Origin of the sequence: Janthinobacterium sp. J1-1 (assembly GCF_030944405.1) — a bacterium.
Taxonomy (GTDB): domain Bacteria; phylum Pseudomonadota; class Gammaproteobacteria; order Burkholderiales; family Burkholderiaceae_D; genus Janthinobacterium.
In genome coordinates, this window is the sequence record NZ_CP132339.1 from 2,448,994 (window position 1) to 2,560,354 (window position 111,361).

The 111,361-nt window shown below is 63.6% G+C and carries 112 protein-coding genes (2 of these 112 running past the window's edge); 58 read left to right on the forward strand and 54 right to left on the reverse strand.

Annotation, left to right across the window (positions count from 1 at the left end; all coding sequences use genetic code 11):
* The 4 genes from glp to Q8L25_RS11135 form a co-directional block, all read right to left on the reverse strand.
* Positions 1-1,144, reverse strand: partial view of a gephyrin-like molybdotransferase Glp gene (glp, locus tag Q8L25_RS11120; protein WP_308924877.1) — the 5' portion only. Its footprint begins 698 nt before the window's first position; only the first 1,144 of its 1,842 coding nucleotides appear in the window; the start codon lies at positions 1,142-1,144; its stop codon lies off the left edge, out of view.
* Between the two features lie 64 nt (positions 1,145-1,208).
* Positions 1,209-2,330, reverse strand: coding sequence for a GTP 3',8-cyclase MoaA (moaA, locus tag Q8L25_RS11125; protein ID WP_308924878.1), 1,122 nt, complete (start codon positions 2,328-2,330; stop codon positions 1,209-1,211).
* Positions 2,331-2,357: 27 nt separating this feature from the next.
* Positions 2,358-3,689 carry a chromate efflux transporter gene (gene chrA / locus Q8L25_RS11130; RefSeq protein ID WP_308924879.1) on the reverse strand — a complete coding sequence of 444 codons (1,332 nt, stop codon included), beginning with the start codon at positions 3,687-3,689 and terminating at the stop codon, positions 2,358-2,360.
* Positions 3,690-3,771: 82 nt separating this feature from the next.
* Positions 3,772-6,978, reverse strand: coding sequence for an Rne/Rng family ribonuclease (locus Q8L25_RS11135; protein WP_308924880.1), 3,207 nt, complete (start codon positions 6,976-6,978; stop codon positions 3,772-3,774).
* A gap of 680 nt (positions 6,979-7,658) precedes the next feature.
* On the opposite strand from Q8L25_RS11135, the gene Q8L25_RS11140 reads away from it, so the two are divergent.
* From Q8L25_RS11140 to Q8L25_RS11155, 4 genes are all read left to right on the forward strand, one after another.
* Positions 7,659-8,654, forward strand: a complete 996-nt coding sequence (locus Q8L25_RS11140; protein WP_065306814.1) for an RluA family pseudouridine synthase — start codon at positions 7,659-7,661, stop codon at positions 8,652-8,654.
* A gap of 97 nt (positions 8,655-8,751) precedes the next feature.
* Complete coding sequence (locus Q8L25_RS11145) at positions 8,752-9,411, forward strand: HAD-IA family hydrolase (RefSeq protein ID WP_308924881.1); 660 nt, start codon at positions 8,752-8,754, stop codon at positions 9,409-9,411.
* Positions 9,390-9,785: a Rieske (2Fe-2S) protein gene (locus Q8L25_RS11150; RefSeq protein ID WP_374694260.1), complete on the forward strand. Its 396-nt coding sequence runs from the start codon at positions 9,390-9,392 to the stop codon at positions 9,783-9,785. Before Q8L25_RS11145 ends, Q8L25_RS11150 begins: the two co-directional genes overlap by 22 nt.
* Before the next feature lie 27 nt (positions 9,786-9,812).
* Positions 9,813-10,811: a S49 family peptidase gene (locus Q8L25_RS11155; protein WP_308924882.1), complete on the forward strand. Its 999-nt coding sequence runs from the start codon at positions 9,813-9,815 to the stop codon at positions 10,809-10,811.
* A gap of 318 nt (positions 10,812-11,129) precedes the next feature.
* Here Q8L25_RS11155 and Q8L25_RS11160 read toward each other — a convergent pair whose 3' ends face one another.
* On the reverse strand, positions 11,130-11,516 hold the full coding sequence (locus tag Q8L25_RS11160; protein WP_308924883.1) for a hypothetical protein: 387 nt from the start codon (positions 11,514-11,516) through the stop codon (positions 11,130-11,132).
* A gap of 211 nt (positions 11,517-11,727) precedes the next feature.
* Here Q8L25_RS11160 and Q8L25_RS11165 point away from each other — a divergent pair, with 211 nt between their 5' ends.
* From Q8L25_RS11165 to Q8L25_RS11220, 12 genes are all read left to right on the forward strand, one after another.
* A complete protein-coding gene (locus tag Q8L25_RS11165; protein ID WP_308924884.1) occupies positions 11,728-12,438 on the forward strand; it encodes a 16S rRNA pseudouridine(516) synthase in 711 nt (236 codons plus the stop codon).
* A 71-nt stretch (positions 12,439-12,509) separates the two neighbouring features.
* Positions 12,510-13,508 carry a fumarylacetoacetate hydrolase family protein gene (locus tag Q8L25_RS11170; protein ID WP_308924885.1) on the forward strand — a complete coding sequence of 333 codons (999 nt, stop codon included), beginning with the start codon at positions 12,510-12,512 and terminating at the stop codon, positions 13,506-13,508.
* Between the two features lie 139 nt (positions 13,509-13,647).
* Positions 13,648-14,841 (forward strand): flagellar biosynthesis protein FlhB, encoded by a 1,194-nt coding sequence (gene flhB, locus Q8L25_RS11175; protein WP_308924886.1) that lies wholly within the window; start codon positions 13,648-13,650, stop codon positions 14,839-14,841.
* Positions 14,838-16,934 carry a flagellar biosynthesis protein FlhA gene (flhA, locus tag Q8L25_RS11180; protein WP_308924887.1) on the forward strand — a complete coding sequence of 699 codons (2,097 nt, stop codon included), beginning with the start codon at positions 14,838-14,840 and terminating at the stop codon, positions 16,932-16,934. The genes flhB and flhA overlap by 4 nt, the downstream gene beginning before the upstream one ends.
* Positions 16,935-17,148: 214 nt before the next feature.
* A complete protein-coding gene (flhF, locus tag Q8L25_RS11185) occupies positions 17,149-18,453 on the forward strand; it encodes a flagellar biosynthesis protein FlhF (protein WP_308924888.1) in 1,305 nt (434 codons plus the stop codon).
* Entirely contained in the window at positions 18,446-19,318 is an 873-nt protein-coding gene (locus tag Q8L25_RS11190; protein ID WP_308924889.1) for an antiactivator of flagellar biosynthesis FleN protein, read from the forward strand. The genes flhF and Q8L25_RS11190 overlap by 8 nt, the downstream gene beginning before the upstream one ends.
* A 40-nt stretch (positions 19,319-19,358) precedes the next feature.
* A complete protein-coding gene (locus tag Q8L25_RS11195; RefSeq protein WP_065306824.1) occupies positions 19,359-20,090 on the forward strand; it encodes an RNA polymerase sigma factor FliA in 732 nt (243 codons plus the stop codon).
* Positions 20,072-20,818 (forward strand): flagellar motor protein, encoded by a 747-nt coding sequence (locus tag Q8L25_RS11200; protein WP_308924890.1) that lies wholly within the window; start codon positions 20,072-20,074, stop codon positions 20,816-20,818. Before Q8L25_RS11195 ends, Q8L25_RS11200 begins: the two co-directional genes overlap by 19 nt.
* A gap of 16 nt (positions 20,819-20,834) precedes the next feature.
* Positions 20,835-21,620 carry a flagellar motor protein MotD gene (motD, locus tag Q8L25_RS11205; RefSeq protein WP_308925703.1) on the forward strand — a complete coding sequence of 262 codons (786 nt, stop codon included), beginning with the start codon at positions 20,835-20,837 and terminating at the stop codon, positions 21,618-21,620.
* Positions 21,621-21,686: 66 nt separating this feature from the next.
* Positions 21,687-22,049 carry a translation initiation factor Sui1 gene (locus Q8L25_RS11210; protein ID WP_308924891.1) on the forward strand — a complete coding sequence of 121 codons (363 nt, stop codon included), beginning with the start codon at positions 21,687-21,689 and terminating at the stop codon, positions 22,047-22,049.
* 19 nt (positions 22,050-22,068) lie between these two features.
* Positions 22,069-22,914, forward strand: a complete 846-nt coding sequence (locus Q8L25_RS11215) for a hypothetical protein (protein ID WP_308924892.1) — start codon at positions 22,069-22,071, stop codon at positions 22,912-22,914.
* A complete protein-coding gene (locus Q8L25_RS11220; protein WP_308924893.1) occupies positions 22,907-23,308 on the forward strand; it encodes a hypothetical protein in 402 nt (133 codons plus the stop codon). The genes Q8L25_RS11215 and Q8L25_RS11220 overlap by 8 nt, the downstream gene beginning before the upstream one ends.
* Here Q8L25_RS11220 and Q8L25_RS11225 read toward each other — a convergent pair.
* Positions 23,198-23,815, reverse strand: coding sequence for a PEP-CTERM sorting domain-containing protein (locus Q8L25_RS11225; protein WP_308924894.1), 618 nt, complete (start codon positions 23,813-23,815; stop codon positions 23,198-23,200). The two genes, Q8L25_RS11220 and Q8L25_RS11225, sit on opposite strands and share 111 nt — an antisense overlap.
* 343 nt (positions 23,816-24,158) lie before the next feature.
* Here Q8L25_RS11225 and Q8L25_RS11230 point away from each other — a divergent pair, with 343 nt between their 5' ends.
* Entirely contained in the window at positions 24,159-24,650 is a 492-nt protein-coding gene (locus Q8L25_RS11230; protein WP_308924895.1) for a hypothetical protein, read from the forward strand.
* Positions 24,651-24,677: 27 nt separating this feature from the next.
* Here Q8L25_RS11230 and Q8L25_RS11235 read toward each other — a convergent pair whose 3' ends face one another.
* The 3 genes from Q8L25_RS11235 to flgA all read right to left on the reverse strand — a co-directional run bounded on the left by Q8L25_RS11235 (position 24,678) and on the right by flgA (position 26,297).
* Positions 24,678-25,145: a flagellar protein FlgN gene (locus Q8L25_RS11235; protein WP_308924896.1), complete on the reverse strand. Its 468-nt coding sequence runs from the start codon at positions 25,143-25,145 to the stop codon at positions 24,678-24,680.
* An 8-nt stretch (positions 25,146-25,153) separates the two neighbouring features.
* On the reverse strand, positions 25,154-25,459 hold the full coding sequence (gene flgM, locus Q8L25_RS11240) for a flagellar biosynthesis anti-sigma factor FlgM (RefSeq protein WP_065306830.1): 306 nt from the start codon (positions 25,457-25,459) through the stop codon (positions 25,154-25,156).
* Between the two features lie 133 nt (positions 25,460-25,592).
* Positions 25,593-26,297 (reverse strand): flagellar basal body P-ring formation chaperone FlgA, encoded by a 705-nt coding sequence (gene flgA / locus Q8L25_RS11245; protein WP_308925704.1) that lies wholly within the window; start codon positions 26,295-26,297, stop codon positions 25,593-25,595.
* Between the two features lie 190 nt (positions 26,298-26,487).
* Here flgA and flgB point away from each other — a divergent pair, with 190 nt between their 5' ends.
* The 16 genes from flgB (at position 26,488) to Q8L25_RS11325 (ending at position 40,712) form a co-directional block, all read left to right on the forward strand.
* A complete protein-coding gene (flgB, locus tag Q8L25_RS11250) occupies positions 26,488-26,934 on the forward strand; it encodes a flagellar basal body rod protein FlgB (protein WP_308924897.1) in 447 nt (148 codons plus the stop codon).
* A 2-nt stretch (positions 26,935-26,936) separates the two neighbouring features.
* Positions 26,937-27,338, forward strand: a complete 402-nt coding sequence (gene flgC / locus Q8L25_RS11255; protein ID WP_152243586.1) for a flagellar basal body rod protein FlgC — start codon at positions 26,937-26,939, stop codon at positions 27,336-27,338.
* A gap of 16 nt (positions 27,339-27,354) precedes the next feature.
* Complete coding sequence (locus Q8L25_RS11260) at positions 27,355-28,056, forward strand: flagellar hook assembly protein FlgD (RefSeq protein ID WP_308924898.1); 702 nt, start codon at positions 27,355-27,357, stop codon at positions 28,054-28,056.
* A gap of 79 nt (positions 28,057-28,135) precedes the next feature.
* A complete protein-coding gene (locus tag Q8L25_RS11265) occupies positions 28,136-29,683 on the forward strand; it encodes a flagellar hook protein FlgE (RefSeq protein WP_308924899.1) in 1,548 nt (515 codons plus the stop codon).
* An 18-nt stretch (positions 29,684-29,701) separates the two neighbouring features.
* A complete protein-coding gene (locus Q8L25_RS11270) occupies positions 29,702-30,445 on the forward strand; it encodes a flagellar basal body rod protein FlgF (protein WP_308924900.1) in 744 nt (247 codons plus the stop codon).
* 71 nt (positions 30,446-30,516) lie between these two features.
* On the forward strand, positions 30,517-31,299 hold the full coding sequence (flgG, locus tag Q8L25_RS11275) for a flagellar basal-body rod protein FlgG (RefSeq protein WP_308924901.1): 783 nt from the start codon (positions 30,517-30,519) through the stop codon (positions 31,297-31,299).
* A gap of 59 nt (positions 31,300-31,358) precedes the next feature.
* A complete protein-coding gene (locus Q8L25_RS11280) occupies positions 31,359-32,009 on the forward strand; it encodes a flagellar basal body L-ring protein FlgH (protein ID WP_308924902.1) in 651 nt (216 codons plus the stop codon).
* Positions 32,010-32,065: 56 nt separating this feature from the next.
* On the forward strand, positions 32,066-33,127 hold the full coding sequence (locus Q8L25_RS11285; protein WP_374694298.1) for a flagellar basal body P-ring protein FlgI: 1,062 nt from the start codon (positions 32,066-32,068) through the stop codon (positions 33,125-33,127).
* Positions 33,128-33,140: 13 nt separating this feature from the next.
* On the forward strand, positions 33,141-34,076 hold the full coding sequence (gene flgJ / locus Q8L25_RS11290; protein ID WP_308924904.1) for a flagellar assembly peptidoglycan hydrolase FlgJ: 936 nt from the start codon (positions 33,141-33,143) through the stop codon (positions 34,074-34,076).
* A gap of 87 nt (positions 34,077-34,163) precedes the next feature.
* Positions 34,164-36,131 (forward strand): flagellar hook-associated protein FlgK, encoded by a 1,968-nt coding sequence (gene flgK / locus Q8L25_RS11295; protein ID WP_308924905.1) that lies wholly within the window; start codon positions 34,164-34,166, stop codon positions 36,129-36,131.
* A gap of 48 nt (positions 36,132-36,179) precedes the next feature.
* Positions 36,180-37,421, forward strand: coding sequence for a flagellar hook-associated protein FlgL (flgL, locus tag Q8L25_RS11300; RefSeq protein ID WP_308924906.1), 1,242 nt, complete (start codon positions 36,180-36,182; stop codon positions 37,419-37,421).
* 137 nt (positions 37,422-37,558) lie between these two features.
* Positions 37,559-37,999, forward strand: coding sequence for a MarR family transcriptional regulator (locus tag Q8L25_RS11305; protein WP_308924907.1), 441 nt, complete (start codon positions 37,559-37,561; stop codon positions 37,997-37,999).
* A 42-nt stretch (positions 38,000-38,041) separates the two neighbouring features.
* Positions 38,042-39,304, forward strand: a complete 1,263-nt coding sequence (locus tag Q8L25_RS11310) for an MFS transporter (protein ID WP_308924908.1) — start codon at positions 38,042-38,044, stop codon at positions 39,302-39,304.
* Positions 39,305-39,641: 337 nt separating this feature from the next.
* A complete protein-coding gene (locus Q8L25_RS11315; protein ID WP_308924909.1) occupies positions 39,642-40,100 on the forward strand; it encodes a hypothetical protein in 459 nt (152 codons plus the stop codon).
* A gap of 58 nt (positions 40,101-40,158) precedes the next feature.
* Positions 40,159-40,587 (forward strand): hypothetical protein, encoded by a 429-nt coding sequence (locus Q8L25_RS11320; RefSeq protein WP_308924910.1) that lies wholly within the window; start codon positions 40,159-40,161, stop codon positions 40,585-40,587.
* A complete protein-coding gene (locus Q8L25_RS11325; RefSeq protein WP_308924911.1) occupies positions 40,584-40,712 on the forward strand; it encodes a hypothetical protein in 129 nt (42 codons plus the stop codon). The genes Q8L25_RS11320 and Q8L25_RS11325 overlap by 4 nt, the downstream gene beginning before the upstream one ends.
* A gap of 93 nt (positions 40,713-40,805) precedes the next feature.
* Here the strand turns inward: Q8L25_RS11325 and fliR are convergent, their stop codons facing one another.
* The 13 genes from fliR to fliF form a co-directional block, all read right to left on the reverse strand.
* A complete protein-coding gene (gene fliR / locus Q8L25_RS11330) occupies positions 40,806-41,675 on the reverse strand; it encodes a flagellar biosynthetic protein FliR (protein WP_308924912.1) in 870 nt (289 codons plus the stop codon).
* 22 nt (positions 41,676-41,697) lie between these two features.
* Positions 41,698-41,967 carry a flagellar biosynthesis protein FliQ gene (gene fliQ, locus Q8L25_RS11335; protein WP_308924913.1) on the reverse strand — a complete coding sequence of 90 codons (270 nt, stop codon included), beginning with the start codon at positions 41,965-41,967 and terminating at the stop codon, positions 41,698-41,700.
* Positions 41,968-41,976: 9 nt separating this feature from the next.
* The gene (gene fliP / locus Q8L25_RS11340; protein ID WP_308924914.1) at positions 41,977-42,753 is read right to left on the reverse strand and encodes a flagellar type III secretion system pore protein FliP; all 777 of its coding nucleotides are present in this window, start codon (positions 42,751-42,753) and stop codon (positions 41,977-41,979) included.
* Complete coding sequence (gene fliO, locus Q8L25_RS11345) at positions 42,743-43,342, reverse strand: flagellar biosynthetic protein FliO (RefSeq protein ID WP_308924915.1); 600 nt, start codon at positions 43,340-43,342, stop codon at positions 42,743-42,745. The genes fliP and fliO overlap by 11 nt, the downstream gene beginning before the upstream one ends.
* Positions 43,339-43,773: a flagellar motor switch protein FliN gene (gene fliN / locus Q8L25_RS11350; RefSeq protein ID WP_308924916.1), complete on the reverse strand. Its 435-nt coding sequence runs from the start codon at positions 43,771-43,773 to the stop codon at positions 43,339-43,341. Before fliN ends, fliO begins: the two co-directional genes overlap by 4 nt.
* 62 nt (positions 43,774-43,835) lie before the next feature.
* Entirely contained in the window at positions 43,836-44,822 is a 987-nt protein-coding gene (gene fliM / locus Q8L25_RS11355; RefSeq protein WP_065306849.1) for a flagellar motor switch protein FliM, read from the reverse strand.
* A gap of 6 nt (positions 44,823-44,828) precedes the next feature.
* On the reverse strand, positions 44,829-45,344 hold the full coding sequence (gene fliL / locus Q8L25_RS11360) for a flagellar basal body-associated protein FliL (protein ID WP_308924917.1): 516 nt from the start codon (positions 45,342-45,344) through the stop codon (positions 44,829-44,831).
* Positions 45,345-45,486: 142 nt separating this feature from the next.
* Positions 45,487-46,689, reverse strand: a complete 1,203-nt coding sequence (locus Q8L25_RS11365; RefSeq protein WP_308924918.1) for a flagellar hook-length control protein FliK — start codon at positions 46,687-46,689, stop codon at positions 45,487-45,489.
* Between the two features lie 42 nt (positions 46,690-46,731).
* Positions 46,732-47,172 (reverse strand): flagellar export protein FliJ, encoded by a 441-nt coding sequence (fliJ, locus tag Q8L25_RS11370; protein ID WP_308924919.1) that lies wholly within the window; start codon positions 47,170-47,172, stop codon positions 46,732-46,734.
* 33 nt (positions 47,173-47,205) lie between these two features.
* Positions 47,206-48,522, reverse strand: coding sequence for a flagellar protein export ATPase FliI (gene fliI, locus Q8L25_RS11375; RefSeq protein ID WP_308925705.1), 1,317 nt, complete (start codon positions 48,520-48,522; stop codon positions 47,206-47,208).
* Between the two features lie 92 nt (positions 48,523-48,614).
* The gene (locus tag Q8L25_RS11380; RefSeq protein ID WP_308925706.1) at positions 48,615-49,316 is read right to left on the reverse strand and encodes a flagellar assembly protein FliH; all 702 of its coding nucleotides are present in this window, start codon (positions 49,314-49,316) and stop codon (positions 48,615-48,617) included.
* A 43-nt stretch (positions 49,317-49,359) separates the two neighbouring features.
* Positions 49,360-50,358: a flagellar motor switch protein FliG gene (fliG, locus tag Q8L25_RS11385; protein ID WP_308924920.1), complete on the reverse strand. Its 999-nt coding sequence runs from the start codon at positions 50,356-50,358 to the stop codon at positions 49,360-49,362.
* Entirely contained in the window at positions 50,351-52,069 is a 1,719-nt protein-coding gene (gene fliF, locus Q8L25_RS11390; protein WP_308924921.1) for a flagellar basal-body MS-ring/collar protein FliF, read from the reverse strand. The genes fliG and fliF overlap by 8 nt, the downstream gene beginning before the upstream one ends.
* A gap of 282 nt (positions 52,070-52,351) precedes the next feature.
* Between fliF and fliE the strand changes: the two genes are divergently transcribed.
* From fliE to Q8L25_RS11405, 3 genes are all read left to right on the forward strand, one after another.
* A complete protein-coding gene (gene fliE / locus Q8L25_RS11395; RefSeq protein ID WP_308924922.1) occupies positions 52,352-52,687 on the forward strand; it encodes a flagellar hook-basal body complex protein FliE in 336 nt (111 codons plus the stop codon).
* Between the two features lie 19 nt (positions 52,688-52,706).
* Positions 52,707-53,612 carry a LysR family transcriptional regulator gene (locus Q8L25_RS11400; RefSeq protein WP_308924923.1) on the forward strand — a complete coding sequence of 302 codons (906 nt, stop codon included), beginning with the start codon at positions 52,707-52,709 and terminating at the stop codon, positions 53,610-53,612.
* Positions 53,613-53,753: 141 nt separating this feature from the next.
* The gene (locus Q8L25_RS11405; RefSeq protein WP_374694261.1) at positions 53,754-54,518 is read left to right on the forward strand and encodes an SDR family NAD(P)-dependent oxidoreductase; all 765 of its coding nucleotides are present in this window, start codon (positions 53,754-53,756) and stop codon (positions 54,516-54,518) included.
* 10 nt (positions 54,519-54,528) lie between these two features.
* Here the strand turns inward: Q8L25_RS11405 and Q8L25_RS11410 are convergent, their stop codons facing one another.
* From Q8L25_RS11410 to Q8L25_RS11470, 13 genes are all read right to left on the reverse strand, one after another.
* On the reverse strand, positions 54,529-55,275 hold the full coding sequence (locus Q8L25_RS11410) for a flagellar brake protein (RefSeq protein ID WP_308924924.1): 747 nt from the start codon (positions 55,273-55,275) through the stop codon (positions 54,529-54,531).
* 30 nt (positions 55,276-55,305) lie between these two features.
* Positions 55,306-55,635 (reverse strand): EscU/YscU/HrcU family type III secretion system export apparatus switch protein, encoded by a 330-nt coding sequence (locus tag Q8L25_RS11415; RefSeq protein WP_308924925.1) that lies wholly within the window; start codon positions 55,633-55,635, stop codon positions 55,306-55,308.
* Positions 55,625-56,773, reverse strand: a complete 1,149-nt coding sequence (locus Q8L25_RS11420) for a flagellar hook-length control protein FliK (protein WP_308924926.1) — start codon at positions 56,771-56,773, stop codon at positions 55,625-55,627. The genes Q8L25_RS11415 and Q8L25_RS11420 overlap by 11 nt, the downstream gene beginning before the upstream one ends.
* Before the next feature lie 17 nt (positions 56,774-56,790).
* Positions 56,791-57,117, reverse strand: coding sequence for a flagellar protein FliT (locus tag Q8L25_RS11425; RefSeq protein ID WP_308924927.1), 327 nt, complete (start codon positions 57,115-57,117; stop codon positions 56,791-56,793).
* Between the two features lies 1 nt (position 57,118).
* Positions 57,119-57,574 carry a flagellar export chaperone FliS gene (fliS, locus tag Q8L25_RS11430; RefSeq protein WP_308924928.1) on the reverse strand — a complete coding sequence of 152 codons (456 nt, stop codon included), beginning with the start codon at positions 57,572-57,574 and terminating at the stop codon, positions 57,119-57,121.
* Between the two features lie 24 nt (positions 57,575-57,598).
* A complete protein-coding gene (gene fliD, locus Q8L25_RS11435) occupies positions 57,599-59,602 on the reverse strand; it encodes a flagellar filament capping protein FliD (protein ID WP_308924929.1) in 2,004 nt (667 codons plus the stop codon).
* A gap of 120 nt (positions 59,603-59,722) precedes the next feature.
* Positions 59,723-60,094 (reverse strand): flagellar protein FlaG, encoded by a 372-nt coding sequence (locus Q8L25_RS11440; RefSeq protein ID WP_308924930.1) that lies wholly within the window; start codon positions 60,092-60,094, stop codon positions 59,723-59,725.
* A 93-nt stretch (positions 60,095-60,187) separates the two neighbouring features.
* Positions 60,188-61,624, reverse strand: a complete 1,437-nt coding sequence (locus tag Q8L25_RS11445) for a flagellin (RefSeq protein WP_308924931.1) — start codon at positions 61,622-61,624, stop codon at positions 60,188-60,190.
* A 339-nt stretch (positions 61,625-61,963) separates the two neighbouring features.
* A complete protein-coding gene (locus tag Q8L25_RS11450) occupies positions 61,964-63,421 on the reverse strand; it encodes a flagellin (protein ID WP_308924932.1) in 1,458 nt (485 codons plus the stop codon).
* Positions 63,422-63,740: 319 nt separating this feature from the next.
* Positions 63,741-65,387 (reverse strand): GGDEF domain-containing protein, encoded by a 1,647-nt coding sequence (locus Q8L25_RS11455; protein ID WP_308924933.1) that lies wholly within the window; start codon positions 65,385-65,387, stop codon positions 63,741-63,743.
* 120 nt (positions 65,388-65,507) lie between these two features.
* The gene (locus Q8L25_RS11460; RefSeq protein WP_308924934.1) at positions 65,508-66,155 is read right to left on the reverse strand and encodes a response regulator transcription factor; all 648 of its coding nucleotides are present in this window, start codon (positions 66,153-66,155) and stop codon (positions 65,508-65,510) included.
* 28 nt (positions 66,156-66,183) lie between these two features.
* The gene (locus Q8L25_RS11465) at positions 66,184-67,707 is read right to left on the reverse strand and encodes a histidine kinase (protein ID WP_308924935.1); all 1,524 of its coding nucleotides are present in this window, start codon (positions 67,705-67,707) and stop codon (positions 66,184-66,186) included.
* A 4-nt stretch (positions 67,708-67,711) separates the two neighbouring features.
* Positions 67,712-68,305 (reverse strand): hypothetical protein, encoded by a 594-nt coding sequence (locus tag Q8L25_RS11470; protein WP_308924936.1) that lies wholly within the window; start codon positions 68,303-68,305, stop codon positions 67,712-67,714.
* A gap of 87 nt (positions 68,306-68,392) precedes the next feature.
* Here Q8L25_RS11470 and greB point away from each other — a divergent pair, with 87 nt between their 5' ends.
* Positions 68,393-68,959 (forward strand): transcription elongation factor GreB, encoded by a 567-nt coding sequence (greB, locus tag Q8L25_RS11475; protein WP_308924937.1) that lies wholly within the window; start codon positions 68,393-68,395, stop codon positions 68,957-68,959.
* A 267-nt stretch (positions 68,960-69,226) separates the two neighbouring features.
* Here greB and Q8L25_RS11480 read toward each other — a convergent pair whose 3' ends face one another.
* From Q8L25_RS11480 to Q8L25_RS11495, 4 genes are all read right to left on the reverse strand, one after another.
* On the reverse strand, positions 69,227-71,485 hold the full coding sequence (locus Q8L25_RS11480) for a bifunctional (p)ppGpp synthetase/guanosine-3',5'-bis(diphosphate) 3'-pyrophosphohydrolase (RefSeq protein ID WP_308924938.1): 2,259 nt from the start codon (positions 71,483-71,485) through the stop codon (positions 69,227-69,229).
* A gap of 81 nt (positions 71,486-71,566) precedes the next feature.
* Positions 71,567-71,770, reverse strand: a complete 204-nt coding sequence (gene rpoZ / locus Q8L25_RS11485) for a DNA-directed RNA polymerase subunit omega (RefSeq protein WP_010400723.1) — start codon at positions 71,768-71,770, stop codon at positions 71,567-71,569.
* An 87-nt stretch (positions 71,771-71,857) separates the two neighbouring features.
* Positions 71,858-72,496 (reverse strand): guanylate kinase, encoded by a 639-nt coding sequence (gene gmk, locus Q8L25_RS11490; protein WP_308924939.1) that lies wholly within the window; start codon positions 72,494-72,496, stop codon positions 71,858-71,860.
* Positions 72,497-72,612: 116 nt separating this feature from the next.
* Positions 72,613-73,503 (reverse strand): YicC/YloC family endoribonuclease, encoded by an 891-nt coding sequence (locus tag Q8L25_RS11495; protein WP_308924940.1) that lies wholly within the window; start codon positions 73,501-73,503, stop codon positions 72,613-72,615.
* Positions 73,504-73,829: 326 nt separating this feature from the next.
* On the opposite strand from Q8L25_RS11495, the gene rph reads away from it, so the two are divergent.
* The 3 genes from rph (at position 73,830) to hemW (ending at position 76,504) form a co-directional block, all read left to right on the forward strand.
* Positions 73,830-74,558, forward strand: a complete 729-nt coding sequence (gene rph / locus Q8L25_RS11500; RefSeq protein ID WP_308924941.1) for a ribonuclease PH — start codon at positions 73,830-73,832, stop codon at positions 74,556-74,558.
* A gap of 84 nt (positions 74,559-74,642) precedes the next feature.
* Positions 74,643-75,227, forward strand: a complete 585-nt coding sequence (gene rdgB, locus Q8L25_RS11505; RefSeq protein WP_308924942.1) for an RdgB/HAM1 family non-canonical purine NTP pyrophosphatase — start codon at positions 74,643-74,645, stop codon at positions 75,225-75,227.
* The gene (hemW, locus tag Q8L25_RS11510) at positions 75,224-76,504 is read left to right on the forward strand and encodes a radical SAM family heme chaperone HemW (RefSeq protein ID WP_308924943.1); all 1,281 of its coding nucleotides are present in this window, start codon (positions 75,224-75,226) and stop codon (positions 76,502-76,504) included. Before rdgB ends, hemW begins: the two co-directional genes overlap by 4 nt.
* Here hemW and Q8L25_RS11515 read toward each other — a convergent pair whose 3' ends face one another.
* The 3 genes from Q8L25_RS11515 to Q8L25_RS11525 form a co-directional block, all read right to left on the reverse strand.
* The gene (locus tag Q8L25_RS11515) at positions 76,505-77,659 is read right to left on the reverse strand and encodes a tetratricopeptide repeat protein (protein ID WP_308924944.1); all 1,155 of its coding nucleotides are present in this window, start codon (positions 77,657-77,659) and stop codon (positions 76,505-76,507) included.
* A gap of 97 nt (positions 77,660-77,756) precedes the next feature.
* On the reverse strand, positions 77,757-79,478 hold the full coding sequence (locus Q8L25_RS11520) for a methyl-accepting chemotaxis protein (RefSeq protein ID WP_308924945.1): 1,722 nt from the start codon (positions 79,476-79,478) through the stop codon (positions 77,757-77,759).
* A gap of 308 nt (positions 79,479-79,786) precedes the next feature.
* On the reverse strand, positions 79,787-80,875 hold the full coding sequence (locus tag Q8L25_RS11525; protein WP_308924946.1) for a patatin-like phospholipase family protein: 1,089 nt from the start codon (positions 80,873-80,875) through the stop codon (positions 79,787-79,789).
* A gap of 169 nt (positions 80,876-81,044) precedes the next feature.
* Between Q8L25_RS11525 and Q8L25_RS11530 the strand changes: the two genes are divergently transcribed.
* Complete coding sequence (locus Q8L25_RS11530) at positions 81,045-81,857, forward strand: hypothetical protein (RefSeq protein WP_308924947.1); 813 nt, start codon at positions 81,045-81,047, stop codon at positions 81,855-81,857.
* Between the two features lie 70 nt (positions 81,858-81,927).
* Here the strand turns inward: Q8L25_RS11530 and tal are convergent, their stop codons facing one another.
* From tal to Q8L25_RS11550, 4 genes are all read right to left on the reverse strand, one after another.
* Positions 81,928-82,863 carry a transaldolase gene (tal, locus tag Q8L25_RS11535; protein WP_308924948.1) on the reverse strand — a complete coding sequence of 312 codons (936 nt, stop codon included), beginning with the start codon at positions 82,861-82,863 and terminating at the stop codon, positions 81,928-81,930.
* Between the two features lie 46 nt (positions 82,864-82,909).
* Positions 82,910-83,764 (reverse strand): SIS domain-containing protein, encoded by an 855-nt coding sequence (locus tag Q8L25_RS11540; protein ID WP_308924949.1) that lies wholly within the window; start codon positions 83,762-83,764, stop codon positions 82,910-82,912.
* Between the two features lie 52 nt (positions 83,765-83,816).
* On the reverse strand, positions 83,817-85,289 hold the full coding sequence (gene zwf / locus Q8L25_RS11545) for a glucose-6-phosphate dehydrogenase (protein WP_308924950.1): 1,473 nt from the start codon (positions 85,287-85,289) through the stop codon (positions 83,817-83,819).
* A gap of 267 nt (positions 85,290-85,556) precedes the next feature.
* On the reverse strand, positions 85,557-86,678 hold the full coding sequence (locus Q8L25_RS11550; protein WP_374694299.1) for an ISAs1 family transposase: 1,122 nt from the start codon (positions 86,676-86,678) through the stop codon (positions 85,557-85,559).
* Between the two features lie 431 nt (positions 86,679-87,109).
* Between Q8L25_RS11550 and Q8L25_RS11555 the strand changes: the two genes are divergently transcribed.
* Positions 87,110-88,060: a chemotaxis protein gene (locus Q8L25_RS11555; protein WP_308924951.1), complete on the forward strand. Its 951-nt coding sequence runs from the start codon at positions 87,110-87,112 to the stop codon at positions 88,058-88,060.
* A gap of 65 nt (positions 88,061-88,125) precedes the next feature.
* Here Q8L25_RS11555 and Q8L25_RS11560 read toward each other — a convergent pair whose 3' ends face one another.
* Together Q8L25_RS11560 and pgi are read right to left on the reverse strand one after the other, a co-directional pair.
* Positions 88,126-89,022, reverse strand: a complete 897-nt coding sequence (locus Q8L25_RS11560) for an SMP-30/gluconolactonase/LRE family protein (protein ID WP_308924952.1) — start codon at positions 89,020-89,022, stop codon at positions 88,126-88,128.
* 3 nt (positions 89,023-89,025) lie between these two features.
* Positions 89,026-90,678, reverse strand: a complete 1,653-nt coding sequence (gene pgi, locus Q8L25_RS11565; protein ID WP_308924953.1) for a glucose-6-phosphate isomerase — start codon at positions 90,676-90,678, stop codon at positions 89,026-89,028.
* 326 nt (positions 90,679-91,004) lie between these two features.
* Between pgi and edd the strand changes: the two genes are divergently transcribed.
* The 3 genes from edd (at position 91,005) to Q8L25_RS11580 (ending at position 94,173) form a co-directional block, all read left to right on the forward strand.
* Complete coding sequence (gene edd / locus Q8L25_RS11570) at positions 91,005-92,918, forward strand: phosphogluconate dehydratase (protein ID WP_308924954.1); 1,914 nt, start codon at positions 91,005-91,007, stop codon at positions 92,916-92,918.
* Between the two features lies 1 nt (position 92,919).
* On the forward strand, positions 92,920-93,549 hold the full coding sequence (eda, locus tag Q8L25_RS11575; RefSeq protein ID WP_308924955.1) for a bifunctional 4-hydroxy-2-oxoglutarate aldolase/2-dehydro-3-deoxy-phosphogluconate aldolase: 630 nt from the start codon (positions 92,920-92,922) through the stop codon (positions 93,547-93,549).
* Between the two features lie 84 nt (positions 93,550-93,633).
* Positions 93,634-94,173, forward strand: a complete 540-nt coding sequence (locus tag Q8L25_RS11580) for a Rhs element Vgr protein (RefSeq protein WP_308924956.1) — start codon at positions 93,634-93,636, stop codon at positions 94,171-94,173.
* On the opposite strand, the gene Q8L25_RS11585 is transcribed toward Q8L25_RS11580, so the two are convergent.
* The 4 genes from Q8L25_RS11585 to Q8L25_RS11600 all read right to left on the reverse strand — a co-directional run bounded on the left by Q8L25_RS11585 (position 94,163) and on the right by Q8L25_RS11600 (position 96,700).
* A complete protein-coding gene (locus Q8L25_RS11585) occupies positions 94,163-94,597 on the reverse strand; it encodes a pyridoxamine 5'-phosphate oxidase family protein (RefSeq protein ID WP_308924957.1) in 435 nt (144 codons plus the stop codon). The two genes, Q8L25_RS11580 and Q8L25_RS11585, sit on opposite strands and share 11 nt — an antisense overlap.
* A gap of 122 nt (positions 94,598-94,719) precedes the next feature.
* The gene (locus Q8L25_RS11590; protein WP_308925708.1) at positions 94,720-95,700 is read right to left on the reverse strand and encodes a sensor domain-containing diguanylate cyclase; all 981 of its coding nucleotides are present in this window, start codon (positions 95,698-95,700) and stop codon (positions 94,720-94,722) included.
* A 5-nt stretch (positions 95,701-95,705) separates the two neighbouring features.
* Entirely contained in the window at positions 95,706-96,329 is a 624-nt protein-coding gene (locus Q8L25_RS11595; RefSeq protein WP_308924958.1) for a chemotaxis protein CheC, read from the reverse strand.
* A gap of 2 nt (positions 96,330-96,331) precedes the next feature.
* Positions 96,332-96,700 carry a response regulator gene (locus Q8L25_RS11600; RefSeq protein ID WP_308924959.1) on the reverse strand — a complete coding sequence of 123 codons (369 nt, stop codon included), beginning with the start codon at positions 96,698-96,700 and terminating at the stop codon, positions 96,332-96,334.
* A gap of 204 nt (positions 96,701-96,904) precedes the next feature.
* On the opposite strand from Q8L25_RS11600, the gene rpiA reads away from it, so the two are divergent.
* Complete coding sequence (rpiA, locus tag Q8L25_RS11605; RefSeq protein ID WP_308924960.1) at positions 96,905-97,582, forward strand: ribose-5-phosphate isomerase RpiA; 678 nt, start codon at positions 96,905-96,907, stop codon at positions 97,580-97,582.
* A gap of 26 nt (positions 97,583-97,608) precedes the next feature.
* Here the strand turns inward: rpiA and Q8L25_RS11610 are convergent, their stop codons facing one another.
* Complete coding sequence (locus Q8L25_RS11610) at positions 97,609-98,532, reverse strand: MurR/RpiR family transcriptional regulator (RefSeq protein ID WP_308924961.1); 924 nt, start codon at positions 98,530-98,532, stop codon at positions 97,609-97,611.
* A 58-nt stretch (positions 98,533-98,590) separates the two neighbouring features.
* On the reverse strand, positions 98,591-100,015 hold the full coding sequence (locus Q8L25_RS11615; RefSeq protein ID WP_308924962.1) for an FAD-binding oxidoreductase: 1,425 nt from the start codon (positions 100,013-100,015) through the stop codon (positions 98,591-98,593).
* 218 nt (positions 100,016-100,233) lie between these two features.
* Between Q8L25_RS11615 and Q8L25_RS11620 the strand changes: the two genes are divergently transcribed.
* The 12 genes from Q8L25_RS11620 to Q8L25_RS11675 form a co-directional block, all read left to right on the forward strand.
* On the forward strand, positions 100,234-100,875 hold the full coding sequence (locus tag Q8L25_RS11620; RefSeq protein WP_308924963.1) for a glucose-6-phosphate isomerase: 642 nt from the start codon (positions 100,234-100,236) through the stop codon (positions 100,873-100,875).
* On the forward strand, positions 100,872-101,828 hold the full coding sequence (locus Q8L25_RS11625; protein WP_308924964.1) for a shikimate dehydrogenase: 957 nt from the start codon (positions 100,872-100,874) through the stop codon (positions 101,826-101,828). The genes Q8L25_RS11620 and Q8L25_RS11625 overlap by 4 nt, the downstream gene beginning before the upstream one ends.
* Positions 101,829-101,875: 47 nt before the next feature.
* Entirely contained in the window at positions 101,876-102,859 is a 984-nt protein-coding gene (locus tag Q8L25_RS11630) for a substrate-binding domain-containing protein (protein WP_308924965.1), read from the forward strand.
* A 76-nt stretch (positions 102,860-102,935) separates the two neighbouring features.
* A complete protein-coding gene (locus Q8L25_RS11635; protein WP_308924966.1) occupies positions 102,936-104,453 on the forward strand; it encodes a sugar ABC transporter ATP-binding protein in 1,518 nt (505 codons plus the stop codon).
* Positions 104,454-104,472: 19 nt separating this feature from the next.
* On the forward strand, positions 104,473-105,477 hold the full coding sequence (locus Q8L25_RS11640) for an ABC transporter permease (protein WP_308924967.1): 1,005 nt from the start codon (positions 104,473-104,475) through the stop codon (positions 105,475-105,477).
* A gap of 9 nt (positions 105,478-105,486) precedes the next feature.
* Positions 105,487-106,989 carry an FGGY family carbohydrate kinase gene (locus tag Q8L25_RS11645; protein ID WP_308924968.1) on the forward strand — a complete coding sequence of 501 codons (1,503 nt, stop codon included), beginning with the start codon at positions 105,487-105,489 and terminating at the stop codon, positions 106,987-106,989.
* Positions 106,986-107,630 (forward strand): HAD family phosphatase, encoded by a 645-nt coding sequence (locus tag Q8L25_RS11650; RefSeq protein ID WP_308924969.1) that lies wholly within the window; start codon positions 106,986-106,988, stop codon positions 107,628-107,630. Before Q8L25_RS11645 ends, Q8L25_RS11650 begins: the two co-directional genes overlap by 4 nt.
* 13 nt (positions 107,631-107,643) lie before the next feature.
* Positions 107,644-108,417 carry an SDR family oxidoreductase gene (locus Q8L25_RS11655; RefSeq protein WP_308924970.1) on the forward strand — a complete coding sequence of 258 codons (774 nt, stop codon included), beginning with the start codon at positions 107,644-107,646 and terminating at the stop codon, positions 108,415-108,417.
* A 25-nt stretch (positions 108,418-108,442) separates the two neighbouring features.
* Positions 108,443-109,519 carry a glycerol dehydrogenase gene (locus Q8L25_RS11660; protein ID WP_308924971.1) on the forward strand — a complete coding sequence of 359 codons (1,077 nt, stop codon included), beginning with the start codon at positions 108,443-108,445 and terminating at the stop codon, positions 109,517-109,519.
* Positions 109,520-109,533: 14 nt separating this feature from the next.
* Complete coding sequence (locus Q8L25_RS11665; RefSeq protein WP_308924972.1) at positions 109,534-110,286, forward strand: SDR family oxidoreductase; 753 nt, start codon at positions 109,534-109,536, stop codon at positions 110,284-110,286.
* Between the two features lie 9 nt (positions 110,287-110,295).
* Entirely contained in the window at positions 110,296-111,168 is an 873-nt protein-coding gene (locus tag Q8L25_RS11670; RefSeq protein WP_308924973.1) for an MBL fold metallo-hydrolase, read from the forward strand.
* A 10-nt stretch (positions 111,169-111,178) separates the two neighbouring features.
* Positions 111,179-111,361 carry the beginning of a TetR family transcriptional regulator C-terminal domain-containing protein gene (locus tag Q8L25_RS11675; protein ID WP_308924974.1) on the forward strand. Its footprint extends 423 nt past the window's final position, so 183 of the gene's 606 nt are visible here — the first part of the coding sequence; the start codon lies at positions 111,179-111,181; its stop codon lies beyond the right edge, outside the window.

Here is a 111,361-nt window from a genome sequence, read left to right on the forward strand (position 1 = left end):
CCCGCAGCCGCCGCCGTACCGGTACTTCTGCAATTCCCAGCGACGCCAGCAGCCCAAGTTCGGCCGGCCCCAGGCGCTTGCCTTGCAGCAGTGCCGGCTGGCCCTGCATCAGGTCTTCGCCCTTGAAGCGGCGGTTGTCGCCCGGCTGGATCGCATCGGGGCGCACGGTGATTTGCTGCTCGTTGGCCTGCAGCACCAGTTCCTGCGGCACCACGCTGTCGCAGCCGGGCGGCATCACGGCGCCCGTCATGATGCGCGCGCATTGGCCCGCCAGAATCGCCACCGTGCCCGGCCGTCCGGCCAGGATGGTGTCGACCACCGCCAGGGTCACGGGCGCGTCGCCCGCCAGGTCGGCGCCATGCAGGGCGTAGCCATCCATGGCGGAATTGTCGTGCGCGGGCACGCTGATCGGCGAGATGATGTCGGTCGCCAGGATGCGCTCCAGCGCCTGCGCCAGCGGCAGGTTTTCCGTTTCCGCGATGGGCGTGGCGCTGGCGGCCAGCAGCGCTTGCGCCATGTCGACCGACATGCCGCCGGCCTCCAGGCTGGCCAGCTCGTCGGGGGTATTGAGATTGCGAAACGCGTCCGCCTCATCGAACAGCACTTCGGCCAGCTTCAGGTTGCCATGCCAGGCGCCGACCCGGCGCTCGCCGCTGGCCAGGCAGGCATCGAGCTGGGGCAGGGCGGCAACCTTGACCAGGCAAAACACGGGATGGCGGCGGCGCTGCGGCGCACCGCCGTTGCTATCAGGCTCTTCGGTGACGGCGATCGCCAGGTCGGCGTCCTGCGCCAGCAAGGCGGCCGCCAGCCGGCTGGCCAGGTCCGGTGGCAGCAGCGGCGAGTCGCATGGCACGGTCAGCAGATAGGGCGTGCCGGCGCGGCGCAGCCCGCTTTGCAAGCCGGCCAGCGGGCCGCAGTGGCCACCCAGGTCGTCGGGCCAGATGGGCAGGCCGAAGCCGGTGTAATGTTCATGGTGATCATTGACATTGAAGGCCAGCGGCCCGACCTGCGGCGCTAGGCGCTGCAGCACGTGCTGCGCCAGCGGCTGGCCGTGCAGCGGCAGCATGCCCTTGTCCTGTTGACCCATGCGCGTGCCCAGGCCGCCGGCCAGTATCAGGCCGGTAATATCTTGTTTCGCTATCATGCGGATGCTTGCGGTGGTGATGCCAGACGCCATGGTAGCAGCGGCCATGGCCGGCCGGCGCAAATCAGCCGCCGATATACGACATTTCCACTTTCTTTTTGCCTGGCTCAAGTGCCTGGCCCGCCAGGCTGGTCTGGCTGGTGCGCAGTTCCGAATAGCGGTCGCCGCGGCCGCGCCACAGTTGCGCCACGGCGCTGGAGATTTCCTCGTCGCTGCGGCCATCGCGCAGCAGGGCGCGCAGGTCGTGGCCGCCGCTGGCAAACAAGCAGGTATACAGCTTGCCTTCGGTCGACAGGCGGGCCCGGCTGCAGTCCGAGCAGAACGCCTGCGTGACACTGGAAATCAGGCCGATCTCGCCGCCGCCATCCAGGTAGCGCCAGCGCGAGGCCGTCTCGCCCGTGTAGTTCGGGTCGACCGGCGCCAGGGGCATGTGCTGGCCGATGCGGCGCGCTACCTCGGCCGACGGAATCACCTCTTTCAAGTCCCAGCCGTTCGAGGCGCCGACATCCATGTATTCGATAAAGCGCAGGATGTACGGCGTATCCTTGAAGTGGCGCGCCATCGGCACGATTTCCTGGTCGTTCATGCCGGCCTTGACCACCATATTGACCTTGATCGGCCCCAGGCCCACCTGATGCGCCACATCGATGCCATGCAGCACGTCGGCCACCGCGAAATCGACATCGTTCATGCGCTTGAAGGTGGCGTCGTCGAGCGAGTCGAGCGACACGGTGACCCGGTTCAGGCCCGCATCCTTCAGCGATTGCGCCTTCTTGGCCAGCAGCGAGCCATTGGTGGTCAGGGTCAGGTCCAGCGCCCGGCCCGAAGGCGTGCGCAGTGCGGCCAGCATGCCGACCAGCCGTTCGATGTTCTTGCGCAGCAGCGGCTCGCCACCCGTCAGGCGGATCTTTTCCACGCCGTGGGCGACGAACAGGCGCGCGAGGCGCGTGATTTCCTCGAACGACAACAAGGCCGTGTGCGGCAGGTAGGCGTGGTTCTTGTCGAACACATCTTTTGGCATGCAATACACGCAACGAAAATTGCAGCGGTCGGTAATCGAGATGCGCAGGTCGTGCAGGGGCCGGCCCAGGCGGTCGGCCACGCTGCCGGTGGGCTGCTCCAGCCGCCGCGGTACGGCCACGGCGCCATTGCGCGCTTCGGCCAGGTAGATAATCTTGTCAAGCATGAATGTATTGCAACTGCCTAAAGTCGTTCAAGGCAGATACGATAGCACGAGGCCGAAGATGGCACAGGCGAGCAGCAATTTGATGGTGCCAATCTGATATCGGATCAGCGCCACACTGGCCGCCACCGCGATGCCAATGGCCAGCCAGTCCCAGTGCGGCAGCGCTTGCTCCAGCCTGAACACATGGTGGCCGAAGAATAGCGCCAGGCTGGCAATGACGCCCACCACGGCCGCCGAGACGGCGTTCAACGGGGCGTCGAGGTGCAGATTGCCGCGCGTCGCTTCCACCAGCGGCGCGCCGGCCAGGATAAAAATGAACGAGGGTAAAAAGGTGAACCAGGCCGTGACCAGCGCGCCGCACACGCCCGCCAGCCAAAGTTGATCACCGAACACGGCCTGGCCCCAGGCGCCGACGAAGCCGATAAAGGCGACGATCATGATCAGGGGGCCGGGCGTGGTTTCGCCGAGCGCCAGGCCGTCCATCATCTGCGCGCTGCCGAGCCAGTGGTAATGCTCGACGGCGCCCTGGTGCAGATACGGCAGCACGGCGTAGGCGCCGCCGAACGTCAGCAGGGCGGCCTTGCTGAAAAACACGGCCATCTGCGCCAGCGGCTGTTCGCGCCCGCCCAGCCAGGCCAGCAGCAGCCAGCCCAGCACCACCAGAGATACCCCCAATAGTGACGTCAGCAACAGGCGAGCCCAGACCAGGCGCGCGTGCGACGGCGTCGGGGTGTCGTCATCGATCAGCGCAGGTCCATGGCGGTTGGCGCCGCCCTGGCTGGGGTTGCTGTTATGGAATTGTGCTGGCAACAGATAGCCGCCGGCAGCACCGAGCACGGCCGCGCACAGCACGATCAAGGGAAACGGCAGCTGGAAGACGGCCAGCGCCAGCAGGGCCAGCAAGGCGACCAGCCGCAGGCCGGGTGTGCGCAAGGTGCGCCGGCCCAGGCGCCAGGCGGCCGCCAGCACCAGCGCGACGACGGCCGGCTTGACGCCGTACAGCACGCCGGCGATCGCGCCGACATGGCCATACGCCATATAGATCCACGACAAGATGATCATCAGCAGCAGCGACGGCAGCAAGAACAGCAGGCCGGCGATGATGCCGCCACGCGTGCGGTGCAGCAGCCAGCCGATATAGATGGCCAGCTGGGTCGCTTCGGGCCCCGGCAACAGCATGCAATAGTTGAGCGCATGCAGGAAGCGCTGCTCGGAAATCCAGCGCCGTTTTTCCACCAGTTCGGCATGCATCATGGCGATCTGCCCGGCCGGGCCGCCAAAGCTGATGCAGCCCAGCTTGAGCCAGTACCAGAAGGCGCTGCGCAGGCTGACCGGGGCGGGGGGGGTATCGATGTGCATGGCGGGCGAAAGTGGGGACGTAAAAAAAGGGGAAGCCTGAGCTTCCCCTTTCATCGTGTGCGGCTGGGCGGACCCGGCGCGCTTATGGACGCTGCGTGTTGACCTGGATCAACGGCTCATCCGACTGCGGCGGCAATGGCTTGCGTTCGCGCGGCTTGCGTACCGGTGCGACCGCCTTGGCGGCCGCTTCCTGCGCCAGGCGCAGTTTTTCCGGGTCGGTGGCGGCCAGGGTCAGGCCGGCCGAACCGAGCACGGCGTTCAGGTCCAGCGGGGCCGCGACGGCGGCCGGCGCGGTGTCAACCGGCGCCGGCGCCGGTGCCGGGGCAGGAGCAGCAACAGGAGCGGCAACTTCCGCCACTTCCGCTACCGGCTCGACGACAGGCGCAGCCACCGGTGCCGGTGCTTCCGCAACCGGCTCGGCCGCTGGTTCCGGTTCCGCTGCAGGAGCAGGCTCGGCAGCCACTTCCACGGCGGCCGGTGCTTCGACCGGCGCTGGCGCCGCTGCTTCCACCGCTTTTTCGGCAAAGCTGTACTCGGCCGCTGGCACCGGTTCCGCTTCGGCTGGCACAGCTTGCGCTGCGGCAACGACGGCTTCCACCGGTGCTGCCGGCACGATCACTTCGGCTGGTGCTGGCGCTGGCGCTGGTTCTGCGGCGGCAGGCGCTTCTTCAACCGCAGCTTCCGGCGCAGTATCGGCAACCGCCACCACTTCCGTCACTGCCACTACCTTGGCAACTTCCACCACTTCCACCACCACGGCATCGGCCTGCGGCACTGGCGTGGCGCTCACTTCCACCAACGCGGCGGTGGTGACGATGGCCAGTGCAGGCGCCACGTCATCGGCCGGGGCCACGGTAAAGCTGACGGCAGGGGCTTCCTGGCCATCGTTCTCGCCGTTTGCCGATTCGATCAGCTCGCCCGTTTCGCGGTCGCGGCGGTTGCGGTTGCGGCCACCACGACGGCGGCGGCGGCGCGGTTCTTCGCCTTCACCTTCGACATCCGTTTCCTCGCCTTCAGGGCCGGCATTCGCCGATACCTTGTCCAGGCTGGCTGGCGCTGGCGCGTCGGTGGCCGGACCGTTGGCTGGCACGATCACATTGACCGGCGTGGCGATCACGCCCACGGCGGCCAGCTCATCGGCCTTGAACTCGGCCTTGGTGTCTGGCTTGAACTCGGCTTTCACTTCGGTAGCGGCCGGCTTGTCGGCGCGTGGTTCGCGCGCTTCACGCGGCTGGCGTGGCGGACGTTCGGCACGGTCAGGACGCTCGGCGCGTTCAGGACGCTCGCCCCGTTCCGCGCGTTCGCGTGGCGCCGGCGCCGTCAGGTCGCCTTCACGCGGTTCGCGTGGCGGACGCGGCGGACGTGGTGGACGCACGGCTTTTTCCAGTGCTTCGGCTTCTTTCGCCGCATCGTCCTGGGCTGGACGGCCCTGGCCCGGTTCGCGCTCTTCGCGGCCCGGCTTGCCGTTGCGGCCACGGCCACGCGGGCCACGGCTGTTGCGGTCGCCACGATCGGGCGTGCCGGCCGGTTTTACCGGTGCGACAGGCGCGGGGGCCGCCACGACAGGGGCTTGCGGGCCATTGAAGAAGCTGATGACCTTGGCCCAGAAGCCTTGCGGCGCAGGCGGCGTGACGACCGGGGCCGGCTTGACTTCCACCGGCTTGCGCTCGACCATCGGTGCCGGCTGGTCAGGGGTAATCGTCTTGACGACGGCTTCCTGGCGCGGCTTGGCTTCTTCCTTCTGGCGCTTGCTGTAGGCCATGTCGGTTTCGGCGCTTTCGGCCAGGTTGTAGCTGGCCTGGCTGTCTTCCAGACGTGGATCGTCGTGCTTGATGCGTTCCAGCTTGTAGTGCGGCGTTTCCAGATGCTTGTTCGGGATCAGGATCACGGCGATGCGGTGGCGGTTCTCGATCTTCAGCACTTCGCCGCGCTTTTCGTTCAGCAAAAAGGCGCCGACGTCGACGGGTACCTGCACGTGGATGGTGGCCGAATTTTCCTTCATCGCCTCTTCCTGGATGATGCGCAGCACCTGCAGGGCGGACGATTCGGTATCGCGGATGTGGCCGGTACCCGAGCAGCGCGGGCAGGTCACGTGCGAACCTTCGGACAGCGAAGGGCGCAGGCGCTGGCGCGACAGTTCCATCAGGCCGAAGCGGGAAATCTTGCCCATCTGAACACGGGCGCGGTCATGGTGCAGCGCATCCTTGAGGCGCTGTTCCACTTCGCGCTGGTTCTTCGCCACTTCCATGTCGATGAAGTCGATCACGATCAGGCCGCCCAGGTCGCGCAGGCGCAGCTGGCGGGCCACTTCTTCGGCCGCTTCGCAGTTGGTGTTGAAGGCGGTCGTTTCGATGTCCGAGCCGCGCGTGGCGCGCGCCGAGTTGACGTCGACCGAGACCAGCGCTTCGGTGTGGTCGATCACGATGGCGCCGCCCGATGGCAGCGGCACCGTGCGGCTGTAGGCCGTTTCGATCTGGTGTTCGATCTGGAAGCGCGAAAACAGTGGCACGTCGTCGCTGTAGCGCTTGACGCGGTGCACCATGTCGGGCATCACGTGGCTCATGAACTGGTGCGCCTGGTCGTAGATCTCGTCGGTATCGATCAGGATCTCGCCAATGTCCGGCTGGAAGTAGTCGCGGATGGCGCGGATCACCAGGGACGATTCCTGGTAGATCAGGAAGGCGCCGTTGGCCGACTTGCCGGCGCCTTCGATGGCGCGCCACAGTTGCATCAGGTAATTCAAGTCCCACTGCAGTTCATCGACATTGCGGCCGATGCCGGCGGTGCGGGCAATCACGGACATGCCAGCTGGCAGGTCCAGTTTATCCATGGTTTCGCGCAATTCCTGGCGCTCTTCACCTTCCACGCGGCGCGACACACCACCACCGCGCGGGTTGTTCGGCATCAGCACCAGGTAGCGGCCGGCCAGCGAGACGAACGAGGTCAGGGCCGCGCCCTTGTTGCCGCGTTCTTCTTTTTCGACCTGGACCATGATTTCCTGGCCCTCGCGCAGCGCTTCCTTGACGGAGGCGGTACGCACGTCGACGCCTTCGCGGAAGTAAGTGCGGGCAACTTCCTTGAAGGGCAGGAAGCCGTGGCGGTCTTCGCCATAGCTGACGAAGCACGCTTCGAGCGAAGGCTCGATGCGCGTGATCACGCCCTTGTAGATGTTGGATTTGCGCTGTTCGCGCCCGGCTGTCTCGATATCGATGTCGATCAGTTTTTGTCCGTCGACAATCGCTACGCGCAGTTCTTCTTGCTGCGTGGCATTAAACAACATGCGTTTCATTTTTATAACTCCGCGACCCGTAGGCCATCTCAAAGCCGCTTCCTGGGAAGCGGCGAAAGTACAGGGATATACGCGAGAACGGGAGTGTTGGCGGGGGGGAATGCCCAAGCGTGCGGAGCAACAACGTAGATACGTTACGGCCGCAACAGGCGCGGTGATGTCGATCGACATGCCGAGTGACATGACACCTGTACTCATCTGATGCAGCCCGAAATCGCGGGAGCAGAGAATGCAGGCGGTCAGCAAATTCAGAGCCAAAGCGTAAGCCGGCTCACCTACTGGAATCGCGATGGCGAGGCTTGGCCTCAGCCTATTCATCGACAACCCTCAATAGTGTGGCTTCATACGGGGTTTGGCGAAAACGGCAAGCGTTATCAACTTCATCAACCCGCGAGCCCGACTCGATAAGTCGCGCTAACGGGTACTTATCCTTTTAATCCAGATCACTCTCTTCAGCATCCCCGCGCTTATCCGATTACAACTACGGTGCAACCTTGATGGGCGCGAGGGTGGTGCGTATACGTTTTTTTCCACCGAATTTGCAATTTGGCGAGGCCGGTGGAGACGCCCCTGTGTAAAATGTGCTTTTATTCTTACACCAGCAGCAGCCAGGGCCGCAGCAAAAACAATTATATATTCAAAATGAAGGACTTAGAGAGATTTCTGGGAAGACATAGTAAATGAAGAGTCAAAATGATGTTGTTCCCCCTTCAACACCCCCGGTTCAGCCGCAAGCCCAATTCGTTACCATCGCCGAAGAAGAAGCTGGCCAGCGTATTGATAACTACTTGTTAAGAGTATGCAAGGGAGTGCCTAAAAGCCACATCTACCGCATCTTGCGTTCGGGAGAAGTGCGGGTCAACAAAGGCCGTATCGACCAGCTGTACCGGCTGGCCGAAGGCGACGTGGTACGGATTCCACCGGTGCGCGTGGCCGAAAAAGCGCCGACCGGCGCGCCGGCCGCCGAGTTCAAGATCATCTTCGAAGATGCGCAGCTGCTGGTGATCGACAAGCCGGCCGGCGTCGCCGTGCATGGCGGTTCGGGCGTGTCGTTCGGCGTGATCGAGCAATTGCGCGCCTCGCGCCCGGACGCCAAGTTCCTGGAACTGGTGCACCGCCTGGACCGCGACACGTCCGGCTTGCTGTTGCTGGCGAAAAAGCGTTCCGCGCTGACCAACCTGCACGAGCAGATGCGCGACGGCGTCACCGACAAGCGCTACCTGGTGCTGGTGGCGGGCGACTGGAAGAACGCGCGCCAGCATATCAAGCTGCCGCTGCACAAATATACGACGGCCGAGGGCGAGCGCCGGGTGGCGGTGCAGGCCGATGGCCTGGCGTCGCACACGGTGTTTTCGTTGTTGCATAAATATAACAACTTCGCCTTGCTGGAAGCCGAACTGAAAACCGGCCGCACCCACCAGATCCGCGTTCATCTGTCTTCGTCGGGCTTCCCCATTGCCGGTGATGACAAATACGGCGATTTCGCCCTCAACCGCGCGCTGTTGAAAGCCGACGCCACGCGCGGCGCCCTGAAGCGCATGTTCCTGCACGCGCACCAGATTACCTTCGTGCATCCGGAAACCGGCAAGACGATGACCCTCAATGCACCGTTGGCCGCCGAGTGCGAGCGTTTCTTGGTAAGCTTGGGCAAACCACTCGCCGTTGCCACGCGTTAAGGATATCCGGCACGTTCGGTACCGTGGGACTACTCACAAGGTAGTCAGCGGTCAACTTTTACCACTCAAGGAGCCGGCGGCTGGAACGTCGGGAAACATGGCAAGAAAGCAATTTGATCTGATCGTCTTCGATTGGGACGGTACCCTGATGGACAGCACTTCGACCATCGTCCGCTGCATCCAGGCGGCGGCCAAGGACTTGCACTTGCCGGTGCCGACCGATCTGCTGGCCTCGCACGTGATCGGGCTGGGCTTGCAGGAAGCGATGCAAGTGGTGATGCCGGACGTCGAGGCCAAACACCATGCGCGCATGGTCGAACGCTACCGTTATCATTATCTGTCGCGCGACCATGAGCTGGTGCTGTTCGACGGGGTGCAGGACATGCTGCTCGACCTGTCGCAAAACGGCTATTTCCTGGCCGTTGCCACCGGCAAGAGCCGTGTCGGCCTGAACCGCGCCCTGAACGCCGTCAAGCTGCTGTCGCTGTTCGACGCCACGCGTTGCGCCGACGAAACCTTTTCCAAGCCCCATCCGGCCATGCTGCAGGAACTGACGCGCGAACTGGGCCAGGACATGCGCCGCACCGTGATGATCGGCGATACCAGCCACGATCTGCTGATGGCCAGCAATGCGGGCGCGGCCGGCATCGCGGTCGAATACGGCGCCCATCCCGTGTCGCAGTTGCAGGAATGCAAATCTGTGTATTCGGCCGCGAATGTGGCGCAGTTGCATCAATGGCTGAGCGAGCACGCGTGATGGCTGGCGTGCAAGACATCCTGATCTGCGCCGCCGACGCCGTCGCCGAAGGCGGCAAGGGCGTGCGCTTTCCCGTGCTGGCCGGCGGCGAGGCGACCACCGGTTTTGTCGTGCGCTACGACGGCAAGCCGTATGGCTATCTGAACCGCTGCGCCCATGTGCCGATCGAGCTGGACTGGGCCGAAGGCGAGTTTTTCGAATCGAGCGGCCTGTATCTGATGTGTTCCACGCATGGCGCCATCTATGTGCCGGACAGCGGCTACTGTGCGGGCGGCCCGTGCAAGGGTGGTCGTTTGCGCCCGATCGCGGTCAGTGAGCGCGACGGGCAATTGTATTGGCAGCCTGATGAATATGTGATGCCGCGCGCGGCTTAGGCGCGCGGCTATTTGATAAAGTGAATCATGAGCGATAACATCAACGACAAACCGGCGCATACCCCCGCCGGCGCCGGCAACAGTCAATGGGAACGCACGGTGCTGGAAAAGCTCGTGTTCGCCACCGTGCAGGAGCAGCGCGCGCACCGGCGCTGGAGCATCTTCTTCAAGATCTTCAGCCTGCTGATCGTGCTGATCGTGCTGTTCGCGCTGTGGGTATTTTATGATTACAACAATATGGGCGACACGGAAACCCTGGGCCGGCATACGGCGCTGATCGATATCAGCGGCGAGATCGAGTCCGAAGGCGCCGGCTCGGCCGCGGTCGTGATCCCGGCGCTGGACAAGGCGTTTTCGGACAGCGGCTCGGTGGCGGTGGTGCTGCACATTAACAGCCCCGGCGGCAGTCCGGTCCAGGCCGGCATGATCGTCGATGAGATCCTGCGCTTGCGCAAAGGCTATCCCGACAAGCCGCTGTATGTGGTGGTCGACGAAATGTGCGCCTCGGGCGGCTATTACATCGCCTCCGCCGCCGACCGCATCTATGTCAACAAGGCCAGCGTGGTCGGTTCGATCGGCGTGCTGATGGATGGCTTCGGCTTTACGGGCACGATGGAAAAAGTCGGCGTCGAACGCCGTTTGCTGACGGCCGGCGAGAACAAGGGCTTCATGGACCCGTTCAGCCCGCTCAGCGACAAGCACAAGGCGCATGCGCAGGCCATGCTCAATGAAATCCACCAGCAATTCATCGCCGTGGTGCGCGCCGGGCGCGGCAAGCGCCTGAAAGAAACACCGGAAACCTTTTCCGGCCTGTTCTGGACCGGCGCGCGCGCCGTCGAGATGGGCCTGGCCGACGATTTCGGCACCGTCGACAGCGTGGCGCGCGATATCGTCAAGGCCGAAGACATCGTCGACTATACCCAGCATGAAGGCCTGCCGGAGCGGGTGCTGAAGAAATTTGGCGCCGCCATGGGCGCTGGCGCCATCAAGGCGGCCGTGCAGCAGGCCCAGCCGTCGCTGCGTTAGGCGTTGGCGAAAGAAGAATAGTTTTCAATATCGCGGTAATTAGCCTTGAAAATCTTGCTGTATGGGCTATATTGAAACAGTAGTTCTTCTCAAGGGAGGGTGATATACATCAACTATGTTGTCAGTGCGAACTTGATCCGTATGTCCTGGAACTACTTGCTGCATCGACGATGCGGTTTTGAGTGAATTTATATTCCTCACTAAAGTCCCGGCGGGACTTGGGAGCGGCGGCGCAATGCCGCCGTTTCCTTTTGTTCGATCGTTGGTGACGACCTTGATGCCTGCATGCGAGGCTGAGGCATGGCCAGGCAAAGATAATCAGGCGGTACAGTTACATTTATGGCAGTCCGCAGGCAGTATTTGCGCCTCGGCCTTGGCCCCCGCCTTGCCATCCGCAGCGTCATGTTCAGCGTCGGCCGGGCTGGCCGGCTTGGCCACTTCGGCTTCCGCACAGGCCTGGGCAAAACCGCCTTCGGCCAGCCAGCACAGGAAATGGCATTGCGCAGCAGCATGCCATGCGGCCTGGCTGGCCGCCATCGCCGGTGCAGAATCCGTTCCCTGATCGTGTTCGCGCTTGCCGCCCGCGCCGCCGCGCCAGCGCGCCACGTTCAATTGCACTTGATGCATGGCGCCCTGTTCGATGGCGATACGGGTGCGCATCTGCTCGATGCTGCCCTCCAGGGTAATGGTGTTGATGTGTTTCATAAGGCTGTCCTTCTCAGCTGGCTTGCCTTTATTCCTAAAGTTCATTAGGCGGATTCCTAATGAGGTTTCAGTCTAGCAATGCGATTTTCTTGCTGCTTGACATATCTCAAAGGAAATAACCGCCTGATCAAAAAACAGTCCTTGTACTTTGCGGTATCTGTGCGCGGGCCTCGTCTTCACGCCATGGTGCGCATCTGTTAAAGTCACGCCCATGAGTAAATTATCCCTAGACCGCATCCTGCAATCGCAGGGTTTCGGCACCCGCAAGTATTGCCGTTCCCTTATCGATGACGGCGAGGTCGTGATCGATGGCGTTGCCCAGACCAATTACCGCACCACAGTCGAGACCGACGGCCTGGTGCTGCACGTGTTCGACGAAGAGTGGGTTTATCGCCAGCACCTGTACCTGGCCTTGTATAAGCCGGCCAACTTCGAATGCTCGCGCAAACCCAGCCATCATCCTGGCGTATTGACCTTGCTGCCCGAGCAGTTCACCTGGCGCGAAGTGCAGCCGGTCGGCCGGCTCGACCACGATACCACCGGCATGCTGCTGATGTCCGACGATGGCCCGTTTATCCATGCACAATCGTCGCCGAAGCGCCATGTGCCGAAGATCTACCAGGCCACCACGCAAGAGCCCGTGACCGATGAACTGGTGGCGCTGCTGCTGGCCGGGGTGCAGCTGCATGACGAACCGGCGCCGCTGGCGGCGCTGGTCTGCGTCAAGCGCGGCGAGCACCAGCTGGAAATCGTGCTCGAGCAGGGCAAATACCACCAGGTCAAGCGCATGCTGGCCGCCGCCGGCAACCATTGCACGGCGCTGCACCGTTCCGCCATCGGCAGCCTGACGCTGGAGTCCCTGGGTATCGAAGAAGGCGAATGGTGCTACCTGACGCCGGAACAGATCGCCTTGCTGGCTTGATCTTATCCCACTAGCACGAAAGCCGGGTTATCCCGGCTTTTTCGCGTATTTTTTGACGAAGTTGTCCCCACATGAAATTAGCAACACTGAATGACGGCACCCGCGATGGCCAGCTGGCTGTCGTCTCGCGCGACCTGAAAACGGCGCACCTGGCCGATGGCATCGCCTCCACCTTGCAAAAGGCGCTCGACGACTGGACCTTTATCGCGCCCCAGCTGGACCTGCTGTACCAGACCATCAACAGCGGGCGCGGCCACCGCGCGTTCGACTTCGAGCCGGCCAACTGCATGGCGCCCTTGCCGCGCAGCAGCCAGCGGGCGGCGGGCGCGGCCTATCTGCAGCAGATCGAGCGCGCCTGCAAGGCGGCCGGTCAAGGCGTGCCGCCTGACCTGCGCGATGCGCCGCGCTTGTACCAGGGCGCCAGCGATGCTTTCCTGGGCGCCCAGGACGAGATCATGCTCGCTTACGAGCAATGGGGCATCGACTACGAAGCGGGGATTGCCGTCATTACCGATGACGTGGCGATGGGCGCGACGGCCGACCAGGCGCACATGAACATCAAGCTCTTGATGCTGGTCAATGACATCAGCTTGCGCAACCTGGCGCAGGCGGAACAGGCCAACGGCTACGGCCTGGTGCAGTCGAAACCCGGCATGGCCTGCTCGCCGGTGGCGATCACTCCGGATGAACTGGGCGATGCCTGGCGCGGCGGCAAGGTGCACCTGCCCGTGCGTTGCAGCCTGAACGGCAAGTTGAGCGGCCAGCCGCAGGCCGGCGCCGACATGGCCTTCAATTACCCGCAATTGCTGGCCCACCTGTGCCAGACGCGCCCGGCCCGCGCCGGTAGCGTGGTGAGCGCCGGCGGCGTCGCCAACAAGGAAGTCAAGAAGGGATTTTGCAGCATCGTTGAGCGGCGAAACCAGGAGATGAATACCGATGGCGTTATCAGCACGCCGTACATGCTGTTCGGCGATACCGTCCGCATCGAGATGCTGGGCGAGGACGGCAAGTCGCTGTTTGGCGCCATCGAACAAACGCTGAAACAGGCCGAAACCCGCCGCTCGCGTTAAGTTTCATTGTGGCAAACCGAAATGCAGGGCATTTGCCCTCCTGTTCCCTGCATGGCAATTCGGGCCGGGCGGCAATAATACTGCTTGTTCAGTCCATCATGCGCCAGTCGTGGCCGCAGGACTTCACCGGAGTTGATTGATGTCGGAAGACAGCGACGCAGAAAAGACCGAAGCCGCGTCACCGAAGCGCCTCGAGCAGGCGCGTGAGGAAGGCGACGTTCCGCGATCGCGTGAAGTGGCGACGTTCACGGTGCTGATGGCGTCGGGATGCTGCCTGTGGTTTGCCGGCGACGCCATCGTGCGCCGGCTGACGGCCGTGATGGTGTCCGGCCTGACCCTGGACCGGGAACAGATACTCAATCCGAATACCATGATTTTGCGCGTCGCCAGCGACGTCACCTCGGTACTGCTCACTTGCCTGCCGTACGCGGTGGCGATCATGGTGGTGGCGCTGGCGTCGCCGCTGCTGGTGGGCGGCTGGCTGTTTAGCTCGAAAGCGTTTACGCCCAATTTCGGCAAGCTCAATCCGATACGCGGGCTGGGCAACATGGTGTCGAAAAATGCCCTGGTCGAATTGCTGAAGGCGCTGGCCAAGACCCTGGTGGTCGGTTTTGTCGCCTGGCTGGTGATGCAGCATCACAAGGATGCCGTGCTGGGCCTGTCGGTTGAGTCCCTGCGCGCCGGTTCGGGCCACATGATCAGCATGTTGATCAGCGCCTTTCTGTTTATCGTCGGCGCACTGGGCCTGATCGCCGCCATCGACGGTCCGTACCAGATGTGGCACTACGCCAACAAGATGAAAATGACCCTGCAGGAAGTCAAGCAGGAAGCCAAGGAGTCGGACGGCAATCCGCAGATCAAGCAGAAGATCCGCCAGCTGCAGCACGAGATGTCGCGCCGGCGCATGATGGCCGACGTGCCGACCGCCGACGTGGTGGTGACCAATCCTACCCATTATGCGGTGGCGCTGAAATACGGCGAGAATTCGCGCGGTGCGCCGCAGGTGGTGGCCAAGGGCGCCGACGAGGTGGCCGCAAAAATCCGCGAACTGGCGGGCGAACACAAGGTCGCCATCCTGGAAGCGCCGGCGCTGGCGCGTGCGCTGTTCAAGCATACCGAGATTGGCGACGAGATTCCCGAAGCCCTGTACGGCGCCGTGGCCGAAGTGCTGGCCTATGTATTCCAGCTGCGCAGCCATGGCAACGGTCACGGCCAGCGCCCCGACAAGCCGAAAAAACTCGACGTGCCGCCGGAACTGGACCCGCTCAATCCCGCCGCGCAGAGCAAACCCGCGCCAGGCGCAGACAAGAACAATAAAGGAAGCACACCATGAACGGCTTGAGAATGCCAGCCTGGCTGAGCGGCATGAACAACAATGCCAGCAGGGGCCTGGCCGCGCCGATCATCATCATCATGCTGCTGGCGATGATGGTGCTGCCGCTGCCGGCGTTTATCCTCGATATCTTCTTCAGCTTCAATATCGCGCTGTCGATCATCGTGCTGCTGACCGCCTTGTATACCGTCAAGCCGCTCGACTTCATGGCGTTTCCGACCATCCTGCTGGTGTCGACCATGCTGCGCCTGTCGCTGAACGTGGCGTCGACCCGCGTGGTGCTGACCGAGGGCCATACGGGCGCGGACGCGGCCGGTAAAGTGATCGAGGCGTTCGGCCACTTCCTGATCGGCGGCAACTACACGGTCGGTATCGTGGTGTTTATCATCCTGACCATCATTAACTTTACCGTCGTCACCAAGGGCGCCGGCCGTATCGCCGAAGTGGGCGCCCGCTTTGCGCTCGACGCCATGCCTGGTAAACAGATGGCGATTGACGCCGACCTGAACGCCGGTCTGATCGTCGAAGACGAGGCGCGCCGCCGCCGCACGGAAGTGGCGCAGGAAGCGGAATTCTACGGCGCCATGGACGGTGCCAGCAAATACGTGCGCGGCGATGCGATCGCCGGCATCATGGTGACCGTAATCAATATTATCGGCGGCCTGCTGGTCGGCCTGATCCAGCACGACATGGGCTTTGCCGATGCCTTGAAAAACTACACCCTGCTGGCCATCGGTGACGGCCTGGTGGCGCAGATTCCTTCGCTGATCATTTCCACCGCGGCCGGTATCGTCGTCTCGCGCGTGGCCAGCGACCAGGACATCGGCACCCAGCTGGTGGGCCAGTTGTTTGCCAAACCGCAAGTGCTGTATATCACCGCCGGCATTATCGGCGGCATGGGCATGATCCCCGGCATGCCGAACCTGGTGTTCCTGCTGCTGGCCGGCGCGCTCGGTGGCTCGGCCTATCTGATCACCAAGACGGCGCAGAAGAAGAAAGCCGACGCGGAAATACCTACCGAAGCGCCGCAGGCGACCGTGGCGCCAGAGCAGGAAGAGGCCAGCTGGCAAGACATCATGCCGGTCGACACCTTGGGCCTGGAAGTGGGCTATCGCTTGATCCCGCTGGTCGACAAATCGCAGGGCGGCGAATTGCTCAAGCGTATCAAGGGCATCCGCAAGAAATTCGCCCAGGAAGTCGGTTTCCTGGCGCCACCGGTGCATATCCGCGACAACCTGGAACTGAAACCGTCGGCCTACCGCATCACCCTCAAGGGGGTGGAAGTGGGCGTCGGCGAATCGTTCAATGGCCAGTTCCTGGCGATCAATCCCGGCATGGCCAGCGGCAGCCTGCCTGGCGTGTCGACCACCGACCCGGCCTTCGGCCTGCCGGCCACCTGGATCGATGCGGCCCTGCGCGACCAGGCGCAGTCGATGGGCTACACGGTGGTCGACGCGGGCACCGTGGTGGCGACCCATTTGAATCACCTGATCACCTCGCATGCCTCGGAACTGCTGGGCCGCGCCGAAGTCCAATCGCTGCTCGACCACCTGGGCAAGGACGCGCCGCGCCTGGTGGAAGACCTGGTGCCGAAGATGCTGTCGCTGTCGACTCTGCAAAAAGTGCTGCAGAACCTGTTGATGGAAGGCGTGCATATCCGCGACATGCGCACGATTATCGAAACCCTGGCCGAGCACACCGTGCACACGCAGGACCCGACCGACCTGACCGCCCTGGTGCGCGTGTCGCTGGGCCGCGCCATCGTGCAGCAGCTGTTCCCCGGCGCCGCCGAATTGTCGGTGATGACCCTGGACAACCGCCTGGAACGCCTGCTGATGCAGGCCATGGGCGCCGGCGGCGACGGTGCCGGCATCGAGCCCGGCCTGGCCGACACCATCGCCCACCAGGCGGGGCTGGCGGCGCAACAGCAGGAAGCCATGGGCCTGACGCCGGTGCTGCTGGTGCCGGCGCCGCTGCGCGCGCTGCTGTCGCGTTTCCTGCGCCGCGCCTTGCCGCAACTGAAGGTGCTGTCGCATGCGGAAGTGCCGGAAACCAAGACGATTCGGGTGACCAGTCTGGTCGGTGCGCAGTAAAACGGTGGCAAAGATTCCAATTTCCGCTCGGCAAATTGAAATACGGGACATTTCCGGTCCTGTTCCTTCTATCATTTCTTTGGCGCATCCCCAATAATGGAGGCTGTCAGAGTGATCCGTGTCCCATCTGGGAGGCATCGCTCACGCAACAGGAGTCGATGATGGTCACACAGTTCAGCCAGGAACACGCCAACCCTGCCATGGGAGCTTGGTCATGAATGTGAAAAAATTTACCGCGCCGACCTCGCGCGATGCGCTGCGCAAGGTGCGTGAAGCGCTCGGTCCGGACGCCGTGATCCTGTCGAATCGCCAGGGTGATGGCGTGGTGGAAATCCTGGCGCTGGCCAATGATGACGCCGCCTCGCTGTCGTCGCCGCCGGCCGCCTCCGAAATGTCGCAGCCGCGTCCGCAGTTGCAGACCCAGTTTGCCGTGCCGCAGCGCCCGTCCGCGCCGCCGTCCCGTCCTGCCGCGGCGCCTGCCGAAGCCCTGGACATGGCGCGCATGCAGCAGATGATGACCAGCGCGCTGGCGCATGTGAAAAAGAATGCCACGGCCGATATCGACGGCATGATGAATGAAATCCGCGCCATGCGCGGCATGATGGAAACCCAGCTGGCCGAAATTTCCTGGAGCGCCACCCAGCAGCGCGAGCCGCAAAAAAACGTGGTGCTGCGCGAAATGCTGGCGGCCGGTTTTTCGGCCAGCCTGGCGCGCTACCTGATCGACAAGCTGCCGGCCGGCCTGGACGGCGCGCAAAGCATGCGCTGGATCAAGACCGTGCTGAGCCGCAACCTGAACACCATGGCCAATGAAGACGCGATGCTGGAGCAGGGCGGCGTGTTCGCCCTGGTCGGCCCGACCGGTGTCGGCAAGACCACCAGCACCGCCAAGCTGGCCGCGCGCTGCGTGATGCGCCACGGTCCGGAAAAGCTGGCCCTGATCACCACCGATGCCTATCGTATCGGCGCCCACGAGCAACTGCGCATCTACGGCAAGATCCTCGGCGTGATGGTGCATTCGGTCAAGGACGAGGCCGACCTGCGCATCGCCCTGAAAGAACTCAAGAACAAGCATACGGTGCTGATCGACACGGTCGGCGTCAGCCAGCGCGACCAGATGGTCACGGAACAGGTGGCGATGCTGTCGGGCGCCGGCGCCGATGTGAAACGCCTGCTGTGCCTGAACTCGACCGCGACCCAGGAAACCCTGAACGAAGTGGTGCGCGCCTACCAGGGCAGCGGCCTGGCCGGCTGCATCATGACCAAGCTCGATGAGGCGGCCTCGATCGGCAATGTGCTCGACGTGGTGATCCGCCAGAAACTCAATCTGTTCTACGTCTCGAACGGCCAGCGCGTGCCGGAAGATCTCTATCTGGCCGACCGCGGCTACCTGATCGACCGCGCCTTCAAGCTCAAGCGCGATTCCGCCGCGACCCAGTTTGCCGACGACGAACTGCCGCTGCTGATGGCCCAGGCCGCTACCCGCAACAATGAAGCACGCGGGGTGCACGGTGGCTAATTTTGATTTCGACCAGGCCGAAGGCTTGCGCCGCATGCTCGCTGGCGCGCAGCCGCGCGTGCTGACGTTTTTGTCGGCCACGCCGCAGGACGACAAGGGCGCGATGCTGGTCAACCTCGGCGCTTCGCTGGCGCACGCCGGCAATGAGGTGCTGCTGCTCGATGCCAGCACCAGCGGCGACGGCGTCGCTTCCCGGCTGGGCCTGGCACATGGCGCCAGCCTGCTCGACGTGGCGCGCCAGCAATGCGGCCTGAACCAGGTGATCCACCAGGTGCCGCAAGGCTTCGGCGTGGCCAGCCTGGGCGCGCGCGACCATCTGATGGATGGCCCCGGCTACGCCAGCGAGGACGAAGCGCGGCGCCTGGCCAAGACCTTTGAAGTGATGGCGCGCCAGGCTGGCATCGTGCTGGTCGACGGCGACATGAGCATGGCCGGGCAGGGCGGCGCCTGCTTCCCGGTGCCGATGATGGCCAGCGCCGATATCGTGGTGCAGGTCTCGACCAGCGCCACTTCGATCAAGGCCGCCTACTGCCTGATCAAGCGCCTGAACCAGGAACTGGGCCGCCGTCCTTTCGGCATTCTCGTCACCGGCGCTTCCGAAACGGAAGCAAAAGTGGTATACGATAATATGGCACAAGCGGCAAGCCGCTACCTGGCCGTGAAGCTGACGTCGATGGGCTCGGTTCCGGCCGACGAATACCTGCATCGGGCGGCGCGGCTGGGCCGCAGCGTGATCGATGCGTTTCCGCTGGCTGGCGCATCGGTGGCGTTTCGCGGACTGGCCGAACGGCTGGCCCGCTCGGCGGCGCCGGTGCTGGGCACCACCTTGTACCAGACGGGGAGTCCACACCATTTCAGCGCCTGATGATTTTGCAGCATTCTCACAAGATAATAATAAGTAGCCTATGTACACGGTCAAAGGGAAGTCGAACAAGGATCATTTGCTGACGGAACACATTCCGCTGGTAAAGCGCCTGGCGCACCACATGAAGGCCAAGTTGCCGCCTTCGGTCGAGGTCGACGACCTGATCCAGGCCGGCATGATCGGCCTGCTCGATGCCATCACCCGCTATGAAGAGACGCATGGCGCGCAGTTCGAGACGTATGCCGTGCTGCGTATCCGCGGCGCCATGCTCGACGAGTTGCGCACCAGCGACTGGCTGCCGCGCAGCATGCGCCAGAACATGCGCAAGATCGAAGAGGCGATGAGCACCTTGCAGCAGCGCCTGGGCCATCCGCCGACCGAATCGGAAGTGGCCAAGCTGCTCAAGATATCGCTGGTCGATTACCAGGAAATGCTGGGCGAGGGCGGTGGCCACCAGCTGGTCTATTATGAAGACTTCCATGATCCGGACGGCAATGACAGCTTCCTCGACCGCCATTGCGTGGACGAGGACAGCGACCCGCTGCGCTCGCTGCTCGATACCGATTTCCGGCAGTCCGTGATCGACGCCATCGACGCGCTGCCGCCACGCGAGAAAATACTGATGAGTCTGTATTACGAGGAAGAGCTCAATCTCAAGGAGATTGGCGCCGTGATGGGCGTGTCCGAATCGCGCGTGTCGCAGCTGCACACCCAGGCCGTCGCGCGCCTGCGCGCAACCTTGAGGGAGCAGGCGTGGACTGGTCCAGCGTAATCGGGCTGGCGCTGGCGCTGGCGGGCCTGCTGGTCGGCCAGGCGCTCGAAGGGGGCAAGATGGCCTCCTTGCTGCAGCCGGCCGCCTTTGCCATTGTCGTGATCGGCACCTTCGGCGCGGTGCTGCTGCAAACCCGCTTGCGCACTTTTGTGCGCGGGCTGGAAATGCTGCGCTGGGTATTTTTTCCGCCGGTCGACATGCGTGCCGAGCTGGGCCGCGACATCAGCCAGTGGAGCCTGACGGCGCGCCGCGACGGCACCCTGGCGCTGGAACGCATGATGGAAAGCACGGCCGACCATTTCAACGCCAAGGGCCTGCGCATGATCGTCGACGGCATCGCGCCCGACAAGCTGCGCCAGTTGCTCGACGTGGAAATCACCGCCTATGAACTGGCCGAACGCCAGGCCGTGAAAATCTGGGAATCGGCGGCCGGCTATTCGCCGACCATCGGCATCCTCGGCGCCGTGCTGGGCCTGATCCACGTGATGGAAAACCTGACCGACCCGAGCAAACTCGGTGGCGGCATCGCGGTGGCGTTCGTGTCGACCATCTACGGCGTCGGCCTGGCCAACCTGCTGTTCCTGCCGGTGGCCAACAAATTGAAGGCCATCGTCTCGCGCCGCGTGGTGCAGTATGAAATCACGGCCGCCGTGTTCTACGACATCGCCACCGGCGACCATACGCGCATCATCGAAGAGCGCGTGGCCAGCCTGCTTCACGAGCACTGAGCGAGCACTGACCATGATGCGGCGCGCGCGCAGGAAGTATGACGAAGAGCCGGACAACCAGGACCGCTGGCTGATTTCCTACGCCGATTTTATTACCCTGCTGTTCGCCTTTTTTGTCGTCATGTACGCGATCTCGCAGGTCAATGAAGGCAAGTACCGCGTGTTTTCCGACGCCATCGGCACCGCCTTCAGCCTCGACAAGGGCGCGCCACCGATCCAGATGGAAGCGCCGCAGGCGATCCCGCTGCCGAACCCGGCCCTGAAACGCCGTACCGAAGCGATCCGGCGCGAACGCGAACACATGACGCGCCTGGCGCAGGACCTGACGTCGACCCTGGCGCCCTTGGTGAAAGAAGGCAAGGTGCGCGTGACCCAGACCAGCCGTGGCGTCAGCGTGGAAATCAATGCCAGCGTGCTGTTCGATCCGGGCGCGGCCGGCCTTACGGTGGAGTCGGATCAGGCCCTGCGCGCGGTGGCCGTGCTGCTGCGCGGCGACGCCCATAACGTGCAGGTGGAAGGCCATACCGACGTCCAGCCGATCAGCAATTCCACCTTTGCCTCGAACTGGGAACTGTCGTCGGCGCGCGCCAGCGCCGTGGTGCGCCTGTTTATTGCCAGCGGCGTGCAGGCGTCGCGTTTGACGGCGGTCGGCCACGCCGACAATATTCCGGTCGCCGACAACGACACGCCGGAAGGGCGGGCGCGCAACCGCCGGGTCGCCGTGACGATTTTGTCCGGCATTGCCGACACGGTGACGGAAGTGCCGACCGCGCCGGCGCCTTTGCCGGCCAACCCGCAATAATCGGGCTGCGACTGGCCTTGCGCTTGCTACAATCGCGGCATCTTTGTTTTTTCTTATATCCCCATCATGAAAAGTAGTTCCCAAGGCGGCCTGGTCTACTCCACCGAAACAGGCCGCATGTGCCCGGCATGCCGCCAGCCGCTGGCGCAATGCGCGTGCAAGGCCGCGGCAAAAGCGGCACCGGCCGGCGATGGCGCCGTGCGGGTGGCGCGCCAGACCAAGGGCCGTGGCGGCAAGAGCGTGACCATCGTCAAGGGCTTGCCGCTGGACGCCATTGCGCTGGCGCTGCTGGGCAAGCAGCTGCGCACCCAGTGCGGCTCGGGCGGCACGGTCAAGGATGGCGTGATCGAAGTGCAGGGCGACCATGTGGCGGCCATCATGGAGGCGCTCGTCAAGCTGGGCCACAAGCCGAAACAGGCTGGCGGCTGAGCCGTCGCGCCTCACAGCCATGCGCTCCTTTCCTGTCCTGATTGCCGCCGCTGCGCTGGCGGCGCTGGCCTATGCCTGCTGGCCGGCGCCCGCTCCTGTCACGCCGGCCGTGCTGACTCCCGCATCCGCAGGGCGCAGCCTGTCATCGTATTTCAATCTCGATGCCAGCCAGGCACCGGTACTTGTAGCGACCAGCGCCGCACCCGGCCTGGAACAGCAACTGGCCCGGCTGGCCGCCAGCGGCAGCCCGGACGACGCCTATGCCGCCTATAACCTGCTCGACGACTGCATCATGTTCCAGAAAGAAGGGCGCTTGCCGGCGCTCGAGTTCGAGCGCGGCAGCGAGATGACGGCGGACGAAAAATCGGCGCAGAAGCATCTGTGTGCGAATCTGACCGAGCGCCAGAAAAGCGCGCGCCTCGATTTTCTGGAAAAGGCCGCCAAGGGCGGCGTGGCGGGCGCCAGCACGCGCTTTTTTTACGAGGGCCCGTTCGGCGACCGCAGCGCCCTGCGCAGCCGGCCCGATGACCCGCTGGTGCTGGCCTGGAAGCAGCAAGCGGTCGCGCAACTGACCGTGCAGGCCGACCAGGCCGAGCTGTCCAGCCTCGGCACCCTGATGATGGCTTACCTGACCGACGGCGATGTGACCAAAAAAGATGCGCCAAAAGCGTACGGCTATCTGCTGGCCTTGCGCATGGTGCATGACGATATATTGACGCCCGGCAGCACCAATCCCTACCAGGACAGCTACTGGCACTGGCTGCGCGATGAGCTGACACCGGAGCAGCAGGCCGCCGCAGTCAGCCGGGCGAATGCCATCGCCGCCAAGTTTCGCCAGCATGCGGGGCTGCCGGCCCTTGGTTGATGCGTCGATCGCGCCCTTTGCTGCGCGCCTGCCCAGCCTGGCGTGCCTGGTGCTGGGCTGCATCAGCGAACATAGCTGGCCCGGACGCTGGCGCCTGCCCTGCGCCCATGCCCTGGCCACCCTGGCGTTCAGCCTGTATCTGACGCACAAGCAGGTGTATCACGCCATCGACGCTGCCATGGGGGACTCCCTGGCGGCGTCTTCCGTGTTGGCATTTTGCGCCCACAACGCCGCGGCGCTGCTGGCGGCGGCGCTGTTGTATTGCCTGGTGGAGCGTCGAGGATTACGCTGGCGTGCCTGGCTGGAAACGCATCATCTGCCAGCGGTCGCCGTCGCTGGCAATGCCGCTTTTGCGGCGCCACAGTCCCAGGCCGACCAGGCCCAGCCCCGCTAGCAGCATGCCGTAGGTGCGTGGTTCGGGCACGGCCAGGGTCAGCGAAATGTCCAGCAGGGAATCGCGGATGCCGGTGCCGGTCGCCACCAGGGTATAGGTACCCGGCCCCAGCAGGCCGCCGAAGGTGGAGTGGGCGAAGCCGCCCAGCACGCCGACAAAGTCGTCCGATTGCAGCAGGGTGTTGGTGGCGTCGAACAGGTCGATATTCACGCCGACCAGGCGCGGGCCGAAATCGGAGGCGGTGTTGACCAGCCAGGCGGCATTGCCGGAAAAGTACTCGACGCCGTCGCCGACGGTAAACGTGGTCGTTTGCGACAGCGCGCCCCGTTCCGTGGTGAAGGTGTCGATCACCAGCGAGTCTTGCGACAGCAACGGCGTTGCCACGACGGCATTCGCGACGAGGTTGCCGTACTTTACCACTTCCGTGTCGGCCTGGGCCTGCGGCACCAGCAGGCTGCAGCCTAACAACAGCGCCGCGCTTGCCCGCGATAGTGCGATAGCGTTCATATTCATGCTCCTGTATGCGATTGATTGATTGGGTACGCCTGCGCCGGGGCGCCGGGCGCGATAAAAGGCAACAACGTCAACCGAGGAGATGTTTTTTTGTCAGCGGGAAAAGTCCGCCTGTTTGAGGTGCGGCGTGCCAGACATGAGCATACGGCGGCGCACGCAGATGACTTTGCGCGGGCGCAAACGGGTGGTATGTAGGCCTTGAAACAATTGATGTATTTTCAAACATTCCGGCACGCTATCATGTTGACCCGATATCAGGAGTGTATCAACAATGTTGAAATGGTCAGTCTGGAGCTTGTCACCCCCGGCGCCGTGCCTCGCTGCGGTCCGCGCACGCATGGCGCAGCGCCCGAAGATGGGGGCCGTGGTAATGGGTTTTTGTGCGGGCTTGCTCAATCTGGCTATCTGCGTACCAATGGCTTGGTTGGCTCTGCGTTTGTTTGGACTTGAGCAATTAGGTGGTTCGTCAGCGGAAAGCCTGGAAGGCGCTGGCATGGCAAAGCTGTTCTGGTCTGCTGTGGTATTTGCGCCGCTGACCGAAACCGTGATCGGACAATGGCTGCCGATTGAATTGATGCGCCGATTCGGTGTGCGTGCCGGGTATTGCTTGCTAACCAGCGCGGCGCTGTTCTCAGTACTGCATGTCTTGGGCGGTGCCGGCATTTTGCACGCCAGCCTGACGTTCATCGGCGGATTGGCCTTCGCGGCAAGTTATCTGGTGGCGCGCAACTTTGGCGCAGGGCCTGCCTGGCTGGCGGCGGCCACGGCGCACGCATGCAGCAATGGCTTGTTGCTGTTTGTCATAGAACCCTTGTTGCCGCTTCCCTGAGCTGTTACCAACCGGGCATAGGCGCACTCAGCCGATAACGACGCGGCGATGGGTGGTATTGCTGGTGGTCTGGCCGCTGGGGCCGTAGAAGTTGCCGCTTTGGGCGGCCGGGCGCATGGCGCCGAGGGCGCCCTGGGTGTGCAGCAGGTGTTTGTTGACCAGCAGGCTGTTCAGGCGATTCTGTTCCTTGGCCGCGCGCGTGGTGCCGAGCAGCGCCTGCCATGCCTGTGCCGCTTCGGTCTCGCCGGTGGCGGCCAGCCAGCCGTCCATGCCGTCTTCGCCGGCGGCAAAACCGGCGGCGGCCAATGCCTGGTGGCGTTGTTGCGCCAGCTGGCTCAATTGTCCGATCAGCGCTGTCTTGCGCACCGTAATGTCCGAAATTGCATCGATGTCGGCTGCAACCAGATGCAGCTGTTCCTGCTTCATCAATGCCAGCAGCGTGGTCATGAGCTCATGCTCGTCGCGCAGGCTGGAAAACGGAGTCACGGATTGCATGGAGGAACCTATCTATTTCGTGAGTGCAGCAGGTCCTTGACCGTATCGAGGAGACCGTCCGCCACTTTTTCAGAATTGACCTGGAACTGGCCGTCGGCAATCGCGAGTTTGATACGTTCGACTTTCTTGGTGTCGAACACGCTATTGCTGCTGGTCGTTGCACTGGTCGCCAGTGCCTGCCCTTGCGGCGACAGGCGTACGCTGTCCGACGATGCCGGGGCAGCTTGCGCCTTCTCGGTGTTGCGGGCGCCGGACGTGGCCGCCGGCGTGACCGGCAAGCCGGGATTGCTTTTTATGTTATCGGTAATTTTCACAACGTGATCCTCGTCTGGTCGAAGTCAAAAAACTCCGGGATATGAGTCTTTATCGGCCACTAATCCTGAAACTTTAGTGTGCCAGACCACAATATCGCTGTCCATACAAGTTTATTTCAGCCGTCACAGCGGCCTAGAATGCCACCTCCACCAGGCCGCCCGCGCGCGCCACGCCGCTGATCTGCTGTCCGCCCTGGGTCCGTACCTGCACCACCTGGCCATCGCCGGCGTTGCCGATGGCGCGGCCTTCTGATGCTACTTGGAAACCATTGCCGCTGGACACTACCCGGACCAGCTGGCCCTGCTTGACCACCGGTGGCCGGCGCAGGGTGTCGGTGCGCATCGGCGTGCCTGCCGGCAGCGACATATTGGTGCTGGCGCCCACCACTTGTTCCATATTGGTGGCGATTCCGGCCGGCAATGCCGCCAGGTCGCCCTGCATCGTCACCAGCTGGCTGGCGTCTATCGTCTGTCCTTGCGCCAGCGGCACGGCGCTGGCGATATAATCACCCACCACCGCCACATTGGCTTGCAGGTAAATCGTCCAGTTGGCCGGCGCGGTGCAGCGCACGCCCACCGTGCTCTTGCCCCAGGCGCGGCTGCCCGGCGCCATGAAGGCTTGCGGCGCGGGGCAGGCGGCCAGGTTCAGTCGCGGGTCGACCGCACCGACCGTGACGGTGACCTGGCCCGGCAGGCCATTGCTTTGCACTTGCAGGAATTGCTGTACCGTCTGCCGCAGCGCTTCCGGCGACTGGCGGCCGGCAGTTTGCGCTTGCGCCGGCGTCAGTGGCGCCAATGCAACAAGTACTGACAGCAGCGAGAGGAAGATTTTTTTCATCATGATAGGCCTCTGGAATACTGCCATGATAGTCGCGCCGGCTGTCCTTGAAGCGTGGATTAAGGGGCGAAAGTGTGGTCTGATCGGACGATGGTATTGCTACCGAGAATCGTACTATCATTCCTGTCATCATATATATCGCCATCCTTCCGCCATGAGGCGCCAGTGGCGGACCTTTCCGGAGCCTGACATGATAGGGAAACTCGACGATTACCTGCGCTTTCACGAGTCTGCGCTGAGCTTGCGTTCGACACGCCAGGAATTGCTCGCCTCGAATATCGCCAACGCCGATACGCCCAACTACAAGGCGCGCGACGTCGATTTCGCCAGCGCCCTGAAAGGCGTGCTGGCCCGCGGCGAGGGCGTGGCGCCGGCCCTGACTGGCACGGCTGCGAAGCATCTGCCAGGCAACGGCGTGGCCGCCGGCACCGCCACCGGCGCCAAGGTCGAAACCATGCCGGACGGCACGCCGCTGCTGTACCGCGCACCGGCCCAGGGCGCCGTCGACGGCAATACGGTCGACATGGACCTGGAGCGCAATGCCTTTGCGGACAATGCGATTCGTTATGAAGCGAGCATCACGCTACTCAATTCGCAGATCAAGAGCATGCTGACGGCCATCCAGGGAGGACAATAATCATGTCGCTGTTTAATATTTTCAATGTTTCCGGTTCAGCAATGAGCGCCCAGGCGCAGCGCCTGAACACCGTGGCCAGCAACTTGGCCAATGCCGACAGCGCCACCAGCGCCAGTGGCGAAGCCTACCGCGCCAAGCAGGTGGTGTTCGAAGCCGTGCCGCTGGCCAATGGCGGCACCGCCGTCAAGGTGCAGAAGGTGATCGAAGATCCTTCGCCGATGAAACTGGTGTACGACCCGAAGAATCCGCTGGCCGACGACAAGGGCTATGTCACCATGCCTAACGTCAATACCGTCGATGAAATGGTCAATATGCTGTCCGCGTCGCGCTCCTACCAGACGAACGTGGAAACCATGAACGCGGCCAAGTCGCTGCTCCTGAAAACACTCACCCTCGGCCAATAAGGCCTGATTGATCATTATGGCAACCATCGATACCAGCACTCCCGCCGTCACCACCGATCTGATGGCGACTATGAATCCGAAGAAAACCACGGCCGCCGCCGGCAGCGTGGAAGAGGACACCAATAAATTCCTCACCTTGCTGGTCACGCAGCTGCAAAACCAGGACCCGATGAATCCGCTCGACAATGCGCAGCTGACCAGCCAGCTGGCCCAGCTGTCGACGGTGACCGGCGTCAACAAGCTCAATTCGACCCTGGAAACCTTGAAAACCAGTTACCAACAAGCCGAATCGATGCAGGCAGCCAATATCATCGGCCATGGCGTGCTGACGGCCGGCAAGGGCATCACCTTGAGCAAAAGCGCCGCCCTGCTGGGCGTCGACCTGGCCACGGCGGCCGACAATGTCAAGGTCGTCATCTATGACGGCGCCGGCAAGGAAGTCCATTCCATCGACCTGGGCGCCCAGGCGGCTGGTACCTTGCCGCTGGGCTGGAACGGCGAAACCGGCGAAAAAGATGCCGAAGGCAAGGCCATCGTGCTGGCCGACGGCGCGTATACCTTTGATGTCGTGGCCACCCGCGGCGGTGAAAAACTCAAGGACGCCACCGGCCTGACCTTCGGTTCGGTGGCCAGCGTCTCGACCGGCACGGCCGGCGTGAAATTGAATGTGCCGGGCGTGGGCAGCATCAGCATGGCCGACGTGAAGCAGATCTTGTAAGTGTTGCAAACCCCTTTGCAGCCTGAAACCCGCTGCTCCCTGACCATCTAACGAAAAAATTCCTTACCAGGAGCAAACAATGTCTTTCCAACAAGGCCTGAGCGGCTTGAACGGCGCCGCCAAATCGCTGGACGTCATCGGCAACAATATCGCCAACTCGGGCACCGTCGGTTTCAAGCAGTCGCAGGCGCAATTCGCCGATATCTACGCCAGCTCGCTGTATGGCGTGTCCGGCAACCAGGCCGGCATCGGCGTGGCGGTTTCGCAAGTGACGCAATCATTTACCCAGGGTAACCTGGAAACCTCGGCCAATCCGCTCGACATCGCCATCAACGGCGGCGGGTTTTTCCGCACCAACGCGGGCGGCACCATCCAGTATTCGCGCAACGGCCAGTTCCAGGTCGACAAGAACGGCTTCATCGTCAATGCCCAGAACGCCCAGCTGACCGGCTACCCGGTCGATGCCAACGGCAAGGTGCTGGCCGGCGCACCGGTCGCGCTGCAGATCGACCCGGGCGACATGAGCCCGCAGGCCACCACCAAGGTCGACACCCAGATCAATCTCAATTCGAATTCGGAAATGCCGACCACGGTGCCGTTCAGCATGAACCAGCCGACCTCGTACAACAAGCAGATCCCCGTCGCCGTCTACGATACGCTGGGCAATGCGCACACCATGTCGATGTTCTACGTCAAGACCGGCACCAATACCTGGGACGTGTATACCGCCTCCGATGACCTGGAAGTGACCAGCGGCAAGGCTGCCGCGGCGCTGCAGACCGATCCCGCCGCCCTGGCCGCGCGCACCGCCTACCAGGCCGCCGTGACCGCCGTGCCGCAGGTGCCGGCCAATGTCGCCAGTGCCGCGATTGCCTATGCCAATGCGGCCGGCGCCGCCGTCACCACCGCCGCCGGTGCCTCCGGCGCCAGTACCGCGCAACTGGCCGCGATTGCCGCCACCTATGGCAGCGCGGTGGCCAACGGCGTCAATTCGACCCGCACGCCGGACCAGATCGACGCCGCGATTGCCGCCGCCACCGTGGTGCCAGCCGTGAAGACCGCTTCGCTGATCTTCAACAGCGTCGGCAGCCTGGACAAGGCCGCCATGCTGGCGCTCAATCCGCCGCAAACCCTGCCGATCGATGTCACCCTGCCGATCATCCCGGCCACCGGCGCCAACGGCACCCTGGCGATCAAGGTCGATTTCAGCAACTCGACCCAGCTGGGGATCGCCACCAGTGAAAAGAAAACCATCGCCGACGGCTACGCGGCCGGCCAGCTGAGCCGTTTCGTGGTGGGCGCCGACGGCATCATCCAAGGCCAGTACAGCAATGGCCGCACGCGCGACCTGGGCCAGGTGATCGTGACCTCGTTTACCAATCCGAACGGCCTGCAGCCGCTGGGTAACAATGCCTGGGGCGAGACCTCGACCTCGGGCAGCCCCATCATCGGCGAACCGGGCACCGGCACCGCCGGCAGCCTGCGCTCGTCGGCGGTGGAGGTCTCGAACGTCGATCTGACGGCCGAGCTGGTCAACATGATCACCGCCCAGCGTGCCTACCAGGCCAATGCGCAGACCATCAAGACGCAGGATTCGATCCTGCAGACCCTCGTGAATCTGCGGTAATACAGCAAGGAGCAGCACATGGACCGTCTTATCTACACCGCCAGCTCGGGTGCCAAGCACATCATGGAGAAGCAGGCGACCACCGCCAACAACCTGGCGAACGCGACCAGCACGGGCTTTCGCGCCCAGCTCGACTCGTTTCGCGCGGTGCCGGTGGTGGCCGACGGCATGATGCCGACGCGTACCTTTGTCGTCGATTCGACGGTCGGCACCAACTTCGAGCAGGGGCCGATGATCCATACCGGCCGCGCGCTCGACGTGGCAGTGGAAAACAATGGCTGGATCGCGGTGCAGTCGGCCGACGGTTCGGAAGCCTATACCCGCAACGGCGCCTTCAAGCTCAACGAGAACGGCATGCTGCAAACCCAGTCCGGCCTGATGGTGCAGGGCGATACGGGGCCGCTGGCGGTGCCGCCCGGCGTGACGGTGTCTATCGCCGGCGACGGCACCATCGGCACGATTTCCACCGACGTGCCGCCGGGGCCGTTGACCGTGCTGGGCCGCATCAAGCTGGTCAACCCGCCCGAGCAGATGCTGGTGCGCGGCGACGACGGCCTGTTCCGCGTCAAGGACGGCAGCGTGCCGCCGGCCGACCAGACCGTCAAGCTGACCACCGGCGCCCTGGAGGGCAGCAATGTCAGCCCGGTCGACTCGATGGTGACCATGATCGCGCTGGCGCGCCAGTTCGAAACACAAATGAGCCTGCTCAAGAATGCCGAGAACAACGCGGCGAAAGCCACCCAGATCCTCGCTTTGAATTGATAGGGCGGGCCGCATAATGGTCGAATAGAAATTGTCACAGGGCCTGCGCGCGCTGTTATTGGAGAAAAATCATGATACGTTCCCTTTGGATTGCCAAGACCGGCCTGGAAGCGCAGCAAACGCAGATGGACGTGATCGCCAATAATCTGGCCAACGTCAGCACCACCGGCTTCAAGAAATCGCGCGCCGTGTTCGAAGATTTGCTGTACCAGAACGTGCGCCAGCCTGGCGCGCAGTCGTCGCAGCAGACCCAGCTGCCATCGGGCCTGCAGATCGGTACCGGCGTGCGCACCGTCGCCACCGAACGCATCCATACCCAGGGCAACCCGCAGGCGTCCGGCAATTCGCGCGACGTGATGATCAACGGCACCGGCTTTTTCCAGGTGCTGCTGCCCGACGGCGCCACCGCCTACACCCGCGACGGCTCATTCCAGACCGACGCCAACGGCCAGCTGGTGACCTCCGAAGGCTTCGTGATCCAGCCGGCGATCACCGTGCCGACCAATGCCCTGAGCCTGACGGTGGCGCGCGACGGCACCGTCTCGGTGACCTTGCCCGACACCGTCGCGCCATCGCAGATCGGCGCGCTGCAACTGACCACCTTTGTCAATCCGGCCGGCCTGGAATCGAAGGGCGAAAACCTGTACATGGAAACCGGCGCCTCGGGCGTGGCGCAGACCAATACGCCGGGCACGAATGGCGCCGGCCTCTTGATGCAGGGCTATATCGAAACCTCGAACGTCAACGTGGCCGAGGAAATGGTCAACATGATCCAGACCCAGCGCGCCTACGAAATCAACAGCAAGGCGATCACCACGTCCGACCAGATGTTGCAGAAACTTTCACAGCTTTAATCAGCTTCATTATTCAGTTGTCATGCCATCCGGCTGCCGGATGGCATCGGAGGCTCTTCATGCGTTATCCCGTCTTTGCCATCCTTGCTGCAGCCGTCCTGTCCGGCTGCGCGGTTACCCCCACCTCGATCGTGCCTTATCCGACTACCACGCGCGCGCCGATGCCCGAGCCGGTGGTGGCCACCAATGGCGCCATCTACCAGCCGTCGACCTACCGCCCGGCCTTCGAAGACCGCCGCGCACGCCATGTGGGCGACACGCTGATCATTGCGATTACCGAACGCACCAACGCCGTCAAGGCGGGCGCCAGTTCGGGCAACAAATCGAACAGCGCCAGTTTCGGCACGCCCGGCCTGCTGCAGGGGCGCTTCGGCGGCACGGTGGCGGTGGAAGGCAAGCTCAGCAACTCCGCTGGCGACAATCAGTCGGCCAGCAACACCTTTTCCGGCACCATTGGCGTGACGGTGATCGAAGAACTGCCGAACGGCAATCTGATCGTGGCCGGCGAGAAACAGATCGCCATGAACAAGGGCACCGAATTCATCCGCTTCTCGGGCATGGTCAATCCGGACACGATCGGCATCGGCAACGTCGTGCCGTCGACCCAGGTGGCCGACGCGCGCGTGGAATACCGCACCAACAGCCAGATCGACCGCGCCGAAATGGCCTCGATGGCCTCGCGCTTCTTCCTCAGCCTGTTGCCGTTCTGATTATGGCGACCGTGACTTTTCCCCGCCTGCTGGCCGCTTGCGCACTGGCCGCATCGATGATCGCGCCGCTGGCGCAGGCCGAACGCCTGAAAGACCTGGCCAGCATCGCCGGCGTGCGCCAGAATCAGCTGATGGGCTATGGCCTGGTGGTGGGCCTGGACGGCAGTGGCGACCAGACCACGCAGACCCCGTTTACCATCCAGAGCGTGGCAGCCATGCTGCAGCAGCAGGGCATCAACTTGCCGCAAGGCTCCAGCCTGCAACTGAAAAACGTCGCCGCCGTGATGGTGACGACGGCCTTGCCGGCGTTTGCCCAGCCGGGCCAGCTGCTCGACGTCACCGTGTCGTCGATGGGTAACGCGAAGAGCTTGCGCGGCGGCACCTTGCTGATGACGCCGCTGAAGGGCGCCGATGGCCAGGTATATGGCATGGCGCAGGGCAATGTGCTGGTCGGCGGCGTGGGCGCGCAGGCGGCCGGCAGTTCCGTGACCGTCAATCATTTGAGCGTGGGGCGCATCTCGGGCGGCGCCACGGTCGAGCGCAGCGTCGCCAGCGCGGTGGGCGCCAACGACATCATCCGCCTCGAATTGAACGCCACCGATTTCGCCACCGCCAGCCGGGTGGTCGAGGCCGTCAACAGCCGCTATGGCCCCGGCACCGCCGCCGCGCTCGACGGGCGCGTGATCCAGGTGCGCACGCCCGCCGGCAGCAACCAGCGCGTGGCCTTTCTGGGCCAGCTCGAAAGCATCGAAGTCAACCCGGCCCGCCTGGCCGCCAAGGTCATCATGAACGCGCGTACCGGTTCGGTGGTGATGAACCAGTCGGTGACCCTGGAAACCTGCGCCATTTCGCACGGTAACTTGTCGGTGACGATCAATACCGAGCCGCAGGTCAGCCAGCCGCCGCCATTGTCTGGCGGCACCACGGTCGTCACGCAGACGGCGCAGATCGATATCAAGAAGGAACCGGGCAAGGTGATGCTGGTCAAGGGCGGCGCCGCGCTGTCCGATGTGGTGAAAGCCCTCAACGCCATCGGCGCCTCGCCGCAGGACCTGCTGGCCATCCTGCAGGCCATGAAGGCGGCAGGCTCCTTGCGCGCCGAACTTGAAATCATTTGATCGAGGGCATGCCATGATCAGCCAGACCGACCTCAGCAATACCGCCGCCTACGATGTGAAGGGCATGGATGGCTTGCGCCAGTCCGCCAAGGCGAAGGACCCTGCCGCGCTGAAAGAGGCGGCCACGCAGTTTGAAGCCATGTTCATCAACATGATGATGAAAAGCATGCGCGACGCGTCGCCGCAGGACGGCATCATGGACAGCCAGCAAAGCAAGATGTACACCTCGATGCTGGACCAGCAGACCAGCCAGAGCCTGGCCAAGCGCGGCACCGGCCTGGCCGATGTGTTGTTGCGGCAACTCTCTTCAACTTTGACGCCAGCCGTCGATGGCGAGGCCGAGGCGGCCGCATCGCCGCGTTCGTCGAGCATGGCGGCGGCGCTGGCCGCCTTCCGCCAGCAGCAGGGCGCGGCCACCGACGGCGCCACGGCCACCACCGGGACCGGGACTGGCAAGACACTGAGCGACAAGGCCAATGCCACCCAGGCGCCGCATGTGCGCGCCTTCCAGGAAAAGCTGGGCGTGCACGCGGAAGAAGCGAGCCGGACCACCGGCATCCCGGCCAAGTTCATGCTGGGCCAGGCGGCGCTGGAAACGGGCTGGGGCAAGCGTGAAATCATCGGCCGCGACGGCAGCAGCAGCCACAACCTGTTCGGCATCAAGGCCACCGGCGACTGGAAGGGCAAGGTCACGGAAGCCGTCACCACCGAATACGTGAACGGCAAGGCGCAGCGCAAGGTCGAGAAATTCCGTGCCTACGACAGTTATGCGGACAGCTTCAAGGATTATGCACAGTTAATTACTGGCAACAAACGCTACGAAAAAGTCCTGGCCGCCGCCGGCGACGCCAGTGCCTTTGCGCAAGGCCTGCAAAAGGCCGGCTATGCCACCGATCCGAATTACGCTGCCAAACTGACAAAAATCATCAAGGGTTCGCTGGTCGGCTAGGGTCTGCCGCGGCCGGCAATGAAGGCCGGCTTCAAGTTTTCGCCACGGCTGCCGTAAACTATCAGGACAGGAACCTAAAAAGACACCATGACCTCGAATCTACTCAGTATCGGTAAAAGTGGCTTGCTCGCAGCGCAGGTGGGCCTGTCGACGACCGGCCATAACATCACCAACGTGAACGTGGCCGGCTATAACCGCCAGACGGTGGAGCAGCAGACGTCGAATGCCAACTTCGCCGGTTACGGCTATGTGGGCACGGGCACGGAAGTGTCGCAGATCAAGCGCCAGTACGACAGTTTCATGTCGACCCAGGTCAATGCCGCGCAAAGCACCACCAGTTCGCTGAACGCCTATTACACGCAGATCAGCCAGATCGACAACCTGCTGGCCGACTCGACGGCCGGCCTGTCGCCGTCGCTGCAGGATTTTTTCAAGGGCGTGCAGGATTTCAGCTCGAATCCGTCACTGGTCTCCTCGCGCCAGGCCCTGCTGTCGAGCGCCAGTTCGCTGACGGCGCGCTTCCAGAGCCTGAGCGGCCGCCTGTCCGAGATCGGCGCCGGCGTCGATTCGCAAATCACCTCGAACGTGGCGGTGATCAATACCTACGCCAAGCAGATCGCCGAACTGAACACCTCGATTTCGCAGCTGACGGTCGACCCGCAGACCCAGCCGAACGACTTGCTGGACCAGCGCGACCAGCTGGTCAATGAACTCAACAAATACGTCAAGACCACGGCGCAGCCGGGCTCGAACAACACGATTACGTTGTCGATCGGTTCGGGCCAGCCGCTGGTGGTGGCCAACCGCAGTTTCGAACTGGCCGCGACGCCGTCGCTGACCGACCCGAACCGGGTCGAAGTGGGCTATGTGACGGGCAAGAACGTGACCATCCTGCCGGAAAATGCGCTGACGGGCGGCTCGCTGGGCGGCCTGCTGGAGTTTCGCAGCGGCACCCTGGACCGCGTGCAAAATTCGCTGGGCAAGGTGGCCGCCGCCCTGGCCACCACGTTCAACGAGCAGCACAAGCTGGGCCAGGACCTGAACGGCGACATGGGTGGCGATTTCTTCAAGATCCCCGACCCGCAGATCGGCGCCAGCCGCCTGAACAGCGCGTCGAGCACCACCGTGCTGTCGGCCAAGATCAGCGACCCGAGCGCGCTGACGGCCAGCGACTACAGCCTGAAATACGATGGCAACAACTATGTGGTGACGCGCCAGACGGACGGCGCGCGCACCGTCATCAACCCGTACCCGCAAACCACGCCGCAAACCATCGATGGCGTCGATTTTTCGATTTCGGGCACGGCTGTCGAAGGCGACAACTACGTTATCAAACCGACCGCCAACGTGGCGGCCGGCCTGGGCGTGCTGATCAACGACCGCAACAAGCTGGCCGCGGCCTCGCCGATCACCACCGGTGCGCCGGTCAGCAATACCGGCAGCGGCAAATTGTCGGCCGGCACCATCGACAAGACTTACCTGGAAGCGGGCAATACCCTGACGACGCCAGTCACCCTGAGCTACGACAAGGCCGGCAATGCGCTCAGTGGCTTTCCGGCCGACAAGGCCGTCACCGTCAAGGGCCTCGACGGCAACAGCACCACGTATCCGGCCGGCACCGCCAGCATTCCGTACAAGGAAGGCGACAATTTCAGCTTCGGCGGCATCAACGTGGCGATGACGGGCGTGCCGGCGAATGGCGACAAGTACACCATCGCGCCGAACACGGGCGGGGTGGGCGACAACCGCAATGCGGCGGCGCTGGCGGCCTTGCAGACCACCAATATCCTCGACGGCGGCAAGGCCACCTTCCAGGGTTCGTATGCGGAAACCGTCAGCTTTGTCGGCAACAAGACGCGCGAAGTGCAGGTCAGCGGCCTGGCCAGCCAGGCCCTGCTGGAACAGACCACCAGCCAGCAGCAGGCCGTGTCGGGCGTCAACCTCGATGAGGAGGCGGCCAACCTGCTGCGCTACCAGCAGGCGTACCAGGCGTGCGGCAAGGTCATGCAGATTGCCAGTACCCTGTTCGACGTGGTCATCGGCCTCGGACGCTAATCATTATTTTGCAGCGGCATCGCCGCCGCCATCAGGAAGGGCAGCATCATGCGCATCAGCACACGAATGATCTACGAGCAGGGCAGCACCCAGCTGAACAATTTGCAGAGTGCCTTGAACCGCACGCAGATGCAGCTGTCGACCAACCGCCGCAACCTGACGCCGGCCGACGATCCGATCGCGTCGGCGCGCGCGCTGGAAGTGACGCAGTCGCAGGCGCTCAATACCCAGTTCGTGACCAACCGCTCGAACGCCACCAATTTCCTGTCGCAGGAAGAGCTGGCGCTGAAAAGCACCACCAATCTGATCGCCGACGTGCAGGAACTGGTGGTCAAGGCCGGCAATCCGGGCTTGCGCGACGAGGAGCGCGCCACCATCGCCAAGGAACTCGAAGGGCGCATGACCGATTTGCTGGGCATCGCCAACACCTCCGACGGTTCCGGCGGCTATCTGTTCGGCGGCTATAAATCGAGCACCCAGCCGTTCAGCCAGACGCCGACCGGCGCCGCCTATGCGGGCGACCAGGGCCAGCGCGAGCTGCAGGTGGGCTCGTCGCGCTTCCTGGCCACCAGCGATTCGGGCGCCGCGGTGTTTGAAAACAATATGACGGGCAACGGCAAATTTACCGTCACCCCCGACAGCGGCAATTTTACCCGCGGCGGCGCCGGCATCGTCACCAGCAGCACCGTCACCGATGCCAGCAAGCTGACCGGCAACAAGTACGAGATCAAATTCAGCGTCAGCGGCACCGGCGACGCGGCCGTCACCAGCTACACCATCAATGACCTGACCCTGGGCCAGACGGTGCCCAATCCGGCCGTGCCGGTGACCTACAAGGCCGGCGACGCGATCAATTTCGACGGCCAGCAGGTAGTGATCAGCGGCAAGCCCGGCGACCAGGACAGCTTCGGCGTGGCGCCCAGCGCCAAGGAGTCGCTGTTTACCACCATGACCAACCTGATCGGTTCGCTGCGCACCTCGGGCAATGGCGACGCCGGCCAGGCCCGCCTGGCCAATAACCTGAGCTCGGCCAGCAGCATCCTCAGCACGGCCTACGACAATGTGTTGTCGGTCACCGCCGAAGTGGGCGCGCGCATGAAGGAACTCGATTACCTGGCCAGCTCCGGCGACGACCTGGACTTGCAATATTCGGCCACCTTGTCCGACCTGCAGGACCTGGACATGGTCAAGACCGTGTCGCTGTTCACCCAGCAGCAGATTACCCTGCAGGCGGCGCAGAAAACATTTACCCAGGTGTCGGGTTTGTCGCTGTTTAATTACATCAACTAAGCTGCGCAGCCGGCAAGCCGGGGCAGGAAGAGTCTTCCGCCCCGGCTTTTTTGTGCGTGGAGGGCATATGCAGGCTAACTGTGCAGTTAGGCTGTCGATCTGTTATACTTGAGGCCGTTCAACGCACCACCGTCCTCATGTCCACTACCGAACACCACGAACACGTCCTGCTGCTGGCCGGCGAATTGCGCATCCAGGTGTGCAAGCTGCGCCGCCGTTTGCGTGAAGAAGCGCATATCGCCGACGTCACCCCCTCGCAGGCGTCGGTGTTGAGCCGGCTGGAGCGCGATGGCCCGGCTACCGTCAGCAGCCTGGCGCGCGCCGAAGGCATGCGTCCGCAATCGATGGCCGCCACCGTGCAGGCCCTGGGCGAGGCGCAGCTGGTGACGGGTTCGCCCGATCCGCTCGACAAGCGGCAGACCATCCTGACACTGACCGAGCATTGCCGCACCCTCGTGAAAGCGAGCCGCGCGGCGCGCGAGGACTGGCTGGCGCGCACCATCGAGAGCCGGCTGACGCCGGACGAAACGGCACAACTGCAGCAGGCCATGGCGCTGCTGAAACGCTTGGCGGACTGATCCGTCAACAAACTGACCCAGGCTAGGAGGCCCCCTCACCAGATGCTCAATACTTTCCGCTCGCTCAAGAATCCCAATTACCGTATCTGGGCCGGTGGCGCCCTGGTCTCGAATGTCGGCACCTGGATGCAACGCACCGCGCAAGACTGGCTGGTGCTGAGCGAACTGACCCAGCACAATGCCAGCGCCGTCGGCATCGTCATGGCGCTGCAGTTCGGCCCGCAATTGCTGCTGCTGCCGCTGACCGGCATGGCGGCCGACCTGCTGGACCGGCGCAAATTGCTGCTGTTCACGCAAGCGGCCATGGGGCTGCTGGCGCTGGGCCTGGGATTGTTGTGCATCAGCGGACGGGTAGAGCTGTGGCAAGTGTATGTGTTCGCCTTTTTGCTGGGCTGCGTGACGGCGTTCGACGCCCCCGTGCGCCAGACTTTTGTCTCGGAAATCGTCAGCGAGGAAGACCTGGGCAACGCCGTGGCCTTGAATTCCACCTCGTTCAACGCGGCGCGCATGCTGGGCCCGGCCGTGGCGGGCTTGCTGATCAGCAGCGTCGGCACCGGCTGGGTGTTCATCATCAATGCCTTCTCGTTTGCCGGCGTGATCGGTTCGCTGTTGCTGTTGCGTACGGCCCTGCTGCGCCGCGCGCCGCGCCTCAAGGCGGCGCGCGGCAGCCTGCTCGAGGGTTTCCGCTACGTCAGCGGGCGGCCCGACCTGGTGTCGGTGCTGCTGATGCTGTTCCTGATCGGCACTTTTGGCCTGAACTTCCCGATCTTTTTGTCGACCATGTCGGTCACGGCCTTCCATGCGGGCGCCAGCCAGTATGGCGTGCTCAGCTCCATCATGGCCTGCGGCTCGGTGGCCGGCGCGCTGATGGCGGCCGGGCGCGACAAGCCGCGCCTGGCGCTGCTGCTGGGCGCCGCCGCCCTGTTCGGCTTCGGCTGCGCGCTGGCCGCCGTGATGCCCAATTACTGGCTGTTCGGCATCATGCTGGTAGTCATCGGGATCGCCGCGCAGACCTTTACCACCACCGTCAACAGCGCGGTGCAGCTGTCGACGGCGCCGGTCATGCGCGGGCGCGTGATGGCCATCGTGCTGGCGATCTCGGCCGGCGGCACGCCGCTCGGTGCGCCGATTGTCGGCTGGGTCGCCGATGTGTTCGGTCCCCGATGGGCGCTGGGCATCGGCGCCTTGTCCGGCTTTGCGGCCGCCGCCGTCGGCGTGCGCTACCTGGTGAAATACCACAGCCTGAAACTGCGTTTCGACAGCCAGCGCTGGCGCTTTGCGCTCAGTGGCGGCCAGCAACATTAGGAACGTCCGGTAAAACTTCTTGCTTGCCCTATCGGCAACGCCGTACACTGAGCCTCGCTGAGCGTTACAGCCTAAAGGGAGAAACTTTCGCAATCGTTGAGGCGCTTGTCTTCGGCTTACCTGTCGCGTTTTTTTTGGGAAGCTACGCTTGATGCGCTGTTGGCAATTTGGCACGCTGGTTTGATGTGTGCCATACCTTTCTGGATGGAGCTCGCTGCCCCACTCACTTCTGTCCGCTGGGCGCAATCCGGGTTTTATGATTCGCTGAACTATCTCGGATCCGGCTTCGCAGGTGGAGTTGCTTGCTGGTGGACATGTCAGAGAGCAGGCATTCGTGATGACAATGATGCGCTGTTCCAAGTCGGCCTTTCGCGCTAAAAAGACTTTCAAAGGAAAAACTGCCGTGAAACATGTGATTAAAGCAGTGTTCGTCATCGCACTGTCGTGCCCGGTTTATTGCTTTGCCGTGAGTCCAGTTTCTGTGGTCAAAGGTCCGCCAGTATCGCTGAAGATGGAAGTCCACGAGTTCGGAGTGCATGAGATCTATTTGACTCGCCCCGTGCGCCCCATATCGGACGTTCAAGTCCCTATGAAGATAACCCTTTCTCGCGGTTCCTATCCTAATATGTTTCAAGTCGATATTTCTTATAGAGAGTTATCGAACGGACAAATTTATTTTAGGGTGGATGTTCCATCAGAGGAGGAGTCTAACTTCGAAATTCGAGCTGTTGAGATGGCGACAGGGAGCATTTGGTATGAAGTATTTTCAGGCAAGATGAGCGAGATACCGAGATAGTGTGTCTTTTTGATGATATTTACCCGCGCGTTGCGGGACTAATTGAAAATAGGTCAGCATGTCATTCTCATCGCGATATATCGCTCTTCTCCTTGCCTGTATTTCGTCGTGCGCGCTTGCGCAGCAGCCTCCTGCGGAGCTGGCGCGCAAAGTCTCCGCTGAATTAAACCGGTGTACCAAAGCACTCAGGTGCGAAGTCAATGCGTGCGCCAGCAATGGCGGCCTGAAGTCTTGCTATGGCCGGGCCAACGCCCTTTGGGATCAAGCGATCACCCAGCTCGAAGCAAGGCTCGACAAAAAGGACGGCTGGTGTGCCGCCTATTGGGCGGAATTGAAGGATGCTCAAGCCAAGTTTGCGGAGCAAGCCAGCAAGGTGAAGTCGCTCGGGGATGGCCCGTACAATACGGATGACGATCTTGCTTTGCTCATGTATCAACAGCAGTATGAACTCGCCTATTCAGTGGCGAAAAACAGCGTGTGCAAATGAAATTATTAAGCGACCTTTATCGCGCGCGCCTGCACGGCTGGCGCATGTACGGCAAGGAAGCCGCAACGCCGCCATCGGCATTTTCTCGGGTCCGCGTCTCCGGCCCGCTGTTTTTAGTCATTTAGTCTTCATGCATTGCGGTCTGGGGCGATAGCGGACGTAAACGGCGAGAGTCCTGGCATCTGTTGGAGGCAGGTCGACAGGTTTTACCTGGCATTCTAAGGAGGCGGTAATGGCGTGACAGGTGATGCCGGCGGCGCCGGGCGCAGCGGATTGGGCGGTGGCGGTGGTGGCGGCCGCTCGCGCGCCGCGAAGCCGCGCGGCAGCAGGCGCGCCGTTTCTATGCCACGCAAAAACATGTTCTGGAACGGTACCGCAAGGTAGGGCAGCACCATCGCCAGCACCAGCAGGCCCACGCCCAGGGTGACGGGAAAACCGATGCCGAAAATGTTCAGTTGCGGCGCGGCCCGCGTCAGGATGCCCAGCGCGACGTTGGTCAGCAGCAGGGCGGCGACGATGGGCAGCGAAATCTGCACGCCCGAGCGGAAGATCTCGCCGCCCCAGGCCGCCAGCTGCTGGAAGCCGCCGCCGTGGATCGGGCTGGCGGAAATCGGCAGGCTGACAAAGCTTTCCGCCAGCGCCGCCAGCAAGACCAGGTGGCCGTTCACGGTCAGGAACATCAGGGTGGCCAGCATGGTCAAAAACTGGCTGATGGCCGACGAGCGGCCCTTGGTTTGCGGATCGAAGAACGAGGCAAAGCCCAGGCCCATGGTCAGGCTGCTGATTTCGCCGGCCATCTCGATGGCGGCAAACACGATGCGGATCGAAAACCCCATCGCCAGGCCGATCAGCATTTCCTGCGTCAGGATCAGCAGGCCCGCCATCGACATCGGGTCGGTGGCGGGCAGGGCCGGCACGGTGGGGGCGATGATCATGGCCAGCAGCACGCCGAGGCCGACCTTGGTGCTGACGGGCACGGCCGCATTGCCGAACAGCGGCGCGGCCGCCACCAGGCCGAGGATGCGGCTAAGCGGCCACAGCAGTGCTGCGATCCAGGTATTGAGTTCGATGCTGGTCAGGGTCAGCATGGCCGTCGCCCTTGCAGCACGTTCAGCCGACCAGGTTCGGAATGCCAGTAAACACCTGGCGCATGTAGTCGAGCATGACGGACAGTATCCACGGCCCGGCCACCACGATGGCGACAAAGATGCCGACCAGCTTAGGAATAAAGGACAGGGTCGCTTCGTTGATCTGGGTGGCGGCCTGGAAGATGCTGACGATCAGGCCGATGATCAAGGCGACCAGCAGCATGGGAGCTGCCACCATCAGGGTGATTTCCATGGCCTGGCGGCCCATCGTCATGACGCTTTCGGGTGTCATCGGGCGCCCCTAATAGAAACTTTGTGACAGCGAGCCGAGCAGCAACTGCCAGCCATCGACCAGCACGAACAGCATCAGCTTGAACGGCAGCGAGATGGTGGCCGGCGACATCATCATCATGCCCATCGACATCAGCACGCTGGCCACCACCATGTCGATGATCAGGAAGGGAATGAAAATCGCAAAGCCGATCTGGAACGCCGTTTTCAGTTCACTGGTGACAAAGGCCGGCACCAGGATGCGCAGCGGCACGTCTTCCGGTCCCTGCAGAGCGGGCGAGCGCGACATCTTGGCGAACAGGGCCAGGTCGGCCTGGCGCGTCTGCTTGAGCATGAAGGTTTTCAGGGGATCGACGCCCTTGTCGAGCGCCTGCTGCATGGTCAGCTTGTTTTCCTGGTAAGGCAAATACGCGTCGGTATAGATCTTGTCGAACACGGGGCCCATCACGAACAGGGTCAGGAACAGCGCCAGGCCCACCATCACCTGGTTCGGCGGCGCCGACTGCGTGCCGATCGCCTGGCGCAGCAGGGACAGCACGATGATAATGCGGGTAAAGCAGGTCATCATCAGCAAGGCCGCCGGCAGGAACGTCAGCGACGTCATCAGGATCAGGGTCTGCAGCGGCAGCGAATAGCTTTGTCCGCCACCGGGCGCCGGTGCGCTGTTGAAGGCGGGAATGCCGGGCTGGGCCAGCGCCCATAGCGGCAAGGCCAGCGCGATGCCGGCCAGCAGCCATTTCAAGATTGTCTTCGGATTGTTCAACGCCATCGCCTGCTTATTTCCCATTGCGTTTTTCGATGGTCTGTTTCAGCCACTCGGAAAAATTGGCGGCGGCCGGGCCGTTCTGCGCGCTGGACAAGGTCGGCAGGTCGCCTTCCTGGCGCGGCAGGGTGGCCAGCGCATTGATGCGGCCGGGCGAGGCGCCCACCACGATCCACTGGTCGGCCACCTCGATCAGCACGATGCGTTCGCGCCCGCCCAGGTTGAGCGAGCTGACCACGCGCATCTTGCTGTTGCCGCCCAGCGCTTTCGGGCCATAGCGTTTCATGGCCCAGGCCAGCGCGATCAGCAGGGCCAGCACGAACATCAGGGCGAAAATGGTTTGCAGCAGGCTGCCGCTCGACGCCGTCGGGGCCATCGTCATCGGCGCGCCGGGCGGCATGGCGGGCAGGGGAGTGGCGGCCGCCGGCACCGTATCGGGCGTGGCTTGCGGCGCAGCCACGGTTGCAGCCGGCGCGGCGGTGTCAACCGCTGGTGCTGCTGCCGGCACGCTGGCCGTGGTCGCCGATGCAGCCGGCATATCGGCCGCCTGCGCAATGCAGCATGCCGCCGCCAGCGGCAGCAGCAGGGTGGAAATCAACAGGCCAGGCTTCATTTATTGAGTTTTCGGATACGCTCGGACGGCGTGATGATATCGGTCAGGCGGATGCCGAACTTGTCGTTCACCACCACCACTTCGCCTTGCGCGATCAGGCAGCCGTTGACCAGCACGTCCATCGGCTCGCCGGCCAGGCCGTCCAGTTCCACCACGGAACCCTGCGCCAGTTGCAGCAGGTTCTTGATGGCGATCTTGGTGCGGCCCAGTTCGACCGTCAGTTGCACCGGGATATCGAGAATGAAATCGATATCGTTATGGGTTTCCGACTTCGACGCCTGTTTCGAAAAATCCTTGAACACGGCGGCGCTGGCCGCGCTGGCGGTATTGGCGGCCTGGTTTTGCAGTGCTTCGGCCTCGGCCTTGGCCTGCTCGGCGATCGCCGCGCCCCAGTCGTCTTCCGCGCTTTGGTCGTCCAGATTGTCAGCCATGTCACTCTCCTGTGGTTCGGTAAAGGCCGCATGGCGGCCTGTATTACTGAATGATGATTTACTTAATGATTGTTGATGTTATCGGCATTGGCGAGCAGTTTCTCGACCTTCAATGCATATTGTCCGTTCAATACGCCGTAAGTGCAATCCATCACGGGCACGCCATCGACGGTGGCGGCGATCAGTTCGGGTATATTCAGTGGAATGATGTCGCCCACCTTCATGTTCAGGATTTCATCGAACGACACGCGCGCTGTGCCCAGCGAGGCCACCAGCTCCACTTCGGCGATCTGGATCTGCTGCGTCATCAGGCGGATCCAGCGCTTGTCCACTTCCAGCGCCTCGCCCTGCAGGCTGGAGGTCAGCGAATCGCGGATCGGCTCGATCATCGAATACGGCATGCAGAAATGGATCTGGCCCGACACGGAGCCGAGCTCCACCGTAAACGTCGAGGCCACCACCACCTCGTTCGGCGTGGCGATATTGGCGAACTGGGTGTTCATTTCCGAGCGGATATATTCAAACTCGACCGGGAACACCGGTTCCCACGATTTCGTATACGCCTCGAAGACGATATCGAGGATGCGCAAAATGATGCGCTGCTCGGTCTGGGTGAAGTCGCGGCCTTCGACGCGCGTATGGAAACGCCCGTCGCCGCCGAATAGATTGTCGACCAGCAAGAACACCAGGCCCGGATCGAACACCATCAGGGCCGTGCCGCGCAGCGGCTTCATGTGCACCAGGTTCAGATTGGTCGGCACCACCAGGTTGCGGATGAATTCGCTGTACTTCGATACCCGCACCGAGCCGACCGACACTTCCGCGCTGCGGCGCAGGAAGTTGAACAGGCCCACGCGCAGCAGGCGCGCGAAGCGCTCGTTGATAATCTCCAGCGTCGGCATGCGGCCGCGGACGATGCGTTCCTGGGTCGCCAGGTTGTAGGTACGAACGCCCGTGACGTCTTCCGGCGCCTGCGCGTCGTCCTGGTCTCCGTTGACGCCCTTCAGAAGGGCATCGACTTCTTCCTGGGAAAGGAAATTATCGGCCATGGCTGCTTATTGAATGATAAATGCGGTAAATAATACGTCCGTCACGTCCTGTTCCGGCCCTCTGTCCTCGAACGGCTGGTTCACCTGGTTGATGATTTCCGCCGCCAGCTGCTGCTTGCCTTCCACCGTATTGAGCTCGGACGCCTTCTTGCCTGACAGCAGCAGCAACAAACGGCTGCGTACCTTCGGCATGTTCACCTTGATGGTTTCCATTTCTTCCGAACTGGCCACCTGCAGGGTGAAGGCAATTTGCAGGTATTGCTCGCCGTTTTCGGGCTGCAGGTTGACGGTGAAGGAATCGATCGGCACGAACACGGGCGGGCCGGCTTTCGCTGCGGAATGTTTCTTTTTCTTCGACGGCGACGATTCTTCCTGGTCGCCCTTGCCATGCAAGAAATACCAGGCCGCGCCGCCGCCCACGCCGCCGGCCACCAGCACCGAGGCCAGGACGATGATGATCAGCTTCTTTTTGGAAGCTCCCGCAGGTGCCAGGGCCGCGTCGGCTTTCGGATCTGCTTTCATTTTTGGATTTGCTTTCAATGGTACTCGACTGCATGGAAGTGGATCACGACGCCATTATGTCATTATCGGCAAAGGATGCGCAGAACCAACTGTGGAAAAGAGGCCGGAAGCGCGCTCAACTTGCTTTTGGCGGCAGAAACCTTCAGGCAAAGGTATCGACTTCGCCCAGTGTCGGCCTGCCGCGGCTGCCGTTCTGGGCGATGGCGATCTCGCCGCCCTTGACCGTGCCGCTGCCGCCGCGTCCGCCGCCGGAAGCGTCGCGCTGGCCGCTCTGCTGCTGCGCCGCGCCGTCCGACACGGTGGCGTTGCCAAACGCAATGCCGGCCTCGGCCATCATGTCGCGCAGGCGCGGCAGGGCCGCTTCCAGCGCTTGCCGTACTTCCGGCTGGGCCGACATGAAGGCGGCGTCGGCCTGGTCATTGGTGACCGTCAGCACCACTTGCAGCGGACCAAGATCGGGCGGGTTCAGGGTCAGGGTGGCGCTCTGGTCACCACCGGCCGCCATCCACACCACTTTTTGCCCCAGTTGCTGGTCCCAGGCCGGCGTGCCGACGCGGCCCATCAATTTGTCGGCCGGCACGGCGGCCGCCGCCGCGGCCTGCTGCAGGGCGCCAGGCGCCAGTGGCGCGGCCAGGCGGGTCAGGTCGGGTGTCGCTTCCTTGGACAACGGTTCGGCCAGCGCGGCGCCGGCTTTGGCGGTGGCCGCCAGTTGCGCGTCGAGCGCCAGCTTGCCCGCGTCGAGCTTGCCGGCCTGCGCGCTGGCGCCGGCCTGCGCCTTGCCCAGGCTGGCGCTAAAACCGCCGCCCTTGGCGTCGTCAAGCACAGTCTCGGTCCCGGTACCGGCCGCCTTTTGTCCGGCCAGCAACTGCGCCGCACTGATGCTCTTGCCATCGATCTTGCCGTCAAGCCTGGCCAGCGCGCGTGCGCCCGCGTCGGCTGGCTGTTGCATCGCCAGCTTGATGCTGCCGACCAGGGCCAGCATGTCGGCGATCGGGTCGGCTGGCGGCTTCGCTTCCGCCGTCACCGTCTCTTCCGATTCGCTGCTCTCGCTGTCCTTCTCGGCCGGCGCCGCTTCCTTGGCCGTGCTCGCATGGGCCTGCTCGGTGGCCGCCTGTTCGGCCGCCTTGCCGGAGGCCGGCGCGGGTGTGGGCGCAGGCGCAGCAGGCTTGGCCGCCGCCTGGGCCGGCGTTTGCGCCTGGGCGCGGCCATTGGCCTGGCGCTGTTCCAGCTGGCGGTTCAGGGTACGCTGGAAATCACCGTCGGGCGCGCTGCCGGACGGCATCTCGCGCTTGGCCGGCGCCGGCGTGGCATTCGGGGAGGAAATCTGGGAAATCGGGGTCTGCATGATGGGCCCTGTGGCGCTGCTGCCAGCGTAAGTCAGCGTAAATTAACGTTTGTAATAAGCTTGCCGTGCCGCGTGTTCGTCCATGGCTTTCTGGTCGCGCTTGTTTTCCAGCTTCAAGGCCTGTTCCTGCGCCCGGTTATTGAGTGTGGTGTACGACATGCGTTTTCGCTCCGCCGTTTGCCAGCTGGCCTTTTCATGCTCGCTGCGCGCCTGCGCGTGATTGACCACCTGCTGCTGGCCCGTGATGGCGCTGTCGAGCTTGAGCATGAACGCCTGGAAGTTGCGGTAAGCCATGGGCGTAATGCCGCTGGCCATGCTCGCTTCGAAGCGTTGCGCATAGTCATCGCGGTAGCCGGCCAGCATCTGCAGCTTTTGCTGGCAATCGTCGAGCGCCTTCAGGGCCGCGCCCAGGCGCTTGGCGCAGTCATCGGTCTCGCGCTGGGCCAGATCGATCAGGGTTGCAAGTTGGGAAGGAGATGCCATGGTTTAATTATATGCCCGGCAGGCAGGCTTCAATCACTCGAACAGAGCGGCAAGTTGCCCCAAGCTCTCGTCCATGCTGACACGCTCGGTAATTTGCTGTTGCAAAAACGCTTCAATCCGTTCATGCAGGGCGATCGCCTGGTCCAGCACCGGGTCGGTGCCGGCGGCGTAGGCGCCCACGCTGATCAGGTCGCGGCTGCGTTCATAGCGCGAATACAATTGTTTCAGCTTGCGGGCTTTTTGCTGGTGCTCATGGCTGGTGATCGAATGGGCGGCGCGCGAAATCGACTGTTCGATGTCGATCGCCGGGTAATGGCCCGCTTCGGCCAGGCGGCGGTTGAGCACGATGTGGCCGTCGAGAATCGCGCGCGCCGAGTCGGCGATCGGGTCCTGCTGGTCATCGCCCTCGGTCAGCACGGTATAGAACGCGGTGATCGAGCCGCCGCCTTCCTCGCCATTGCCGGCCCGTTCCACCAGCACCGGCAGCTTGGCGAACACTGACGGCGGATAGCCCTTGGTGGCGGGCGGCTCGCCGATCGCCAGCGCGATCTCGCGCTGCGCCATGGCGTAGCGGGTCAGCGAATCCATGATCAAGAGCACGTTTTGCCCCTGGTCGCGGAAGTGCTCGGCAATCGCCGTCGCATACGCCGCGCCCTGCAAGCGCATCAGCGGCGGCGTGTCTGCCGGCGCCGCCACCACCACCGAGCGCGCCAGGCCTTCCGGCCCCAGTATCTGTTCGATGAATTCCTTGACTTCGCGGCCCCGTTCGCCGATCAGGCCGACCACGATCACGTCCGCCTCGGTATAGCGGGCCATCATGCCCAGCAGCACGCTCTTGCCGACGCCGGAGCCGGCGAACAGGCCCATGCGCTGGCCACGGCCGACCGTCAGCATGGCGTTGATCGAGCGCACGCCAACGTCCAGGGTCGACACGATGGGCGCGCGGCCCAGCGGATTGGCGGGGCGCACATTGATCGGCGCGCTGTCGGTGGTGTGCAGCGGGCCCAGTTGATCGAGCGGCCTGCCTGCGCCGTCGAGCACGCGGCCCAGCAATTGCGGGCCGACCGGCAAATGGCGCGCCCGGTCGCTCGGGCGGCGGCGCGGGTGCGCCACGCTGCCCGGGCGCGGTATCGCCGGTTCGACCGAAAACACGCGGGTGCCCGGCACGATGCCTTCGACATCGCTTTGCGGCATCAGGAACAGCCGGTCGCCTTCGAAGCCGACCACTTCGGCCTCGACCCGGCCGCCATTGGGTAGCGGCACGGTGCAGGCGGCGCCGACGGCCAGGCGCAGGCCGACCGCTTCCATCACCAGGCCGGCCACGCGCGTGACCCGGCCCGAGACCTGCATCGGCTCGACAAAACCGACCACGGCGGAACAGTCGTTCAGGTAGGCGCGCCAGCGCGCCGCATGGGGGTTGACGGCCGGGTCAATCTTGTCGCTCACGGCGCCAGCCAGTCCAGGTCTTTACCCAAGGCATGCGTGAGGCGCTGCCAGCGGGTCGACGCCTGGGCATCGATCTGGTTGCTGGCGGTGTCGATCTTGCAGCCGCCACGCTCCACCGACGGGTCTTCGATCACGCGCCAGCCGCCCTTGTCGAGTTCTTCGCCGATGCCGTCGCGCACCACCTGCGCGTCTTCCGGATTGAGCATCAGCAAGGCCGGCTGTTGCAGCACGGGCAGGTATTCGATGGCTTCGCGCACCATCGGCAACATCAGTTCGGGGCGCACCGGCAGGGCGGCTTTCAGCATGCCCTTGGCCAGCTGCAAGGCCAGTTCCATCACTTCATTGGCGATCAGCTCGTCGGCATGCTGCAGCGCGGTGCCGAAGCCGACGGCGATGGTTTGCAAATGCGCCAGTTCCACGCTGGAGGCCTGCTGGCCTTCGGCATACGATTGCGCGTGGCCGTCGGCGTGGCCGGCCGCATGGCCTTCGGCATAGCCGGCGTTGCGGCCTTCCTCGAAGGCGGTGGCGTGCGCCGCCTCGCGGATGGCATCGACTTCTTCCTGGGTCGGATATTCCAGCGGCGGCGCCAGTTCCTCTTCGATCAGCTCGGCAAAGGGATCGGGTTCCGGTTCCGGCTCGGGTTCGAGCAGCTTGCGCGCCGCCACCACGCTCGGGCGGTCGTCGCCGAACGAGGTCATTTCCCAGCGTTGATACGCGGTTTGTTTCTCTTTGGGAATAAAATTAGACAAACGAATCCTCGCCTTTTCCACCCAGGACTATCTGCCCCTCGTCCGCCAGGCGGCGCACGATCTGCAGGATCTGCTTCTGCTGCGATTCCACTTCCGACAGGCGCACCGGGCCTTTCGAATCGAGGTCTTCGCGCATCATCTCGCCGGCGCGCTGCGACATGTTTCTGAAGATCTTCTCGCGCAGCTCCTGCGAGGCGCCTTTCAGGGCGATGATCAGCATTTCCGACTGCACTTCGCGCAGCAGCAGCTGGATGCCGCGATCCTCGATATCGATCAGGTTGTCGAACACGAACATTTCGTCCATGATCTTCTGCGCCATGTCGTTGTCGTAGTTCTTGATATTGTCCATCACGGAGCCTTCCTGCTCGCCGCTCATGAAGTTCAAAATCTCGGCGGCGGCGCGTACGCCGCCCAGCGACGATTTCTTGATGTTTTCATTGCCCGACAGCAGTTTCGTCAGCACGTCGTTCAGCTCGCGCAGCGCGGCCGGCTGCACCCCGTCCAGGGTGGCGATGCGCAGCACCACGTCGTTGCGCAGGCGGTCGGTGAAGTGGCCGAGGATTTCGCAGGCCTGGTCGCGCTCCAGGTGGACCAGGATGGTGGCGATGATCTGCGGGTGTTCGTTGCGGATCAGCTCGGATACCGACTGCGAATCCATCCATTTCAGCGATTCGATGCCGGACGCGTCCTTGCCGCCCAATATGCGCGACAGCAATACCGAGGCCTTGTCGTCGCCCAGCGCCTTGGTCAGCACCTGACGGATATACTCGTCCGAATCGAGGCCGACGGTGGAGTTGAGCTCGGTCTGCTCGCGGAAGTCGTCGAGCACGTCGACCACCTGTTCGTGGGCGATGCCCTTCATGGTGGCCATCGCCGCGCCCAGTTTCAGCACTTCGCGCGGGCCGAGAAATTTCATCACTTCGGCCGCCTCGCTCTCGCCCAGGGCCAGCATCAGGATGGCCGCTTTTTGCAGTCCGGTCGATTCAGTCATTATTGCCTATCCATGCCTTGATGATGTTGGCGACCACGCGCGGGTCGTCCTGCGCCAGCTTCCTGGCCATCGCCAGGTTCTCGCGGTAGCCGCGCGCGGTGTCTTCTTCCAGTTCTTCCAGCTCGGCTTCGCTGAGCAGGACCTCGTTTTCCGCGTCGGTCTTCGGCAGCTCCGGCTCGATCACGGGCGGTGGCGCGCCGAAATCGTCGATTTTGCGCATCACCGGGCGCAGCATCGGGCGCACGATCTTGATGAAGATATACAGCAGGATCAGGGCCGTGATCAGGAACTTCGCCAGTTCTTTGGCCAGCGGCAGGTTGGCCGGGTCGCGCCACCATTCCAGCTTGCCTTCCGGCGCGCGGTCGATGCCGTCGAACGGCGAATTGGCCACGCTGAAGCTGTCGCCGCGGTCCTTGTTGTAGCCCATCGCCTCCTTGACGAGGTTATTGATCTGCACCATTTCAGCCGGCGAAATCGGCGTCACCGTCACCTTGCCGTCGGCGGCGATATTGCGGCGATAGTTGACCACCACCGCCACCGACAGGCGGCGCAGGCCGCCCATCGACTTCTGTTCGTAGCGCACGGTCTTGTCGACTTCATAATTGGTGGTCGATTCCTTTTGCGACGGCTGGGTCGGCGCCCCCGCGCCAGGCGCGCCCGGCGCCTCGGCCGTCAGCGGCGCGGTGGCCACGCCCGGCGGCTGGTTCGACAGCGCGCCCGGCACGCCGGACGGATTGGCATTGCCGGCGCCGGTCGACTCGCTCGTTTGCTGGCTGCGGATGGTCGACGCTTCCGGCGGCGAGTTCGGCTTGTAGGTTTCGGCCGCCTGTTCGCTTTGCGAGAAATCGACGTCGGCGGTCGCCTCGGCGCGCACATTGCCTTCGCCGACGATCGGCAGCAGGATCGATTCGACCTGCTTGATCACGCTTTGCTGCAACTGCTGCACGTATTTCAGCTGGTTCGGATCGAGGCTCTTGATGCCGTTGGCGCGGTCCTTGTCGCGTTCCTGGTTGGACAGCAAAGAGCCCGCCTGGTCGACCACGGTCACATTGATAGGCAGCAATTCCGGCACGCTGGACGCCACCAGGTGCACGATGGCGCTGACCTGCAGCTGGTCCAGGCCGCGGCCTGGATGCAGGTTCAGCAGCACCGAGGCGGTCGGTTTTTGCTGGTCGCGCACGAAGACTTGCGGTTTCGGCAGGGCCAGGTGGACGCGCGCCGTGTCGACCGCCGACACCGATTCGATCGACTTGGCCAGCTCGCCTTCGAGGGCGCGCTGGAAATTGACCTGTTCGAGGAACTGCGACACGCCCAGTTTCTGGTTCTCCATCAACTCGAAACCCACGTTGCCGCCTTTCGGCAGGCCTTGCGCGGCCAGTTTCAGGCGCGCATCGTGGACTTGCTCGGTGGGCACCAGGATCGCGCCGCCGCCTTCGGAAAACTTGTGCTTGATGCCCAGCTGGTCCAGCGAGGCGGTGATGGCGCCGCCGTCGCGGTCCGTGAAATTGGAAAACAGGACTTTGTATTCCGGCGGCTGGTTCCACATGTACAGCGCCACGCCGATGGCGATCAGCGCCGCCACGCCCAGGCCACGCAGGAAATTCTTGCCCATCGGGGTCTTGGCAAACGCTTGCACGGATTCAACCGGGGTGCGCGTGGGGGCGGGCGCCGGTGGGGGTTGGTTCAATTCGATCTCTTCCGCTACAGCCATGATTGCCTTCCGTGGCGCTGGTATGGTGGGGTTGGTGGGGGCCGCCGCCTGCGAAACGAGGAGCGATAAGGGCAATTATCCGCTCCTGTCATGCGCTTTGATCGTCCAAATAGAAGGTGGTTTTGCCGCCTGCTCGGCCGAGCGGCTGGCTTTCCTGCTGGTATTGTGGAACACTGGCAACGTACGGTAGCACTAATTGTACCCGGCGCTGCCTTGCCTGCCAGGGTTTTGTGCCTTGGAGGCAACAGACAGGAATCGGGAGGCACAGTGAAAACAGGCGGCATGGGTGGTATAGACAGCAGCAGGATCGAGGCGATGATCTCGCAATTGAAGGCCGCGGCCACGCGGCCGGAGGCGAAAGTGCCGGCGATCCAGACCGAGGCGCCGGCCGCCAAGGTCAATTTTGCCGACGCGCTCAAGGGCGCGCTCGACTCGGTCGCCAGCGCGCAGAAGACGTCGGCAGACCTGGGCAAGCGCTTTACCATGGGCGACGATAGCGTCAGCCTGTCGGACGTGATGGTGGCCTCGCAAAAAGCCGGCATCCAGTTCCAGGCGACGGTGCAGGTGCGCAATAAACTGGTGTCGTCCTACCATGAGATCATGAACATGCAGGTGTGACGCTGATGCTGGCGCGCGCATGAACAAGCTGGAGCTGATGAAGACCTTCGTGCGGGTTACTGAGCTGAGCAGCTTTACGCAGGCGGCTGCCAGCCTGGGCCTGCCCAAGGCCAGCGTGTCCGAGCATGTGCGCGACCTGGAGCTGCTGCTGGGCGCGCGCTTGCTCAACCGTACCACGCGCAAGGTCAGCGTCACCCAGGACGGCCTGGCGCTGTACCAGCGCTGCAAGGACATGCTGGCCGACATGGACGACATGGAAAACATGTTCCGTCTTGACGGCACGGTGCTGGCCGGCCGCTTGCGCATCGACATGCCCACCGTGGCGGCCCGCCAGCTGGTGATGCCCTGGCTGGGCGAATTCCTGGCCACCTATCCGAATATCCAGATCGAAGTCAGCAGCACCGACCGGCGCGTCGACCTGGTGCGCGAGGGTTTCGATTGCGTATTGCGCGCCGGCGACGTGCAAGACCCGTCGCTGATCGCCCGTTACCTGGGCACGGTGCCGATGGTCAACTGCGCCAGTCCGGCCTACCTGCGCGCGCATGGCACGCCGCAGAGCGTGGACGAGCTGGCGCGGCACCGCCTGGTGCATTACGTCACCACGCTGGGCGCGCGCTCGTCCGGCTTCGAATACGTGCTGGACGGCCAGTTGCATCAGCTGCCGATGGCCGGCAATGTCACCGTCAACAATACGGAAGCATTCCAGGGCGCTTGCCTGGGCGGCCTCGGGATTGCCCAGATGCCCCTGAGTGGCGCGCGCGCCTATCTTGCCGCCGGCACGCTGGTGGCGGTCTTGCCGCAGCACCTGGCGCCGCCGATGCCGATCGCCCTGATGTATACGCATCGGCGCGACTTGCCGAAGAGAACCCGGGTCTTCATGGATTGGCTGAGCGCGCTGATCGAACGTGAGTGGATGGCAGGATAGACTGGCAAGGATTGTGCGGATAATCCGATCAGTCTTAGCGGATACGCGCGGTTTATCAATCGGGGTGGCGACAATATACTGGTTTCATCGATGAGCGATCCGCTACATCGCCTGCCACCCCATCCTTGAAGGAACGCCATCATGAGCAACAACACGCCAATCGCACTGATCACCGGCGCCAACCGCGGCCTGGGCAAGAACGCCGCACTGAAACTGGCCGGGACCGGCGTCGACCTGATCATTACCTACCGCAATAACGCCGACGAAGCGAACGCCGTCGCCGCCGAGATCCGGGCGCTGGGCCGCCATGCGGTGGCGCTGCAGCTGGATGTGGCCGACACGCGCGGCTTTGCCGACTTTGCCAACGCCGTCAGCGCCGTGCTGGCCAGCGACTGGCAGCGCACGCAGTTCGATTATCTGGTCAACAACGCCGGCAGCGGCGTGCATGCATCGATCGCCGAGACCACCGAAGCGCAATTCGACGCGATGGTGAACGTGCACCTGAAGGGGGTATTTTTCCTGACCCAGAAACTGCTGCCGCTGCTGGCCGATGGCGGGCGCATCGTCAACCTGTCGAGCGGGCTGGCGCGTTTCAGCAACCCTGGCTATGCCGCTTACGCGGCGATGAAGGGGGGCGTCGAGGTGCTCAGCCGTTACATGGCGCAAGAGCTGGGCGCACGCGGCATCGCCGTCAATGTGGTGGCACCGGGCGCGATCGAGACCGATTTCGGCGGCGGCGTGGTGCGCGACAATCCTGCCGTCAACGCCCACATTGCCTCGGTCACCGCGCTGGGAAGGGTGGGGCTGCCGGACGATATCGGCGGCGCCATCGCCTCGCTGCTGCAGCCCGGCAACCGCTGGATCACCGGCCAGCGCATCGAAGTGTCGGGCGGCATGAACCTGTAAAGGGAGCTTGTCAGCTCAGGCCGGCAATGCGCGCGTTGCGCTCGCGTTCGAGTCGCGTGATGTAACGCTGCACCTGCGCCAGGGTACCGCGCGACAGGTCGACGAACTGGCAGCCCAGGCGGCGGTTCAGCTTGTTGTTCAGCAGGGTCATGTCCAGCGAATTGCGAATTTGCAACGTCACCGTGATGATGCCGATCTCGGGCAGGTCGATGCGGCAGCCCGGGTAGTTCTTGCCGATGGTGTCGCCCAGCACCAGTTTGTTGTCCATGATGGCGATGCCGCCGCAGCTGATGTCGGCCAGCGGGAACGGCACGTTGGCCGTGCCTTCGTCGGTGACCATGGGAATTGTCGCGCGCACCGGATTGCTGACGGGTGTATTCATGCGGTAATACTCGCGCCGCTGCAAGCGGATCAGGGTCTCGGGCACGGTCATTTTCAAGGCCGGCGTGGTGCCATGCATGCATTCTTCCACCGAATTGCTGGAAAACAGGATACGGATCTTGTCGAGCGAGGTTTCAAACGTGATGCCGCTGGCGGCCACCATGCGCCGGCTCTGGCCGGTATCGACGGGGCGGTCGAGGATGACCATGTCGCGCTCGGCGTCGATATCGAGGATGGAGGTGACGCAAACGTCGGATTCGCCATGCACCTGCATGCGGATCAATTGATTCTTTTCGCCGATGCTGCGCAGCAGCGCGACGATTTCCCGCCGTGATTCCACTTCAAAGTCATGCCAGTTTTCGAGGCCGGAATCCATAATATGTGCTTGCATTGATGCCTGTCGGTTCTATTTGTCGGTGGGAAGTGCCGCGAGCGTATCGGGCGGCGGCGGGAGCGGCCCGCCTTTCGCAGATTCAATATGATATAACCAGGCCAGCAGTTCCGCAATCGCCCGATACAGGCCGGGCGGAATCTGGCTGTCCAGGTCGATATCCATCAACAGCGCCACCAATTCCTTCGATTCATGCACGAACACGCCATGCTCGCGCGCCGTGCTGATGATCTTGTCTGCGATCAGGCCGCTACCCTTGGCCACCACCTTTGGCGCCGCCTCGCCGCTCTGGTAGGCCAGTGCGACCGCCGTCTGCGGCATCTTGCGCTTGCCGTCATCCAGCATTGTCGTCTCCAGCGGGCTTGCCGGCGATCGTCAGCGACGACAGCGGCCAGCCCGACGCGGCCATCGACGCTTCCAGCCGCGCCGCATGCTGACGCAAGGTGTCGGCGCTCGCTTCGCTGCCGGCCTGCATCTGGATCTGGACGTTGCCTCCTTGCAACACTACCTGCGCCGACAGATCGCCCAGCAGCGGAAACTGGAAGCGCACGCTGCTGCGCCAGGCGGTGGCGTCTTCGTCCTGTCCCGGGTGTTGCCCGCCGTCCGGCCCATCCTTGGTGATATCCCACTGCATCTTTTGCCCGGGCCACGCTTCGCCCTGCCATTGCACACGCGCCTGTTCATGCGTGTGCAGCTGCAGGTTGATCAGCTGCGCCGCGGCCAGGTCGGTGCCGTTTTTCATGACCTCGCCCTGCAGGGTTTTCTGCATTTGCGGCTCCAGCAGCAAGGACGCCAGCGGCCGCTTGCCATCGGCCCATTCGGCCACATGTGATTCATAGAACAGGCCGCTGCTGCCGACCGCGTCGCGCAGGTTTTGCGCCACTTGCGACGGGTCGGTGCCCGGCGTGGCCATCAGGCTGGTCTTGCCGATCAGCGACAGCGGTGCGCCGGGCACGCTTTCCGCCTGGCTCAGCACGGTGCTGATGGCGCGCGCGGTACTGCTCAGCTCAGGGGCGGGCGTGTCGGCATTCAGCGAGGGCAGCAAGTTGGCGGGCGTCAAGGGCGCGCGGCCCAGCAGCGCGGCTGCCGCGCCACCGGTCCGCATGCCGGCCTGCGCACCTTGCGCGGCGGCCGCCTCGGGCTCGGCTTGTGCATCGGCATAGGTCAGCATCGCGCCGGCGCGCGGATCGGCGCCGGCGCCGATCTGGAACGAGGGACGGGGATTGATGCCGACCAGCAACAAAGGAATTTCGGCGCCCAGCTGTGCGCCGGCCGGCAGCTGCATGCGCGCCGGCGTGCCGGCCACGCGCACCAGGTAGCTGCCGTCGGTCATGCGGCCCATCACCTGGCCGGTCATCGATTTGCCGACCATGCCTTGCAAGGAGCGCTGGAATTCGGCCTGGCGCGGCTCGGCGACCGTATCGGCCGGGCGCGTGCCCTTGACCGGCGCGACCGGCGCCATGCCGATGGTGTTGGGCAGCATGGCGCCGGGTCCTGCGTTTAGACGCTATAGGCGTTGGCCAGGCGCCGTTCGGTGCCGGTGCTGTTGATCAGCTTGGACAACTGCGCCATCCACGGTATGGTCAGGTCGCGGATCTTGCGGTCGTCTTCCAGCATCTGCTTGATCAGCGCCACCTTGCGCAGGCGGCCGGCGCTTTCCAGCACAACCTTTGCTTCGTTGTCCTTCAGGCGCTGCGCATGCCTGCCGATCTGCTGTTCCAGGGTCGCCAGCTCATCCCATTCGGCATTGCCGGCGGCCACCAGCATGCGCGCCGTCAGCGCCTGCATCGCTTCGTAGGTGTCGAGTACTTGCTGATTCGTCATCATGTCAGGCGCTCGCGTAGTTGGCCATGCGTGCAATCGGCGCATCGCCGGCGGCCATGTTGATGCCGCCTGGGGTGCCGATGGCGTTCCAGGTATCGCGCAGATCGGTCAGCAGGCGCTGCACCTCTTCCAGGATGGCCAGGTCGTTTTTCAGGTTGGCCGTCAGCAGGCGCGCGCCCATGTATTCATACAGGGCATCGAGGTTTTCGGCGATTTCGCCGCCCGCATTCTTGTCCAGGCTGGCGCGCAGGCCATGGTCGATCAGCTGCATGGCGCGTGAAATCGACTTGCCCTTTTCCGGGATATTGCCGGCTTTCATGTGCATCTGCGCGCTCAGCACGGCCACCAGCGCGCCGTCATACAGCATGGCGATCAGCTTGTGCGGAGAAGCCGCACCGATGCCTGTTTCCAGGCCGACCTTGGCGTACGATTGCGCGCCCTTGTTTGATGATCCAAACATTCGTATTCCTCTGATAGATGTTCGTTAGTTCGCGGCCAGCGCCGCGAGCTGCTGAGTCAAATAATTGCTGGTGCTGTTCATCGAGCTGAGTGTCACGTCGAGCGAACTGTATTGCTTGCGCAAGCGCGCTTCGGTCAGGGTCAGCCGGGTATTGAGCGCATCGCGCTGCTTGGCGATATCGGCAATACTCTTGTTCAAACCATCATTCTTGTTCTGGATCAGGCCCGAGGTTCCCAGGTAGCTATCTGTAATAGTAGCAAACAAGGCGCTGATACCCTTGGAAATATTCACTGAGCCGCGGTCGCCCAGCTGGCCGCCTTTGATCAGTACGGCAATCCCGGCGCTGCCGGAACCGGCCGAACCGGTCAGGGTCTGGCCGCTACCGACCGCCACCGCACCGTCGATGGTGCCGGCCACGTCCACGCCGGTGGTCATGGTGGGGGTGCCGAACAGGTCGTCGGCGCCATTGCCGGTGATTTCCAGCTTCGACGACGAGCCATATTTGTTCGACACGATGCTGAACACACCATTTTCCTGCGTCACCTTGACACTGGCGGTGGCGTCGGTCACGCCCGAGGCGCCGTTGATCAGCGATTGCAAGTGGCTGACCAGGCTGTCGGCCGTGTAGGTGCCGGGCACCAGGGTGGCCTTGGTGGCAACGCCATTGATGGTCATCGACAGATTATCGTTGACGCCGGCGATGATGTTCAGGTTGGCTGCCGTGCTGCCCACCAGGGTGCCTTGCGTGGCCAGCTTGGAAATCGAGATGCCCTTGGTGCCGACGGACGAATTGCTGGTCGAACTGACAAAGCTGACCAGGCTGTCGGTGGTCGAACCCGAGGTCGCCAGCAGCTTGATGACGTCTTCCGAATTCTTGTCGATCGCCGTCTGCAGCTTGCCCGTATCGAGTTTCAGGGTGCCGTCCTTCTGGAACGCCACACCCAGTTGGCTCAGGCTGGTCACGGTACTGTCGAGGCCGGGCACGCTGGTGCCGAACAGCTTGCGCAAGCCCGTTTTCAGGCTGTTGGTGGTCGAGTCGCCCACCAGTGGACCGCCGGTGCGTGCCGCGCCTTGTTTCAAATCGGGCGTGACGGCCGTCAGGGTATTGATGGATGCATTGAGCTCGTTATAAGCCTTGACGAAATTGGTCAGCGCCGTCTTGATGCCGGACGTATCCATGCTGACGCCGACACTGCTGGTGCCAATTTTCAGCACCGACATCGTTACGCCAGGCACGGCGTTCTCGACATTATTGGTCTGGCTGTCAATGGCCACGCCGTTGACGGTCAGCTTGGCATTTTGACCAGCATTGCTTTGCGTCATGTTCTGCGTGCCATTCGGCGCATACGACAGCAAATCGCTGATGTCCTGGTCGCCGGCCACGGACACGCGCATGCTCGACGTTTCGCCGCTCTTGTCGGAGGTCAGCACCAGGCGGTTGGGCTTGTCGCTACCGTCGGAAATAATGCTGGCGGTCACGCCGATGCCGGCCTTGTTGATGGCGTCGCGGATGCCTTGCAGCGAGTTGTTGCTGCCGTCGATGGTGACGGTGCGTGCCACGCGCGTTGCATCGAGGTCGAAGGTGGAGCCCGTGTATTTTCCGTCGGCAAGAGTGCCACCCTTGACGCTGCCGAAGTCGAACGTCAGCACGGTGCTGGCGCCCGAACCGATCAGGGCGGTGGTGGTTTCCTGGCCGGCGGCGGTGATCGTCTGCGCCTGTGCCAGCTGGGTCACGTTGACGCTGTAATTGCCCTTGACGGTGTCCTTGCCGGCGGTGGCGGTCAGGACCTTGTCGTCCGAGGTGGTGGCATTGGCCACCTTGTATTTGGAGGCGTCGGCCAGCGCGGTGACGGTGGTCTGGAACGCGCCGACGGCGCCGCTCAGGGTGCCATAGGCGGAGATTTGCGAGGTAATCGCCTTTTCCTTGTCCTGCATGGCGACAAAGGGGCGGCTTTCCACGGCCATCAGCTGGCTGACCAGGCCGTTTACGTCGAGAACGCCACCAGTACTGACGGATGAGACAGCCACAATAACCTCCTATGGGAATGCATGAATATACTTGGTTAACGGCATAATCCATCCAGACTTTAGAGGGGTATTCGGCCAGCTGTTCGCCCTATGCCACAAACGACGTGGCACAGGGCAGGTTCACGCCGTTTGCTTGATCAGCAAGCCTTGTGCTTTTTCCAGTGCCTTGCCGATTTCCAGCGCCTCTTTGGTGGGCATCTGGCGGATGACCTCGCGGGTTTGCTGGTCGATCACCTTGACGATGGTGCGCTCGCTGTCGGTATCGACCGAAAACTCCAGCTGGCGCGACATGAACTGCATCGCCTTGTTGATCTCGCTGACAGCCTGCTTGACGTCTTTCAGCTCGGACTGCGGGTCGTCCTTGCCATTGGCCTTGCCGTCGATCGCCGCCGCCGCCACTGGCCTGGCGGCCGTGGCGCCGCCTGGGGTGACCGCAGTGCGCTGCTGCTGCAGCTGCGGGGCCGGGAGGCCGTTTGTTGCCTGGATATCCATGATGGTGTCCTTTAACGGAAATTCCCCGGCGGATCAAGATGCGATATCTGGATCGGCCGGGGAGGGCTAAGCTACGGTACTACGGGGCGGAAATTAACCGCGCAGCAGCGACAGCACGCCGTTAGGCAGCGAGTTGGCCTGGGCCAGCATCGCGGTACCAGCCTGTTGCAGGATCTGGCCACGCGTCAGCTTGGCTGTTTCCGATGCGAAGTCGGTATCCTGGATACGGCTACGGGAAGCCGACAGGTTTTCCGAAGTCGATTCCAGGTTGCTCACCGCCGTTTCAAAGCGCGACTGCAAGGCACCGAAGGTTGCGCGCTGGCTGTTGACACTGGCCAGGGCGGAATCGAGAATCTTCAGCGCATCGTTCGAACCCTTGACGGTCGACACGTCGATGCTGGACACCGATTTGAGCGTGGCCGCACCAGCTGTTACGCCAGTGCCGGCTCCCACGGCACCAAGCGAAAAACCCTTGTCGGAGTTCATCGAGACAGTGCCCATTGTGATGGAGGTGCCGTTACTGGCCACAGTTTGCGCAGTGCCCACGCCGCCAGCGGAATCGATGGAGGCGGCGGTAAAGGTATCGGCCGCGCTTTTATTCACCAGTTTGATGTTGTTGCCGGAAACATTTGTCAGTACCAGGCCATCTTTGGCGTCATTCAGCTTGGCAGTCACGCCGGTGGTCGATGACAGGTCATTGAAGGCACTGACTGCCGAGGCCAGGCCCGATGCGTTATTTGCGCCCACCGTGAAGGTAACGTTGGCTGCCGTGCCGTTATCGGACATGACTTGCATTGAGTACACGCCACCGGCAGAAAATCCGACCGCTTCTTCGGTTTTGGCCGTGGCCGTCACGCCCGTATCAGCGGTTTTGCCATTGATGGTGGCCGCCAGCGTTTGCGCCGTGTCAGTGCTTGATACCACGACATTCGCAGTTTTCAGACCCTGGATATCGAAGGAACCCGATGTATAAGCGGCAGTTGTCGAGGTGGCTGGTGCCGAAGCGCTGGACTGGTTGTTGCCGTAGTTATTGGTACGGAAGTTGGCGGTCGTGGCCTGGATGGTCTGGCCAGCGTTGGCGCCCACCTGGAACGATGCCGAGCCGAACGAGCCGTCGAGCAGTTTCAGGCCGTTGAACTCCGAGGTTTGCGAGATGCGGTCGGCTTCCGACAGCAGCTGGCCTACCTCGGCCTGGATCGCCTTGCGGTCGCCGGCCGAGTTGGTGGCGTTCGCCGACTGGACTGACAGTTCGCGTACACGTTGCAGAATGTCGCCCGTCGATTGCAGCGAACCCTCGGCCGTTTGCAGCAGCGAGACGCCGTCGTTGGCATTGCGCTTGGCTTGATCGAGGCCGCGGATTTGCGACGTGAAGCGCTCGGAAATCGCCAGGCCCGCAGCATCGTCTTTTGCGCTATTGATGCGCAAACCCGAGGACAGGCGTTGCAATGAGGTGGACAGGGCGGACTGCGACGTGCTCAGGTTGCGTTGTGCATTCAGTGACGCGGTATTGGTATTGATTACTGAGGCCATTTTGAAGCTCCTTGCTATATGTTTTGGCTATATGCCTGGTACCTTGGTCTGCCCCTCCATTCCGGGACACTCACACCGCAGTTATATTCATTAACGGAATGCCCTATGGAAAGTTTAGGAAAGGAAAGCGACTATATTTTTGTTTCTCACTCTCAAGTTGCCATGGCTGAGGGCGTTTAAGCGGCTTGATTTCCATAAACTTTAGGGTCGAAAAAAAATTAAATAGAAGAAATATTCTTTATTATTTTTTTATTAAAAAAAATCCCCGGCGCGGAAATATTCCGGCCGGGGATGGGTGTTGTTGGCAAACGCGCCATGGCGGCGCGCGCGTCAGGTGGCTTAACGTCCTTGCAGCAGCGACAGCACGCCGTTTGGCAGCGAGTTGGCCTGGGCCAGCATGGCCGTGCCTGCCTGTTGCAGGATCTGGCCGCGCGTCAGCTTGGCCGTTTCCGCCGCAAAGTCGGTGTCCTGGATGCGCGAGCGTGAAGCCGACAGGTTTTCCGACGTCGATTGCAAGCTGGTGACAGCCGTTTCAAAACGCGACTGCAAGGCGCCGAACGTGGCGCGCTGGCTGTTGACGCTGGCCAGGGCCGAATCGAGCACCTTGAGCGCATCGGAGGCGCCTTTGACGCTCGATACGTCGATGCCGGATACCGAGTTCAGCTTGGAGTCGGCGCCAGCGAGTGGCACGGCATTGGTGCCCGTGACGCCGCCGATCGAGAAGCCCTTGTCGGAGTTGAGCGAAATATGGCCCATGGTGGTACCCGTGCCGCCGCTGCCCGCAATAGCGAACGGTGTGCCTACGTTGCCGGCGCCATCGATGGCTGCCGCCGACACGGTATGCGCCACATCGGTGCTGCCGTTGACCAGCGTGATATTGTTGCCGGCTGCATTGGTCAGTATCAGGCCATTGTTGGTACTGTTGAGCTTGGCGGTGACGCCGGTCGAGGCTGAAACATCGTTGAACGCGCTGACCGATGCGGCCAAGGTCGTTGCATTGAGCGGATTGCCCACGGTGAAGGCGACGTTGGCAGCGGTGGAGTTATCGGAGGTGACGGCCAGCGAGTACACGCCGCCGGCAATGAAAGTGGCCGATTCTTCGGTTTTCGCTGTGGCGGTCACGCCGGTTTTTTCGCTGGCGCCATTGATATTGGTGGCCAGTATTTGTGCGGTATCGCCGCTGCTAACGGCGACGGTGGCCGATTGCAAGCCCTGGATACTGAACGATCCAGGGGTGTATTGCAGGCCCGCGGCGGTGGTGGGCACGCTGGTACCCACTTCATTGTTGCCGTAGTTATTGGTGCGGAAATTGGCGGTCGTGGCCTGGATGGTCTGGCCGGCGTTGGCGCCCACCTGGAAGGTGGCCGAGCCGAAAGAGCCATCGAGCAATTTCAAGCCATTGAATTCCGAGGTTTGCGAAATACGGTCCGCTTCCGACAGCAGTTGGCCCACTTCCTGTTGAATTGCCTTGCGGTCGCCGGCCGAGTTGGTGGCATTGGCCGATTGCACCGACAACTCACGGATGCGTTGCAGGATATCGCCGGTCGATTGCAGCGAGCCTTCTGCTGTTTGCAGCAGCGAGATGCCATCGTTGGCATTGCGGCGAGCCTGATCGAGACCGCGGATCTGCGAGGTGAAACGCTCGGAAATCGCCAGCCCTGCGGCGTCGTCTTTCGCGCTGTTGATGCGCAGACCGGACGACAGGCGTTGCAGGGAGGTGGACAGTGCGGCTTGGGATGCGCCCAGATTACGTTGCGAATTGAGCGATGCGATATTGGTGTTGATAACTGCGGCCATTTTGATGCTCCCGATGTGCGGGTTTTGGCTCTGTGCCTGCTCACCTTGGTCTGCCCCCGCGCTCTGGGGCACTCAAACCGTAGTTGTAAAGATTAACGGACACTGGTCAAAAAAGTTTAGGGTCGAAAATGCGCTTTTTCCGACTTTTCCCCTATGAGGCGCTGCCGTCGCCGCTCCTATACGGCAGCGTTTTTTGATACTTTATGGCAAAAATAAAAAAAATAAATGCCAAATTGCGGCGTGAAAACAGCGTTTTTCCGGGCTGGCAGGCAAAAAAAAGCCCGCCGGAAGGCGGGCATGGCGTGTGACGGGGCGCCGCTCAATCGGCCACCACCACGCGGTTCTTGCCGGTCTGCTTGGCCTGGTACATGGCGCGGTCGGCGCGCTTCACCAGTTCGGCCTGGTCTTCATTGGGCAGGCGCAGGGCGACGCCGGCGGAAAAGGTGATCAAGACCTTTTCATTGTCGTGCAGGAAGAAGTGGCGGGTCAGTTCACGCTGCAGCCGCGTCATGGTCGAGGACGCCGCTTCGACCGTGGTTTCCGGCAGCAGGATCAGGAATTCCTCGCCGCCGAAGCGGGCGATCACGTCCATCGAGCGCAAGGTGTCCTTGACGATTTTTACGAGATGTTTCAGCGCGGCATCGCCAGCCAGGTGGCCATAGGTGTCGTTCAGGCGCTTGAAGTCGTCCAGGTCGAGCATGGCGACGCACAGCGGCGTGCCGCGACGGTCCGCGCGCGCCGTTTCACGTTCGAACACGTCGTCCAGGCCACGCCGGTTCAGGCTGCCCGTCAGCTGGTCTTCACGCACCAGTTCGCTCATATGCTGGAGCTTCGCTTCCAGGGTATGGATGCGCTGTTCCGCATCCTGCACTTCCTGGCGCGCCAGCACCATCTTGTCGCGCGCGCGCAGCGCCTCGCTCTGCACCAGCCGCGTTTCGTGCAGCACCTCGTCGAGCACCTGGTTCAGTTCGGTAATATTTTCCGCCTGGCTGATCTTGTCGGAATAGCCGCCGATCTTTTCATGGAAGTCGCCGGTGCTGGCCGCCACCTGGCCCAGGCGGTCGATAAAGGTCATCATCATGTTCTTGACGGTCAGCTTGACGTCCGACAGGCTGTGCTTGAGCTGGCTTTGCTTGTAGATGACTTCCTTCAGGCTGCGCGTGGCGTCTTCCAGCGCGCGCTGGTCGAGCGGGCCGGCAATCAGATTCTGCACGGCATCGACCTGGCCGCGCAACCAGCTGTCGTCATCGAGCAACTGGCTGACATTGTCCAGCAGCAGCTTGAACAATCGCAGCAGCAATTCCTGTTGCTCGGCCGTATCGCCGCTTTTCAGCTCGATCTGATAGCACAGCTGTTTCAAACGCACGGACGCCTCGTTGAGCGCGTCTTCCGTGTGCGCCTGCTTGATGGCAGCGCCCAGCGATTCGGCTTCTTCCACCAGCGCCGGCGTGCCTGTCAGCAAGGTTGCCACGGCAAAGCCCAGGGTGCGGCTCAGCAATTCTCGCAGGGTGCGCGTCTGTTCACCGTCCGGCAGTGGCGGCAGCTCGATGCCACCGCCTTTGCGGGCCTGCTTTTCCGACAGCTGCGCCAGGGTGCGCGCATAGCTGTCCCAGTCGCGCGCTTTCAGGGCGCGCTGGAAGCGCCGGCCAAAGTCGCCCATCTCGCCACCGGACTCGCTCATCTTCGCGGCAAACTGGCTCAGCACGTTTTCGGCGCCATTGTCGGGCGGTGCGCTGGCCGCCAGCACGGCGGCGGGGGCGGGCGCGGCAACTTCAGCCGGCTCGGTGATGCCGGCGATCTCATTGTAGATGGCGCGGTAGGCGTTTGGCGTGGGCGCGATGCGGCGCGTGGCCAGGCGGCGAAATGCTTCGCGCGCAATGTCGGCGGGATTCGTGGCGGGACTCACGGCAGGATTCAGGGCGGCCGCAGGCGCGCTGGCCGGCGGGGAGGGCAATTTACTGGACATTGAGGCACGGCCTTTTTAGATATTTGCTAATTATCCCCATGATATGCGAGTTGGCAAAGCACTTATTTTGCGAGCAGCAAGGCGAAGGGCCGCCAATTCGCGCGATACGTTGGCGGCAAGCTACTCCACCAGCTGGTTGCGGATCGCATAATGGGTCAGCTCGGCACTGTTTTTCAGTTTCATCTTCAGCAGCAGCCGTGCGCGGTATTCGCTGACGGTCTTGGCCGACAGCTTCAGTTCTTCGGCGATGGCGCCCACCGTCTTGCCCGAGGCGATCAGCACCAGGGTCTGGTATTCGCGGTCCGACAAAGTTTCGTGCAGCGCCGTTTCATGGTCTTCGCCGACCGTGTTGGCCAGTTCCTGCGCCAGCGCGGCGCTGATGTATTTCAGGCCTTCGGCCACCTGGCGTATCGCCGTGACCAGCTCGCGCGGCGCGCTCTGCTTGGTCAGATACCCGGCCGCGCCCGCTTTGAGCGAGCGGATCGCATACTGGTCTTCGCGGTGCATCGACAGCATCAGCACGGCCAGTTCCGGCTTTTCCTTCTTGATCTGCTTGAGCACGTCGATGCCGCTGCGGTCGGGCAGCGAGATGTCGAGCAGCATGACCTGGCACTTAGAGGCACGGAAGCGCTTGATCGCATCGTGGCCGTTTTCGGCCTCGCCGGCGACGATGATGTCCTTGGTGTCGGCCAGGATCTGTTTCAGGCCCTCGCGCACGATCGCATGGTCGTCGGCGATGAATACCCGGATAATGGCTTTTTCTTTCATGACTGCGTTCGTTTCTGCATGTGTTGCTTTATGGTTCCCTGACGTCTGGCTGCCGCAGGCCATGTTGCGTGGGCGTATTGGCAGCAGCCGCTATTATCGCCTCTCGGGGCGTGGCGAGCCTGATTTTTATGGTCAGCACCGTACCGCCGCCCGCCGCGTCGGCCAGCTGCAAGGTGCCGCCAAGCGCACTGGCGCGTTCGCTCATGCCGCGGATGCCGAACGACTGCGGCTTGGCGCGATCCAGCGGGCGCATGCCGACGCCGTTGTCGCTGATGCACAGGCGTATATGCTGGCGCTGCTTGTCCAGCCGCACCGCTACCTTGCTGGCGCGCGCATGCTTGGCGATATTGGTCAGCGCCTCTTGGGCGATGCGAAACAGGGTGGTGGCCTGGTCCAGGCTCAGTTCGATCTCCTTGCGGTTCGAGGCAAACGCGCAGTCGATGCCGGCCTGGCGGGCGAATTCCCTGACCTGCCAGTCGAGCGCGGCGACTAGCCCCAGGTCCAGCATGGACGGGCGCAGGTCGAGCGAAATGCGGTGCACGGCGTCGATGCTGCGGTCGACCAGGTCGTCGACATAGCCGGCCTTTTCCTGCAGCAGCGCGTCGCCTGCGGGCAGGCGGCGCGTCAGCATGGCCAGCGCCATCTTGATCGCCGTCAGGTTGCCGCCCAGGTCGTCGTGCAGTTCGCGCGCCAGGCGCGTGCGTTCCTGCTCCTTGACCTTGTCGATATGCGCCGTCAGTTCGGCCAGGCGCGCGCGCGACTGGCGCACCTCGATCTGTTCCAGCCGGCTTTCGGTAATATTCGTCATGATGCCTTCCCATTGCACCGTGCCGTGTTCCAGTGCGCGCGGGGTCGAACGCAGGTTGATCCATTTGACGTCTTTCCAGGCATCGACCCAGATTCGGCCTTCCCAGTTCCAGCTCCACAGCGCCTGCTTCGACGCCTGCATCGAGTCGCGGTAGGAGGCGCGGTCCTCCGGCAGGATCAGCTGGTAGAACAGTTCCGGCTGCGCATGCAGCTGCGTTGGTGCCAGGCCCAGCAAGGCCTGACAGCCATCGCTCAGGTAGGGAAAGCCGGCGCGCCCGTCGGCGGTCACGCTGAACTGGTACACCAGGCCCGGCGTATTGGAGACGATGGCGTTGAAGCGCGACTGCACCTGCGCCAGGGCGGCGGCGGTCTCCTGCGGCGTGCGCAGGTCCTCGCCCAGCGCCAGGATCAGCGTGCGTCCCTGGTGTTCGGCGCGCGTCAGGCGCAGGCGCACGGCGTGGATGGCCGTATCGCGGCGTTGCAGCCGCGCCTGCACGATGGCGCAAGCGCCGATGCCCTCGTCCAGCGCAGGCTGGCCGGCCGGCCATTGCGGTGCCAGCTGGGGCAAGCTCATCGCTTGCAGCTCGGCCAGGGTGTACTGCAGATGGCCGCAGGCGGCGCGATTCGCGTCGAGCACTTGCCAGTTGGCCGCGTCGAACAGATAGGCGTCGCTGGCGGCGGCCTGCAGGGCGGGCGCAAGGTGGGGCATGTGGGAGGTGTCGGGCATGGTGGTGGATTTTTTCATGGACTCAGCGGCGCGCGCGCCAGAACGCGGCGAAACGGCGCAGCACGCGGGCCGGGCGTGAATTGTGGCGGCCGCGCTTGCCGGCGCCCATGCGCAGCCGGCGCCACCAGGCGCGGCGCGCGCGGCCCAGCGAATTCGACAGGCGGCTGACGCGGCGCCAGGCGCGCGTCGCTTGCAGGCGGGCGATCCAGCGGTCCTTGATCTCCATGAAACGGCCATGCCAGCGGGCAAACCACGGCAGGCTCAACAGGGTGGGGCGCGTCAGGGTGTACAGGCGCGCCACCGCCGCCGCGCCGCCCAGCTTGGCCGCGACGATCACGCCGATGCCGGAAAAGGCATGGCCGCGCGCAATCGCCAGCAGGGCCAGCAGCTTGACGGGAAACAGCAGCACCGCGGGCAGCACGAATACCGCCAGCGCCCAGTACGGCGGCAGGCGCTGTATCCGCGCTTCGAGCGCATGCAGCGGCGGAAACCGCGCCACCACCTGTATCGCGCGCGCACCGGTGGCCCACAGCCATTCCTCGATCAGCAGGAAAATGGCGGCCAGGTAGACCAGCGGCGCGAACAGCCAGCGCCTGAAACGGTAGTGTTTTCTCATCCGGCTCCAAACATAGTCTCCCGATGATACGTCAAAAAAGCCCGCGCACACGGGGTGCGGGCCTGCTGGCGGGGCTACAATAGGCAGATGAATAAAGCATTTGTAAAAGAGTCCGACAACGACGACGATGAAGAAGCCGCCGCGCTGGCGCTGGCGATTCCCGCCGGCGCCAAGAATTACATCACGCCGGCCGGCTACCAGCGCATCCGCAGCGAGCTGCTGCAACTGATCGACGTCGACCGCCCGGAAGTGGTGCGCATCGTACACTGGGCGGCCTCGAACGGCGACCGCTCGGAAAACGGCGATTATATCTACGGCAAGCGCCGCCTGCGCGAAATCGACCGCCGCATCCGCTTTCTCACCAAGCGCATGGACCTGGCCGCCATCGTCGACCCCAGTGTGCACCATGGCAACGACCAGGTCTTCTTCGGCGCCACCGTCACCTATCTCACCAGCGACGGCGAAAGCCACACTATCACCATCGTCGGCATCGATGAATTCGACCCGCTGAACGGCAAGATCAGCTGGATCTCGCCGATGGCGCGCGCGATCACCAAGGCGAGGGAAGGCGACGTGATCGTGCTGAATACGCCGCTGGGGGCGCAGGAGCTGGAGTTGCTGGAGGTGACGTATCCGGCGCCGGGGGAGGGGTAGTATTGAAAGGCGCAAGGCCTAAAAGCCTGAAAATGGCGGGCCGGAAACGCGCGCCCGAGAAAATGCCGATGGCGGCGTTGCAGCTCCTCGCCGTACATGCGTACTGTCTTCGTCGCTGCGCCTTGCCCTCGACATTTTTCAGGCCCGCTTGGCCCGGGGTGCCTGTGCGGGCGACTGGGGTTTAATCCTTTTTGGCGGTATGCCTGTTGCGCAGGGGTGCCAACTTAACCGTTCATGAACGGCGGCTCCCAGTCCTTGCCCTTGGGGTTAATTCCGTTCGCGCAGGATGCGGTTCACGCCGGCGACCCTGCGTACATTGCGCAGCAGGGCGGCCAGGTGGACGCGGTCCTTGACCTGCACGGTAAAGCGCAACTGGTCGAGCACGTTGTCCTTGTCTTCGTCCATGCCGACATAGATGATGTTGGCGTCCGATTCGCCGATCTCGGCGGCCACGCGCGCCAGGATGCCGCGCTCGCTGTTGATCAGCACCTTGATGCGGCAGTCGAAGCGGCGGTTCAGCTCGGTTCCCCAGCGCACGGCGATCCAGCGGTCCGGTTCCTTGACGCGCTGGCGCTTGGCCTGGGTGCAGTCGCTGGTGTGCACCAGCAGCCCCTGGTCGCGGCGCAGCTGGCCGATGATCTGGTCGCCCGGAATCGGCAGACAGCACGGCGCCAGTTGCACCGACACGCCTTCGCTGCCACAGATGGTGACAGGGTCGAGCTCGCTACCGCTGTTGTGTTCGACCGGCATGCTGGCCGCTTCGCCACCGATCAAACCAAAGATATGGCGTGCCACCAGGGTGGCCATGCGCTTGCCGATGCCGATGTCGGCATACAGCTCGTCGAGCGAATTGGCGCTCGATTCGTTGAGCAGGCGTTCGACCAGCGGCGCCGGCAGGTCGGCGTCGATATTCAGCGTCAGCAAGGCCTGCGACATCAGTTGCTGGCCGAGCGAAATCGACTCGGGCAGGTTGATGGTGCGCAGGTGGTGGCGGATTGCCGAGCGGGCCTTGCCGGTACGCACGAACGACAGCCAGGTGGGGCTGGGGCGCGAGGCGGAATCGGTGATGATCTCGATGATGTCGCCATTGTGCAGCTCGGTGCGCAGCGGTGCCGTTTCGTTGTTGATCTTCACGGCCACGGTCTGGTCGCCGATGCCGGTGTGGATCGAATAGGCGAAGTCGATGGCGGTGGCGCCGCGCGGCAGGGCGATGATCTTCGACTTCGGCGTAAACACATACACCGAATCGGGGAACAGGTCGACCTTGACGTGTTCCAGGAACTCGGCCGAATCGCCCGTCTGCTGCTGGATGTCGAGCAAGGACTGCAGCCACGCATGGGTGCGCTGCTGCAGGTCGGACGGGTTCGATTCGCCGCTCTTGTACAGCCAGTGCGCCGCCACGCCGGACTCGGCCGTACGGTGCATTTCCTGGGTGCGGATCTGGAATTCCACCGGCGTGCCGTAGGGGCCGATGACGGTGGTGTGCAGCGACTGGTAGCCGTTCAGCTTGCGGATCGCGATATAGTCCTTGAACTTGCCCGGCATCGGCTTGTACAGGCTGTGCAGGGTGCCCAGGGTGACATAGCAGTCGGCAAAGCTGTTGACCACCACGCGGAAGCCATACACATCGAGCACCTGCGAGAACGACAGATGCTTGCTGCGCATCTTTTTATAGATGTCGTGCAGCGATTTTTCGCGGCCCGTCACTTCGGAGTCGATCTCGGCCATGGAGAGCGTGCTTTTCACCGCTTCCATGATCTTGTTGACCACTTCGCGCCGGTTGCCGCGCGCCGCCTTGACGGCTTTCGCCAGGGTGCGGTAGCGCATCGGGTGCAGATGCGAGAACGACAGGTCCTGCAGTTCGCGGAAGATATTGTTCAGGCCGAGGCGGTGCGCGATCGGCACATACACTTCCATGGTTTCGCTGGCGATCCGGGCCTTCTTGGCCGCCGTCATGAAATCCAGGGTGCGCATATTGTGCAGGCGGTCGGCCAGCTTGATCAGGATGACGCGCACGTCGGACGCCATCGCCAGCAGCATCTTGCGGAAGTTTTCCGCCTGCGCTTCGATCTGGCTCTGGAATTCGATTTTTTCCAGCTTCGACAGGCCGTCGACCAGGTGCGCGACGGGGGCGCCGAAGCGCTCGATCAGTTCGTCTTTCTTGACGTCCTGGTCTTCCATCACGTCATGCAGCAGGGCGGCCATGATGGCTTGCGCGTCGAGCTTCCAGTCGGCGCAGATTTCGGCCACGGCGATCGGGTGCGAGATATATGGCTCGCCCGAGCGGCGCATCTGGCCCAGGTGCATTTCGTCGGAGAAGCGGTAGGCTTCCTTGACTTTTTTCAGGTCGGCGGGGGAAAGATATTCAGCCAGCTTGTCGGCCAGGTGGCTGACCGAGGCCACGCCAGGTACCGGCGGGGGAGGCGTGGCAGTGCCTGGCGCATGCGCGCCCTGCGCTTTTGCCGCCTGGCGCGGGGCCAGGGGCGGCGGTGCTGCTGAAGTCGTGTCGGCTGGGGTCAGACTCATAAAACGTCGCGTTACTTCGCAGTGTGAATAAAGGGTAAAGTAGAACCAGGGATCAGCACTGTTCCGGCACGCGGGCTCCTGTTACATCGGAACCTTTTTCAGCATCTCGATGCCGACTTTGCCGGCAGCGATTTCGCGCAGTGCAACCACGGTAGGCTTGTCCTTGGCTTCGACTTTAGGCGTGTGGCCTTGCAGCAACTGACGTGCGCGGTAGGTTGCTGCCAGGGTCAGCTGGAAACGGTTAGGGATCTGCTTCAAGCAATCTTCAATGGTGATACGGGCCATGGTAACTCCTAATATATAGTATTGGTGCGATTAACGATGCTTTGGTGCGCTGGTGCGTGGCACTGTGCGAGCTGTCGTGCAGGGCGGTTATTCCGCGTGCAGACCCAGTTGGGCGAAAAGCGAGGCGTTGCGGGCCGCTTGTTGCGCAAACCGGCAACGGGCCGCTCTCACGATCGCGCTCAGTTCGGACAAAGCGACCGTAAACTCTTCATTGATAATAACATATTCGAACTCTGGCGCGTGGGCGATTTCGCCGCCGGCCGCCAGCAGGCGCCGCGTGATCACGTGCGGCTCGTCCTGGCCGCGCTTGTTCAAGCGCTCTTCGAGCGCATCGATCGACGGCGGCAGGATGAAAATGCCGGCCGCGCGCGGAAACTGTTTACGCACCTGGCGCGCGCCCTGCCAGTCGATTTCCAGCAAGATATCGGTGCCGGCCACCATCTGCTGCTCGACCATGATGCGCGAGGTGCCATAGTAATTGCCGTGCACTTCGGCCCATTCCAGGAACTCGCCCTTGTCGGCGCGCGCGATAAAGTCTTCCGCGCTGGTGAAATAGTATTCACGGCCGTGCTCTTCGCCCGGGCGCGGCGCGCGCGTGGTGGTCGAGATCGACAGCTTGATGGCCGGTTCCTGCGCCAGCAGCGCGTTGACCAGGGTCGATTTGCCGGCGCCCGATGGCGCGGCGACCACGAACAGGCTGCCGGAGAAGGCGGTAGGGTGACTCATGCGTATTTTTCCATGGCGTGTGAGGGTGGCGCCGTGCTTGCGCGGGCGGCGCCCAATCCGCTATTTTACCAAGAGGCAAGGCGCCCGGCCAGTGCCATGGCGCACATGGCCGTCCGCTATTCCAGGTTCTGCACCTGTTCGCGCATCTGCTCGATCAGCAGTTTCAGGTCCATCGAGGCGTCGGCCAGTTCCTTGACGGAGGCCTTGGCGCCCAGGGTGTTCGCTTCGCGGTTCAGTTCCTGCATCATGAAGTCCAGGCGCTTGCCGACCTGGCCGCCCTTGGCCAGGATATGGCGCGTTTCGCCCAGGTGGGCCGACAGGCGTGCCAGCTCTTCCGAGACGTCGATGCGGATGCCGTACAGGATCACTTCCTGGCGGATGCGTTCCATCGCATCCTGGCGCGACAGGGCCGAATTCGAGCCCTGGCTGGCCAGGCCCAGCGCGTCCTGCATGCGCTCGATGGCTTTTTGCTGGAAGGCGGCGACCACTTGCGGGATCAAAGGCGTGATGCGCTTGACGATGGCTTCCATCGCCTCGATGCGCGCGATCAGCACCGCCTCCAGCGCCGCGCCTTCGCGCTTGCGGCTGTCGACAAAGGCGGCAATCGTGCGTTTGGTCAGGGCGCCGACGTCGGCCTGCAGGGATTCCTGGCCCACTTGCGCTTCTTCGATGACGCCAGGCCAGCGCAGCAGTTCAGCCACCGACATGACGGGCGCCGACACGAAATGCTGGCCCACTTCCGACTGCAGGCGCGCCAGTTCGGCCAGCAGGGGCAGGTTCAGCGCCTGCGTGCCGGCGGTGGCGGCCTTGCGGCCAAAGCTCAGGCGTACCTCGACCTTGCCGCGCGTGATGGCCGACATGACGGCGGCGCGCAGGTCCGGTTCGAGCGTGCGCAAATCATCGTTGATGCGGAATTGCAGGTCGAGAAAGCGTGAATTGACGCTCTTGATTTCAATTGTCAGTGTGCCTGCAGCCCCTTCGCTGGTGGCAACCGCGTAGCCTGTCATGCTTGAAATGCTCAAAGGATTCCCCGATTTGGTCTTGTATACAGTCACTTATACACTTAATCAGCCAGCGCAGGCAAGACCGCCCGCGCCCTGAAAACAGGGCCGCCGTCATGTGGCGGCCTGTTTTTTGCGCATGAAATGGCGCATGCTGCTGAATAGTGTGCGTTTTACGGCATTGTAAAGAAAATTGTGTAGGGCGGGGCAGGATTGTAGGGATCGTGTGCGTGTTGTTTTTTCACTGGTCCGGCCATGCCGCCATGGCCGGCTGGCCGGCCGGCGCGCGGTGTTAAAATCGCTGCCGCATTCCAACCTTACAGGATACCCACATGACATTTGACACCCGCCCGAGCGGCCGCGCCGTCGACGCGCTGCGCGCCATCCGCATCACCCGCCAGTACACCAAGCATGCCGAAGGCTCGGTGCTGATCGAGTGCGGAGACACCAAGGTCATCTGCACCGCCAGCATCGAAGACAAGGTGCCCGGTTTCCTGAAAGGCAAGGGGCAAGGCTGGCTGACGGCCGAGTACGGCATGCTGCCCCGTTCGACGCACACGCGCATGGACCGCGAGGCGGCGCGCGGCAAGCAGTCGGGCCGCACCCAGGAAATCCAGCGCCTGATCGGCCGCTCGCTGCGCGCCGCATTCGATTTGCAGGCTTTCGGCGAGCGTACCTTGCATCTCGATTGCGACGTGATCCAGGCCGACGGCGGCACGCGCACGGCCTCGATCACGGGCGCCATGGTGGCGGCCTACGATGCGTTTGCACAGCTGCAGGCACGCGGCGCGATTACGGCCATTCCCGTGAAAAGCTTTGTCGCCGCCATCTCGGTCGGCGTCTACCAGGGCATGCCGGTGCTGGACCTCGATTACGTCGAAGACTCCAACTGCGATACCGACATGAACGTGGTGATGACGGAAGCGGGCCACTTCATCGAAGTGCAGGGCACGGCCGAAGGCGCGGCGTTCGACCGCGCCGGCATGAACCGTTTGCTGGACCTGGCGCAGGGCGGCATTGCCGACCTGGTCAGGCTGCAAAAGCAGGCGCTGGGGCTGTAAGCTTGTGCTTGCCGGCGAGGTGAGGGCGGCGCAAACGGTTTACAATGTCGGCACTTAACACGGACCACCGCACGGACCACTGACATGACCCAACGCCTCATCCTCGCCTCCAATAACGCCGGCAAGCTCAAGGAATTCAATGAGCTGCTCTCGACCATCGGCTTTGCCGTGCACGCCCAGGGCGAATACGACGTCCCCGAAGCCGACGAGCCGTTTCACACCTTCGTCGAAAATGCGCTGCAAAAGGCCCGCCATGCGGCGCGCCTGACGGGCTTGCCCGCGCTGGCCGACGACTCCGGCGTGTGCGTCAATGCGCTGGGCGGCGCACCGGGTGTCTATTCCGCGCGCTATGCGGGCGAGCCGAAATCCGACGCGGCCAACAGCGCCAGACTGATCGCCGACCTCGAGCCGCACGCCGACAAATCGGCTTATTATTACTGCGTTCTCGTGTATGTGCGCCATGCCGACGACCCGCAGCCGGTGATCGCCGACGCGCGCTGGCACGGCGAGATGATCGCTACGCCACGCGGTGCGGGCGGTTTCGGCTACGATCCGCATTTTTATATCCCTGCCTTGGGCAAATGCGCGGCCGAGCTGACGGCCGACGAAAAGAACGCGCTGTCGCACCGCGGCCAGGCGCTGCGCGTGCTGGTGGATAAACTGCGATGATCCCGATCAAAGTCGCCGGCAGCATCGCCCGGCCGGGCAGCAAGCCTGCCAACACCCCAGTGCCGCAGGACGGCATATCCGGCGCCGCCGGCGCGGCCCTGCGCTATCTGCAGCCGGGCGCCCTGAACCTGACGGCCTTGCCGCCGCTGTCGCTGTACATCCATTTTCCGTGGTGCGTCAAGAAATGCCCGTACTGCGACTTCAATTCGCACGAGGTAAGGCAGGAGCAGGGCTTTCCGGAAGAGGAATACCTGGCGGCGCTGCGGCTGGACCTGGAAATGGCGCTGCCGCTGATCTGGGGCCGCAGGATCCACACCATTTTTATCGGCGGCGGCACGCCCAGCCTGATGTCGGCGGCCGGACTGGACCGGCTGATGTCGGACGTGCGCACCTTGCTGCCGCTGGAGCCGGACTGCGAAATCACCATGGAAGCCAATCCCGGTACCTTCGAGACGGAAAAATTCAAGTCGTACCGGGCCAGCGGCGTCAACCGCCTGTCGGTCGGCATCCAGAGTTTCAATGGCCGCCACCTGCATGCGCTGGGCCGCATCCATGACGACAACGAGGCGCGCCGCGCGGTCGAGATCGCGCATGCGCATTTCGACAATTTCAACCTCGACCTGATGTACGCGCTGCCGTCGCAGACCCTGGCCGAAGCGCAGGCCGACCTGGAGACGGCGCTGTCGTTCGCGCCGCCGCATCTGTCGCTGTATCACCTGACACTGGAACCGAACACGCTGTTTGCGAAGTATCCGCCGGTGCTGCCCGACGACGACGAGAGCGCCGATATCGCCGACATGGTGGCCGCGCGCGCCGCGCAGGCCGGCTATGGCCGCTACGAGGTGTCGGCCTATGCCCAGCCGGGCCGCCAGGCGCGCCACAACCGCAATTACTGGGAGTTCGGCGACTATCTCGGCATCGGCGCCGGCGCCCATTCGAAGATCTCGTTCCCGCACCGCGTGCTGCGCCAGGCCCGCTACAAGCAGCCGCGCGCCTATATGGACGCCGTGCGTGCGGGCAATCCGGTGCAGGAAGAGCGCGAACTGGCGCGCGAGGAAATGGGGTTTGAATTCATGCTCAACACCCTGCGCCTGACCGGCGGATTTTCACCGAATTTGTTTGCCGAGCGCACGGGACTGGCGCTGAACGCCATCGAACAGCCGCTCAACGCGGCCGAAGCGAAGGGCCTGCTGTACCGCGATCACCAGATCATTCGTCCGACCGAGCTGGGCCTTAGCTTCCTTAACGACTTGCAACAGATGTTTTTGGAAGAGTAATCACTGCACCCCGGCGGCGCGCAGGCGCCGCAGCTTGGCCGCATACAGCGCGTGGTCGCCGCGGGTCAGGCTTTGCGCCATCGCCAGTTCCAGCTGTTGCCCGGCTTGCCGCCACTGCCCCAGCTGGGCATGGGCCTGGGCCAGCCAGAAATGGAACTCGTGGTAGTACGGGTCGCGCGCGATCTCGCGCGAGAACAGGGCGATGGCCCCCGCGTAATCTTGCCGCTCCATCGCGGCCTTGCCCAAATAGAAGTAATGGAACGGCGGCTGCGGCTGCAGGGCCAGCAGGCGCCGCCGCAACGGCTGCGCCTGCTCCTCCATGCCGGACGCTTCCAGTGCCTGCGCCAGGTTCGCCAGCAGCACCGTATTGTCCGGCGCGCGCGCCAGCGCATGGGCCAGGGTGCGCCGGCCCGCTGCGGTATCGCCATGGCGCAGCTGGATCACGCCCAGCGTATTGTAGGCGCCGCTGAACGACGGGTCCTGCACGATGGCGCTCCTGGCCCACCAGTAGGCCGCGTGCAACTGGCCCTGGCGCATGGTTTCGGCGGCGCGGTTATTCATGTACATGGCCAGGATGGTCGCCTCGCTCAGCTCGCGCGTACGGTAGCCGGCCACGTCTTTCGAGGGCAGGAAGTCGATCACCATCATGCCGCTGGCGTCGTAGTTGCCGGGATTGTCATGGCGCTGGCGGCCCAGCACCAGGTTGACATGGCCGGCGACAAAATACATGTCGCCGCTGCGGCTCCAGCTTTCTTCGCCCAGCACTTCCTGGTAGCGCACGGAAAGTCCCAGCTCCTGCGCCAGGGCGGCCGTCATGATCACCAGCGACAGGCAGTTGCCGCTGCGCGCGGCGAAGGTTTCGCTGGCGTTGCGCGTCATCTCGGCATCGTATTCGAGCTTGAGGCGGGCCTCGTCATACAGTGCGCCATGCAGCGCGGCGCGCGGGTTCTTCAGGCGCGCTTCGCGCCGCACATCGGTGCGCAGGTATTGGCGCATGGCGTCATCGAGGGCGAACACCTGGCCCGCATCGACCGCGATGGCCGGCGCAAAGGCGCTGTCGGTGAAGATCGGGGGGATGCTGGCCGGCGGCGCGGCGCAGGCGGCCAGCAGCGCGCATGTCAGCGCAGTGATGAAGGTACCGAGATGGCGGCGCATGGTCTCTCCCGCACAGGCGCCGTTTGAGCTACCGTAGGCGGCGCGCCTGGCCCACCTGCCATCAGTATTGGCACGGGAAATGCCGCTGTCAATGTCTTTAAAACTCTTCCCAGTCCTGCTCCCCGGCCGGCATGGCGGGCGCCTTGCGCGGCGCGGGGTGGGCCGCCAGGGCCGGTTTCGCGGCGCTCTTGCGTGGCGCCGCCGCCGTCACATGCCTGGCATGCACGGCGGGACGCGGCTTCACGGAAGCCGGCGCGCTCACCGCCAGCGGCTGCTCCAGCTTGAAGCCGCAAGCCACCTGCGCCAGGCGCGCCGCCTGGTCCTGCATGCTTTCGGCGGCGGCCGCCGCTTCTTCCACCAGCGCGGCGTTCTGCTGGGTCACCTGGTCCATCTGCGCGATGGCCTGGTTGACCTGGTCGATGCCCATGCTCTGCTCGGCGCTGGCCGAGGTGATCTCGGCCATGATGTCGGTCACGCGGCGCACGCTGTCGACCACCTCGTTCATGGTGCTGCCGGCCTGCTGCACCAGCCGGCTGCCGCCGTTGACCTGCGCCACCGAGTCGTCGATCAGGCTCTTGATCTCCTTCGCCGCACTGGCGGACCGTTGGGCCAGGTTGCGTACTTCGGTGGCGACCACGGCAAAGCCGCGCCCCTGTTCGCCGGCGCGCGCCGCTTCCACGGCCGCGTTCAGCGCCAGGATGTTGGTCTGGAAGGCGATGCCGTCGATCACGCCGATAATGTCGACGATCTTTTTCGACGAGGCATCGATGGCGCCCATGGTGTCGACCACCTGGCCGACGATGCCGCCGCCCCGTTCCGCCACTTCCGAGGCGGACAGGGCCAGCTGGTTGGCCTGGCGCGCATTGTCGGCGTTCTGCTTCACGGTCGAGGTCAGCTCTTCCATCGAGGAGGCGGTTTCTTCCAGCGAGCTCGCTTGCTGTTCCGTGCGCGACGACAGGTCCTGGTTGCCGGCCGCAATTTCACTCGATGCCGTGGCGATCGCGTGGGTGCCCGTCTGCACCTGCGACACGACGTTGGTCAGCGCATCGTTCATGCCTTTTAGCGCGCGCATCAGGTCGCCCACTTCATCGCGCGTGGCGTGGCCGAAGGTGGTGCGCAGGTCGCCCTCGGCGACGGTGGTGGCCACCGCGATGGCCGCCTGCAGCGGCTGCGTGATCGAGCGTGTGATCAGCCACGCGCACAGGCTGCCGAAGACGATCATCAGGCCGGCCAGGATGGCGGTCAGGGTCAGGCTGCGGGTATTGGCCTGCTCGATCGCCAGGGCGGTGTCGTCGATGGCCTGGCGCTGCTGGGCCAGGAAACCCTGGACCTTGGCCTGGTAGGCTTCGGCGGCCGGCATGTACTGCTGGGTGTAGGCGCGCTCGGCGTCCGCGGCCTGGCCGGTTTTCTTGGCCGCCATCACCGCCTGCTTGGCCTCCTGGTACACGCCGCGCACCTGCATCACCGAGGCAAAAGTGGCTTTTTCCTGCTCGGTCGACAGCATGCCCTCCACCTGTTTCAGCAGTCCGCCCCCCTTCTTGGTGCCGGCCGCGATGGCATCGGCAAACGTCACCGACAAGCTCTCGTCCGAACTTTTGGCGATCAGCGAGGTGCGCTCCACCGCCGAATAGATCAGCAGGTACAGGTCGGACGCCAGGCGCTCCTTGGCCAGCGGCTTTTCCATCATGGCGCGCGTCGCCTGGGCGTTGCCCCAGGCGCTGATCACGGAAAACGAGGTGCACACGATGGCCAGCAGCAGCACCACGGCAAAGCCGATCGCCAGGCGGGCGCCGATGCGGATGTTCGAGAGTGTTTTCATGGTGTCTTTTGGTTACAGTAATCAATAAAGCATTCTCTATTGGAAATGCTACATGGGCATGACGATGGCGCATGGCTGGCGCCATGTTCGAAGCTGCTGCGGCTGCGGGGCCGAAGGGTATCCGGCCGAAAGATTCGGAAGGCGGGGATGGGGCCTAAAAGCTGGAAAAAATGAAAATAAGCAAAAAAGCCATGCCTTGGATCAAGAAAACAAAGGGTGGCAATGTGCGAATCCTACCATGGAGATTTGACTGCCGGTATGAAAAACGCCCCGCCCTGGTGCGTCCGGGAGCGGCTGTTGTTTTTCGCTCAGGCGTGCAGGTCGAGCGCCTGGCGCAGGTCCGGCTGCTCGGCCCAGTGCGCAAAGGCGGCGGCCATGCGTTCGCTTTCGGCGATGGCGCGGCGCCAGTCGCGCATGCGCGCCGCGTGATCCTGGCCGTAATGGGGAAAGTCGCGCCGGTCGGGCAGCTTGCCGTTCGGCAGGCTGGCGACAAAGGCGGGCGAGGGCGAGACCAGGATCATGTTGTCCAGCGCCGCATCCTGGCCGCGCACGCGGCGCCAGGGCATGGCCTTGTCCAGCCAGCCGGGCACGAGATGGTCGGCAAAATGCGGATACAGCACCAGGTCCGGCTCGCGCTGGTAGGGCAGGTGCAGGTGGTAATCGACCAGGCCGCCGTCCCAGTAGCGCCCGGGCGGCGCGCCGGCGATATCGTGCACGGCGTCGAGCACCAGCGGAATCGAACCCGAGGCCAGCAGTGCGTCGCGCAGATTGTCCTGCGCCAAAGGCACGAAGTGGGCATTGAAGGCGTCGAAGCGCGAACGCAGCCAGCCGGCGCCGTCCGGCCCCGCATGGAACACCACTCTTTCCAGCGAGGCGGCCAGGCGCTCGCGCGCCAGCGCATTGCCGGCTGCGGCCAGCAGAAAGCCGCGCTTGTCGCGCCATGGCCCGGGGCTGGCCAGGCCCCCGATGCCGCGCACGGCCAGCACGGCCAGGCTGTGCTGCGCGTGCTGCAGCAGCTGCGCATCCTGGCCGTCGAGCATGGCGTCGAGCAGGGCGCGGCAGGTGCGGCTGACGTGGGCCGGCGTCGGCTTGTCGGGATAGCGCTGGCCCACGTAATCGCGCACCAGGCGGCGCTGGGCCGCGACCGGGTCGGGAAAGGTGGCCGCCGCCATGCGCCATGCGCCGATCGAGGCGCCGATGAACTGGCGCCGGCGCGGCGCGCGCGGCAGGAAATCGCCGAACAGCCAGCAGTCCAGCTGGTGCAGGATCAAGCCCTTCGGCCCGCCGGCGGCGGCCGGCACGATGGCGATGTCAAGCGCGCGCAAGCCGTGCTCGGCAATGCGGGCACGGGCGCGGCGGCCCAGGCGGATGGTGATGGCGGACGTGCTTGGCGACATGGGTGCGGCTCGTGGCTGGTAAACAGTTTTCCATTGTAGCTTCAGTGGACGGATCAGGCGTGCGACAAATCTTGCCGGTTTTTACTATTATCCGAAGATCAAACATGGCGGAAAGATCAATGCATCCGCCATGCCTGCCACGGACTTTCAGAAAGACAAAAACGGATACATGAGCAAAGCCTACCTGTTATCAAGCACACTGTTCTTCACGACCTTGCTGACCGCTTGCGGTGGCGGTTCTTCCTCTTCCGGCAGCAGCGACGCTGTCAATCCGGTCACGCCGCCCGTTGCCAGCGGCGACACAGGCAGCATCAGCGCACCTTTTGCCAACAATGCCAACGGCCGTTACCTGCTGCTGGCCGTCGCCAGCCAGAGCACCGGTCCGCTCACCACCGTCACGCAAGGCGGCACTGGCGCGCTGAGCGCGATTGCCGGCACCACCTTCACTGGCACCCCGGCCATCACGCGCGAGATCAGCGGCGACGCCAGCTTTGCGCAAGGGCGCTGGTTTACCGGCACGCTTACCAGCAGCGGCGGCGCCACCATCATGACGGGCAATAACGCCAGCGCGCACTACACGGCCTACAAGACGCCCGCCAGCCTGCCCGCCAGCGGCAGCCTGGCCTGCGACGCGGGCAGCTTCACCGCGCCGAGCTATGTGGGCGGCAGCGCGATTGGCCAAAACGCCTATTTCGGCACGGCCGCTGGCCGCGCCACGCTGTCGTTCAGCGCCGCCGGCGCCGCCTTGTCCATGACGGTCGATGCCAGCGCTGGCGGCAGCACGGGAAGCATCAGCGGCGCGGGCCTGGCAGGCACGCCCGCATCGACGGCGATTACCGGTGCCTTCCTCGGCGGCAGCACCGGCACCCTGCTGGCGCTGGGAGACGCCGGCGCCGGACGCTACCTGCTGATCGGCGGCTACAAGGTCACGCTGGCCAATGGCGCCAACTACCAGGGCGTGGCGACATTCCGCTGTTCCTGATCCGGCCGGGCATGAAAAAAGCGGCGCCGTGCAGACCGCACGGACGCCGCTTTTTTATCGGGTGCGCAGCTTAGCGCAACGCCGAGATCAGCTGCTTCAGCTTGCCCGTATCGACGCAGAAGGCGCGGATGCCTTCGGCCAGTTTTTCGGTCGCCATCGCGTCTTCATTCATCATGAAGCGGAACGATTTCTCATCGAGCGACATCTTGACGATGCTGGCGCCCGGCGCCGCTTCGGCGCTCAGCTTGCGCGCCACCGGCGCATCGCTGTCGGCCAGCTTTTGCAGCAGGTCGGGGCTGATGGTCAGCAGGTCGCAGCCGGCCAGTTCCAGGATTTGCGAGGTATTGCGGAAGCTCGCGCCCATCACTTCGGTGGTGTAGCCAAACTTGCGGTAGTAATTGTAGATGCGCTTGACCGACTGCACGCCCGGGTCTTCCGCGCCCAGGTAGTCGATGCCGGTCGATTTCTTGTACCAGTCATAGATGCGGCCGACGAACGGCGAAATCAGCTGCGCGCCCGCTTCGGCGCAGGCGATCGCCTGCGCCAGCGAGAACAGCAGGGTCATGTTGCAGCGGATGCCTTCCTTTTCCAGGATCTCGGCGGCGCGGATGCCTTCCCAGGTCGAGGCCATCTTGATCAGCACGCGTTCGCGCGGGATGCCGGCGTTCGAATACAGGGCGACCAGGTCGCGGCCCTTGGCCACCGTGCCGTCGATGTCGAACGACAGGCGCGCATCGACTTCGGTCGAGACACGGCCCGGGATGGTTTGCAGGATCTCGACGCCAAACGCGATCAGCAGGCGGTCGATGATTTCGCCGGTCGAAGCGTTCGGATGGTCGCGCACGGCCTTTTCCAGCAGCGGCTTGTATTCATCCTTTTGCACGGCCTTCAGGATCAGCGAAGGATTGGTGGTCGCATCGCGCGGCGTGTACGCCTGGATCGACTGGAAGTCGCCGGTATCGGCCACCACGGTGGTGTACTGTTTGAGTTGTTCTAATTGGTTCATGGCTGCGCTAGAAAGAAGGGAGGGGCTTGCCGGGCTATTGTACCGACTAGCCGATAAACGAATCAAACTGCATGTCAAATTCCTGCAGCGCCTTCTGCGCATTCTGCATCTTCTTGCGGAACTCCGGCCCGCGCTGCAGGGCCAGGCCCACGGCCAGCACGTCGATCACCACCAGGTAGGCTAGGCGCGCCGAGATTGGCGTGTAGGGGTCGGTGTTGAAGATCAGGTCGATCGGGATCAGCACGGTGGCCAGGTCCGCCAGCGGCGTGCCCGACGGCGCCAGCACGATCACGTCGGCGCCGCCGCGGCGCGCCAGTTTCACCGAGCGCACCAGGGCCGGGCTGTTGCCGCGCTGCGAGATGGCGACCAGCGCATCGCCGCCGCGCAGCAGGGCCGCCGCGATGCTGTGGATGTTCGGATCGCTGTAGGCCACCGTCGGCACGCCCGAGCGGAAGAACTTGTGCTGGGCGTCGGCCGCCACGATGCCCGAGGTACCCTGGCCATAGAATTCGATCTTGCTGGCGCGCGACAGAATGTCGAGCGCGCGCTGTATCGCTTCCGGGTTCAGGTTGTTGCGCAGGTCGAGCAGGGTATTGATCGAGCGGCTGCAGATTTTATTGACCAGGTCGGCCGCCAGGTCATCCTGCGCCGGCTGCTCGTTGGCGCCGGGCATGGCCAGCGCCAGCCCCTGCGCCAGGCGCAGCTTGAATTCATGCCAGCCGTCATAGCCCAGGGTGCGGCAAAAGCGCACCACGGTCGGCTCGGACACCTGCGCGTGTTTCGCCAACGCCGTGATGTTCTGGCTGACCGTCTGGTTCGGCTGTTCCAGCACCGCCAGCGCGACCTTTTTCTCCGATTTGGAGAGCGAGTCGAGCTGGGTGCGGATGGAGTCGAGCAGCATCAGGAAACCTTTCTTTCACTGTGCTGCACGTGGACATTAAATAAGGCGTCCATCAATCTTCCGGTAAAGCTTCTTCACGCCACTGCAAGCCATCGCGCCCGATCAGCGCGCTGGCTGCGGCCGGGCCCCAGGTGCCAGCCGTGTACGGGATCGGCGCGCTGTCGTTCTGTTCCCAGTTGTCGAGAATCGGTTCGACCCATTCCCAGGCCGCTTCCAGTTCGTCGCCGCGCATGAACAGGGTCAGCTGGCCGCGCAGGACGTCCAGCAGCAGGCGCTCGTAGGCGTCCATGCGCGGGGTCTTGAACGATTCGCGGAAATCGAGTTCCAGTTCGGCCGGTTTCAGACGCATGCCGTCGCCCGGGGTTTTTGCCATCAGGTTCATGCGCAGGCCTTCGTCGGGCTGCAGGCGGATCACCAGGCAGTTCGGCTGGAAGCTGGAGGTCGGCTGGTTGAAGATCGAGTGCGGGATCTGCTTGAAGCGCACGACGATTTCGGCCAGGCTGTCGGCCATGCGTTTTCCCGTGCGCAGGTAGAACGGCACGCCGGCCCAGCGCCAGGTGTCGATTTCCGCTTTCAGCGCGACAAAGGTTTCGGTGCGCGAGTGTTGCGGCGCATCCGGCTCGTCGCGGTAGCTCGGCACGGTGGTGCCGTCGACATGGCCGGCGCGGTACTGGCCGCGCACGATGTTTTGCGCCAGGGTGGTCGGCGTGAATTTTTTCAGCGAGCGCAGCACTTGCAGCTTTTCATCGCGCACGGCGTCCGGCGCGATCGAGGTCGGCGGTTCCATGGCGACGATGCACAGCAGTTGCAGCAGGTGATTCTGCAGCATGTCGCGCAGCGCGCCCGAGGTGTCGTAGTAACCCATGCGGTTGCCCACGCCCAGTTTCTCGGCGATGGTGATCTGCACGTCGGAAATCCACTCGCGGCGCCACAGCGGCTCGAACAGGATATTGCCGAAGCGCAGGGCCAGCAAGTTCTGCACGGTTTCCTTGCCCAGGTAGTGGTCGATGCGGTAGATCTGCGATTCCTGGAACACCTTGCCCACTTCGGCATTGATCTGCTTGGCGCTTGCCAGGTCGCGGCCCAGCGGTTTTTCCAGCACCACGCGCGAATTCGGCGTCACCAGGCCATTTTCTTCCAGGTTGTCGCAGATCAGCGCGAACAGGTGCGGCGGCGTCGCCAGGTAGTACACGCGCGTCAGGTTGGCATCGCCGCGCAGCGCTTCGACCAGCGGTGCATAGGTCGAGGCGTCGCTGGCGTTGAGCGATACATACACGATGCGCGCGCAGAACTTGCTCCACGTGGCGGCATTCAGGGTGCTGGCCTTGATGTGCGGGCGGGAATTGGTTTCCACCATTTTCAGGAAAGCGTCCTGGCCGCTGTCCTGGCGGCCCACGCAGATGATGCGCGCCGTCGGCGGCAGGTCGTTCGCGACATCGCGCGCATACATTGCAGGCAGTAATTTACGCATGGCTAAATCGCCGCTGCCGCCAAACAGGACCAGGTCAAAATCGGTAAGAGCCATAATATGATGTCGTCGCAAAAGTAAAGGAGCCGGAGCCGGGAGGGTGCTGATCGCTGACAGCGCTGTGGCGCGCCGCCGCGTTGGTATCGCCGCGTGGTGCCGCAGTCTATGCTACTGTAAATTCATGGTGTAAATTTACTACGTAGAACTGGCAATTGCAAGAAATTTTACTACATTGTGACGGGTCTAGCCAGTCCTGCATTATATGCCTGCCCGCCGGACTTGCCACGTCATCATGCATTCCAGTCAGGGCGATTGCATGAAGCATCAGATCGGCAAGCCCAAGACCTTGGCAAGGTAGTCAGCACTCCAGCCGGCTTTTAAGCGTTTGGTGGCGATGCCTACCTTGGTCGACTTCTCATTTTTCAGCAAGTTCAGGGCGATTCGGCGTAGGATGGCGAAGTTTTGTGCTCCTTCGCCGACCCTGATACGGCAATCGTCTTCGCGGAACGCGACGTCGAGAACCCAGTGCATGTTGTTTTCGATACCCCAATGGGCCCGGACGATGTGCGCAAGATGAGCCGCTTTGGCTGCTAGGCTGCTGAGGTAATAGCGCCGCTCGACGCTGGCGGCACCGCTGCTGTTTCTGCCGATGATTTCGCGCCTAGATTCAATCATGATCAGGCTTTGGACGCCGGCCCAGTGCTGGTTTTGCTGGCCCAGCCAGGCAACGTCGTTGGTGACCAGGCAGCGCCGGGTTTCAATGCGCCCGTGGTCCTTTTCAGTGTGGTTGTGATCCCAGAACGGACGATCCAAGGTACCCGCCTCGGCGGCATCGAACCACAACCGTATCGCTTCGGCCAGACTGGGTTGGTTATCCTTTACCCCCAGCACATAGTCGGCGCCGCCAGCGACAATCTTGGCGGCGACATCATGCTGGCACCCCATCGCATCTATCGTGATGACGGCGCCCTTGATGTCCAGCGTGGCCAGCAATTGAGGGATCGCGGTGATCTCGTTGCTCTTGTCGGCGGTCCTCACTTGCCCCAGCGTCAAGCCACTGGCGCTGCTCCATGCCGACACCAGATGAATCGCGCTGTGTTTGCCATCATGGGAGCCGCGCACGCACTTGCCGTCGATGGCAATGTGCTGCCCCGGCAGCGCCGGGCACATCGTCCCCATCCATCTGACGAAACATGCCTCGAACTGCGTCGCATCGAGCAGCGAAAACACCCGCCCGAAGGTGTCGTGCGAGGCGATGCCGTTGGCAAAGGGCAGCTGTTGGCGCAGCCAGTCGAGCTTTGTTTCGCTCCATTCGACAACCGCCGTCCAACTCTCCGCGCCGCTGATGACTGCGCAGATCGCCGCCAGCAGCAACTCGTCGAGTCGATACGGACATTGACGCCCACGCGGGTCGCTCAAGTCATCGAATGCCGCCACCAACGAGATTGGTTCATTTGCCATTTGTCCGTCCAAATATCGAAAGTAAACGCCTTTCTCAATGCGTTTACAAGCAATATTTTCGACCTACGGCCACACCAAGCACTGATGCTTCATGCAATCGCCCTGGCATTCCAGTAAAGCCATGGTTGCAGCGGAAATTTTCACCGGCGGCCGCATGGATTTGCGCTGTAGCAACAGGGACGTCAAGAAAAGCACACGCAAGGCCTTTCCGCCGATTTAAGTAACTTTGGGGAAATAAATTGACCGTATAATCGGCGTAAAACGCTGACAACCATGTTGGCGATAATATACTGCGCTGTAGCGTCGGCCATGCCCCGAATCCGCCTTCCGACCCTACCGTACCATGCATTCAGCCATGAACGCGCGCGGCAAGGCGGACTTCAATCACGCAATACAAGACGGCTCAAGGGGAAATAATGAATTCAATGCAAGAGATCGATGAGCGCACCAGCCTGACAGGCAATAACAAATTCGAACTGTTCCTGTTCAAGCTCGGCACCAGCGACCATTCGACCAGCCGCGAACTGTTCGGCATCAATGTGTTCAAGGTACGCGAGATCATGGAAATGCCGGCCATCACGGCTGTTGCCGGTTCCCATCCGCACATGCTGGGCGTGGTCAATATCCGTGGCCAGATCGTGCCGGTGATCGACTTGCCGATGGCCGTCGGCTGCAAGAGCAATGGCTTGCGTATCCTGATGGTGACCGAATTCGCCCGCTCGACGCAGGCCTTCGCCGTGGAAGAGGTCGATGAAATCGTGCGCCTGGAGTGGAATCAGGTGCTGTCGGCCGAATCGAGCGTCGGTGGCGGCCTGGTCACCAGCATCGCCCGCCTTGATGGCGATACCGACAAGACGCGCCTGGCGCAAGTGCTGGACGTCGAGCAGATCCTGCGCAATGTGCTGCCGTCCGGCGATCCGGACGTCGACAAGACCAGCATCGGCCCGCAGGTGCACCTGCCGCCCGGTTCCGTGATCCTGGCCGCCGACGATTCCTCGCTGGCCAGGTCCCTGATCGAAAAGGGCCTGGAAGCGATGGGCGTGCCCTACATCATGACCAAGACCGGCAAGGAGGCGTGGGAGCGGCTGCAAGCGATCTCGACCCAGGCCGCCGCCGAAGGCAAGACCGCGAAAGACAAGGTGGCGCTGGTGCTGACCGACCTGGAAATGCCGGAAATGGACGGTTTCACCCTGACGCGCAATATCAAGAATGACGGCCGTTTTTCGTCGATCCCGGTGGTCATCCACTCGTCGCTGACGGGCTCGACCAACGAAGACCACGTCAAGGGCGTGGGCGCCGATGGCTATGTGGCCAAGTTCGTGGCGGCGGAACTGGCCGAGACGATACGCAAGGTATTGGCGCGCTGATCACGTTTCACCATGAAAAACGCCGGCACACTCGCATGTGCCGGCGTTTTTTTGCATTTGCACCGTTATGCCTGGTAGGCCGTTTCCACCTGCCCCGCCACATCCACCCTGACCGACAGCACATGCCCCGTCAGCGGATAGTTGGCGATTTCCTCGGCCGAGCGGTTATGGCTGGCAGTGGTGATATACAGGGTGCGCAGGTCGGCGCCGCCGAAGGTGACCATGGTCGGGCAACGGGCCGGCACCGTGATTTCACCGAGCAGCTGGCCATCGGGCGCGAAGCGCAAGATCTTGCCGCCTTCAAACATGGCTGACCAGTAATTGCCCTGGCTGTCGACGGCCGCGCCATCGGGACGGCCGCCATAATCCGCCGCCTTTTTGTCGGTCGAAAAGCGCTGGAACGGCTGTGGTGCGGAAATGGCGCCGGTGGCCGCATCGAAGTCGAAGCGGTCGATGCGGTGGGTGGTGGTGTCCGAGTGGTACATGGTGTGCCGGTCGGGAGAAAAGCCCAGGCCATTCGAGACCGTCATGCCGCCCGACCATACCTTGCGCACTTGCCCCTTTTCCAGCACGAACATTTCCGCCGCATCCGCATTGCGCGGCTCGAAGATCGTGCCGACCCAGAAACGGCCTTTTGGATCGACCTTGCCATCGTTGAAGCGGGTGGTGGCCATGTCGAACGGCGCCGGCGCGATGTCGGCCAGGCTGCCGGTCTTGGTGTCCAGGTGCACGAAGCCGCTGCGCAGCGCCACGATCAGGCCGCCGCCGGCATTGATCGCCAGCGCCGACGGTTCGGTCGGCATGTTCCATTGCGTATGCTTGCCGCTGTCCGGATGGAGGCGGTGCACGGCGCGGCCGTCGATATCGACCCAGTACAGGGCTTGCTCTTTTTCATGCCACAGCGGGCATTCGCCCACCTGCATCGGTTTGTCGCTGACGACCTTGATTTCGTAGATATTCATGTTTTAGTAGGCTGCCTTGGCGGCACGTGCGAGTGAAATAAGGCCATTGGTCGAGCTGTCGTGCAGTTCCGGCTGCGCCTCGCCCGTCAGTTCGGACTGGATTTTCTTGGCCAGTACCTTGCCCAGTTCCACGCCCCACTGGTCAAAACTGTTGACGTTCCACAGCACGCCTTGCACGAACGTCTTGTGTTCATACAGGGCGATCAGCGCGCCCAGGGTCGACGGCGTCAATTGATCCATCAGGATGGTGTTGCTGGGGCGGTTGCCGGGGAAGGTTTTGTGCGGCACCAGCGCCGCGATGTCGTTTTCCGGCAAACCTTGCGCCTGCAGGTCAAGGCGTACTTCCTCGCCCGTCTTGCCGGTCATGAAGGCTTCCGACTGGGCGAAGCAGTTGGCCAGCAGGGCGTCGTGGTGGCCCGGCAGGTCGTGGGTGGCGCGCAGCGCGGCGATAAAGTCGATCGGCGTGATGTCGGTGCCCTGGTGCAGCAGCTGGAAATAGGCGTGCTGGGCATTGGTGCCGCAATCGCCCCAGATCACGGGGCCGGTCGGCACGCCGACGGGCTCGCCGTCCTTGGTGACGCGCTTGCCGTTGCTTTCCATGTCCAGCTGTTGCAAATAGGCCGCAAAGCGGCTCAGGTCCTGGTGATACGGTGCGATCGAGACGGAGCCGCAATCGAGGAACTGGCGGTTCCAGAAGCCCACCATGGCCAGCACCACCGGCATGTTCTGTTCGAGGGGCGCTTCACGGAAATGCCGGTCCATCGCATGCGCGCCGGCCAGGAAGTCGCTGAAGTATTCGAAGCCCACGGCCAGCGCCACTGCCAGGCCGATCGACGACCAGACCGAATAGCGTCCGCCGACCCAGTCCCAGAACGGGAACATATTGGCCGGATCGATGCCGAACTCGACGATGGCTGCCGCATTGGTCGAGACGGCGACGAAATGTTTCGCCAGGTCTTTTTCTTCCGCTTCGAGCAGGAACCAGGCGCGCGCCGTATTGGCGTTCAGCATGGTTTCGGCCGTGACAAACGTTTTCGAGGCCACGATGAACAAGGTCGTTTCCGGATCGACTTTCGACAGGGTCGCCTCCATGTCGTGGCCGTCGACGTTCGACACGAAATGCATTTCCAGGCCCGGGTTGGCATACGAGCGCAGCGCCAGGCAGGCCATTTTCGGGCCCAGGTCGGAGCCGCCGATGCCGATATTGACGACGTCGGAAATCGGCTTGCCGCTGTAGCCGAGCCAGCTGCCGTTGCGGACCTTGTCGGTAAATACCTTCACGCGCTGCAAGACATCCTGCACGTCGGCGTCGATATCCTGGCCGTCGACCACCAGCTTGCTGCCGCGCGGCGCGCGCAATGCGGTGTGCAGAACCGCCCGATGTTCGGTAAGATTGATTTTCTCGCCAGTAAACATCGCTTCGCGCTGCGCTTCCACGCCGCGTTCGCGCGCCAGGTCCATCAGCAGCGCCATGCTGGTCGCATCAACCCGGTTCTTCGAGTAGTCGAGCAGCAGGCCGGCGGCATCGATGGTCATCTGCGCAAAGCGCTGCGGGTTGCCGGCAAACAGCTGGCGCAGGTGCACATCGCGCACGCTGGCGCTGTGGGCCTGCAATTGTTGGAAACTATTCAAGGCGGTGAGGGCGGGAGTGGACATGGCGGTCGGCTGGGGTACGGGTCTCGGTTATAAGGAATGCGGCGCGCCTAAAATGCGCTGCCGACGGTGATATGAGAATAATACATCAGAAAAAAGTAAATTCACTACAGTTTGAAGGGGAGAGCCGGCACCATCCTGTTTTTTTCACGGCGATTGGCCACTGAATCGGGCGATGCTGGTCCCGTTTCGGCCAAATTGTTGCGGGACGTACAGGCATTGAAAAGCGGCAAAAAAATGGCATATTTATGGAGTTGGCCCAAGCAAGAGTGCTTCTGCTCACCCATTTTGTAGTAAAATTTCACAAAATACTTTTTAAGGAATCCATCATGGCGCTGCATCCAGTAGTCGAATCCGTAACAGCGCGCATCATCGCGCGCAGCCGGCCCTCGCGCGGCGCCTATCTGACGCACCTCGATGCCGCCCGCATCCAGGGCGTGCAGCGCGGCGCGCTGTCGTGTACCAACCTGGCGCACGGCTTTGCCGCCTTCCCGGCCAACGACAAGCTGTCGCTGAAGGAATACAAGAAGCCATCGGTGGCCATCGTCTCGTCGTACAACGACATGCTGTCGGCGCACCAGCCATTCGAAGGTTTTCCGCAGATTATCAAGCAGGCCGTGCGCGAAGTGGGCGCCGTGGCGCAGTTCGCCGGCGGCGTGCCGGCCATGTGTGATGGCGTGACGCAAGGCCAGCCGGGCATGGAATTGTCGCTGTTTTCGCGCGACACCATCGCCATGTCGACCGCCGTGGCGCTGTCGCACAATATGTTCGACTCGGCCCTGTACCTGGGCGTGTGCGACAAGATCGTGCCGGGCCTCTTGATCGGCGCGCTGCACTTCGGCCACTTGCCGGCCGTGTTCGTGCCGGCCGGCCCGATGACCTCGGGCCTGTCGAACAAGGAAAAAGCCCAGGTGCGCCAGTTGTATGCGCAGGGCAAGGCGACGCGTGAAGACTTGCTCGAAGGCGAGTCGAAGGCCTACCATGGCGCCGGCACCTGTACTTTTTACGGTACCGCCAACAGCAACCAGATGCTGATGGAAGTGATGGGCCTGCACCTGCCGGGTGCCGCCTTCATCACCCCGAACACGCCGCTGCGCGATGCGCTGACGGCCGCCGCCGCCCAGCGCGCCGCCGTGATCACGGCGCAAAGCGGCAGCTACCTGCCGGTTGGCCATATCGTCGACGAGAAATGTATCGTCAATGCCGTGGTGGGCCTGCTGGCCACCGGCGGCTCGACCAATCACACCCTGCACCTGGTGGCGATCGCCAAGGCGGCCGGCATCGTGATCGACTGGAACGACTTCAATGAGCTGTCGGCCATCGTGCCTATGCTGACGCGCATCTATCCGAATGGCGACGCCGACGTCAACCATTTCCACGCCGCCGGCGGCACCGGTTATCTGATCCGCGAACTGCTGGACGCGGGCCTGCTGCACGAAGACGTCAACACCATCCTGGGCCACGGCTTGCGCGCGCACTGCATGGAACCGTTCCTGGGCGAAGACGGCAAGGTCTTCTGGAAAGATGCACCACTGACCAGCGCCGACGAAAGCGTGCTGCGACCGGCCTCGAACCCGTTCGCGCCGGACGGCGGCATGGTGCTGGTGGCGGGTAACCTGGGCCGCGCGGTAATGAAAGTGTCGGCCGTCAAGCCGGAGCACCGCACCGTCGAAGCGCCTGCCATCGTCTTCAATTCGCAGGAAGAGTTCATGGCCGCCTACAAGGCCGGCACCCTGGACCGCGATTTCGTTGCCGTGCTGCGCTTCCAGGGTCCGCGCGCCAACGGCATGCCTGAATTGCATGCGCTGACGCCGGCGCTGGCCAACCTGCAGGATGCCGGCCGCCATGTGGCGCTGGTCACCGACGGCCGCATGTCGGGCGCGTCGGGCAAGGTGCCGGCCGCGATCCACGTCTCGCCTGAAATCCTGGCCGGAGGTCCGCTGGGTCTGGTGCGCGACGGCGACGTCATCCGCCTTGACGCCTTCACCGGCGTGCTCGAAGCGCTGGTGCCGGCCGACGTGTGGCATGCGCGTGCGCTGGTCACCGCTGATTTGTCGTCCAGCCATATCGGCATGGGCCGCGAATTGTTTTCGATGTTCCGCTCCACCGTCAGCGCGGCGGAAGAGGGCGCCACCACGTTCGGCCTGCCATCGCCGATTCCCACCACCGTGCCCTTGCACGAAGGCGAGAATGTCGGCGATACTGTGCCGGGCTCCGATGAAGACTTTTTGGCAAGGAAATAAAATGACAATGACACTCCTGGAAATTATGCGTACCTCGAGCGTGATCCCCGTGATTGCGATCGACGATCCTGAACACGCCGTACCGCTGGCGCGCGCGCTGGTGGCGGGCGGCATCCGCGTGCTGGAAGTAACCTTGCGCACCAAGCACGGCCTGGACGCGATCCGCGCCATGTCCGAAGTGCCGGGCGCCATCGTCGGCGTGGGCACCTTGACCCGTCCTGAAGAATTCGCCGCCGCGCGCGATGCCGGCGCCGTGTTCGGCGTTTCGCCGGGCCTGACCAGCGCCCTGGTGGCCGCCGCGAAAAGCAGCGGCCTGCCGCTGTTGCCTGGCGTAATGACCCCGGGTGAAGTGATGGCGGCGCGTGAAAACGGCTTCCAGCAACTGAAGTTGTTCCCGGCCGTGCCAGCCGGCGGCATCGGCATGCTCAACGCCATCTACGGCCCGCTGCCGGACGTGACGTTCTGCCCGACCGGCGGCATTTCGCAGGAAACGGCGTCGCAGTTCCTGGCGCTGAAAAACGTCGCCTGCGTGGGCGGTTCGTGGCTGACGCCGAAAGACGCGATCGCGGCCGGCAACTGGGACCGCATCACGGAAATCGCCAAGGCGGCCAGCGGCCTGCGCTCCGCCTAAACGTTACGCCTGGGCGCTCCGCCTGAGTTGCTATCCAACGGCAAGCTTGCAACGCTTGCCGTTTTCTTTTCTTCCAGGATACCCATGCCAGACTTGCGCCGTCCCTTGACCGCTGGTGAAATCGCCATGGCGCGCAGCGTCTTTCATGACGGCATCGACTATGCGCGCGTGCGCGTGGTATGCGGCTCTTTTCTTCCCTTCAATTTGCAGGACCAGAACACGGCCATGACGCCGCGCGGCAGCCTGTATTTCATGCCGCCCCAGTACCGCATTGACTTTTCACGCGAGGATGCGGGCGGCAAGCTGTTCTTCATCCATGAGATGGTGCATGTGTGGCAGTGGCAGCTGGGCTACAACTGCATCTGGCACGGCTTGCTGCTGGCGCTGTTCGGCGGCTACTTTCGCCAGCGCGCCTACCGCTATGACAGCAGCATCCCGGGTACGGCGTTTGCCGGCTACAACATGGAGCAGCAGGCCGAACTGGTCTCCCACTATTTTGGCGCCACGCAGCTGGGCCTGGCCTCGATGACGGCCAGGCTGCCTTTTTTGCGCGAGGTGCTGGGCGGCTTCTTGCAGTCGCCCGGCAATGCAAGCTTGCTGCCGCGGCGCTGGTTTACAAGGTGAGCTCGCCCTCGTCCTCGCCATCCCAGTAGTGGATGCGCTTGGCTTGCACCTTGATCAGGATGATGCCTGGCGTGGCCGGGCCCTGCTTGAACCAGCGGTCCATGCTGTCGTCCCAGTGTGCTTCGAAGGCTTGCCGTTCGGTGATCAGCTCGGCCTGGCCTTCGACCGCGATAAACAGCGGCGGCGCGCCGAAGAGATGGGCCTTGCCCTGGTAGGCCAGGCCGACGGACGGATCGCGGCGGATATCGTCGACCATGCGCGCGTCGGCCCAGGTGAAGTACCAGGAAGTGCCGTCGTAATCGACGTCCTCGTTATTGCTCATCGGCCGGGCCGCCAGCTGCCCGTTGTCGGTACGTGTCGACAACATCAGGTAGTCGATGTCGGCCATCTTTTTTGCCAGTTCCGGCAAGGTCATTGTGCTCATGTGATGCTCCCGTGGTGGTGTGTGGCGCCACGACGGCGCGGTGCGCGCCGCCTCCATGGAGGGAGTTGACCACAGGATGGCGCCGGTCCTGCGTGCGGCAGTTCACGCTGGACCGCAGATAGTCAGGCCGGCGGTGTTGCGTGGGAGGTGCTGACGACCCGGTTGCGTCCGCCATCCTTGGCCTGGTACAGCGCGCGGTCGGCGGCGCCGATCAGCTGGTCCATGTCGAGCGGCGCGGCGCCGCTCTGGGTCGCCACGCCGATGCTGACGGTAATGTGGCGCGCCGCGCCATCTTCGTGTCCATTCTCGATCGCCAGCGCGCGCACGCCCTTGCGGATGGACTCGGCCAGGCCCAGCGCCTTGGCCGGTTCGGTGTCGGGCAGGATGGCGGCGAACTCTTCGCCGCCATAGCGGGCCAGCACATCGCCGGAACGGTTGAGCATGGTCGCCAGTGCCCCGGCCACCTGTTTCAGGCAAGTGTCGCCCTGCTGGTGGCCATACTGGTCGTTATAGTCCTTGAAATGGTCGATATCGATCATCAGCAGCGACAGCGGGCTGCCGCTGCGCTTGGCGCGGCGCATTTCCTTGTCGATCGCGACGTCGAAATGGCGGCGGTTGGCCACGCCCGTCAGGCCGTCCGAAAAGGTTTGCGAGCGCAGCACCATGGTCTGCTCGCGCAGCAGTTTTTCACGGCCCACGGCGATGGTGACGTCGGTGATCTGGATCAGGCAGTGGCGTGGCGCGCCCGGCAGGCTGATGGGCGTGACGGCCACCGCCTGCTGCATGCGCTCGCGGCCGTCGCTGGTCACCGCCGCCTGCGGGTACAGCGGGAACGGCGACTTGTGCAGCGATTGCGACAGCAGCGACTGGAAATTGTCGCGCAGGGCCTGGGTGATGGCCGATTCGATGCGCTTGTGCTGCAGTTCCGGGAACACGTCGAAAAAATCGCGGCCCAGCACGGTATCGGCTTTCCATCCGGAATGGCGCTCCAGCCAGCGGTTCCACAGCACGATGCTGCGGTGCTGGTCCAGCACGATGGCGCCCAGGTTGACGGCGCCAATAATGCTTTCGAGCAGGGTCAAGCGCTGCAAGGTGTCGGGCATGGTGCTCACGCCGGTCCAAAGACCTTGGCCAGGTAGCGGTTGACCTGTTCTTTCAGGTCGTGCAAGGCGGACAGGTCCAGTACAAACGCCACATAGCCGTGGATCTGGTGCTTGGCCAGCACGAAGTCGATATGCAGCATCAGCACCACGTCGTCGCCCTGGTCGCCGAAGACGGACAGGATTTCCGTGCTGGTGCCCACATGGTAGACGGGCAGGGAGCCGTGCAGTTCGCTGTCGAACAGGTTGGCCAACGTGCCCACGCAGGAATTGAGGATGATGTTGCCGATTTCGCTCATCGCCTCCTGTTCCATTTCCGTCAGTTCCTGCAGCGGCACACTGTCGCCCACCATCAGGCGCACGATCTCCAGGCTTTTATCCTCGGGGAACATCAAGATGGCTTCGGTGGCGAAAGCGCCATCGTAGTGCTGGCTGACGCCGCAGATGCGGTCGCCGTCGCGCTTGCTGCCGAGCAGGGCCGCCGCATCGGCACGGTTCAAAAAGGTAATCGAGGGCACCGACATGGTGACTTCCTCGTTGACGATCTCGCTCATGGCGGCCGCCGCGTGGCCCACGCCGATATTGAAGATTTCGACCAGCGCGTCGTTTTCCAGCTCGGACAGGTTGACCATGTTCAGGCGTCCAGCGTATCGATCAGCGCGTGGATGCGCACTTCCGTGATGGGTTTTTCCATGAAGCCCACTTTCAATTCGCTGGCGCGGTTGCGGATGGCGTTTTGCACATTCGCCGTCACCAGGAAGATATGGGTCTGCGGATACAGGGCGCGCAGCTGCTCGGCGGCGGCCACGCCGCCCATGCCCGGCATATTAACGTCAAGCAATATCAGGTAAGGGTCGAGCGCCTTGACTTTCTCCAGCGCTTCTTCGCCCGTGGCCGCTTCGGTGATCTGCCAGCCGGCATGTTTGCTGAGAATGAACTGATGCGCCATCAAACGTGAAACCCGGCTGTCATCGACAACAAGTACCTGTTTACTGTGATCCATTTGCTATTCCTGAAACGTCATTTCTGTCAATCTCACATTTTCGCATAGATTGCCTGGGCAACCGATAATTCGCTATCCGAATTGCTTTAGGGCAAAAATTTTCATCTTTGCCCGCCTGCCGGCTGTTGCGCCGCCGCCCATGGCCCTGCTTGCCGGCCTGGCTATCCAGTAAAATAGCGCCATTCCCACTTCACCCTCCCTGCCATGACCCAAGACGAATTGAAGCAAGCCGTAGCCCGCACCGCGATTGATTATGTAGTGAAAGGCGAAATCATCGGCGTCGGTACCGGCTCGACCGCCAACTTTTTCATCGATGAACTGGCCAAGATCAAGGACAGCATCAAGGGCGCGGTTGCCTCGTCCGAAGCGACGGCCGCCCGCCTGGCCGGCCACGGCATCGCCGTGTTCGACCTGAACGACGTCAGCGAGATCGCCGTGTATATCGACGGCGCCGATGAAATCACGGCCGGCGGCGCCATGATCAAGGGCGGCGGCGCGGCATTGACGCGCGAAAAAATCGTCGCATCGGTATCGAAGAAATTCGTCTGCATCGCCGACGGCTCCAAGCTGGTCGAGACCCTGGGCGCGTTTCCGCTGCCGGTGGAAGTGGTGCCGATGGCGCGCGCCAGCGTCTCGCGCCAGCTGGCCGCGCTGGGCGGCACGCCGCGCCTGCGCCTGAAGCCCGGCAGCGACGAAGCCTTTATTACCGACAACGGCGGCGAGATCATCGACGTGCTGGGCTTGCAGATTGCCGACCCGGTGGCGTTGGAACAGCAGATCAACCAGATCGTCGGCGTGATCGCCGTCGGCCTGTTCGCCGCGCGCGGCGCCAATGTGTGCCTGCTGGGGACGCCTGAAGGCGTGCGCACGCTGGCTTACTAAAAAACCTGCTGCGCCGCCGCCTCAGATCAGATGGCGGTGTGCGAACGAATCTCGGCCAGGTGTTTTTTCATGTCGCTGATATCGCGTGCATGGTCGTCGCCGCGGCGCAGGGCGACGCTGACGGACAGGATGTCGATCACCACCAGCGCCGACAGGCGCGAGATGGTGGGGGTATATAAATCGGTATTGTCGAGCGACTCGGCGATCAGCGCCACGTCGGCGTGCTGGCAGATCGGGCTGTGCGAGCCCGTCAGCACGATCACCTTCGCGCCGCGTTCCTTGGCAATGCGCGTCATTTCAATCAGCGAGACGGTAGTGCCGGTATTCGAGATGGCAAACATCACGTCGCCTGGGCGCAGCATCGAGGCGGTGATCAGCTGCTGGTGCGAATCCTGGTTGGCGCCGCACGGCACGCCGAACAAGGGGAATTTCTGCTGGGCGTCGAGGGCGACGATGCCGGACGCGCCAAAGCCGAAAAACTCGATCCGCGCGGCCGCCGCCAGCAAGTCCACCGCCTGCTCGATGGCGCCGGGATCGAGGCTGTTGCGCGTGCGCTCCAGGCTGGTGGCGGTGAAATCGAACAGTTTTCCGGTAATGCTGCGCGGCGTGTCGTCGAACGACAGCGCCGCGTGGGTGGTCGGTATGCCCAGCACCAGGCTTTGCGCCAGCCGGATCTTCAGGTCGCGAAAACCGCTACAGCCGACCATGGTGCAAAAACGCAGCACCGTCGGCTCGCTCAGTTCGGCCTGGCGCGCCAGGTCCGCCAGGTTGGCGTCGACCACGAAGCGGGGGTGGGCCAGGATGAACTCGGCCAGCTGGCGGCTGCCGCGCCGCAAGTCGGGCAGGGCGCGCGCGATGATATCGAGGATATTGCGGGCCGGGTCGGCCTCGGCGCCCTTTTGCAGCGCCTGTGCTGGCATGCGGCCGTTGTCGGCGTCTGCTGTGGGCATGGGTTTCTCTCTTCGATTGAGTCTTGTTGAACTGCTATTGTAAGGGCAGGCAGGTCGATTAAACCAGCACCTTGCCCGGATTGAGCAGCCACAGCGGGTCGAGCGCCAGCTTGATCGCGCGCATGGCCGCCAGGTCGGCCGGCGTGCGCGTCAACCCCAGCACGCGCAGCTTCTTGCTGCCGATACCATGTTCGGCCGACACGGAACCGTGCATCTCGCCGGTAATACCGTACACCACATCCTGCACGGCGCGCGCGGCGCTGGCCGGCCAGTCCGGTTCATGCACGACGATATGCAGATTGCCGTCGCCCAGATGGCCGTAGATCAGAATGGTGGCCTGCGGCCATTTTTCGCGCAGGGCCGCCTCGCAGCGCTGCGCGGCCAGGCCCACGTCGGCGATCGCGAAGCTGACATCGAACGAGACCCGGCCAGGAATGAAACGCGGATATTCGCCGGGCGCGTCGCGGATGGCCCAGAAGGCCAGCGCGTCGGACTCGGTGGCCGCCAGCGCCGCGTCGTCCAGCACACCGTCTTCCAGCTGTTCGCCCAGGAACGCTTCGAAAGCCTCGGCCTGGCGCGCGGGATCGGCGCCGCTGCTTTCCAATAGCACATAGTAGGCGTGGCGGCCGGCCAGCGGCGCGCGCAGTTCCGGCATGCGTGAAGTAACGAAATCGTGGTAGCCGGGCCACATCACCTCGAACGCCGAGACCCCGGCCGGCAGCATGGCCTGCGCGCGCGACAGCAGGGTGGTCACCGCCTGGTAATCGGGCAGGCCGCAAAAGGCGGTCGACACGGCGCGCGGCTTGGGCCGCAGGCGCAGCACGGCGCGCGTGATCACGCCCAAGGTGCCTTCGCTGCCGATCAGCAGGTTGCGCAAGTCATAGCCGGTATTGTTCTTGATCATGCCGTGCGTGCCGCCGATGATGCTGCCGTCGGCCAGCACCGCTTCGATGTCGAGCGCCTGCTCGCGCATCATGCCGTACTTGATGACGCGGTTGCCGCCCGCATTCGTGGCCAGGTTGCCGCCGATGGTGCAACTGCCGCGCGCACCCAGGTCGAGCGGAAACAGAAAACCGGCCGCGTCGGCCGCCACCTGCACCGTTTCCAGCGGCGTGCCGGCCAGCACCGTCATGGTACCCGACACCGTATCGATAGATTCAATGCCATTCATCAATTCCAGGCTCAGCGCCAGTTCGCCGCCATGCAGGCAGGCGCCGCCCGTCAGCCCGGTCAGGCCACCCTGTGTCACCACCGGCAGGCGGTGGGCATGGCAGATGGCCATGATGCGCGCCACCTGCTCGGTGCTGCGCGGGCGCGCCAGCGCCACCGGCTCGGCGCATGGCATGCGGCTCCAGTCGGCGTTCTTGCGGCCGGCAAATTCCTGCGGCAGCAGGATCACGTCACTGCCCAGCGCGGCGCGCAGGGCGGCCACGGCGGCGGAGGTATCGGCGGGGGAAAGTGCGGAAGCTGCAGCGCTCGTCATTGAATTGCTCCTGTGTTGTTGCGCCCGGATTACCTGGTCTGGTAGCGGCGATGAACGTTAGCTTAGCTTAACAATAAACGTTAGTCCAACTATCTTTATGGTGCAATGCAATAAGAAATAATGTGAAACTCTTCCTTGACAGTCGTTTATTTGATCAATAACATTAGTCTCACTAACGTTGCGTGATAATTTTCGACATAACTTCCGGGAGATGAATAATGATGATGTGGCCTGAACCTCGCCGTTTCGAGGTCGACGTGGATGCCGGCCTGATGCACGGCAGCGGCACGCGCTACCAGAAACGCCTGCAGGACCTGAACGGCCTGTATGCCGATGGCGCGGCCTTCGATGCGCGCCTGGCCAGCGGCGGCCAGGAGGTGGTCTACGACGTCACCGATTTTCGTCCCAGCAGTTCGGCCGGCGATCTGATCACCGGCGTGACGCGCATGAGCCCGGGCAAGATCGGCGACGAGTTCTACCTGACGCGCGGCCATGTGCACGCCATCCTCGACCGGCCCGAGCTGTATTACGGCCTGAAAGGCAAGGGCCTGATGCTGATGGAGTCGCCCGACGGCGAAACGCGCATCATCGAAGTGCTGCCGAACACGGCCTGCTATGTGGCGCCGCACTGGATACACCGTTCGGTCAACGTGGGCGACGAGGATTTCGTCATGCTGTTCTGCTATCCGGCCGATTCGGGCCAGGATTACGGCATCATCGAACGCTCGCAAGGCATGAAGCTGCGCATTGTCGACGACGGCGCCGGCGGCTGGCGCAGCGTGGAAAACCCGGCCTACACGGGCCGCTCGGAAGCGGACGTGCTGGCGCTGCTCGAACGCGGCAAGCAGGTGGCGGCATGAGGACGTTCACACCCGCCCTGCGCCCGACCTTTTATTTCATCGGCGTCAGCACCGCGCAAAGCTCGATCATGAAGGTGTTCCCGGCCTGGGCCGCGCACCTGGGCCTGGGCGACGTCGAAATGAAGGGCATCGATTTTCCCCTGCACGCGCCGGCGCAAGACTACCGTGCCGCCGTCGAGTTTCTCAAGCACGATCCGCTGTCGGTCGGCGCGCTGGTCACCACCCATAAAATCGACCTGTATGCGGCCTGCCGCGACCTGTTCGACGAGATCGACGATTTTGCCCTGCTGATGGGCGAGACCAGCTGCCTGTCCAAGCGAGACGGCAAATTCATCTGCCACGCCAAGGACCAGATCACGTCCGGCCTGGCGCTGGACGGCTTTTTGCCGGCGCAGCATTTTGCCAGCACGGGCGCCGAGGTGTTCTCGATGGGCGCCGGCGGCTCGACCATCGCCTTGACCCTGCACCTGATGCAGCGTGCACGCGGCGCCAACCGGCCGTCGAAAGTGATCGTCTCGAACCGCTCGCGGCATCGCCTCGACGAAATCGAACGCATCCACCGCGAGCTGGACCTGGGCATCCCATGCGAATACGTGGTTACCGAAACGCCGGAACAGAACGACGCCGTGCTGGCGCGCTTGTCGCCCGGTGCGCTGGTGATCAACGCCACCGGCCTGGGCAAGGATGCACCCGGCTCGCCGCTCGGCGACGCCGCCGTCTTCCCGCAGCATTGCATCGCCTGGGACCTGAACTATCGCGGCGCGCTGGTGTTTCTCGACCAGGCGCGTGGGCAGCAGCAGGCGCGCCAGATGCAGGTGGAAGATGGCTGGACCTATTTCATTTATGGCTGGACCCGCGTGATCGCCGAGGTGTTCGATATCGACATCCCGACCGGCGGGCCCGCGTTCGACGAGATTTGCCGCATCGCGGCAGAGGCAGGCAAACCTGCCTGAACGGGCAGGCGATTGATTCAACTACAAAAACTACAGGAGATCATCACATGAACCAACATAAACGCAATTTCGGCCGCATCGTCGTCGCCGCCACACTGGCCCTGGCCACTTCCGCTCCGGCCTGGGCCGACGCGCCGGCCAAGTTCAAGATCGGCGTATCGATGAAAACCATCTCCGCGCCATACTTTGCGGCGCAGATGGAAGCGGTCAAGGCGCGCGGCAAGGAGCTGGGCTATGAGGTCATCAGCACCGACGGCCAGGGCAAGCTGCAAAAGCAGATCTCCGACGTGGAAGACCTGGTCACGCGCGGCGTCAAGCTGTTGATCATCAATCCGGCCGACCCGGAAGGCATGGTCAACGCCGTCAACACCGCCACCGCGCGCGGCGTCAAGGTGATCGTGATCGACAGTGCCCTCAGCCCGAAAGCCAATTACGTCACCCAGGTAACGTCGTCGAACAGCGCCAATGGCGCGCTGGTCGGCAACTGGGTGATCGACCAGACCGGCAGCAAGCCCTTGAAGATCGCCCTGATCTCCGGTGAAAAAGGCAATCCGGTGGGCCAGGACCGCCGCATGGGCGTGATGGCCGGCATGATGGAAGCGCAGCTGCGCAAGAACGGCAAGGCCGACGTGACGGTGGTGGGCCAGGGCTGGGGCAACTGGAACGACGAAGGCGGCCTGAAGGCGATGGAAGACCTGCTGGTGGCGAACAAGGATTTCAACGTGGTGCTGTCCGAAAACGACAGCATGCTGCTGGGCGCGCGCCGCGCCATCGAAAGCGCGAAACGCCAGGGCATCCTGCTGGTCGCCGCCGCCGACGGCCAGAAGGAAGCGCTGGCGCTGATCAAGGCCGGCAAGTATGGCGTGACGGGCCTGAACGACCCGGCGCTGGTGGCGAAAACCGCCGTCGACCTGGGCATCAAGGTGGTGCGCGGCGAAGTGAAGGATGTGCCGAAAAATACCTACACGGCGCCGGCGGCGATCACCAAGGAAAACGTCGACAAGTTCTACAACCCGAAATCGGTTTTTTAAGCTTGCCGCTGCACGTTTGACCTTCGCGCCGCCTGAGGGTGGCGCGACATCTTATTCATTACAACTGGAGGCAACCTTGACAGCATTGTTATCGCTGGAAGGCGTCGGCAAGCATTTCGGCGGCGTGTATGCGCTCAACGCCGTCAACTTCGAGGTGCGCGCCGGCGAAGTGCATGCGCTGGTCGGTGAAAACGGCGCGGGCAAGTCGACCCTGATGAAAATCATCGCCGGCAACCACCAGCCCGATGCGGGCCTGATGCGCCAGCATGGCCAGGCGGTGCGCTTTCGCAGCCCGCGCGAGGCGCTGGGCCAGGGCGTGGCGCTGATCCACCAGGAGACCGCCCTGGTGCCGGATCTGACCGTGGCGGAAAACGTCATGCTGTGCCAGCTGCCGGGCCTGATACGCTGGGCCGGCATGTTCGAGCGGGCGCGCGGCCTGATCCACAGCCTCGGTTTCGACATCGACCCGACCGCGCTGGTCGCTACCCTGTCGGCCGCGCAGCGCCAGGTAGTGGAAATCGCCAAGGCCCTGAGCCTGGACGTGAAACTGCTGGTGCTCGACGAGCCGACGGCGTCGCTGGCGCCCAGCGACGCCGAGCGACTGCTGGGCATCGTGCGCGCGCTGCGCGAGCGCGGCGTCGGCATCGTCTATATCTCGCACCGCCTCGATGAAGTGTTCAGCATTGCCGACCGCATCACCGTGCTGAAAGACGGTGCGGTGGTCGACACCGTCACGCCGGACTCCCTCACCATGGATGGCCTGATCCGGCTGATGGTGGGCCGCCCGCTCGATGCGCTGTTTCCGCGCCGCGAGAACGTGGCCATCGGCGAGGTGGTGCTGGACGTGGACGGCCTGCGCCGGCGCGGCGCCGTGCATGGCGCCAGCCTGCAGGTGCGCGCCGGCGAAGTGGTGGGCCTCGGTGGCCTGATCGGCTCCGGGCGCAGCGAACTGGTACGGCTGATCTTTGGCGCCGACCGCGCCGATGGCGGCACCGTGCGCGTCAAGGGTAGAAACGTCACGCCGAAAAACAGCGGGCAGGCGGTGCGCGCCGGCATCGGCCTGGTGCCGGAAGACCGCAAGGGGCAGGGCGCGGTGCTGTCGATGTCGATCCGCATCAACTCGACCATGGCTCGCCTGGCCGACGTCTCGCACTGGTTCGGCGGCCTGCGTCTGGCGCATGAAAAACGCACCGTGGCCGACCTGATGGCGCGCCTGCGCATCAAGGCGCGCGACATGCACGCCGATGTCTCGACCCTGTCCGGCGGCAACCAGCAGAAAGTGGTGCTGGCCAAGTGGTTCCATGCGCAGGGCCAGGTCATCATCCTTGACGAACCGACGCGCGGCGTCGACGTGGGCGCCAAGGTGGAAATCTATACCCTGATCAACGACCTGGCGGCGCAGGGCATGGCCGTGCTGGTGGTGTCGTCCGACCACAATGAACTGATCGGCCTGTGCGACCGCATCCTGGTGATGGGCTCCGGCCACCTGCGCGGCGAGCTGCAGGCAGCGGACTACAGCGAGGAAAACATCGTCTCCATGTCGCTGGGCCTGGGCCTGGCCGCTCCCGCCGCCACTTCCTTGCATGCCAATTGAAACCAACCGAATGCATATCATGAGCAAAACTATCGTTCCTCCCCTGGCCGGCCAGCAGGCGCCAGCCAAAACTCCCTCGGGCCGCAGCGTCTGGAACGCGGCGGTGCGCTATAACACCGTGCTGATCCTGGTGGTGCTGCTGGTCGCCGCCTCGTTCGTGTCGCCCGACTTCATGACGGCGCCGAACATGTCGAACGTGGCGCGCCAGATCGTCAGCGTCGGCATCATGTCCATGGGCATGCTGCTGGTGGTGCTGACCGGCGGCATCGACCTGTCGGTCGGCTCGGTGGCGGCGCTGGCCAGCGTCACCACGGCCCTCCTGATTCCCGACTACGGCCTGGCCACGGCGATTTCCTGCGGCCTGCTGACGGGCGTGGTGTGCGGCGCCATCTGCGGCACCCTGGTGTCGCAGTACCGCCTCAGCTCCTTCGTCGTCACGCTGGCGATGATGACGGTGGCGCGCGGCATGGCGCTGATCGTCTCGAAAGGCGCGCCGGCGATGATCGACGACGCGGGGCAATCGCTGCTCGACTTCGGCCGCGACACCTGGTGGGTCTTCCCGCAGCCGACCGTGCTGATGCTGGTGATCTTCGGCCTGGGCAGCCTGTTCCTGGCGCTGACGCGCGCCGGGCGCATCGTGCGCGCCATCGGTTCGAACGAGGAGGCGGTGCGCCTGTCGGGCGTGCCGGTGGGGCGCCATGTGATGCTGGCTTATGTGGTGTCGGGCCTGCTGGCGGCCGTTGCCGGCATTATCTCGACGGCGCGTGCCGGCGTCGGCGCGCCGACCATCGGCACCGGCGACGAGCTGACCGTGATCGCCGCCGTGGTGATCGGCGGCGCCAGCCTGGCTGGCGGGCGCGGCACGGTGTTGAATACCCTGGTCGGCGTGGTGACCCTGGGCGTGATCGGCAATATCATGAACCTGGCCAGCGTGCCCGGCTACCACCAGCAGGTGGTGATGGGCATTATCATCATCGTCGCCATCCTGGCGCAGCGCGGCACCGGCGGCCTGCGCGGCAAATAAGGACAGCACATGAACGACGAACTGACACTGGCCATCGATGTGGGCACCGGCAGCGTGCGCGCCGCGCTGGTCGATGCGCATGGCCGCGTGCTGTCGATCGCCGCGCGCGAGCATGACCAGATCGTGCCGGCCTTCGGCTGGTCCGAACAGCGCCCGCAGGACTGGTGGAACGGCACCGTGGCCGCCGTGCAAACGGTGCTGCAAGCGGTGCCCGGCGCGCGCGAACGCATCGCCATGGTGGCCGCCTGCGGCCAGATGCACGCCACCGTGCTGCTCGACGCCGATGGCGCACTGGCGCGCGACACGGCGCCGCTGTGGAACGACAAGCGCACCGTGCCCCTGGTCACCGCCTTCGAGGCGGCGCATCGGCCGCAGGACTATCTGGCCCGCACCGGCAATCCGCCCACGCCGGCCTGGCCCGCCTTCAAGCTGCAATGGCTGCGCGACCACGATCCGCAGGCCTGGCAGCGCACGCGGGCCGTGCTGATGCCCAAGGATTACCTGAACTTTTGCCTGACCGGCGTGGCCGGCATGGACCGCACCGAGGCGGCCTGCAGCTTCCTGATGGACCCGCGCACCGGCGACTGGTCGCGCGCCACCTGCGAGCAGCTGGGACTGGACATGGCCAAGCTGGCCACCATCCGTGATCCGCTCGATATCGTGGGCCATGTCACGGCGCAGGCGGCTGCGCAAACGGGGCTGCGGGAAGGCACGCCGGTGCTGGTCGGCGCCGGCGATTATCCGGTGGGCCTGCTCGGCTCCGGCGTGTGCAGCCCCGGCATGGGTTCGGAAATGCTGGGCACCTCGTGCATCGTCACCCTGGTGACGGATCAGCCGCTGCTGGACCCGGCCATTTCCAATGTCGGCACGGTCGAAGGGGGCTGGGGCGCTTTCATGCTGCTGGAAACGGGCGGCGACGCGATGCGCTGGGCGCGCCGCGCCTTTCATGAAAAAGCCCTCAGCTACGAAGACATCGTGGCCAAGGCGGCGCTGGCGCCGGCCGGCGCCGACCGCCTGTTCTTCATGCCCTATCTGTCGGGCGAGCGCTTTGGCCAGCACAGGAATGCCCGCGCCCAGTTCTTCGGCATCGGCGCCGCGCATGGGCTGGAGCACTTGCACCGCGCCGTGCTCGAAGGCGTGGCCTTCGGCGTCAAGCGCCATATCAATATCATGGAGCGTATCGCCGGGCGCAGGCTGGAACGCCTGGTCGCCTCGGGCGGCGGCGCGCGCACCGAGCTGTGGCTGCGCATCAAGGCCAGCGTGTACGGCATCCCGATCCTGGTGCCGCAGGAAGCCGAGTGCGGCATTATCGGCTGCGCCGCGATGGCGGCCGTGGCCCTGGGGCGCCATGCCACGCTGCCGCAGGCGGCAAACGCGCTGGTGGCCTATGACAAGGAAGTGGCGCCCGAGCCGCGCTGGATGGAGACCTATGCGCGCATGCAGCCCGTGTTTGAAAAGCTGTATCTGCACTCGCAGCGGATGTACGACGATCTCGACGGGCTGGCCCCATGATCCGCGCGATATTGTTCGACATGGACGGCACCCTGGTCGACAGCGAACCGCTGCATCATATCGCCATGCTGGAAGTACTCGACCAGGTGGGCGTGGCGCTGCCGGACACGTTCGCCCACGATTCCACCGGTATGGCGATGCCGGCCGTGTATGCGCTGCTGCGCGCCACCACCAGCTTGCAGATGGCGTATGCGGAACTGGTGGCCGCCAAGTATGCGGGCTTTCTGCGCCGGGCCGGCGAGATCGCCATGCGGCCCGGCGCGCAGGCCGCCATCGATGCGGCGCGCGCTGCCGGCCTGGCGGTGGCGGTGGTGTCGAACTCGGACCGCATGCTGGTCGACGCCAGCCTGGCCGTGGCCGGCATCTCGCGGCCCGACATGATCACGGTCACCCGCAATGACGTGCGCGAAGGCAAGCCGCATGCCGAACCGTATCTGCGCGCGGCCTGGCTGCTGGGCGTGGCGCCGCACGAGTGCCTGGTGGTCGAAGACAGCGCGCCGGGCGCGCAGGCGGGCCTGGCCGCCGGCATGACGGTCGTCGGCTGGCCCGAGCCGCATCGCCACGACCTGGTGTTTCCTGACGGCGTGCATACGCTGGCGGGCGACGACCTGGCAGGATTTTTACAGCAATTCATACAATAATGGAGACAAGCAGATGTATCTCGATAAATTCAAACTGACCAACAAGATCGCCGTCGTCACGGGCGCCGCGCGCGGCATCGGCCTGGCCACCGTGGAAGCGCTGGCCGAAGCCGGCGCCACCGTCGTCATCACCGACATGAACCCCGAGCTGCTGGCTGGCGCCGTGGAACAGCTGACGGCCAAGGGCCACCGCGTCGAGGGCGAACTGCTCGACGTGACCGACGCGAAAGCGGTGCAGCGCGTGCATGACGCGGTTCTGGCGCGCCATGGCCGCATCGATGTGCTGGTCAATAACGCCGGCATCGCGATCTCGAATCATCCGGCCGAAACCATGGCCGACGAGGTGTGGAACAAGGTCATCGACGTCAACCTCAATGGCCTGTTCTGGTGCTGCCGCACCTTCGGCAAGGGCATGCTGGAACGCGGCGCGGGCGCCATCGTCAATGTTGGCTCGATGTCCGGCTTTATCGTCAACCGCCCGCAGGAGCAGGCCAACTACAACGCCTCGAAAGCAGCCGTGCATCACCTGACGCGCTCGCTGGCGGCCGAGTGGGGTGCGCGCGGCGTGCGCGTTAATGCCGTGGCGCCCACCTATATCGAGACCGAGATGAACGCCTATGTCTACGACGACCCGGAAATGTACCGCCACTGGGTGGGCGGCACGCCGATGAACCGCATGGGCAAGGTCGACGAAGTGGCCTCGGTCATCCTGTTCCTGGCCAGCGACGCGGCCAGCCTGATGACCGGTTCCATCGTGCTGGCCGACGGCGGCTACGCGTGCTGGTAAGCATGCACATCTCAAAGGACATCGCATGAAACACACTATAAAAGGGGCACGCTTCCCCGGCCGCTATCTGCAAGGCCCGGGTGCGCTGGCCATGCTGGGCGGCGAAGTGGCGGCGTTTGCGGCGCAGGCCGTGGTGCTGCTCGACGGCGGCGTATTCGACATCCTGCAAGACAAGGTGCTGGCCGCGCTGGACGGCAAGGCGAAGGCGGAACTGGTACGCCATGGCGGCGAATGTTCGGATGCCGAAATCGCCCGCATCGTCGAACTGGCGAGCAAGGCCGGCGCCGGCGTGATCGTCGGCATCGGCGGCGGCAAGGCGCTCGACACGGCCAAGGCGGCCGCGCACGGCCTGTCGCTGCCCGTCATTATCGTGCCGACCATCGCGTCGTCGGATGCGCCCTGCAGCGCGCTGGCGGTGGTGTACAACGAGGACGGCGGCGTCGCCTATGACAAATTCTTGCCGCGCAATCCGGACCTGGTGCTGGTCGATACCGCCATCATCAGCCAGGCGCCGTCGCGCTTTCTGATCGCCGGCATCGGCGACGCACTGGCCACGTATTACGAAGCCGACGCCTGCCGCGACAGCGGGGCGGCCAACTGCCTCGGCATGCCGGGCCTGGAAGTGGCGCATGCGATCGCGCGCGCCTGCCGCGACACCATCTTCGAATATGGCGCGGCGGCGGTGGCCGAATGCGATGCCAAAACAGCCGGACCGGCGATGGAGCGCGTGGTCGAAGCCAATATCCTGTTGTCGGGCATCGGCTTCGAATCGGGCGGCGTGGCGTCGGCGCACGGCATCCACCATGGCCTGTGCGAACTGCCCGACGTGCACCATCACCTGCATGGCGAAAAGGTGGCGATCGGCGTGCTGGCTGGCCTGAAGCTGCGCGGCAATGAAGACGAATTCCGGCGCGTGCTGGCGTTCTGCCGGTCGGTGCGCCTGCCGACCCGCCTGGCCGATATCGGCATTGTCGATATCACCGAAGACAAGCTGCGCATCGTGGCCGAACGCGCCTGCCGTCCCGGTGAAATCACCCATAACGAGCCGGTCGCCATCGACGCCGGCATGCTGGTGGCCGCCTTGCGCGCGCTGCCAGTCTGAACAAGGAAAACCTGATGAACGCAATTACCCACAGTTTCGACAAGCGCCTGTTTGAAGGCAAGACCGTGATTGTCGCCGGCGCTTCCGGCGGCCTGGGCATGGCGATGGCGCGCGGTTTCGCGGCGCTGGGCGCACAGGTGATCGGCACCGGCACCTCGGCCGCGAAGAATGCGGCGGCGCAGGACGACCCGGCCAATGCCGGCATCCGTTTCGCCGTGCTCGACAGCCGCAACCATGAAGCGATCAAAACCTTCATGGCGGCGCTGCCAGCCATCGATGTGCTGGTCAATGCGCAGGGCATCGCCCGTCCCGGCGCCGAGTGGGAGGACGAGACCTTTCTCGATGTGCTGGACGTGAATCTCACCAGCCCGTTCCGCCTGGCGATGGCCGCCATGCCGCAGCTGGAGGCGGCGCGCGGCGCGGTGGTCAATGTGGCCTCCATGCTCAGCTACCTTGCCGACGCCGCCGTGCCTTCCTATACCGCCAGCAAGACCGGCATCGTCGGCCTGACGCGGGCGCTGGCGCACCGCTATGGCGCCTCCGGCGTGCGCATCAATGCGGTGGCGCCCGGCTATCACCGCACCGACATGACGCGCGAATTGTGGGAGGACCCGGTGGCCGAGGCGCGCATCGCCGAACGCTCGGCACTGAAGCGCTGGGGCACGACCGACGATATTGTCGGCGCCGTGATTTTCCTGTGTTCACCTGCGGCCGCCTTTGTTACCGGCGTCACCTTGCCGGTCGATGGCGGCTACCACAGCGGTTAAGGAGCAACCATGACACCGCAAGTGCGCATCGAGCGCTACAGCGAACCGCTGGCCCAGCGGCTGGAAGATCCGGCGGCCGCGCCCGCGCCGGGCGAAGTGGTGCTGTACTGGCTGGGCCAGGCCGGCTTTATCATCGACCTGCCCGGCTACCGGGTGCTGCTGGACCCGTATCTGTCGGATTCGCTGGCGCGCAAATATGCGGGTACGGCGTTTCCGCACCGGCGCATGATGGCCGCGCCCATCGTCCCCGACGACCTGCTGCGGCTCGACCTGGTGCTGTGCACGCACCGCCATACCGACCATATGGACCCGGACACCCTGCAGGCGCTGGCCGTGCGTTTCCCGCGCCTGCCGTTCGTGGTGCCGGCCGCGTCCATCGACGAGGCGCGCAAGCGCTGCGGCGTGCCGGACCGCCGTTTGATTGCTGTCAATGCCGGCGACAGCGTCGAACCCCTGCCCGGCTTTCGCGTGCGCCCGGTGCCGTCGGCGCATGAAACCCTGACCATCGATGCACAGCACCAGCACGAATGGCTAGGCTATGTGATCGATGTGGCAGGCGTGCGCCTGTACCACTCGGGCGACTGCATACCGTATCCGGCGCTGGCGGCCACCTTGGCGGAGTTGGCGCCGCAGGTGGCGCTGTTGCCGGTGAACGGGCGCGACCTGGACCGCAGCGGCAATGGCGTGCCCGGCAATTTCACCTTGGACGAAGCGATCGCCCTGTGCCGCGAGGTGCCGATACCCGTGATGGTGGCGCACCACTATGGCATGTTCGACTTCAACACGGTCGAACCACATGTGATCGACGCGCGCGCCAGCCTGGAGACTTCGCCGGCCCTGCACCGCGCGCAGCAGGCCTGGGCCATGCGCTTGAGCGCCTGATAGGCCCAAGATGGAACGCAAATCGGACGCCACCCGCGCCGCCATCGTCGAGACGGCGCTGGCGCTGGCCAGCCAGGAAGGGCTGGAGGCCTTGTCGCTGGGGCCGCTGGCCGACGCCATGAAGATGAGCAAGAGCGGCGTGTTTACCCGCTTCGGCTCGCGCAGCACCCTGCAGATGGCGGTGCTGCAAAAC

Excerpts from the sequence above, each read along its gene's own strand:
- Q8L25_RS11145 (WP_308924881.1), top strand. The coding sequence starts at position 8,752 with ATGGCAAGAAAGCAATTTGATCTGATCGTCTTCGATTGGGACGGTACC.
- flhF (WP_308924888.1), top strand. The coding sequence starts at position 17,149 with ATGAATGTGAAAAAATTTACCGCGCCGACCTCGCGCGATGCGCTGCGC.
- Q8L25_RS11660 (WP_308924971.1), top strand. The coding sequence starts at position 108,443 with ATGAAACACACTATAAAAGGGGCACGCTTCCCCGGCCGCTATCTGCAA.
- fliM (WP_065306849.1), bottom strand. The coding sequence starts at position 44,822 with ATGGCCGATAATTTCCTTTCCCAGGAAGAAGTCGATGCCCTTCTGAAG.
- hemW (WP_308924943.1), top strand. The coding sequence starts at position 75,224 with ATGATCCCGATCAAAGTCGCCGGCAGCATCGCCCGGCCGGGCAGCAAG.
- Q8L25_RS11440 (WP_308924930.1), bottom strand. The coding sequence starts at position 60,094 with ATGGATATCCAGGCAACAAACGGCCTCCCGGCCCCGCAGCTGCAGCAG.
- flgA (WP_308925704.1), bottom strand. The coding sequence starts at position 26,297 with ATGAAAAAAATCTTCCTCTCGCTGCTGTCAGTACTTGTTGCATTGGCG.
- Q8L25_RS11135 (WP_308924880.1), bottom strand. The coding sequence starts at position 6,978 with ATGAAACGCATGTTGTTTAATGCCACGCAGCAAGAAGAACTGCGCGTA.
- tal (WP_308924948.1), bottom strand. The coding sequence starts at position 82,863 with ATGAACCAATTAGAACAACTCAAACAGTACACCACCGTGGTGGCCGAT.
- Q8L25_RS11555 (WP_308924951.1), top strand. The coding sequence starts at position 87,110 with ATGAATTCAATGCAAGAGATCGATGAGCGCACCAGCCTGACAGGCAAT.
- Q8L25_RS11600 (WP_308924959.1), bottom strand. The coding sequence starts at position 96,700 with ATGGATCACAGTAAACAGGTACTTGTTGTCGATGACAGCCGGGTTTCA.
- Q8L25_RS11215 (WP_308924892.1), top strand. The coding sequence starts at position 22,069 with ATGCGCTCCTTTCCTGTCCTGATTGCCGCCGCTGCGCTGGCGGCGCTG.
- fliP (WP_308924914.1), bottom strand. The coding sequence starts at position 42,753 with ATGGGAAATAAGCAGGCGATGGCGTTGAACAATCCGAAGACAATCTTG.
- Q8L25_RS11495 (WP_308924940.1), bottom strand. The coding sequence starts at position 73,503 with ATGACAGGCTACGCGGTTGCCACCAGCGAAGGGGCTGCAGGCACACTG.
- Q8L25_RS11450 (WP_308924932.1), bottom strand. The coding sequence starts at position 63,421 with ATGGCCGCAGTTATCAACACCAATATCGCATCGCTCAATTCGCAACGT.
- flhA (WP_308924887.1), top strand. The coding sequence starts at position 14,838 with ATGAACGGCTTGAGAATGCCAGCCTGGCTGAGCGGCATGAACAACAAT.
- rpiA (WP_308924960.1), top strand. The coding sequence starts at position 96,905 with ATGACCCAAGACGAATTGAAGCAAGCCGTAGCCCGCACCGCGATTGAT.
- fliE (WP_308924922.1), top strand. The coding sequence starts at position 52,352 with ATGGGTGGTATAGACAGCAGCAGGATCGAGGCGATGATCTCGCAATTG.
- Q8L25_RS11590 (WP_308925708.1), bottom strand. The coding sequence starts at position 95,700 with ATGCCCGACACCTTGCAGCGCTTGACCCTGCTCGAAAGCATTATTGGC.
- flgG (WP_308924901.1), top strand. The coding sequence starts at position 30,517 with ATGATACGTTCCCTTTGGATTGCCAAGACCGGCCTGGAAGCGCAGCAA.
- Q8L25_RS11405 (WP_374694261.1), top strand. The coding sequence starts at position 53,754 with ATGAGCAACAACACGCCAATCGCACTGATCACCGGCGCCAACCGCGGC.
- Q8L25_RS11515 (WP_308924944.1), bottom strand. The coding sequence starts at position 77,659 with ATGCGCCGCCATCTCGGTACCTTCATCACTGCGCTGACATGCGCGCTG.
- Q8L25_RS11150 (WP_374694260.1), top strand. The coding sequence starts at position 9,390 with ATGGCTGAGCGAGCACGCGTGATGGCTGGCGTGCAAGACATCCTGATC.
- Q8L25_RS11140 (WP_065306814.1), top strand. The coding sequence starts at position 7,659 with ATGAAGAGTCAAAATGATGTTGTTCCCCCTTCAACACCCCCGGTTCAG.
- rph (WP_308924941.1), top strand. The coding sequence starts at position 73,830 with ATGACATTTGACACCCGCCCGAGCGGCCGCGCCGTCGACGCGCTGCGC.
- fliR (WP_308924912.1), bottom strand. The coding sequence starts at position 41,675 with ATGCTGACCCTGACCAGCATCGAACTCAATACCTGGATCGCAGCACTG.
- Q8L25_RS11325 (WP_308924911.1), top strand. The coding sequence starts at position 40,584 with ATGAAATTATTAAGCGACCTTTATCGCGCGCGCCTGCACGGCTGGCGC.
- fliO (WP_308924915.1), bottom strand. The coding sequence starts at position 43,342 with ATGAAGCCTGGCCTGTTGATTTCCACCCTGCTGCTGCCGCTGGCGGCG.
- greB (WP_308924937.1), top strand. The coding sequence starts at position 68,393 with ATGAATAAAGCATTTGTAAAAGAGTCCGACAACGACGACGATGAAGAA.
- fliN (WP_308924916.1), bottom strand. The coding sequence starts at position 43,773 with ATGGCTGACAATCTGGACGACCAAAGCGCGGAAGACGACTGGGGCGCG.
- Q8L25_RS11615 (WP_308924962.1), bottom strand. The coding sequence starts at position 100,015 with ATGACGAGCGCTGCAGCTTCCGCACTTTCCCCCGCCGATACCTCCGCC.
- flgJ (WP_308924904.1), top strand. The coding sequence starts at position 33,141 with ATGATCAGCCAGACCGACCTCAGCAATACCGCCGCCTACGATGTGAAG.
- Q8L25_RS11410 (WP_308924924.1), bottom strand. The coding sequence starts at position 55,275 with ATGGATTCCGGCCTCGAAAACTGGCATGACTTTGAAGTGGAATCACGG.
- Q8L25_RS11520 (WP_308924945.1), bottom strand. The coding sequence starts at position 79,478 with ATGAAAACACTCTCGAACATCCGCATCGGCGCCCGCCTGGCGATCGGC.
- flhB (WP_308924886.1), top strand. The coding sequence starts at position 13,648 with ATGTCGGAAGACAGCGACGCAGAAAAGACCGAAGCCGCGTCACCGAAG.
- Q8L25_RS11425 (WP_308924927.1), bottom strand. The coding sequence starts at position 57,117 with ATGATGACGAATCAGCAAGTACTCGACACCTACGAAGCGATGCAGGCG.
- Q8L25_RS11610 (WP_308924961.1), bottom strand. The coding sequence starts at position 98,532 with ATGCCCACAGCAGACGCCGACAACGGCCGCATGCCAGCACAGGCGCTG.
- Q8L25_RS11580 (WP_308924956.1), top strand. The coding sequence starts at position 93,634 with ATGCCAGACTTGCGCCGTCCCTTGACCGCTGGTGAAATCGCCATGGCG.
- Q8L25_RS11465 (WP_308924935.1), bottom strand. The coding sequence starts at position 67,707 with ATGAAAAAATCCACCACCATGCCCGACACCTCCCACATGCCCCACCTT.
- fliG (WP_308924920.1), bottom strand. The coding sequence starts at position 50,358 with ATGACTGAATCGACCGGACTGCAAAAAGCGGCCATCCTGATGCTGGCC.
- Q8L25_RS11525 (WP_308924946.1), bottom strand. The coding sequence starts at position 80,875 with ATGTCGCCAAGCACGTCCGCCATCACCATCCGCCTGGGCCGCCGCGCC.
- Q8L25_RS11480 (WP_308924938.1), bottom strand. The coding sequence starts at position 71,485 with ATGAGTCTGACCCCAGCCGACACGACTTCAGCAGCACCGCCGCCCCTG.
- Q8L25_RS11530 (WP_308924947.1), top strand. The coding sequence starts at position 81,045 with ATGAGCAAAGCCTACCTGTTATCAAGCACACTGTTCTTCACGACCTTG.
- fliI (WP_308925705.1), bottom strand. The coding sequence starts at position 48,522 with ATGCAGGTCTCGGGCCGGGTCACGCGCGTGGCCGGCCTGGTGATGGAA.
- flgB (WP_308924897.1), top strand. The coding sequence starts at position 26,488 with ATGATAGGGAAACTCGACGATTACCTGCGCTTTCACGAGTCTGCGCTG.
- Q8L25_RS11455 (WP_308924933.1), bottom strand. The coding sequence starts at position 65,387 with ATGTCCAGTAAATTGCCCTCCCCGCCGGCCAGCGCGCCTGCGGCCGCC.
- Q8L25_RS11640 (WP_308924967.1), top strand. The coding sequence starts at position 104,473 with ATGAGCAAAACTATCGTTCCTCCCCTGGCCGGCCAGCAGGCGCCAGCC.
- Q8L25_RS11420 (WP_308924926.1), bottom strand. The coding sequence starts at position 56,773 with ATGCTGCCCAACACCATCGGCATGGCGCCGGTCGCGCCGGTCAAGGGC.
- Q8L25_RS11195 (WP_065306824.1), top strand. The coding sequence starts at position 19,359 with ATGTACACGGTCAAAGGGAAGTCGAACAAGGATCATTTGCTGACGGAA.
- Q8L25_RS11260 (WP_308924898.1), top strand. The coding sequence starts at position 27,355 with ATGGCAACCATCGATACCAGCACTCCCGCCGTCACCACCGATCTGATG.
- Q8L25_RS11170 (WP_308924885.1), top strand. The coding sequence starts at position 12,510 with ATGAAATTAGCAACACTGAATGACGGCACCCGCGATGGCCAGCTGGCT.
- Q8L25_RS11620 (WP_308924963.1), top strand. The coding sequence starts at position 100,234 with ATGATGATGTGGCCTGAACCTCGCCGTTTCGAGGTCGACGTGGATGCC.
- Q8L25_RS11280 (WP_308924902.1), top strand. The coding sequence starts at position 31,359 with ATGCGTTATCCCGTCTTTGCCATCCTTGCTGCAGCCGTCCTGTCCGGC.
- Q8L25_RS11225 (WP_308924894.1), bottom strand. The coding sequence starts at position 23,815 with ATGAACGCTATCGCACTATCGCGGGCAAGCGCGGCGCTGTTGTTAGGC.
- Q8L25_RS11540 (WP_308924949.1), bottom strand. The coding sequence starts at position 83,764 with ATGCTGCTCGACTCCATCCGCACCCAGCTCGACTCGCTCTCCAAATCG.
- Q8L25_RS11235 (WP_308924896.1), bottom strand. The coding sequence starts at position 25,145 with ATGCAATCCGTGACTCCGTTTTCCAGCCTGCGCGACGAGCATGAGCTC.
- Q8L25_RS11285 (WP_374694298.1), top strand. The coding sequence starts at position 32,066 with ATGATCGCGCCGCTGGCGCAGGCCGAACGCCTGAAAGACCTGGCCAGC.
- fliL (WP_308924917.1), bottom strand. The coding sequence starts at position 45,344 with ATGAAAGCAGATCCGAAAGCCGACGCGGCCCTGGCACCTGCGGGAGCT.
- fliQ (WP_308924913.1), bottom strand. The coding sequence starts at position 41,967 with ATGACACCCGAAAGCGTCATGACGATGGGCCGCCAGGCCATGGAAATC.
- Q8L25_RS11445 (WP_308924931.1), bottom strand. The coding sequence starts at position 61,624 with ATGGCCTCAGTAATCAATACCAATACCGCGTCACTGAATGCACAACGC.
- Q8L25_RS11585 (WP_308924957.1), bottom strand. The coding sequence starts at position 94,597 with ATGAGCACAATGACCTTGCCGGAACTGGCAAAAAAGATGGCCGACATC.
- rdgB (WP_308924942.1), top strand. The coding sequence starts at position 74,643 with ATGACCCAACGCCTCATCCTCGCCTCCAATAACGCCGGCAAGCTCAAG.
- Q8L25_RS11560 (WP_308924952.1), bottom strand. The coding sequence starts at position 89,022 with ATGAATATCTACGAAATCAAGGTCGTCAGCGACAAACCGATGCAGGTG.
- motD (WP_308925703.1), top strand. The coding sequence starts at position 20,835 with ATGCGGCGCGCGCGCAGGAAGTATGACGAAGAGCCGGACAACCAGGAC.
- Q8L25_RS11210 (WP_308924891.1), top strand. The coding sequence starts at position 21,687 with ATGAAAAGTAGTTCCCAAGGCGGCCTGGTCTACTCCACCGAAACAGGC.
- Q8L25_RS11460 (WP_308924934.1), bottom strand. The coding sequence starts at position 66,155 with ATGAAAGAAAAAGCCATTATCCGGGTATTCATCGCCGACGACCATGCG.
- Q8L25_RS11265 (WP_308924899.1), top strand. The coding sequence starts at position 28,136 with ATGTCTTTCCAACAAGGCCTGAGCGGCTTGAACGGCGCCGCCAAATCG.
- Q8L25_RS11670 (WP_308924973.1), top strand. The coding sequence starts at position 110,296 with ATGACACCGCAAGTGCGCATCGAGCGCTACAGCGAACCGCTGGCCCAG.
- Q8L25_RS11315 (WP_308924909.1), top strand. The coding sequence starts at position 39,642 with ATGACAATGATGCGCTGTTCCAAGTCGGCCTTTCGCGCTAAAAAGACT.
- Q8L25_RS11230 (WP_308924895.1), top strand. The coding sequence starts at position 24,159 with ATGGCGCAGCGCCCGAAGATGGGGGCCGTGGTAATGGGTTTTTGTGCG.
- eda (WP_308924955.1), top strand. The coding sequence starts at position 92,920 with ATGACAATGACACTCCTGGAAATTATGCGTACCTCGAGCGTGATCCCC.
- gmk (WP_308924939.1), bottom strand. The coding sequence starts at position 72,496 with ATGAGTCACCCTACCGCCTTCTCCGGCAGCCTGTTCGTGGTCGCCGCG.
- Q8L25_RS11645 (WP_308924968.1), top strand. The coding sequence starts at position 105,487 with ATGAACGACGAACTGACACTGGCCATCGATGTGGGCACCGGCAGCGTG.
- Q8L25_RS11655 (WP_308924970.1), top strand. The coding sequence starts at position 107,644 with ATGTATCTCGATAAATTCAAACTGACCAACAAGATCGCCGTCGTCACG.
- Q8L25_RS11470 (WP_308924936.1), bottom strand. The coding sequence starts at position 68,305 with ATGAGAAAACACTACCGTTTCAGGCGCTGGCTGTTCGCGCCGCTGGTC.
- Q8L25_RS11160 (WP_308924883.1), bottom strand. The coding sequence starts at position 11,516 with ATGAAACACATCAACACCATTACCCTGGAGGGCAGCATCGAGCAGATG.
- Q8L25_RS11270 (WP_308924900.1), top strand. The coding sequence starts at position 29,702 with ATGGACCGTCTTATCTACACCGCCAGCTCGGGTGCCAAGCACATCATG.
- Q8L25_RS11155 (WP_308924882.1), top strand. The coding sequence starts at position 9,813 with ATGAGCGATAACATCAACGACAAACCGGCGCATACCCCCGCCGGCGCC.
- fliF (WP_308924921.1), bottom strand. The coding sequence starts at position 52,069 with ATGGCTGTAGCGGAAGAGATCGAATTGAACCAACCCCCACCGGCGCCC.
- fliS (WP_308924928.1), bottom strand. The coding sequence starts at position 57,574 with ATGTTTGGATCATCAAACAAGGGCGCGCAATCGTACGCCAAGGTCGGC.
- chrA (WP_308924879.1), bottom strand. The coding sequence starts at position 3,689 with ATGCACATCGATACCCCCCCCGCCCCGGTCAGCCTGCGCAGCGCCTTC.
- Q8L25_RS11415 (WP_308924925.1), bottom strand. The coding sequence starts at position 55,635 with ATGCTGGATGACGGCAAGCGCAAGATGCCGCAGACGGCGGTCGCACTG.
- Q8L25_RS11365 (WP_308924918.1), bottom strand. The coding sequence starts at position 46,689 with ATGCAGACCCCGATTTCCCAGATTTCCTCCCCGAATGCCACGCCGGCG.
- Q8L25_RS11595 (WP_308924958.1), bottom strand. The coding sequence starts at position 96,329 with ATGGTCAACCTGTCCGAGCTGGAAAACGACGCGCTGGTCGAAATCTTC.
- Q8L25_RS11165 (WP_308924884.1), top strand. The coding sequence starts at position 11,728 with ATGAGTAAATTATCCCTAGACCGCATCCTGCAATCGCAGGGTTTCGGC.
- flgK (WP_308924905.1), top strand. The coding sequence starts at position 34,164 with ATGACCTCGAATCTACTCAGTATCGGTAAAAGTGGCTTGCTCGCAGCG.
- Q8L25_RS11650 (WP_308924969.1), top strand. The coding sequence starts at position 106,986 with ATGATCCGCGCGATATTGTTCGACATGGACGGCACCCTGGTCGACAGC.
- Q8L25_RS11305 (WP_308924907.1), top strand. The coding sequence starts at position 37,559 with ATGTCCACTACCGAACACCACGAACACGTCCTGCTGCTGGCCGGCGAA.
- Q8L25_RS11630 (WP_308924965.1), top strand. The coding sequence starts at position 101,876 with ATGAACCAACATAAACGCAATTTCGGCCGCATCGTCGTCGCCGCCACA.
- Q8L25_RS11310 (WP_308924908.1), top strand. The coding sequence starts at position 38,042 with ATGCTCAATACTTTCCGCTCGCTCAAGAATCCCAATTACCGTATCTGG.
- fliJ (WP_308924919.1), bottom strand. The coding sequence starts at position 47,172 with ATGGCATCTCCTTCCCAACTTGCAACCCTGATCGATCTGGCCCAGCGC.
- Q8L25_RS11625 (WP_308924964.1), top strand. The coding sequence starts at position 100,872 with ATGAGGACGTTCACACCCGCCCTGCGCCCGACCTTTTATTTCATCGGC.
- Q8L25_RS11400 (WP_308924923.1), top strand. The coding sequence starts at position 52,707 with ATGAACAAGCTGGAGCTGATGAAGACCTTCGTGCGGGTTACTGAGCTG.
- moaA (WP_308924878.1), bottom strand. The coding sequence starts at position 2,330 with ATGCTTGACAAGATTATCTACCTGGCCGAAGCGCGCAATGGCGCCGTG.
- Q8L25_RS11665 (WP_308924972.1), top strand. The coding sequence starts at position 109,534 with ATGAACGCAATTACCCACAGTTTCGACAAGCGCCTGTTTGAAGGCAAG.
- pgi (WP_308924953.1), bottom strand. The coding sequence starts at position 90,678 with ATGTCCACTCCCGCCCTCACCGCCTTGAATAGTTTCCAACAATTGCAG.
- rpoZ (WP_010400723.1), bottom strand. The coding sequence starts at position 71,770 with ATGGCCCGTATCACCATTGAAGATTGCTTGAAGCAGATCCCTAACCGT.
- flgC (WP_152243586.1), top strand. The coding sequence starts at position 26,937 with ATGTCGCTGTTTAATATTTTCAATGTTTCCGGTTCAGCAATGAGCGCC.
- edd (WP_308924954.1), top strand. The coding sequence starts at position 91,005 with ATGGCGCTGCATCCAGTAGTCGAATCCGTAACAGCGCGCATCATCGCG.
- flgL (WP_308924906.1), top strand. The coding sequence starts at position 36,180 with ATGCGCATCAGCACACGAATGATCTACGAGCAGGGCAGCACCCAGCTG.
- Q8L25_RS11380 (WP_308925706.1), bottom strand. The coding sequence starts at position 49,316 with ATGACCTCGTTCGGCGACGACCGCCCGAGCGTGGTGGCGGCGCGCAAG.
- Q8L25_RS11320 (WP_308924910.1), top strand. The coding sequence starts at position 40,159 with ATGTCATTCTCATCGCGATATATCGCTCTTCTCCTTGCCTGTATTTCG.
- zwf (WP_308924950.1), bottom strand. The coding sequence starts at position 85,289 with ATGGCTCTTACCGATTTTGACCTGGTCCTGTTTGGCGGCAGCGGCGAT.